The 115,343-nt window shown below is 62.6% G+C and carries 104 protein-coding genes and 1 tRNA gene (2 of these 105 running past the window's edge); 57 read left to right on the top strand and 48 right to left on the bottom strand.

Annotated features, from left to right (window positions below; all coding sequences use genetic code 11):
* On the top strand, positions 1-1,870 hold the 3' portion of the coding sequence (locus tag AYM40_RS18205; protein WP_063497438.1) for a molybdopterin-containing oxidoreductase family protein. Its footprint begins 209 nt before the window's first position; only the last 1,870 of its 2,079 coding nucleotides appear in the window; its start codon lies beyond the left edge, outside the window; the stop codon is at positions 1,868-1,870.
* Between the two features lie 147 nt (positions 1,871-2,017).
* Positions 2,018-3,691 (top strand): long-chain fatty acid--CoA ligase, encoded by a 1,674-nt coding sequence (locus AYM40_RS18200; RefSeq protein WP_063497437.1) that lies wholly within the window; start codon positions 2,018-2,020, stop codon positions 3,689-3,691.
* Positions 3,692-3,912: 221 nt separating this feature from the next.
* Here AYM40_RS18200 and AYM40_RS18195 read toward each other — a convergent pair whose 3' ends face one another.
* Positions 3,913-5,085, bottom strand: coding sequence for a porin (locus AYM40_RS18195; RefSeq protein ID WP_063497436.1), 1,173 nt, complete (start codon positions 5,083-5,085; stop codon positions 3,913-3,915).
* A gap of 302 nt (positions 5,086-5,387) precedes the next feature.
* Here AYM40_RS18195 and coq7 point away from each other — a divergent pair, with 302 nt between their 5' ends.
* The 19 genes from coq7 to lpxC all read left to right on the top strand — a co-directional run bounded on the left by coq7 (position 5,388) and on the right by lpxC (position 25,988).
* On the top strand, positions 5,388-6,020 hold the full coding sequence (coq7, locus tag AYM40_RS18190) for a 2-polyprenyl-3-methyl-6-methoxy-1,4-benzoquinone monooxygenase (RefSeq protein WP_063497435.1): 633 nt from the start codon (positions 5,388-5,390) through the stop codon (positions 6,018-6,020).
* A 407-nt stretch (positions 6,021-6,427) separates the two neighbouring features.
* Positions 6,428-6,856 (top strand): division/cell wall cluster transcriptional repressor MraZ, encoded by a 429-nt coding sequence (gene mraZ, locus AYM40_RS18185; protein WP_063497434.1) that lies wholly within the window; start codon positions 6,428-6,430, stop codon positions 6,854-6,856.
* Positions 6,857-6,871: 15 nt separating this feature from the next.
* Positions 6,872-7,825 carry a 16S rRNA (cytosine(1402)-N(4))-methyltransferase RsmH gene (rsmH, locus tag AYM40_RS18180; protein WP_063497433.1) on the top strand — a complete coding sequence of 318 codons (954 nt, stop codon included), beginning with the start codon at positions 6,872-6,874 and terminating at the stop codon, positions 7,823-7,825.
* Entirely contained in the window at positions 7,822-8,172 is a 351-nt protein-coding gene (ftsL, locus tag AYM40_RS18175; RefSeq protein ID WP_063497432.1) for a cell division protein FtsL, read from the top strand. Before rsmH ends, ftsL begins: the two co-directional genes overlap by 4 nt.
* The gene (locus AYM40_RS18170) at positions 8,169-10,034 is read left to right on the top strand and encodes a peptidoglycan D,D-transpeptidase FtsI family protein (RefSeq protein WP_063497431.1); all 1,866 of its coding nucleotides are present in this window, start codon (positions 8,169-8,171) and stop codon (positions 10,032-10,034) included. The genes ftsL and AYM40_RS18170 overlap by 4 nt, the downstream gene beginning before the upstream one ends.
* Positions 10,031-11,593: a UDP-N-acetylmuramoyl-L-alanyl-D-glutamate--2,6-diaminopimelate ligase gene (locus AYM40_RS18165; protein ID WP_063497430.1), complete on the top strand. Its 1,563-nt coding sequence runs from the start codon at positions 10,031-10,033 to the stop codon at positions 11,591-11,593. The genes AYM40_RS18170 and AYM40_RS18165 overlap by 4 nt, the downstream gene beginning before the upstream one ends.
* Positions 11,590-13,002 carry a UDP-N-acetylmuramoyl-tripeptide--D-alanyl-D-alanine ligase gene (locus AYM40_RS18160; RefSeq protein WP_063497429.1) on the top strand — a complete coding sequence of 471 codons (1,413 nt, stop codon included), beginning with the start codon at positions 11,590-11,592 and terminating at the stop codon, positions 13,000-13,002. Before AYM40_RS18165 ends, AYM40_RS18160 begins: the two co-directional genes overlap by 4 nt.
* A gap of 17 nt (positions 13,003-13,019) precedes the next feature.
* Positions 13,020-14,189, top strand: coding sequence for a phospho-N-acetylmuramoyl-pentapeptide-transferase (mraY, locus tag AYM40_RS18155; RefSeq protein ID WP_063497428.1), 1,170 nt, complete (start codon positions 13,020-13,022; stop codon positions 14,187-14,189).
* 23 nt (positions 14,190-14,212) lie between these two features.
* Positions 14,213-15,736 carry a UDP-N-acetylmuramoyl-L-alanine--D-glutamate ligase gene (murD, locus tag AYM40_RS18150; RefSeq protein ID WP_063497427.1) on the top strand — a complete coding sequence of 508 codons (1,524 nt, stop codon included), beginning with the start codon at positions 14,213-14,215 and terminating at the stop codon, positions 15,734-15,736.
* Complete coding sequence (ftsW, locus tag AYM40_RS18145; protein WP_063497426.1) at positions 15,733-17,019, top strand: putative lipid II flippase FtsW; 1,287 nt, start codon at positions 15,733-15,735, stop codon at positions 17,017-17,019. The genes murD and ftsW overlap by 4 nt, the downstream gene beginning before the upstream one ends.
* The gene (locus AYM40_RS41420; RefSeq protein WP_158515289.1) at positions 17,016-17,174 is read left to right on the top strand and encodes a hypothetical protein; all 159 of its coding nucleotides are present in this window, start codon (positions 17,016-17,018) and stop codon (positions 17,172-17,174) included. Before ftsW ends, AYM40_RS41420 begins: the two co-directional genes overlap by 4 nt.
* Positions 17,171-18,289, top strand: coding sequence for an undecaprenyldiphospho-muramoylpentapeptide beta-N-acetylglucosaminyltransferase (gene murG, locus AYM40_RS18140; protein WP_063497425.1), 1,119 nt, complete (start codon positions 17,171-17,173; stop codon positions 18,287-18,289). The genes AYM40_RS41420 and murG overlap by 4 nt, the downstream gene beginning before the upstream one ends.
* Positions 18,286-19,689: a UDP-N-acetylmuramate--L-alanine ligase gene (gene murC / locus AYM40_RS18135; RefSeq protein ID WP_063497424.1), complete on the top strand. Its 1,404-nt coding sequence runs from the start codon at positions 18,286-18,288 to the stop codon at positions 19,687-19,689. The genes murG and murC overlap by 4 nt, the downstream gene beginning before the upstream one ends.
* 5 nt (positions 19,690-19,694) lie before the next feature.
* Positions 19,695-20,636 carry a D-alanine--D-alanine ligase gene (locus AYM40_RS18130; protein WP_063497423.1) on the top strand — a complete coding sequence of 314 codons (942 nt, stop codon included), beginning with the start codon at positions 19,695-19,697 and terminating at the stop codon, positions 20,634-20,636.
* A 35-nt stretch (positions 20,637-20,671) separates the two neighbouring features.
* On the top strand, positions 20,672-21,424 hold the full coding sequence (locus AYM40_RS18125) for a cell division protein FtsQ/DivIB (RefSeq protein ID WP_063497422.1): 753 nt from the start codon (positions 20,672-20,674) through the stop codon (positions 21,422-21,424).
* A gap of 27 nt (positions 21,425-21,451) precedes the next feature.
* A complete protein-coding gene (gene ftsA, locus AYM40_RS18120) occupies positions 21,452-22,684 on the top strand; it encodes a cell division protein FtsA (protein WP_007180311.1) in 1,233 nt (410 codons plus the stop codon).
* Between the two features lie 131 nt (positions 22,685-22,815).
* Positions 22,816-24,015: a cell division protein FtsZ gene (gene ftsZ / locus AYM40_RS18115; RefSeq protein ID WP_063497421.1), complete on the top strand. Its 1,200-nt coding sequence runs from the start codon at positions 22,816-22,818 to the stop codon at positions 24,013-24,015.
* Between the two features lie 261 nt (positions 24,016-24,276).
* Positions 24,277-24,780 carry a peroxiredoxin gene (locus tag AYM40_RS18110; RefSeq protein ID WP_063497420.1) on the top strand — a complete coding sequence of 168 codons (504 nt, stop codon included), beginning with the start codon at positions 24,277-24,279 and terminating at the stop codon, positions 24,778-24,780.
* A 290-nt stretch (positions 24,781-25,070) separates the two neighbouring features.
* On the top strand, positions 25,071-25,988 hold the full coding sequence (gene lpxC, locus AYM40_RS18105; RefSeq protein WP_063497419.1) for a UDP-3-O-acyl-N-acetylglucosamine deacetylase: 918 nt from the start codon (positions 25,071-25,073) through the stop codon (positions 25,986-25,988).
* 80 nt (positions 25,989-26,068) lie between these two features.
* Here lpxC and AYM40_RS18100 read toward each other — a convergent pair whose 3' ends face one another.
* Positions 26,069-26,554: a DciA family protein gene (locus AYM40_RS18100; RefSeq protein ID WP_063497418.1), complete on the bottom strand. Its 486-nt coding sequence runs from the start codon at positions 26,552-26,554 to the stop codon at positions 26,069-26,071.
* Between the two features lie 289 nt (positions 26,555-26,843).
* Here AYM40_RS18100 and secA point away from each other — a divergent pair, with 289 nt between their 5' ends.
* From secA to AYM40_RS18080, 4 genes are all read left to right on the top strand, one after another.
* Positions 26,844-29,654 (top strand): preprotein translocase subunit SecA, encoded by a 2,811-nt coding sequence (secA, locus tag AYM40_RS18095; protein WP_063498096.1) that lies wholly within the window; start codon positions 26,844-26,846, stop codon positions 29,652-29,654.
* A gap of 152 nt (positions 29,655-29,806) precedes the next feature.
* On the top strand, positions 29,807-31,048 hold the full coding sequence (gene argJ / locus AYM40_RS18090) for a bifunctional glutamate N-acetyltransferase/amino-acid acetyltransferase ArgJ (RefSeq protein WP_063498095.1): 1,242 nt from the start codon (positions 29,807-29,809) through the stop codon (positions 31,046-31,048).
* A gap of 42 nt (positions 31,049-31,090) precedes the next feature.
* Entirely contained in the window at positions 31,091-31,960 is an 870-nt protein-coding gene (locus AYM40_RS18085) for an ATP-binding protein (RefSeq protein WP_063497417.1), read from the top strand.
* Complete coding sequence (locus AYM40_RS18080; RefSeq protein ID WP_063497416.1) at positions 31,957-32,379, top strand: NUDIX domain-containing protein; 423 nt, start codon at positions 31,957-31,959, stop codon at positions 32,377-32,379. Before AYM40_RS18085 ends, AYM40_RS18080 begins: the two co-directional genes overlap by 4 nt.
* A 94-nt stretch (positions 32,380-32,473) precedes the next feature.
* Here AYM40_RS18080 and yacG read toward each other — a convergent pair whose 3' ends face one another.
* The 24 genes from yacG to tssA form a co-directional block, all read right to left on the bottom strand.
* Positions 32,474-32,671 (bottom strand): DNA gyrase inhibitor YacG, encoded by a 198-nt coding sequence (gene yacG / locus AYM40_RS38690; RefSeq protein WP_082855124.1) that lies wholly within the window; start codon positions 32,669-32,671, stop codon positions 32,474-32,476.
* A gap of 114 nt (positions 32,672-32,785) precedes the next feature.
* Complete coding sequence (gene zapD, locus AYM40_RS18075; RefSeq protein WP_063497415.1) at positions 32,786-33,541, bottom strand: cell division protein ZapD; 756 nt, start codon at positions 33,539-33,541, stop codon at positions 32,786-32,788.
* A 196-nt stretch (positions 33,542-33,737) separates the two neighbouring features.
* Positions 33,738-34,340, bottom strand: a complete 603-nt coding sequence (coaE, locus tag AYM40_RS18070; protein WP_063497414.1) for a dephospho-CoA kinase — start codon at positions 34,338-34,340, stop codon at positions 33,738-33,740.
* A 3-nt stretch (positions 34,341-34,343) separates the two neighbouring features.
* Complete coding sequence (locus AYM40_RS18065) at positions 34,344-35,285, bottom strand: prepilin peptidase (protein ID WP_063497413.1); 942 nt, start codon at positions 35,283-35,285, stop codon at positions 34,344-34,346.
* A 28-nt stretch (positions 35,286-35,313) separates the two neighbouring features.
* Positions 35,314-36,543 carry a type II secretion system F family protein gene (locus AYM40_RS18060; RefSeq protein ID WP_063497412.1) on the bottom strand — a complete coding sequence of 410 codons (1,230 nt, stop codon included), beginning with the start codon at positions 36,541-36,543 and terminating at the stop codon, positions 35,314-35,316.
* Entirely contained in the window at positions 36,540-37,847 is a 1,308-nt protein-coding gene (locus tag AYM40_RS18055; RefSeq protein WP_063497411.1) for a GspE/PulE family protein, read from the bottom strand. The genes AYM40_RS18060 and AYM40_RS18055 overlap by 4 nt, the downstream gene beginning before the upstream one ends.
* Positions 37,848-38,005: 158 nt before the next feature.
* The gene (locus tag AYM40_RS18050; RefSeq protein WP_063497410.1) at positions 38,006-39,310 is read right to left on the bottom strand and encodes an HlyC/CorC family transporter; all 1,305 of its coding nucleotides are present in this window, start codon (positions 39,308-39,310) and stop codon (positions 38,006-38,008) included.
* A 94-nt stretch (positions 39,311-39,404) separates the two neighbouring features.
* Positions 39,405-40,583: an FHA domain-containing protein gene (locus tag AYM40_RS18045; RefSeq protein WP_158515288.1), complete on the bottom strand. Its 1,179-nt coding sequence runs from the start codon at positions 40,581-40,583 to the stop codon at positions 39,405-39,407.
* 29 nt (positions 40,584-40,612) lie between these two features.
* Positions 40,613-44,197 (bottom strand): type VI secretion system membrane subunit TssM, encoded by a 3,585-nt coding sequence (gene tssM / locus AYM40_RS18040; RefSeq protein WP_063497408.1) that lies wholly within the window; start codon positions 44,195-44,197, stop codon positions 40,613-40,615.
* Positions 44,194-45,396, bottom strand: coding sequence for a type VI secretion system protein TssL, long form (gene tssL, locus AYM40_RS18035; RefSeq protein ID WP_063497407.1), 1,203 nt, complete (start codon positions 45,394-45,396; stop codon positions 44,194-44,196). Before tssL ends, tssM begins: the two co-directional genes overlap by 4 nt.
* A 4-nt stretch (positions 45,397-45,400) precedes the next feature.
* Entirely contained in the window at positions 45,401-46,768 is a 1,368-nt protein-coding gene (gene tssK / locus AYM40_RS18030; protein WP_063497406.1) for a type VI secretion system baseplate subunit TssK, read from the bottom strand.
* Positions 46,768-47,286, bottom strand: coding sequence for a type VI secretion system lipoprotein TssJ (gene tssJ / locus AYM40_RS18025; protein WP_063497405.1), 519 nt, complete (start codon positions 47,284-47,286; stop codon positions 46,768-46,770). The genes tssK and tssJ overlap by 1 nt, the downstream gene beginning before the upstream one ends.
* Before the next feature lie 18 nt (positions 47,287-47,304).
* Positions 47,305-47,694, bottom strand: coding sequence for a DUF4150 domain-containing protein (locus AYM40_RS18020; RefSeq protein ID WP_063497404.1), 390 nt, complete (start codon positions 47,692-47,694; stop codon positions 47,305-47,307).
* 9 nt (positions 47,695-47,703) lie between these two features.
* Positions 47,704-48,363, bottom strand: coding sequence for a DUF3540 domain-containing protein (locus AYM40_RS18015; protein ID WP_063497403.1), 660 nt, complete (start codon positions 48,361-48,363; stop codon positions 47,704-47,706).
* A gap of 26 nt (positions 48,364-48,389) precedes the next feature.
* On the bottom strand, positions 48,390-49,472 hold the full coding sequence (locus AYM40_RS18010; protein ID WP_063497402.1) for a pentapeptide repeat-containing protein: 1,083 nt from the start codon (positions 49,470-49,472) through the stop codon (positions 48,390-48,392).
* Positions 49,469-52,021, bottom strand: coding sequence for a DUF2169 family type VI secretion system accessory protein (locus tag AYM40_RS18005; protein WP_063497401.1), 2,553 nt, complete (start codon positions 52,019-52,021; stop codon positions 49,469-49,471). The genes AYM40_RS18010 and AYM40_RS18005 overlap by 4 nt, the downstream gene beginning before the upstream one ends.
* Before the next feature lie 22 nt (positions 52,022-52,043).
* Positions 52,044-54,200 carry a type VI secretion system Vgr family protein gene (locus AYM40_RS18000; protein WP_063497400.1) on the bottom strand — a complete coding sequence of 719 codons (2,157 nt, stop codon included), beginning with the start codon at positions 54,198-54,200 and terminating at the stop codon, positions 52,044-52,046.
* A 54-nt stretch (positions 54,201-54,254) separates the two neighbouring features.
* The gene (tssG, locus tag AYM40_RS17995; RefSeq protein WP_236720861.1) at positions 54,255-55,307 is read right to left on the bottom strand and encodes a type VI secretion system baseplate subunit TssG; all 1,053 of its coding nucleotides are present in this window, start codon (positions 55,305-55,307) and stop codon (positions 54,255-54,257) included.
* Positions 55,304-57,175, bottom strand: coding sequence for a type VI secretion system baseplate subunit TssF (gene tssF, locus AYM40_RS17990; RefSeq protein ID WP_063497398.1), 1,872 nt, complete (start codon positions 57,173-57,175; stop codon positions 55,304-55,306). Before tssF ends, tssG begins: the two co-directional genes overlap by 4 nt.
* A complete protein-coding gene (gene tssE, locus AYM40_RS17985; RefSeq protein WP_082855184.1) occupies positions 57,175-57,726 on the bottom strand; it encodes a type VI secretion system baseplate subunit TssE in 552 nt (183 codons plus the stop codon). Before tssE ends, tssF begins: the two co-directional genes overlap by 1 nt.
* A gap of 77 nt (positions 57,727-57,803) precedes the next feature.
* Entirely contained in the window at positions 57,804-58,286 is a 483-nt protein-coding gene (locus tag AYM40_RS17980; RefSeq protein WP_063497397.1) for an Hcp family type VI secretion system effector, read from the bottom strand.
* A 36-nt stretch (positions 58,287-58,322) separates the two neighbouring features.
* Complete coding sequence (gene tssC, locus AYM40_RS17975; RefSeq protein ID WP_063497396.1) at positions 58,323-59,837, bottom strand: type VI secretion system contractile sheath large subunit; 1,515 nt, start codon at positions 59,835-59,837, stop codon at positions 58,323-58,325.
* Positions 59,838-59,884: 47 nt separating this feature from the next.
* Entirely contained in the window at positions 59,885-60,451 is a 567-nt protein-coding gene (gene tssB / locus AYM40_RS17970) for a type VI secretion system contractile sheath small subunit (protein WP_063497395.1), read from the bottom strand.
* Between the two features lie 51 nt (positions 60,452-60,502).
* Positions 60,503-61,570: a type VI secretion system protein TssA gene (gene tssA / locus AYM40_RS17965; RefSeq protein ID WP_063497394.1), complete on the bottom strand. Its 1,068-nt coding sequence runs from the start codon at positions 61,568-61,570 to the stop codon at positions 60,503-60,505.
* 238 nt (positions 61,571-61,808) lie between these two features.
* On the opposite strand from tssA, the gene AYM40_RS43270 reads away from it, so the two are divergent.
* On the top strand, positions 61,809-61,937 hold the full coding sequence (locus AYM40_RS43270; RefSeq protein ID WP_256390436.1) for a hypothetical protein: 129 nt from the start codon (positions 61,809-61,811) through the stop codon (positions 61,935-61,937).
* A 402-nt stretch (positions 61,938-62,339) separates the two neighbouring features.
* Here AYM40_RS43270 and AYM40_RS17960 read toward each other — a convergent pair.
* Both AYM40_RS17960 and AYM40_RS17955 read right to left on the bottom strand, forming a co-directional pair.
* Positions 62,340-62,416, bottom strand: a tRNA-Pro gene (locus tag AYM40_RS17960).
* A gap of 36 nt (positions 62,417-62,452) precedes the next feature.
* Entirely contained in the window at positions 62,453-63,445 is a 993-nt protein-coding gene (locus tag AYM40_RS17955; protein WP_063497393.1) for a polyprenyl synthetase family protein, read from the bottom strand.
* A gap of 239 nt (positions 63,446-63,684) precedes the next feature.
* Between AYM40_RS17955 and rplU the strand changes: the two genes are divergently transcribed.
* The 4 genes from rplU to proB all read left to right on the top strand — a co-directional run bounded on the left by rplU (position 63,685) and on the right by proB (position 66,828).
* A complete protein-coding gene (gene rplU / locus AYM40_RS17950) occupies positions 63,685-63,996 on the top strand; it encodes a 50S ribosomal protein L21 (protein ID WP_007180329.1) in 312 nt (103 codons plus the stop codon).
* A 25-nt stretch (positions 63,997-64,021) separates the two neighbouring features.
* Positions 64,022-64,285, top strand: a complete 264-nt coding sequence (gene rpmA / locus AYM40_RS17945) for a 50S ribosomal protein L27 (protein WP_007180330.1) — start codon at positions 64,022-64,024, stop codon at positions 64,283-64,285.
* 229 nt (positions 64,286-64,514) lie between these two features.
* Entirely contained in the window at positions 64,515-65,636 is a 1,122-nt protein-coding gene (gene cgtA, locus AYM40_RS17940) for an Obg family GTPase CgtA (protein ID WP_063497392.1), read from the top strand.
* Positions 65,637-65,709: 73 nt separating this feature from the next.
* Complete coding sequence (gene proB, locus AYM40_RS17935) at positions 65,710-66,828, top strand: glutamate 5-kinase (protein ID WP_063497391.1); 1,119 nt, start codon at positions 65,710-65,712, stop codon at positions 66,826-66,828.
* 115 nt (positions 66,829-66,943) lie between these two features.
* On the opposite strand, the gene AYM40_RS17930 is transcribed toward proB, so the two are convergent.
* Positions 66,944-67,495 (bottom strand): CNP1-like family protein, encoded by a 552-nt coding sequence (locus AYM40_RS17930; protein ID WP_063498093.1) that lies wholly within the window; start codon positions 67,493-67,495, stop codon positions 66,944-66,946.
* A gap of 76 nt (positions 67,496-67,571) precedes the next feature.
* Complete coding sequence (locus AYM40_RS17925) at positions 67,572-68,318, bottom strand: RNA pyrophosphohydrolase (RefSeq protein ID WP_063497390.1); 747 nt, start codon at positions 68,316-68,318, stop codon at positions 67,572-67,574.
* Between the two features lie 370 nt (positions 68,319-68,688).
* Here AYM40_RS17925 and AYM40_RS17920 point away from each other — a divergent pair, with 370 nt between their 5' ends.
* Together AYM40_RS17920 and AYM40_RS17915 are read left to right on the top strand one after the other, a co-directional pair.
* Positions 68,689-70,425, top strand: a complete 1,737-nt coding sequence (locus AYM40_RS17920) for a proline--tRNA ligase (protein WP_063497389.1) — start codon at positions 68,689-68,691, stop codon at positions 70,423-70,425.
* Positions 70,426-70,437: 12 nt separating this feature from the next.
* Positions 70,438-71,037 (top strand): MarC family protein, encoded by a 600-nt coding sequence (locus tag AYM40_RS17915; RefSeq protein ID WP_063497388.1) that lies wholly within the window; start codon positions 70,438-70,440, stop codon positions 71,035-71,037.
* 29 nt (positions 71,038-71,066) lie between these two features.
* Here AYM40_RS17915 and AYM40_RS17910 read toward each other — a convergent pair whose 3' ends face one another.
* Positions 71,067-71,618, bottom strand: coding sequence for a hypoxanthine-guanine phosphoribosyltransferase (locus AYM40_RS17910; protein ID WP_012434394.1), 552 nt, complete (start codon positions 71,616-71,618; stop codon positions 71,067-71,069).
* A gap of 142 nt (positions 71,619-71,760) precedes the next feature.
* Positions 71,761-73,128, bottom strand: coding sequence for a signal recognition particle protein (gene ffh, locus AYM40_RS17905; protein ID WP_063497387.1), 1,368 nt, complete (start codon positions 73,126-73,128; stop codon positions 71,761-71,763).
* A gap of 81 nt (positions 73,129-73,209) precedes the next feature.
* Between ffh and AYM40_RS17900 the strand changes: the two genes are divergently transcribed.
* The 7 genes from AYM40_RS17900 (at position 73,210) to AYM40_RS17870 (ending at position 81,626) form a co-directional block, all read left to right on the top strand.
* Entirely contained in the window at positions 73,210-74,136 is a 927-nt protein-coding gene (locus AYM40_RS17900) for a cytochrome C assembly family protein (protein ID WP_063497386.1), read from the top strand.
* Between the two features lie 10 nt (positions 74,137-74,146).
* Positions 74,147-74,488 (top strand): PP0621 family protein, encoded by a 342-nt coding sequence (locus AYM40_RS17895; protein WP_063497385.1) that lies wholly within the window; start codon positions 74,147-74,149, stop codon positions 74,486-74,488.
* Positions 74,485-75,081, top strand: coding sequence for a 1,6-anhydro-N-acetylmuramyl-L-alanine amidase AmpD (gene ampD / locus AYM40_RS17890; RefSeq protein WP_063497384.1), 597 nt, complete (start codon positions 74,485-74,487; stop codon positions 75,079-75,081). Before AYM40_RS17895 ends, ampD begins: the two co-directional genes overlap by 4 nt.
* A 541-nt stretch (positions 75,082-75,622) precedes the next feature.
* Positions 75,623-78,619, top strand: coding sequence for a ribonucleoside-diphosphate reductase subunit alpha (locus tag AYM40_RS17885; RefSeq protein ID WP_063497383.1), 2,997 nt, complete (start codon positions 75,623-75,625; stop codon positions 78,617-78,619).
* A 691-nt stretch (positions 78,620-79,310) separates the two neighbouring features.
* Positions 79,311-80,546 (top strand): ribonucleotide-diphosphate reductase subunit beta, encoded by a 1,236-nt coding sequence (locus AYM40_RS17880; RefSeq protein WP_063497382.1) that lies wholly within the window; start codon positions 79,311-79,313, stop codon positions 80,544-80,546.
* Positions 80,547-80,630: 84 nt separating this feature from the next.
* The gene (locus AYM40_RS17875) at positions 80,631-80,957 is read left to right on the top strand and encodes a hypothetical protein (protein WP_063497381.1); all 327 of its coding nucleotides are present in this window, start codon (positions 80,631-80,633) and stop codon (positions 80,955-80,957) included.
* A 30-nt stretch (positions 80,958-80,987) separates the two neighbouring features.
* The gene (locus AYM40_RS17870) at positions 80,988-81,626 is read left to right on the top strand and encodes a histone H1-like DNA-binding protein (RefSeq protein ID WP_063497380.1); all 639 of its coding nucleotides are present in this window, start codon (positions 80,988-80,990) and stop codon (positions 81,624-81,626) included.
* Positions 81,627-81,972: 346 nt separating this feature from the next.
* Here AYM40_RS17870 and AYM40_RS17860 read toward each other — a convergent pair whose 3' ends face one another.
* From AYM40_RS17860 to AYM40_RS17815, 10 genes are all read right to left on the bottom strand, one after another.
* Complete coding sequence (locus AYM40_RS17860; RefSeq protein ID WP_063497378.1) at positions 81,973-82,449, bottom strand: glycine zipper 2TM domain-containing protein; 477 nt, start codon at positions 82,447-82,449, stop codon at positions 81,973-81,975.
* 25 nt (positions 82,450-82,474) lie between these two features.
* Positions 82,475-83,413 carry a carbohydrate kinase family protein gene (locus tag AYM40_RS17855; RefSeq protein ID WP_063497377.1) on the bottom strand — a complete coding sequence of 313 codons (939 nt, stop codon included), beginning with the start codon at positions 83,411-83,413 and terminating at the stop codon, positions 82,475-82,477.
* Positions 83,414-83,509: 96 nt separating this feature from the next.
* Positions 83,510-84,010 carry a thiol peroxidase gene (tpx, locus tag AYM40_RS17850; protein ID WP_063498092.1) on the bottom strand — a complete coding sequence of 167 codons (501 nt, stop codon included), beginning with the start codon at positions 84,008-84,010 and terminating at the stop codon, positions 83,510-83,512.
* Positions 84,011-84,083: 73 nt separating this feature from the next.
* The gene (locus AYM40_RS17845; protein WP_063497376.1) at positions 84,084-85,421 is read right to left on the bottom strand and encodes a zinc-ribbon and DUF3426 domain-containing protein; all 1,338 of its coding nucleotides are present in this window, start codon (positions 85,419-85,421) and stop codon (positions 84,084-84,086) included.
* 48 nt (positions 85,422-85,469) lie between these two features.
* Positions 85,470-86,372, bottom strand: coding sequence for a 50S ribosomal protein L11 methyltransferase (gene prmA / locus AYM40_RS17840; protein WP_063497375.1), 903 nt, complete (start codon positions 86,370-86,372; stop codon positions 85,470-85,472).
* A 3-nt stretch (positions 86,373-86,375) separates the two neighbouring features.
* Complete coding sequence (accC, locus tag AYM40_RS17835; RefSeq protein ID WP_063497374.1) at positions 86,376-87,743, bottom strand: acetyl-CoA carboxylase biotin carboxylase subunit; 1,368 nt, start codon at positions 87,741-87,743, stop codon at positions 86,376-86,378.
* Between the two features lie 129 nt (positions 87,744-87,872).
* A complete protein-coding gene (accB, locus tag AYM40_RS17830; RefSeq protein WP_063497373.1) occupies positions 87,873-88,343 on the bottom strand; it encodes an acetyl-CoA carboxylase biotin carboxyl carrier protein in 471 nt (156 codons plus the stop codon).
* Between the two features lie 69 nt (positions 88,344-88,412).
* A complete protein-coding gene (aroQ, locus tag AYM40_RS17825) occupies positions 88,413-88,868 on the bottom strand; it encodes a type II 3-dehydroquinate dehydratase (RefSeq protein ID WP_063497372.1) in 456 nt (151 codons plus the stop codon).
* Between the two features lie 194 nt (positions 88,869-89,062).
* Entirely contained in the window at positions 89,063-89,611 is a 549-nt protein-coding gene (locus AYM40_RS17820; protein WP_063497371.1) for a TlpA family protein disulfide reductase, read from the bottom strand.
* Between the two features lie 11 nt (positions 89,612-89,622).
* Entirely contained in the window at positions 89,623-90,276 is a 654-nt protein-coding gene (locus tag AYM40_RS17815) for a hypothetical protein (protein WP_063497370.1), read from the bottom strand.
* Between the two features lie 212 nt (positions 90,277-90,488).
* Between AYM40_RS17815 and mpl the strand changes: the two genes are divergently transcribed.
* The 15 genes from mpl to pyrF all read left to right on the top strand — a co-directional run bounded on the left by mpl (position 90,489) and on the right by pyrF (position 107,695).
* Positions 90,489-91,883, top strand: a complete 1,395-nt coding sequence (mpl, locus tag AYM40_RS17810) for a UDP-N-acetylmuramate:L-alanyl-gamma-D-glutamyl-meso-diaminopimelate ligase (RefSeq protein WP_063497369.1) — start codon at positions 90,489-90,491, stop codon at positions 91,881-91,883.
* A complete protein-coding gene (locus AYM40_RS17805) occupies positions 91,880-92,482 on the top strand; it encodes a YqiA/YcfP family alpha/beta fold hydrolase (protein WP_063497368.1) in 603 nt (200 codons plus the stop codon). The genes mpl and AYM40_RS17805 overlap by 4 nt, the downstream gene beginning before the upstream one ends.
* A 181-nt stretch (positions 92,483-92,663) precedes the next feature.
* Positions 92,664-94,772 carry a ribonuclease catalytic domain-containing protein gene (locus AYM40_RS17800; protein ID WP_063497367.1) on the top strand — a complete coding sequence of 703 codons (2,109 nt, stop codon included), beginning with the start codon at positions 92,664-92,666 and terminating at the stop codon, positions 94,770-94,772.
* Positions 94,769-95,632, top strand: coding sequence for a shikimate dehydrogenase (gene aroE / locus AYM40_RS17795; protein WP_063497366.1), 864 nt, complete (start codon positions 94,769-94,771; stop codon positions 95,630-95,632). The genes AYM40_RS17800 and aroE overlap by 4 nt, the downstream gene beginning before the upstream one ends.
* Before the next feature lie 72 nt (positions 95,633-95,704).
* The gene (mtgA, locus tag AYM40_RS17790) at positions 95,705-96,427 is read left to right on the top strand and encodes a monofunctional biosynthetic peptidoglycan transglycosylase (RefSeq protein WP_063497365.1); all 723 of its coding nucleotides are present in this window, start codon (positions 95,705-95,707) and stop codon (positions 96,425-96,427) included.
* 754 nt (positions 96,428-97,181) lie between these two features.
* The gene (locus tag AYM40_RS17785) at positions 97,182-98,177 is read left to right on the top strand and encodes an IclR family transcriptional regulator (RefSeq protein ID WP_063497364.1); all 996 of its coding nucleotides are present in this window, start codon (positions 97,182-97,184) and stop codon (positions 98,175-98,177) included.
* On the top strand, positions 98,174-99,235 hold the full coding sequence (locus AYM40_RS17780) for a 2-dehydro-3-deoxygalactonokinase (protein ID WP_063497363.1): 1,062 nt from the start codon (positions 98,174-98,176) through the stop codon (positions 99,233-99,235). Before AYM40_RS17785 ends, AYM40_RS17780 begins: the two co-directional genes overlap by 4 nt.
* A 36-nt stretch (positions 99,236-99,271) precedes the next feature.
* On the top strand, positions 99,272-99,952 hold the full coding sequence (locus AYM40_RS17775) for a 2-dehydro-3-deoxy-6-phosphogalactonate aldolase (RefSeq protein ID WP_063497362.1): 681 nt from the start codon (positions 99,272-99,274) through the stop codon (positions 99,950-99,952).
* Positions 99,949-100,899, top strand: a complete 951-nt coding sequence (locus AYM40_RS17770) for an SDR family oxidoreductase (protein WP_082855123.1) — start codon at positions 99,949-99,951, stop codon at positions 100,897-100,899. Before AYM40_RS17775 ends, AYM40_RS17770 begins: the two co-directional genes overlap by 4 nt.
* Positions 100,900-101,133: 234 nt before the next feature.
* The gene (locus AYM40_RS17765; RefSeq protein ID WP_063497361.1) at positions 101,134-102,129 is read left to right on the top strand and encodes an arabinose ABC transporter substrate-binding protein; all 996 of its coding nucleotides are present in this window, start codon (positions 101,134-101,136) and stop codon (positions 102,127-102,129) included.
* 178 nt (positions 102,130-102,307) lie between these two features.
* Entirely contained in the window at positions 102,308-103,849 is a 1,542-nt protein-coding gene (araG, locus tag AYM40_RS17760) for an L-arabinose ABC transporter ATP-binding protein AraG (protein ID WP_063497360.1), read from the top strand.
* A gap of 54 nt (positions 103,850-103,903) precedes the next feature.
* Positions 103,904-104,920: an L-arabinose ABC transporter permease AraH gene (gene araH, locus AYM40_RS17755; protein ID WP_063497359.1), complete on the top strand. Its 1,017-nt coding sequence runs from the start codon at positions 103,904-103,906 to the stop codon at positions 104,918-104,920.
* A gap of 52 nt (positions 104,921-104,972) precedes the next feature.
* Positions 104,973-105,773, top strand: coding sequence for an SDR family NAD(P)-dependent oxidoreductase (locus tag AYM40_RS17750; RefSeq protein ID WP_063497358.1), 801 nt, complete (start codon positions 104,973-104,975; stop codon positions 105,771-105,773).
* Positions 105,770-106,744 carry an aldose 1-epimerase gene (locus tag AYM40_RS17745; RefSeq protein WP_063497357.1) on the top strand — a complete coding sequence of 325 codons (975 nt, stop codon included), beginning with the start codon at positions 105,770-105,772 and terminating at the stop codon, positions 106,742-106,744. The genes AYM40_RS17750 and AYM40_RS17745 overlap by 4 nt, the downstream gene beginning before the upstream one ends.
* A 135-nt stretch (positions 106,745-106,879) precedes the next feature.
* Positions 106,880-107,695 (top strand): orotidine-5'-phosphate decarboxylase, encoded by an 816-nt coding sequence (gene pyrF / locus AYM40_RS17740; protein ID WP_063497356.1) that lies wholly within the window; start codon positions 106,880-106,882, stop codon positions 107,693-107,695.
* 98 nt (positions 107,696-107,793) lie between these two features.
* Here pyrF and AYM40_RS17735 read toward each other — a convergent pair whose 3' ends face one another.
* The 4 genes from AYM40_RS17735 to thiL all read right to left on the bottom strand — a co-directional run bounded on the left by AYM40_RS17735 (position 107,794) and on the right by thiL (position 110,504).
* Entirely contained in the window at positions 107,794-108,315 is a 522-nt protein-coding gene (locus AYM40_RS17735) for a cupin domain-containing protein (RefSeq protein WP_063498090.1), read from the bottom strand.
* A gap of 43 nt (positions 108,316-108,358) precedes the next feature.
* Positions 108,359-108,859: a CinA family protein gene (locus AYM40_RS17730; protein ID WP_063497355.1), complete on the bottom strand. Its 501-nt coding sequence runs from the start codon at positions 108,857-108,859 to the stop codon at positions 108,359-108,361.
* Between the two features lie 84 nt (positions 108,860-108,943).
* Positions 108,944-109,516, bottom strand: a complete 573-nt coding sequence (locus tag AYM40_RS17725) for a phosphatidylglycerophosphatase A (RefSeq protein WP_082855122.1) — start codon at positions 109,514-109,516, stop codon at positions 108,944-108,946.
* Positions 109,506-110,504 carry a thiamine-phosphate kinase gene (gene thiL, locus AYM40_RS17720; protein ID WP_063497354.1) on the bottom strand — a complete coding sequence of 333 codons (999 nt, stop codon included), beginning with the start codon at positions 110,502-110,504 and terminating at the stop codon, positions 109,506-109,508. The genes AYM40_RS17725 and thiL overlap by 11 nt, the downstream gene beginning before the upstream one ends.
* Positions 110,505-110,711: 207 nt before the next feature.
* Here thiL and AYM40_RS17715 point away from each other — a divergent pair, with 207 nt between their 5' ends.
* From AYM40_RS17715 to AYM40_RS17705, 3 genes are all read left to right on the top strand, one after another.
* On the top strand, positions 110,712-113,051 hold the full coding sequence (locus tag AYM40_RS17715; protein WP_063497353.1) for an NADP-dependent malic enzyme: 2,340 nt from the start codon (positions 110,712-110,714) through the stop codon (positions 113,049-113,051).
* 416 nt (positions 113,052-113,467) lie between these two features.
* Positions 113,468-113,884: a ribonuclease gene (locus tag AYM40_RS17710; protein WP_028196427.1), complete on the top strand. Its 417-nt coding sequence runs from the start codon at positions 113,468-113,470 to the stop codon at positions 113,882-113,884.
* Positions 113,885-113,891: 7 nt separating this feature from the next.
* A complete protein-coding gene (locus tag AYM40_RS17705) occupies positions 113,892-114,461 on the top strand; it encodes a barstar family protein (RefSeq protein WP_181448381.1) in 570 nt (189 codons plus the stop codon).
* 102 nt (positions 114,462-114,563) lie between these two features.
* Here the strand turns inward: AYM40_RS17705 and AYM40_RS17700 are convergent, their stop codons facing one another.
* Together AYM40_RS17700 and AYM40_RS17695 are read right to left on the bottom strand one after the other, a co-directional pair.
* A complete protein-coding gene (locus AYM40_RS17700; RefSeq protein ID WP_063497352.1) occupies positions 114,564-115,304 on the bottom strand; it encodes a 16S rRNA (uracil(1498)-N(3))-methyltransferase in 741 nt (246 codons plus the stop codon).
* 19 nt (positions 115,305-115,323) lie between these two features.
* Positions 115,324-115,343: the final stretch of a VOC family protein gene (locus AYM40_RS17695; RefSeq protein WP_063497351.1), read on the bottom strand. 394 nt of this gene lie beyond the right edge of the window; the window shows 20 of its 414 coding nt (coding positions 395-414); the start codon falls outside the window, past its right edge — the gene reads right to left on this strand; the stop codon is at positions 115,324-115,326.

The raw sequence follows: 115,343 nt of genomic DNA, 5'->3' as shown, positions 1-115,343 counted from the left end.
CGTCGGCCGCAAAGGCGAGGGCCATTTTGAGCCGATCAGCTGGGATGAGGCGTTTGAGTTGGCCGCAGCACGCCTGTCGGAGATCGCGAACCGGGCGCCAGAAGCCATCATGCCGTACAGCTACGCCGGCACGCTGGGCCTGGTTCAAGGTGACAGCATTGCGCAGCGGTTCTTTCACAAACTCGGAGCATCGCAGTTAGACCGCACGATTTGTGCAGCCGCCGGTGCGGCGGGGCTGAAATACACCTACGGCGCCAGCCTCGGCATGCTCATTGAGTTTTTCGCCGAGAGTGAGGTCATCCTGATCTGGGGCTCAAATCCCATCGCGTCGAACCTGCACTTCTGGACGCGCGCCCAGGAAGCCAGGCGTCGCGGCGCACGGCTGATCGCGATCGATCCGTACCGCTCGCTGACGGCGGAAAAATGCCACCAGCACATTGCACTGAAACCCGGAACCGACGGTGCTTTAGCGCTCGGCATGATCAACGTGTTGATCACGGAAAATCTGCTCGATCACGCCTACATCGCTGCCCATACGCTGGGCTTCGATGAACTCACAGCGCGTGCGTTCAGTTATCCGCCGTCACGTGCCGCTCGAATTTGCGGCATTGACGAACAAGTGATCGTCGATCTTGCGCGGCTTTACGGGAGCACGAAGAAGGCTGCGATCCGCATGAACTATGGCCTGCAGCGGGTGCGTGGCGGCGGTAACGCGGTGCGCGCGATCGCATGTTTGCCTTCGCTGACAGGTGCATGGCGCGAACGGGCGGGAGGTGCGCTATTGTCCTCGGGCGGATGGGCGCCGGTGGATTCGCACGCGTTGCAGCGCCCGGACCTGATGCCGGGCTGGCCCGCCAAGGCATCGCGCGTTATCAATATGAACGCAATCGGCGACGCATTGCTGCATCCGGGCGACGCCACGTTCGGCCCGAAAGTCGAGGCGATCATCGTCTATAACTCGAATCCGGTGGCGGTCGCGCCGGACTCCGAACGGGTCGCCGCCGGTTTTGCACGTGAAGACCTGTTCACGATCGTACTCGAGCACTTTCAGACCGACACTGCGGACTACGCCGATCTGCTTCTGCCTGCCACGACACAGCTCGAGCACCTCGACGTGCACAAGTCGTACGGGCACACGCACGTGATGGTGAACCTGCCAGCGATCGCGCCGATTGGCGATGCACGCCCGAACACGGAAATCTTTCGCGGCCTCGCGCGCCATATGGGACTGCAGGAGCCGGCGCTTTACGATAGCGACGACGCTGTCGCACAGTCAGCATTCCGCTGGAATGACAAAACGCTCGAAGGCGTCAGCTGGGATTCGCTAAAGAAAACCGGCTGGGCAGCGCTGAGCCTGCCTGAGGCGCCATTCGCCGAGGGCGGCTTTCGCACGCCATCCGGTAAATGCGAATTCTTCAGCGAACGCCTCGCGCAGCAAGGGCTTGATCCGTTGCCGGACTATCTGCCGCCTTACGAATCCGCAGACGGTGCGCCCGAGCTCGCCGCCCGTTACCCGCTTGCAATGATCTCGCCGCCCGCGCGCAACTTTCTGAACAGTACCTTCGTGAACATCGAAAGCCTGCGCTCGACAGAAGGTGAGCCGCATCTGGACATCCATCCGGCCGACGCGCGGCAGCGAAACATCGCCGACGGTGATCAGGTGCGCATATTCAACGATCGCGGCGCGATGCAGGCGCGCGCCCGTGTCACCGACAGGACACGTCAAGGACTCGTTGTCGGCTTGTCGATCTGGTGGAAGAAGCTCGCACCCGATGGCCGCAACGCGAATCAGGTCACCAGCCAGGCGCTTACCGATCTGGGTGGATCGGCCACGTTCTACGACTGCCTCGTCGAAGTCGAACGCGCCTGAAAACACGCTCAACAATCTCGCAGCGACGGTCCCCGACGGGTTCGAGGCTGCAGTCTAACTCAGCCGCTCCTCGGGGATAGCACAGGGATGCCCATGCTACGATGCGTTTTTAGCACGACCATTCGAAAATAAAGAAGGAGACGCTGCATGAACAAAATCTGGCTGAAATCTTATCCGCCCGGCGTTCCCGCAGAGATTGACCCGACTCGCTATTCGTCCATCGCCGACCTGCTCGAAGAAGCCTTCCGCGACCACCGTGCCAAACCAGCGTTCGTCTGCATGGGCAAGGAGATTAGCTACGGCGAGCTGGACACGCTTTCGCGCCAGTTGGCCGCGTGGTTTCAGTCGAAGGGTCTCGCCCGCGGCGCGCGCGTTGCAATCATGATGCCGAACGTGCTGCAATATCCCGTGGCGATCGCGGCGATATTGCGCGCGGGCTACGTGGTGGTGAACGTGAATCCGCTCTATACCCCGCGAGAACTCGAGCATCAGCTCAAGGACAGCGGCGCGGAAGCGATTATTCTGCTCGAAAACTTCGCTGTCACGCTGCAGGCGATTGTGCGCAATACGTCGGTCAAGCACATTGTCGTCGCCACAATGGGCGATCTGATGGGCGTGAAGGGCACGTTGGTGAACTTCGTCGTGCGCCGCGTGAAGAAGATGGTGCCGGCGTGGAGTTTGCCCGGCCACGTCAAATTCAACACCGCGATCGCCGAGGGCGCCCACCAAAGTTTCAAACCGGTCCAGCAAGGCCCCGACGACGTCGCGTTTCTACAGTACACGGGCGGCACGACCGGTGTGGCCAAGGGCGCGACGCTCTTGCATCGAAACCTGATCGCCAACGTGCTGCAATCGGAAGTCTGGCTCGATCCGGTTCGCGCTCACCGCACGGACATCGATCAGTTCATCACCGTTGTCGCGTTGCCGCTCTATCACGTTTTTGCGCTGACGGTCTGCGGACTGCTGACGATCCGTACGGGCGGCCTCGGCGTGCTGATCCCAAATCCGCGCGACATCCCCGGCATGATCAAGGCGCTGGAGGGCTATCCGATCACGACGATTCCCGCTGTCAACACGTTGTACAACGCGATGCTGAACAGCCCAGACTTCCACAAACTCGATCTTTCGAAGCTGATCGCGGCAAATGGCGGCGGTATGGCGGTGCAGGAAGCCGTCGCCAGGCGCTGGTTCGAGCATACGCATACGCCGATCATCGAAGGCTACGGTCTGTCGGAGACGTCGCCATGTGTGACCTGCAATCCGGTTACCGTCACGGAATATAGCGGTACGATCGGTTTGCCGCTGCCGTCGACGGAAATCTCGATTCGCGACGACGAAGGCAACGAGGTGCCGCTTGGCCAGCCGGGAGAAATCTGCATCCGCGGTCCGCAGGTGATGGCTGGCTACTGGAACCGCCCGGACGAAACGGCCAAGGTGATGACGCCGGATGGCTTCTTTAAATCGGGCGATGTCGGCTTGATGAACGAAAACGGCTTCGTCAAGATCGTCGATCGGAAGAAGGACATGATTCTGGTCTCGGGTTTCAACGTCTATCCGAACGAAATCGAGGACGTAGTCGCCAAGATGCCGGGGGTGTTCGAAGTCGCAGCTGTCGGCGTGCCGGATCAGCATTCGGGCGAAGCGGTAAAGTTGTTCGTCGTGAAAAAGGACCAGGCGCTTACCGACACGGATATCCTCACCTACTGCAAAACGCAGTTGACCGGCTACAAGCGGCCGAAGATTGTCGAATTCCGTACTGAGTTGCCGAAGAGCAATGTCGGCAAGATCCTGCGTCGCGAGTTGCGCGACGGCCGGGCTTAAGCGTCCCATGCGCATTAGACCCGCCGGCTCGAACGAAGCCGACATGAAGTAAAGATTTGCGTGAAGAGTAAGAAAGGCCCGGTAGACGAGAGTCTGCCGGGCCTTTCTATTTGGCGCCGTCACCAGTCTCTCTCGCAGTCCAGTCGACTCAAGCGGCGCTCGGCCATATAAAAAAAGGCGCCCGAAGGCGCCTTTGAGGCAAACTGCTTTTTTACGACTTATTAGAACTTGTGACGGATGCCGATACGAGCCGTGAACTGGTTCTGGTTCGCCGACGGGGTGATGTTGTTGATGGATGCAGTTGCAGCAACCGGAGTTCCCGCTGCATTCAGCGTCTCGCCCAAAGCGTGCTGGTACACACCCGTCACGTACACGTCGGTACGCTTGGACAGGAAGTAATCCACACCAACTGCACCTTGGTGGTACTGAGCGCGCGATTGACCTTCGATTTCCGCGCCACGGGTGTAGTCATACGCAGCACCGACCAGCAACGCCGGGGTCAACTGATACTTGAAGTTGATTTCCGCGTTGTTGAACGTAGCCGATTGGCCCGCGAACGGCGAATGGTACGTTGCGCCCAGGTTCCCGAAGCGGATATTCGAGTACGTTGCGCCGATCGTTGCTGCGCCGAACGTATATGCACCGCCTGCACCAATGACCTGGTACGTGTTAGCCGACGCGAAGCCAGTGTACACACCCGACGTCACAGCCGAAGCTGCCGCTGTCGTCGTGGCCGGCGTATTGAACAGACCGCCCGTATTCGCCGGGGTGCGCGCGTTAAGGTAAGCAACGCCGAGAACGAGAGGACCGTTGTTGTAGCCAGCGCCCAACGACCAGATCTGGTTCTGCGAGAAATTTCCGGCTTGGCCGCCGAAGCTGTACGTGCCGCCGAACGTTAGGCCGTTGTAGTTTACGCTCGAGTACTTGACCGTGTTGTTGGTACGGAACGCGTTGTTGAAGTTGTCGAGGTCGCTCGGGTGAGCTGCGATGTAGCCGCCCCATTGATCGCCCGCTTCCAGCGGGCCGACGTAGTCAACCACGGAGTCGTACTGACGACCCAGCGTGACCGAGCCGACCTGGCTCGACGACAGGCCGACGTAAGCTTGACGGCCGAACAGCAGGCCCTTTTGGCCGAGCGTGCCGTTGGTCACGTCAAAGCCGTTTTCCAACACGAAGATTGCCTTCAGACCGCCACCCAGATCTTCCGTGCCACGCAGACCGAAACGGCTACCTGACAGCACGCCGCTGGACATGTTGTACAGGTGCTGGCCTTTAGCGTTCGTGTTGACGTTAAGACCAACGTCGACAATACCGTACAAGGTCACGCTGCTCTGAGCATGTGCGACGCCAGCGAATGCGCCCAGTGCTGCAAGAGCGAGAAGCGACTTTTTCATCGAATGATCTCCAAGGATTACGAATCTTTTGTACAAGGCGAATATTTGTATAGCGTTGAGGCCTTGCTTGTCCAACTTCGCGAGAAGTTGCACGTAATGTAACAAAAGGCATACATGGCACAAAGCAAAAGGAGACGGCCAAAGCGGCTCCTGTTTCGTTTACGCAACATGGTCTAAAATCACAAATTGGCCGTCGGATTCGTTTGAATTCAAGGTCTTCGCGAAGCCGGTTTTGCCTTGCAAAGCCTTGTCGCGTGGACCGGCCAGCGCGACGAGGCGGTTCTCGAATCAGGGAGTACTTAATGCTTTTGGACGAGTTGATTAGCGAGTTTGATCGGGGTTTACGCTCAATGACTGGCGTGTCGCGAATGAGTCGTCCGTTGCCGGTTCCGCAAGAGTCAGCGGCGGAGCCCGCCGAACTCTCTCCGGCGGAACGCGCGCATGCGGCCGGCTTGATGCGTGTGAACCACGTCGGCGAGGTGTGCGCCCAGGCGCTATACCAGGCTCAGAAACTCGCTACCCGATCGCCGCCTTTGCGGGCGGTGTTTAATCACGCGGCCATCGAAGAGGAGGATCATCTGGCGTGGACTGCCAAACGCCTCCAAGCGCTTGATTCCCGTCCCAGCCTGTTAAACCCGCTCTGGTATACAGGCGCGTTGGCAATCGGCCTCGCAGCAGGCCGCCTGGGTGATCGGGTGAGTCTTGGCTTCATGGCCGAAACCGAGCGCCAGGTCGAACAGCATCTGGATAGCCATCTGGATCAATTGCCCGCGGCCGACCGCGAGTCGCGCGCGATCGTCGAACAGATGCGTGTGGACGAGGCGGAACATGGTAAATCCGCCATGGACGCGGGCGGCGTCGAGTTGCCGTTCCCTGCGCGCGCACTCATGCGGGCGGTATCGAAAGTCATGACGCGCACTGCCTATTACATATAAGTCCGAGACCCACGCTCACGCACCGCCTGAAAGTGGGACGGCGCCTCGCGCGCCGCCCACCCGAGATACCCGGAACGCCAGCCAACACCTCCCGATCCCGCTTCACGATCTCTTACATTCCGCGCCTTTCCCTCGCACTTTTCACGTATCACCTTCACAAGCGTCACTAGCCCATTCATTTATAACGGTTTTCCGTTTTATGCCCGATGTGAAGGAGTCGCGCTAAGTCCTTGTTCTAGCAAACAAAATTCGCTCGAAAAGCGTGTATCTCCCTTGACCCCTGTTTAGCGTTCCTCTAAAGTGGGAGACAGTGTGAGAAAGTGTATTTTTGTGTGATCTCACGGGCGGTTTGGGGTAGATTTTCACGGATCGGGCAGCCGGCGCAAAAACGCCGCGAGGAGAGCGAAGTGTTCCAAGGGGCGTCGGCGCTGACGCTCGATGCGAAAGGGCGGATGTCGATTCCCTCTCGCTATCGGGATGCGCTGCAAACACAGGCAGAGGGCCGGGTGACGATCACCAAGCACCCGGACGGCTGCCTGTTGCTCTTTCCGCGCCCTGAGTGGGAAATCTTCCGCGACAAGGTCGACAAGCTGCCCATGAACGCAACGTGGTGGAAGCGCATTTTTCTCGGCAACGCAATGGACGTTGATATGGACGGCGCAGGGCGCGTGCTCGTGTCGCCGGAATTGCGCGCGGCTGGCGGCTTGGAAAAGGAGCTGACCTTGCTCGGCATGGGTCGTCACTTTGAGTTGTGGGACGCACAAACTTACGCAGCAAAGGAACAGGCAGCGATCGCCGAGGGCATGCCCGAAGCGTTAAAGAATTTCACGTTCTGATCGCGGATTACATATATGGCACCTGCGATGGGAAACGAATTGCAGCATCGTACGGTGCTGCTGGAAGAAGCGGTCGAAGCGCTGGTCACGCGCGCGGACGGCGTCTATGTGGACGGTACCTTCGGGCGCGGCGGTCATAGCCGGTTGGTGCTGGAGAGGCTGAGTGAAGCGGGGCGCCTGATTGCGTTCGACAAAGACCCGCTCGCCATTGCCACGGCTCAGCAGATTGCCGATCCGCGCTTTGGCATCGTGCACGAGAGTTTTGCTTCACTGCGCGAAGCGATTGCGGAGCGCGGAGTAGGGCGGGTGTCGGGTGTTTTGCTGGATCTGGGCGTGTCGTCGCCGCAAGTCGACGATCCGGAGCGGGGTTTCAGTTTCCGCGCCGACGGCCCGCTCGACATGCGGATGGATCCGACGCGCGGCGAGTCAGCGGCTGACTGGCTGGCGCGGGCCACGGTGCAGGAACTGACGGAGGTGATACGAGATTATGGGGAAGAACGGTTTGCTTTTCAGATTGCAAAGGCGCTTGTTGCTCGCCGGGCAGAGTCCGACCGTCTTGGGCCTCTCGTCAGCACGGGCGAGCTTGCCCAAATCGTGGCTAACGTCGTCAAAACCCGTGAGAAGGGCAAGGATCCGGCAACCCGCACCTTTCAAGCTATACGGATTCACATCAATCAAGAGCTTGCGGAGCTGCAAGTCGTTTTAGAAGCAGCGTTGTCGCTGTTGGAGCAAGGGGGGCGGCTGGTGGTCATCAGCTTTCATTCGCTCGAGGACCGGATCGTCAAGCGATTCATGCAGGCGCACGCCAGTACGCCTGCGGTGGATCGCCGTCTGCCGATTCGTGCAGTCGATTTGCCGAGCCCTCCGCTCAAAATCATCGGCCGCGTGTTCGCCAGCGACGCTGAAGTCGCCGCAAACCCGCGCGCCCGTTCTGCCGTGATGCGTGTGGCGGAGCGGATCGCACCATGAATCGCCTCAATATCTTCCTGCTGATCATCGTGATGGGCTGCGCTCTGTCTGTCGTCAACGCAACCAATCAGCAGCGTCAGATTTTTATCCAATTGCAGCGCGCGCAATCGCAGGAGCGCCAGCTGCAGCAGGATTATTCACAGCTTCAATATCAGCAGAGCGCGTTGTCGAAGACTTCGCGCATCGAGCAGATCGCCACTGATTCCCTGAAGATGCAATCGGTCACGACCGGGCGCACCCAGTACCTGACGCTCGACCCGGGCGCCGCCAAGGCTGAGGACGCGCCAATCCCGACTTCCGGGCCGGCCTCGGCGCCGGCCGCGACCCGTCGCGGAGACGTGCGATGAAAAAATCGTCGACTCGCAAAAGCGTCGCCTTTTCGGCGAACCCGATCCTGTCGGTGCGCTTGCCCATGTGGCGCTCGAAACTCGTCGTGTTCATGCTGTTCATGGCGTTTGTCGCGCTGGCCGCGCGCGCCTTCTGGATTCAGGGGCCGGGTAACGCTTTCTATCAGAAGCAGGGAGAAATCCGCTATCAACGCCGGCTCGAACTGCCGGCCACGCGTGGCAAGATTCTCGACCGCAACGGCCTCGTGCTCGCCACGAGTCTGCCGGTGCGCGCGATCTGGGCAATTCCCGACTCGGTGCCGGACGATCTCGGCGCCGACAAGCTGAACCAGCTCGGCAAGCTGCTCGACATGACGAACAAGGAGTTGCGCGCCAAGCTGTCGGAAGACAAGAACTTCGTCTACGTGAAGCGCCAGGTACCGGTCGACGTCGCCGCGAAAGTCACCGCACTGGACATCCCCGGCATTTACGCACGCGACGAGTACAAGCGCTTCTATCCGGAAGGCGAGATCACGGCTCACCTGATCGGCTTCACCAATGTGGAAGACGAAGGCCAGGAAGGCGTGGAACTTGGCGACCAGAAGTTGCTGGCCGGCATGTCGGGCAGCCGCCGCGTCATTAAAGACCGCATGGGCCACATCATCGAGGACGTGGACGAGCAGGTCGTGCCGCACAACGGCCAGGACGTCGATCTCTCGATCGACAGCAAGATCCAGTACATCGCTTATACGAACCTGAAGGCGGCCGTCGAGAAATTCAAGGCGAAGGCCGGCGCGGCGATGGTGATCGACGTGCGGACCGGCGAAGTGCTTGCGCTGGTTAACTACCCGACGTACAACCCGAACGACCGTTCGCACCTCACGGGCGACCAGTTGCGCAACCGCATTCTCACGGACACCTTCGAGCCGGGCTCGATCATGAAGCCGTTCACGGTGTCGCTCGCGCTCGACCTGCACCGCGTGACGCCGACTACACTGGTAGATACGGGGCCGGGCCGTTTTGTGCTCGACGGTGCGCCGATTACCGACGACAGCGCGTTCGGCGTGCTGACGGTGGGCGGTGTGATCCAGAAGTCGAGCAACATCGGCGCGACGAAGATCGCCATGCAGCTCAAGCCCGAAGAGATGTGGAACATGTACACCAGCATCGGTCTCGGCCAGGCGCCGAAGGTCGGTTTTCCGGGTGCGGCGGCAGGCCGTCTGCGTCCGTGGAAGAGCTGGCGCCGCATCGAGCAGGCGACCATGTCGTACGGCTACGGCTTGTCGGTGTCGCTGTTCCAGTTGGGCCGTGCGTACACCGCGATCGCGCATGACGGCGAGATCATGCCCGTGTCGATTTTCCGCACACCTGGCGATCAACCGGCCACGGGGCCGCAAATTTTCGCGCCCACCACCGCTCGCGAAGTGCGCGCCATGCTCGAAACCGTGGTCGCGCCGGGCGGCACGTCGCCGGATGCGGCAGTGCCGGGTTATCGGGTCGGCGGCAAGAGCGGTACCGCATACAAGCACGGCGCTCACGGCTACGACCACTCCAAATACCGCGCCTCGTTCGTCGGCATGGCGCCAATGCCGAATCCACGCATTGTCGTCGCGGTGTCGGTCGACGAACCGACGGCGGGCAGCCACTTCGGCGGTCAGGTGTCGGGTCCGGTGTTCTCGGCGATTGTCGGCGATACGCTGCGTTCGCTGAACGTGCCGCCGGATATGCCGGTCAAGCAGATGGTCGTGTCGGACGATTCGGCGCCTGCCGCGCCGAGCGCACCGCCCTCGCCGGCGACCGTCAAGAAACTTTCCACCAGCGGTGGCGTGAAGAAGATGACGATCTCCGCCGACGCGAAAAGCCATCCTGGAGTTGTGCGATGAGCGCGCTGCGTAAGAAGCATCCAGCGCACCGGCAGATCGCCGACGCACTCAACTGGTTGCACGCACGCGTGCAGCCAGGCGCGCATCTGCACGCCGACACGCGCTCGCTTGCGGCGGGCGACGCGTTTTTCGCCTATGCGGTCGACGGTGCGGACAACCGCCCGTTCATCGACGGCGCGATCGAGCGTGGCGCGGCAGCCGTGCTGGTTCAGCCCGAAGGCTTTAGCGGCGCGATCGATCCGTCCACGACGCTGGCCGTACCGGCGTTGAACGAACTCGCTGGTTCAATTGCGAGCGCCTGGTATAACGATCCGAGCGACGGCATGCTGGCGGTCGGCATCACCGGCACCAACGGCAAAACGTCGTGCAGCCAATGGATTGCCGCGGCGCTGACCGCGCTCGGCAAACGTTGCGCGATCGTCGGTACGCTCGGCACCGGTCTGCCGGGTCAACTCGTACACACTGGCTTCACAACGCCTGATGCACCGCAACTGCAACGCAGTCTCGCGCAGCTACGCGACGCCGGCGCTCAAGCGGTGGCGATGGAAGTGTCGTCGCACGCCTTGCATCAAGGCCGCGTGAACGGCACGGCGTTCGACATCGCCGTGTTCACGAATCTCACGCAAGACCACCTCGACTATCACGGCACGTTCGAAGCCTACGAAACTGCCAAAGCGCGTTTATTCGCATGGCCGGACTTGCGTGCCGCGGTGATCAACCGTGACGATGCGGCCGGCCGCCGCCTGCTCGCAAGCACGAAGGGTCATGCACGCACGCTCGCTTACGGCCTCGACGAAGCGCTCAAAGACGCGCCGCAAGCCGATGCGTCGGACGCCGATGCGTTGCTGCTCGCCTCGAATGTGCGCGCAACCGCGACCGGCACCGCGTTTCATCTGACCACATCGGACTGGGGCGACGCCGACGTCGAAGTGCAAACGCTCGGCGCATTCAACGTCAGCAATTTGCTCGGCGTACTCGGCGCGTTGCTTGCCGCCGACGTGCCCTTTGACGCCGCGCTTGCCGAACTGGCGAAGCTCGAGCCGGTAAATGGCCGCATGCAGCGTCTAGGCGGCCGTTTGCAGAATGATGAGCCGCTCGTCGTGATCGACTACGCGCACACGCCGGATGCGCTGGAAAAGACCCTGGAAGCACTGCGTCCGATGGCGGTCGCGCGCGGTGGCGAACTGATCTGCATGTTCGGCTGCGGCGGCGATCGCGACGCGACCAAGCGTCCGCTGATGGGCGCGATCGCCGAGAAGATCGCCGACGGCGTCGTCGTGACTAGCGACAACCCGCGCAGCGAAGATCCGCAATCGATCATCGAGCAGATCGCCGCAGGTATGAAAGACGCGTCGAAGGCCCGTCGCATCGAGGACCGCGCAAGCGCGATCCTGCAGGCGATCCGCAGCGCCGCACGCGAAGACGTCATCGTGCTGGCCGGCAAGGGGCACGAAGCAACACAGGAAATCATGGGTAAGAAACGCGCTTTCTCCGATCAGGACCATGCTCGCCTTGCGCTCGCCGCACGGGCGACGCACGCACGCGGAGGTGGCGAATGACCATGTTCTCGCTGCGTGACGCCGCTGCGTTGATCCCAGGCGCAACCGTGCTGGGTGACGATAGCGTTACGTTCGAACGCGTTTCGACCGATAGCCGTAGCGCCGGTCCGGGCGATCTGTTCGTCGCGATCAAAGGTGACCGTTTCGACGCGCACGATTTCCTGCCGGAAGTCGCGTCGCGCAACGTCACGGCAGCACTGGTGACGCGCACGCCTCACGACTGGCATGTGCCCGCGTTGCGGGTGACCGATACGCGTATCGCGCTTGGCGCACTGGCACGCGGCTGGCGGCGCAAATTCAGCATGCCGCTCGTCGCCGTGACGGGCAGCAACGGCAAGACCACGGTCAAGGAAATGATCGCGTCGATCTTCGCTGCTGCGGTCGGCGCGGACGCACGCCTCGCGACTGCTGGCAACTTCAACAACGATATCGGCTTGCCGCTTACGCTGTTCCGCCTGCACGCCGCGCATCAGCTGGCGGTGGTCGAACTCGGCATGAACCATCCTGGCGAGACCTTGCTGCTTGCGAAGATCGCCGAGCCGACGGTTGCGGTGGTGAACAACGCACAGCGCGAGCATCAGGAATTCATGGCGACGGTCGAAGCCGTCGCGCTCGAACACGCCAGTGTGATTCACGCGCTCACGCCGGAAGGTGTCGCCGTGTTTCCTGCCGACGATGCCTACGCGAGCATCTGGCGCGTCGCGGCAACCGGCAACCGCATCATCGACTTCGCTTTGAACACCGCTGAACGCGTGACCGAAGCCGCCGTAACCGGCACGTTCACGGGCAAGGTTCTGAGCATCGACACGCCCGAAGGCCGCGTCGATGTGACGCTGCAAGTCCTCGGCGACCACAACGCGCACAACGCTCTGGCCGCGACGTCGGCCGCGCTTGCCGCAGGCGTGTCGCTCGACGCGATCCAGCGCGGCCTCGAATCGTTCGGCGCCGTGAAAGGCCGTTTGCAGGTGAAGCGCGCCGCGCTCGGCACGCTCGCCGGCGCAACCGTGATCGACGATACCTACAACGCGAACCCCGACTCGATGCGCGCTGCGATCGACGTGCTCGCGTCGCGCGAATCGCCGCGCGTGCTGGTGATGGGCGACATGGGCGAAGTCGGCGACAACGGCCCGGCGTTTCACCGCGAAATCGGTGCCTACGCAAAAGAACGCGGCATCGATGCGCTGTACGCCATGGGCGACGCCTCGCGCGACGCCTGCACCGCGTATGGCACGGGCGCGCATCACGTTGCCGATGTCGGCACGCTGGTCGCGCAATTGCAGCAAGCCGGTTTCGGCTCCGCTGCCACGCTTCTCGTGAAAGGCTCGCGCTTCATGCAAATGGAACGCGTGGTGGACGCCGTAACGAGTCCACAAACCAACGCAGCGGGCAATACGCCCGCTGCACATTGAAATAGAAGGACCGAAGCATGCTACTGGCGCTGGCGCAATGGCTGCAGAATGACGCAAGCTTCTTGCGCGTGTTCAGTTATCTGACTTTCCGTGCGGTGATGGCCACCATCACCGCGCTGCTGATCGGGCTCGTCTGCGGCCCGGCGGTGATCCGCAAGCTGACCGCGATGAAGGTCGGCCAGGCCGTTCGTAAAGACGGTCCGCAAACGCACCTCGTCAAATCCGGCACGCCGACCATGGGCGGCGTGCTGATCCTGCTCGGTATTGCCGTGGCGACGCTGTTGTGGGCCGATCTGACCAACCGCTTCATCTGGATCGTGATGCTGGTCACGTTCGGTTTCGGGGTGATCGGCTGGGTCGACGATTACCGCAAGGTGGTCTACAAAGACCCGCGCGGGATGTCGTCGCGCGAAAAGTATTTCTGGCAGTCGGTGATCGGCCTGTTCGCGGCGGTGTATCTCGCGTTCAGCGTGTCCGAAGCGAGCAACGTGCGCGTGTTCGATCTGTTCATGGCGTGGGTGCGCAGCGGCTTGTCGATGGGCTTGCCGGCGCGCGCCGACCTGCTGCTGCCGTTCGTCAAGTCGATCAGCTATCCGCTCGGCGTGTGGGGCTTCATCGTGCTGACGTATCTGGTGATCGTTGGCGCGAGCAACGCGGTGAATCTCACCGACGGTCTCGATGGCCTCGTGATCATGCCGGTCGTGCTGGTCGGCGCGTCGCTCGGCGTGTTCGCTTACGTGATGGGCAGCTCGGTCTATTCGAAGTACCTGCTGTTTCCGCATATCGCCGGCGCGGGCGAATTGCTGATCTTCTGCTCGGCGATGGGTGGGGCAGGTCTCGCGTTCCTCTGGTTCAACACGCATCCGGCGCAGATGTTCATGGGCGACGTCGGCGCATTGGCGCTGGGCGGCGCGCTCGGCACGGTCGCGGTGATCGTGCGTCAGGAAATCGTGCTCTTCATCATGGGCGGCATTTTCGTTGCGGAGACGCTCTCCGTGATGTTGCAGGTCACATGGTTCAAGTTCACCAAGCGCCGCTTCGGCGAAGGGCGCCGTCTCTTCAAGATGGCGCCGCTGCATCACCATTTCGAATTGTCGGGTTGGAAGGAAACGCAGGTGGTGGTGCGCTTCTGGATCATCACGTTGATGTTGTGTCTGTTCGGTTTGTCCACGCTCAAGTTGCGTTAAGTCGTATTTAGGGGAAGCAGGCGATGTTTGGCGAGAAGTTTCGGGATCGGCAAAAGCCGATGGTGCTCGTGCTGGGACTCGGTGAATCCGGTCTCGCGATGGCGCGCTGGTGCGCGCGGCACGGCTGTCGGCTGCGTGTAGCCGATACGCGCGAGGTGCCGCCGAACCTGTCCGCGCTGGAAGCGCACAGCGTCGATGCCGAGTTCATCGGCGGCCCGTTCTCGCTCTCGTTGCTCGAAGGCGTCGAACTCGTGGCGATCAGCCCGGGTTTGTCGCCGCTCGCCGCGGACTTGCTGCCGCTGATCTCGGCGGCGCGTGAGCAGGACATTCCTGTCTGGGGCGAACTCGAATTCTTCGCGCAAGCGCTGAAGACGCTCGGAGAAAGCGGATACGTGCCGAAGGTGATTGCGATCACCGGCACCAACGGCAAGACCACGACGACGAGCCTCACCGGCCTGCTGTGCGAACGCGCCGGCAAGAAGGTCGCGGTGGCGGGCAACATCAGCCCGGCTGCGCTCGACAAACTCAGCGAAGCGATCGACAACACCGCGCTGCCCGATGTGTGGGTGTTGGAACTGTCGAGCTTCCAGCTGGAAACCGCGCACACGTTTACTCCGGATGCTGCGGTCGTTCTGAACATCACGCAAGATCACCTGGATTGGCACGGTGGCCTCGATGCGTACGCCGCCGCGAAGGGCCGCATCTTCGGTACACAAACCGTGCGCGTGCTGAATCGCGACGACTCGCGTGTGATGGCGCTGGCGCCTTCAGCCGACGCTGATGCAGCGATGATCACTTTCGGCGTCACTGAGCCGAAGAACGACGGCGACTATGGTCTGCTGCGCGACAACGGCATGATCTGGCTGGTCGAAGCGCACGATCGCGACGCCAGCGACGAATCCGCCAAGGGGACGCCGGCGCGCCGTCGCAAGAACGAAGTGGCGGCGCCGAAGAATATCGCGCTCAAACGCCTGATGCCGGCGGACGCGCTGCGCATTCGCGGCCTGCACAACGCTGCGAACGCGTTGGCTGCGTATGCACTGGCGCGCGCGATCGGCCTGCCAGGCGCACCGCTTCTGCACGGCCTGCGCGAATACCGCGGCGAGCCGCATCGCGTGGAATTGATTGCGTCGATCGAAGGCGTCGATTACGTCGATGACAGCAAGGGCACCAACGTCGGCGCGACGGTTGCCGCACTCGACGGTCTCGCGCAACGCGCGGTGCTGATCGCCGGCGGCGACGGTAAGGGCCAGGATTTCGAACCGCTCGCCGCGCCGGTGATGCGCTGGTGCCGCGCCGTGATGCTGATCGGCCGCGACGCGCCGCAGATCCGCGCCGCGCTCGAAGATACCGGCATCGCGATGACCGACCACGCGACGCTCGAAGAAGCGACGCGGGCCGCCACCGCATTGGCGCAGCCAGGGGACGCCGTGCTGCTGTCGCCGGCTTGCGCGAGCTTCGACATGTTCAAGGGTTATGCACATCGCGCGGCGGTGTTCCGCAGCACGGTGGAAGACATCGCGGCTGAACGGGGGACGATGATATGAGCTGGTCGGAACGCTTCGGTTCGCGCCTCGCCGGCTCCCGCGCTGGCAATGGCAATGGCGATACGGGTAGCACGGGCCGCGCCTCCGGCCGCACCGGCGGCAGTGGTCTCGCGAGCGCCGTGAATGGCGTGCGTCCGCTGCGCTCGCGGATGCTCGACTACGATCACTCGTTGCTGTGGGTGGTCGTCGCGTTGCTCGGGCTTGGCGTCGTGATGGTGTATTCGGCGTCGATCGCGATGCCCGATTCGCCGAAGTACGCGTCGTACCGCGATTACGCATTCCTCGTGCGCCAGATCATTTTCGTGGTGATGGGTTCGGTGATCGGCGTCGTGTCGTTCCGCATTCCGATCTCGACGTGGGATAAATACGCGCCGAAGCTCTTCCTGATTTCGCTCGCCGCGTTGGTGATCGTGCTGATCCCGCACGTCGGTAAGGGTGTGAACGGCGCGCGCCGCTGGATTCCGCTCGGCATCACGAACATGCAGCCGTCGGAAATCATGAAGCTGGCCGTGACGATTTACGCGGCGAACTATACGGTGCGCAAGCAGGAATACATGCACAGTTTCGCCAAAGGCTTTCTGCCGATGGCGGTCGCGGTGGGTCTCGTCGGCGCGTTGCTGCTGCTCGAACCGGACATGGGCGCGTTTATGGTGATCGCCGCGATCGCGATGGGCGTGCTGTTCCTCGGTGGCGTGAACGGCAAGCTGTTCGGCGGCCTGGTGGCCACCGCGGTGGGCACGTTCAGCTTGCTGGTGTGGGCATCGCCGTGGCGTCGTGAGCGGATCTTCGCTTACCTCGATCCGTGGGACGACCGTTACGCGCAGGGCAAGGCGTATCAATTGACGCACTCGCTGATTGCTTTCGGCCGCGGCGAGTGGTTCGGCGTGGGCTTGGGCGGCAGCGTCGAGAAGCTCAACTATCTGCCGGAAGCGCATACCGACTTCATTCTCGCCGTGATTGGCGAGGAACTCGGTTTTGTCGGCGTGCTCGTCGTGATTCTGATGTTCTACTGGATCGTGCGCCGCTCGTTCGAGATCGGGCGTCAGGCGCTCGCGCTCGACCGCACGTTTGCTGGGCTGGTCGCGAAGGGTATCGGCATCTGGTTCGGCGCGCAGACCTTTATCAATATGGGTGTGAATCTTGGCCTGCTGCCGACTAAAGGTCTCACGTTGCCGCTCGTCAGCTACGGCGGGTCGGGCATCTTGCTGAACTGTGTGGCGGTGGCTGTGTTGATGCGCGTGGATTATGAAAATCGTGTGCTGATGCGTGGGGGGAAGGTATGACCCCCATGCAGCAGCGCACGATTTCGGCGAAGCCAAAACGAATTCCCTTTTTTGCTGATGCGTGGGGGGAAGGTATGACCCCCATGCAGCAGCGCACGATTTCGGCGAAGCCAAAACGAATTCCTTTTTTGCTGATGCGTGGGGGGAAGGTATGACGGCTCTCCCGCAACGCACGCTGATGGTGATGGCCGGTGGCACCGGGGGACACGTGTTCCCGGGGCTCGCGGTCGCGCACCTGATGCAGGCGTGGGGCTGGAAGGTCGTATGGCTTGGCAACCCCGCAGGCATGGAGGCCACGCTGGTGCCGAAACACGGCATCCCGATGGAATACGTGCGCTTCGGCGGACTGCGCGGCAAGGGCCTGAAGACCAAGCTGATGTTGCCGCTGAACCTGCTGCGCGCCTGCTCGCAAAGTCTGAGCGTGTTGCGTCGCGTGAAGCCCGACGTCGTGCTCGGCATGGGCGGCTACATCACGTTTCCGGCGGGTTTGATGGCCGCGTTGAGCGGCCGTCCGCTGGTGCTGCACGAACAGAATTCGATCGCGGGTCTCGCCAATAAGGTGCTCGCGAAGCTCGCCAAACGCGTGCTGGTTGCATTCCCGAATGCGCTGCCGCACGGCGAATGGACCGGAAACCCAATTCGGGCGGAACTTGCTCGCGCAATTGCACCCAAAGCACGCTACGCAGAGCGCAGCGGTCCGCTGAATGTGCTGGTGGTGGGCGGCAGCCTGGGCGCGGCGGCATTGAATGAAGTCGTGCCGCGTGCGGTAGCGCTGCTGGCGCCGAATGAACGTCCGCGCATCGTGCATCAGGCGGGCGCGAAGCATATTGAAGCGCTGCGTGAGAACTACGCGGCGGCAGGCCTGCAAGCGGGCGCCGATGTAGAACTCGTGCCTTTCATCGACGACATGACGGGCGCGTATGCGAACGCGGATCTGGTGATCTGCCGTTCGGGCGCGATGACGGTGTCGGAGATTGCAGCAGTAGGGGTGGCGGCGTTTTTCGTGCCGTTCCCATTTGCAGTAGACGATCACCAAACCACTAATGCAGCGTTCCTCGCCGACAACGGCGCGGCGCTGGTCGTGCAGCAACGCGATCTGTCGGCGGCAACACTCGCCGACTGGTTGCGCAGCCAGACGCGAGAAACCCTCGCAGAGATGGCAGAGCGTTCGCGCTCGCTCGCGAAACCCGACGCCACTGAACAGGTCGCGCAGATTTGCGCGACTGTGGCGGGTTCGATTTCGGGCGCGAGCCCAGAAGGAAAGCAATGAAACACATCGTCAAACATATTCACTTTGTCGGCATCGGCGGTGTCGGCATGAGCGGCATCGCGGAGGTGCTGGTCAACCTCGGCTATCAGGTGAGCGGCTCGGACCTGTCGAGCAACGCGATCACCGACCGCCTCGCCGCCCTCGGCGCGCGGATCGCGATTGGCCACGCGGCGGAGAACATCGAAGGGGCGAACGCCGTGGTTGTTTCCACCGCGGTGCGCAGTGACAACCCGGAAGTGCTGGCCGCGCGCCATCGCCGAATTCCGATCGTGCCGCGCGCCGTGATGCTCGCAGAACTGATGCGCCTGAAGCAGGGCATCGCGATTGCCGGGACGCACGGCAAGACCACCACCACTTCACTGGTGGCGAGCGTGCTGGCGGCGGGCGGTCTCGATCCGACTTTCGTGATCGGCGGCCGGCTGATCAGCGCGGGCGCGAATGCGCGTCTGGGCACGGGCGATTTCATCGTCGCCGAAGCGGACGAGTCGGATGCGTCGTTCCTGAATCTGTTCCCGGTGATCGAGGTCATCACGAACATCGACGCCGATCACATGGACACCTACGGCCACGACTTCGCGCGGCTCAAGCAGGCGTTCATCGAATTCACGCACCGTCTGCCGTTCTACGGGATCGCGGTGCTGTGCGTCGACGATCCGAACGTGAAGGAGATCCTGCCGTTCGTGTCGAAGCCGATCATCCGTTACGGTTTTGCGCCGGACGCACAGGTACGCGCGGTCAACGTCGAAGCGCGCGGCGGCAAGATGCATTTCACGGCAATGCGCGAAGACGCGACGCCGATCGACATCGTCTTGAACCTGCCAGGCGAGCACAACGTGCAGAACGCTTTGGCTGCAATTGCAATTGCGACTGAACTTGAAGTGAAAGATGCCGATATCCAGCGAGCGCTCGCGGATTTCAACGGCGTGGGCCGACGCTTCCAGCGCTACGGCGAAGTGCCGGTCGTATCGGAAGGCAACGCTGCCGGCACGTACACGCTGGTCGACGATTACGGCCATCACCCGGTCGAAATGGCGGCGACGGTGGCGGCGGCGCGCGGTGCGTTTCCGGGGCGGCGTCTGGTGCTGGCATTCCAGCCGCACCGCTTCACGCGCACGCGCGATTGCTTCGAAGATTTTGTGAAGGTGCTGTCGACCGTCGACGCCCTTGTGCTGACCGAAGTCTATTCGGCCGGCGAAGCGCCGATCGTCGCCGCGGACGGCCGCGCGCTCGCACGCGCGCTGCGCGTGGCGGGCAAGGTCGAGCCGGTGTTTGTCGATACGGTGGATGAAGTGCCGGACGCGCTCTCAGCAGTGGTGCGCGACGGCGATGTAGTGATCACGATGGGCGCGGGTTCGATCGGCAGCGTGCCGGGACGCCTCGCGCAAGAAACGAAGGTATGAGTGAGATGAGCAGCATCGACCCTAAACAATTCGGCAAAGTAGCAGTGCTGCTCGGTGGGGACTCCGCCGAGCGCGAGGTGTCGCTCAATTCCGGCCGCCTCGTGCTGCAAGGTCTGCGCGACGCCGGTATCGACGCGCATCCGTTCGATCCGGCCGAGCGTCCGCTCGCTGCGTTGAAGGACGAAGGCTTCGTGCGCGCGTTCAACGCGCTGCATGGCGGCTACGGCGAGAACGGTCAGATTCAGGGCGCGCTGGATTTTTACGGCATCCGTTACACCGGTAGCGGCGTGCTCGGCTCGGCGCTTGGTCTGGACAAGTTCCGCACCAAGCTCGTGTGGCAGCAGCTCGGCATTCCGACGCCGCCGTTCGAAGCCGTGCTGCGTGGCGACGACTACGAAGCACGCGCGAAAGACATCGTCGCGAAGCTCGGCTTGCCGCTGTTCGTGAAGCCGGCCAGCGAAGGCTCGAGCGTCGCGGTGATCAAGGTGAAAAGCGCCGACGCATTGCCGGCGGCGCTGCTCGAAGCGGTCAAGTACGACAGGATCGTCGTGGTGGAAAAGAGCATCGAAGGCGGCGGCGAGTACACCGCGTGCATTGCCGGCGATCTGGATCTGCCGGTGATCCGCATCGTGCCGGCCGGCGAGTTCTACGACTACCACGCGAAGTACATCGCCAACGACACGCAGTACCTGATTCCGTGCGGCCTGCCGGCTGACGAAGAGTCACGCCTGAAAGTGCTGGCGCGCCGCGCGTTCGACGTGCTCGGCTGTACCGATTGGGGCCGCGCCGATTTCATGCTCGACGCCGGCGGCAACCCGTACTTCCTCGAAGTGAACACGGCACCTGGCATGACCGATCACTCGCTGCCGCCTAAAGCGGCGCGCGCGGTGGGCATCAGCTATCAGGAACTGGTTGTCGGCGTGTTGGCGCTGACGCTCAAGGACTAACAAAGGACTAACCGGGGCAACCCGAAAGCAACTCCATGTGGAACAACGTTCGCCAGCTCAATTTCGCCGCCAACGCATTGCATGCGTTGCTGGTGCTCGTGCTGCTGGCGGCTGGCGGTTTCTGGATGATCCAGCGTCCGAATTTCGCGCTGCGCGAAATCCAGATCGACGGCGACACCGAGCACATCAATTCGCCGACGGTGCGCGCCGGCGTAGTAGGGCGGTTGAAGGGCAACTTTTTTACGGTGGATCTCGACGCCGCACGGCAGGCGTTCGAGCAGATGCCGTGGGTGCGTCACGCGAGCGTGCGCCGGGTCTGGCCGAATGCACTGGCTGTCACGCTTGAAGAGTACAAACCGCTTGGAACGTGGGGCAGCGATCAGCTGGTGAGCGTGGACGGCGAACTGTTCACCGCCAACCAGGGCGAGCTGGAAGAAGAGCTGCCCGCGTTCGACGGCCCGGATGGTACGGCAAAAGAAGTCGTCGCGCGTTATAGCGACTTCAAGAAGTGGTTTGCGCCGTTGGGCGCAACGCCCGAAGAAGTCACGCTGTCGCCGCGTTACGCGTGGACGGTGAAGCTGTCGAACGGTATGCAGGTGGAACTTGGGCGCGAACGCAATCATGACACGCTGCTCGATCGGACCCGCCGCCTGACCGCGGCGTGGAACGCGGTGACGCAACGTTGGGGAAAGGATATCGAGTATGCGGACTTGCGCTATCCGAACGGTTTCGCGATTCGTGCCGCTGGCATGCGCTTTATCAGCGAACCCGACAAGGGCAAGAAGTAAACGGACATCACACGCAATGAGCACGCTATGAGTAAAGACTATAAAGATCTGCTGGTCGCCCTCGACATTGGGACGTCGAAGGTAGTGGCTATCGTCGCCGAGTTGAAGGGCGAGGGTCACTACGAGGTGATCGGCCTCGGCCAGAGCGAATCAAAGGGGCTCAAGAAGGGCGTGGTGGTGAACATCGAGGCCACCGTGCAGTCCATTCAGCGCGCGCTCGAAGAGGCCGAGCTGATGGCCGACTGCAAGATCACGAACGTATTTACCGGGATCGCCGGCAGCCATATCCGCAGCTTCAATTCGAGCGGCATGGTGGCGATCAAGGAAAAGGAAGTCACGCAGACGGACGTCGCGCGCGTGATCGAGACGGCGAAAGCGATCAACATCCCGACCGATCAGCAGGTGCTGCACATCCTGACGCAGGAATTCATCATCGACGGTCAGGAAGATGTGCGCGAGCCGATCGGCATGAGCGGCATCCGCCTGGAAGTGAAGGTGCATATCGTCACCGGCGCGGTGAGCGCGGCGCAGAACATCGTGAAGTGCGTGCGCCGTTGCGGGCTCGAAGTGAACGATCTGATCCTGCAGCCGCTCGCTTCGTCGCTGGCGGTGCTGACGGAAGACGAAAAGGAACTCGGCGTGGTGCTGGTCGATATCGGCGGCGGCACGACTGATATTGCGATTTTCAGCGAAGGCGCAATTCGTCATACGGCCGTGATCCCAATCGCCGGTGACCAGATCACCAGCGACATCGCGATGGCCTTGCGCACGCCGACGCCGGACGCGGAAGACATCAAGGTCGACTACGGCATTGCGAAGCAGGCTCTCGCTGATCCTGACGAAATGATCGAAGTGCCGGGTCTCGGCGAGCGCGGGCCGCGCACGCTGTCGCGCCAGGCATTGGCGGCGGTGGTCGAGCCGCGCGTCGAAGAACTGTTTTCGCTCGTGCAGCAGGTGGTGCGCGAGTCGGGTTACGAGGAATTGCTGAGCTCCGGCGTGGTGCTGACCGGCGGCGCGTCGATGATGCTCGGCATGGTCGAACTCGGCGAGGACATTTTCCTGAAGCCGGTGCGGATCGGCGTGCCGGAATACGCGGGCGGTCTTGCCGACGTCGTGCGTAACCCGCGTTATTCGACGGCGATGGGTCTGCTCGTCGAAGGACGCTCGCAACGGATGCGCGGCCGCAAGGTCGCAGTGCAGTCGGGGTCGATGGGCCAGGTCTTCACGCGAATGAAAGACTGGTTCCTCGGCAACTTCTAACGAATTCGCTTTTCAGAAACAGTTTCGAAAATACGCGCTGGTGCCGGCGGCTGGCGCGCGACAGGGGGTTGCCCGATCTCCTGCCGAATAACGGCCGAGTGGCTGTAATTTTTTATCTTGACGGAGGCAACATGGAATTCCAGATGCTGGAAACCGAAACGAACGGCACCATCATCAAGGTGATCGGAGTAGGTGGCGCTGGCGGCAATGCCGTTCAGCACATGATCAACAAAGGCGTGCAAGGCGTCGACTTCATCGTGATGAACACGGACGCGCAGGCGCTGTCGCGTTCGCGCGCCTCTGCGGTGATCCAGCTCGGCAATACGGGTCTTGGCGCTGGCGCCAAGCCGGAAATGGGCCGCGCGGCAGCAGAAGAAGCACGTGAACGCATCGCCGACGCACTGCGCGGCGCGCACATGGTGTTCATCACCGCCGGTATGGGTGGCGGCACGGGCACGGGCGCAGCACCGGTGGTCGCGCAGATCGCCAAGGAAATGGGTATCTTGACTGTTGGCGTGGTCAGCAAGCCGTTCGAATTCGAAGGCGGCAAGCGCATGCGCGTGGCAGAAGCCGGTTCGCAGCAACTGGAGGATCACGTCGACTCGCTGATCGTCGTTCTGAACGACAAGCTGTTCGAGGTGATGGGCGATGACGCCGAGATGGACAAGTGCTTCCAGTGCGCAGACGACGTTCTGAACAACGCAGTTGCCGGCATCGCGGAAATCATCAACGTCGACGGTCTGGTGAACGTCGACTTCGAAGACGTGAAGACGGTGATGGGCGAGCAGGGCAAGGCGATGATGGGCACGGCGACGGTTGCCGGCGTCGATCGCGCACGTCTGGCTGCTGAGCAGGCTGTGGCCAGCCCGCTGCTGGAAGGTGTGGATCTGTCGGGCGCGCGTGGCGTGCTGGTCAACATCACGTCGAGCCGTTCGCTGCGTTTGTCGGAAACGCGCGAAGTGATGAACACCATCAAGAGCTATGCGGCAGAAGACGCAACGGTGATCTTCGGCGCGGTGTATGACGATGCGATGGGCGACGCGCTGCGCGTGACGGTCGTGGCAACGGGTCTGGGCCGTGCGGCGAAGAAGCAGCAATCGGCACCGATGACGCTCCTGCGCACCGGCACGGACAACCAGCCGATCGGCGCGCACGCTGCTTACGCACCGTCGTCCTCGCATCATGCAAGCACGGCCGATTACGGCGCGCTGGATACGCCGGCTGTGTGGCGCACGTCGCGCGATACGGCGGCTTCGCACGTGCAGGCGCTGCAGGAAAAGGGCGTCGATACGTACGACATTCCGGCATTCCTGCGCAAGCAGGCGGACTGAGCGCACGAGCAGGCTTTCGTTGCGGTGCTGCGGGTTGTACAGCAGCGTAGCACTGGCGGGCGAATGCACGAGCGTGGCGGGTGAACGGCGAACAAGCCGCGTATCGTCTGATTCGCGGTAAGGACAAGTGCCCTCTTCGGATTCGCGAAGCGGATGGGGCAACTGTCGCCGGATGGCGGAGCCTGCAGTTAGGCAGACGCTGAAATTCACTGCGACACGACAACGTGCGAGCGTGCTTCGCATCGATGCAAAGGACTGAGCATGATTCAAACAGGTGAGAAGCTGCCCGACGCGACGCTCTTCGAGTTTGTCGAAGACGAGCGGGCGGGTTGCACGATCGGGCCTAACCGCTTCGACGTGCGCGAGCAGACGGCGGGTAAGCGCGTGGTGATCTTCGGGTTGCCGGGAGCGTTTACGCCGACCTGTTCGGCCAAACATGTACCGGGTTACGTCGAGCACGCCGAGCAGTTGCGCGCGCTTGGCGTCGATGAGATCTGGTGCGTGTCTGTCAACGACGCGTTCGTAATGGGCGCGTGGGGACGCGATCAGCACGCCTCGGGCAAGGTGCGCATGATGGCGGACGGCAGTGCGGCTTTCACGCGGGCGCTCGGTCTTGAGCAGGATTTGTCGGCGCGCGGCATGGGAATCCGTTCCCAGCGCTACGCGATGGTTGTCGACGACGGCGTGGTCAAGACGTTGAACGTCGAGGCTGCCGGCAAATTCGAAGTCAGCGATGCAGGGAGTATCCTCGCTACGTTGAGCTAGTTACGCTTGCGTTCCAAGCCAACGCCTCGAGCCTGCGCGGTTACCGCGTTGTATCAGGGCAACGGCGCATAAGACGCTTTTGTGACGGGCCGTTACGCGGGCCGATGACCGGAAACGCCTCCGTTCCGGACATCGGCCCGTCACGCTTCCCCTGACGGGCGCCTATTGGGTTATGTTGCGAAACAGATTGAAACGTTCCGCGCAACGACGCTCCCTAGGGTATTGGAGTATACTTCGCGCTATGGAATAAAAAGTCCCGATTGGGATTTTCAATCGAATAGAAGATCACCATGTTGAAGCAGCGCACTATCAAATCAATCGTCAAGACAGTCGGCATCGGCCTGCACTCCGGCCGCAAGGTCGAACTGACGCTCCGCCCGGCGGCGCCGGGCACGGGCATTGTGTTTTCGCGCGTGGATTTGCCCACGCCGGTGGACATCCCTGCGTCGGCAATGGCGATTGGCGATACGCGTCTGGCTTCCGTGTTGCAGAAAGACGGTGCGCGCGTGTCGACCATCGAGCATTTGATGTCCGCATGCGCGGGCCTCGGCATCGATAACCTTTATATCGACGTCACCGCCGAAGAAATTCCGATCATGGACGGTAGCGCGGGTTCGTTCGTGTTTCTGATTCAGTCGGCCGGTATTGAAGAGCAGAACGCGCCGAAGAAATTCATCAAGGTCACCAAGCCGGTCGAAATTCGTGACGGCGATAAATTCGCGCGTCTCGACCCGTATTTCGGTTTCAAGCTCAAATTCACCATCGATTTCCGTCACCCGGCTGTGGATAAAACCGGCCAGGCGCTGGAAGTGGATTTTGCCAATACGTCGTATGTGCGGGAAATTGCCCGTGCGCGTACGTTCGGCTTTGCGCATGAAGTAGAAATGATGCGCGAACTCGGTTTGGCGCGCGGCGGCAGCATGGACAACGCCATCGTGATGGACGAATACCGCATTCTGAACAACGACGGACTGCGTTACGACGACGAATTCGTGAAGCACAAGATGCTCGACGCGATCGGCGATCTGTACGTGGTCGGCCATCCGTTGCTGGCTTCGTACACGGCGTATAAGTCGGGCCACGGCCTGAACAACGCGCTGCTGCGCGAGCTGCTGGCGCATGAGGATTCGTATGAAGTCGTCACATTCGACGACACGCAGAAGGCGCCGCGCGGCTTTGCCTACGAAACGCAAACGGCGTTTGCGTGATTTGCGCAGCGCCTTCGGATGAAACTCCCGAAGCGAATGGATGAAAAATAAGCGGCCTATCTGGGCCGCTTATTTTTTGTTCAGCGATTTCGCCGATGCCGCGCTGCCATTTTCGCCAAAGCTTCCTGCAGCGGCGAGGGCGCGAGCGATTGGGAGAGCGCGTGCAGCGCGTCCGCGCCGACCGGTGTCATGCGCGCCTGCTTGACCGGTGGCGGCTCCTTCAAGGGCTGCGGCCGCACGCGAATCCGCAACGCATTGACCGGCCAGCCGCGCTGCTGCAGATCCGACAGCAAGCGCGGCTCAATCTGGCGCAGGCGCGCCGCCAGCGCATTGTGCCCGGCAAATAGAGCCAGCACGCCTTCCTTGATGAAGCTGGGCTCCACACTCGTTGCCAGATAATCGGGCAGCAGCTCGCGCAGATCCTTTTCCAGCGCCGCAATCTGCTCGACGCCCGCGCGCAGTGCCACGAACGCGTCGGTGCGATTCAGCACTTCGGCGACGGGCTGCGGGCGGCGCGCTTTGAACTGCTTGGGCGGCGGCCTTGAAAAGGACGGAATACGGCTCATGATCGATCGTGACGGCGTGTTCGCACCGGATGTGCGCTCACGCCGCGATTGTACCGCGCGGGATGCATGCGGACCCGCCTCAATGCGTACTGTCAGAGCTCGCTGCGGCGGGCTTCCTGTGCCTCGCCGCCGTCGCGCCGCAGACACAGGCGCGGGCGGGGGCGCGTGCTAAAATGCCCGATTCGAATTCACTCTTGGACAAGCCGCCGAGGCCCTTCCGACCCCGGAGCGCGCGCGCATGAACCGCGCGCCGCGAACCAGCCGAAGCCGCGACGCAGACACCGATCCGATGACCACCGGTTTTCTACAGAAGATTTTTGGCAGCCGCAACCAGCGGCTAGTCAAGCAATATCAAAAGACCGTCACGGCGATCAATGCGCTCGAGCCGCAGATCGAGCAATTGACGGATGATCAACTGCGCGCCAAAACGGGTGAATTCCGCCAGCGCGTCGCGAGCGGCGAGTCGCTCGACAAGCTTCTGCCGGAGGCCTTCGCGGTGTGCCGCGAGGCCAGCAAGCGGACGCTGAAAATGCGCCACTTCGACGTGCAGCTGATCGGCGGCATGGTCCTGCATTACGGCAAGATCGGCGAAATGCGCACCGGCGAAGGCAAGACGCTCGTCGCCACGCTGCCGGTGTACCTGAATGCGCTGTCCGGCCGCGGCGTGCACGTCGTCACGGTCAACGACTATCTTGCCCAGCGCGACGCCGAATGGATGGCGCGTCTGTACAACTTCCTCGGTCTGTCGGTCGGCATCAATCTGTCGCAGATGGATCACGGCGCGAAGCAGGAAGCGTACGCCGCTGACATTACCTACGGCACCAACAACGAATTCGGCTTCGACTACCTGCGCGACAACATGGTCTACGAGACCGACGCGCGCGTGCAGCGGGCCCTGAATTTCGCGGTGGTCGACGAGGTCGACTCGATCCTGATCGACGAAGCCCGTACGCCGCTGATCATCTCCGGCCAGGCCGAAGATCACACCGAACTCTACGTGCGCATGAATGCGCTGCCGCCGCTGCTCGAACGCCAGATCGGCGAAGAGAAAGCGGACGGCACCGGCGTCGAAAAGCCGGGCGACTACACGCTGGACGAGAAAGGCCGCCAGGTCTTCCTGACGGAATCGGGCCACGAAAAGGCCGAGCGTCTGCTTTCCGAATGGGGCCTGATCGGCGAGGGCGAAAGCCTGTACGCGCCGCAGAACATCACGCTGATGCACCACGTGTACGCCGCACTGCGCGCACACACGCTGTTCTTCAAGGATCAGCACTACGTCGTGCAGAACGGCGAAGTCGTGATCGTCGACGAATTCACCGGCCGTCTGATGTCGGGCCGCCGCTGGTCGGATGGCTTGCACCAGGCGGTCGAGGCGAAGGAACACGTCAAGATCCAGAGCGAGAACCAGACGCTCGCGTCTATCACGTTCCAGAACTACTTCCGCATGTACGCGAAACTGTCCGGCATGACCGGCACGGCCGATACCGAAGCGTACGAATTCAACGAGATCTACGGTCTCGAAACGGTCGTGATTCCGACCAACCGTCCGCCGAAGCGGATCGACAAGCAGGATCAGATCTACAAGACCGCCAAGGAGCGCTATGACGCGGTGATCCGCGACATCCGCGATTGCCATGAGCGTGGTCAGCCGGTGCTGGTCGGCACAACCTCGATCGAAAACTCGGAGCTGCTGTCGCATCTGCTGAAGCAGGCCGGGTTGCCGCACGAAGTGCTGAACGCCAAGCAGCACGCGCGTGAAGCCGAAATCGTCGCCGAAGCAGGCCGTCCGAAGCGCGTCACGATCGCCACGAACATGGCCGGTCGCGGTACCGACATCGTGCTCGGCGGCAACGCCGAAAAGCAGGCGTCTTTCATCGAAAAGGACGAAACGCTTTCTGACGAAGAGAAGCAACGCCGCATTCAGAAGCTGCACGATGAGTGGCAAGCGCTGCACGATCAGGTGAAAACCGCGGGCGGTCTGCACATCATCGGCACCGAACGTCACGAATCGCGCCGGATCGACAACCAGTTGCGCGGCCGTGCCGGCCGTCAGGGCGACCCGGGTTCGTCGCGCTTCTATCTGTCGCTGGAAGATCCGCTGCTGCGCATTTTCGCGGGCGATCGCGTGCGCGCGATCATGGACCGCCTGAAGATGCCGGAAGGTGAAGCGATCGAGGCGGGCATCGTGTCGCGTTCGATCGAATCGGCGCAGCGCAAGGTTGAAGCGCGCAACTTCGACGTTCGCAAGCAATTGCTCGAATACGACGATGTGTCGAACGATCAGCGCAAGGTGATCTATCAGCAGCGCAATGAATTGCTCGAAGCGAACGACATCACCGAAACCATCGGCGCCATGCGTCATGGCGTGATCGCCGATATCGTTCACCCGTTCGTGCCGGCCGGCAGCATCGAAGAGCAGTGGGACGTCCCCGAGCTGGAGGAGGTGCTGCGCAACGAGTGGCAGCTCGATCTCGCGATCCAGGAAATGATCAACGAGTCGAACTCGATCAGCGCGGACGAGATTCTCGAAGCTGTCGAAGCCGCTGCGGACGAAGCGTACGAATCGAAGGTCGAACAGGTCGGCCGCGAATCGTTCAGCGCGTTCGAGCGCTCGATCATGCTGCAAACGCTGGACCGCAGCTGGCGCGAACATCTGGCCGCGCTCGATCACCTGCGCCAGGGTATCCATCTGCGCGGTTACGCGCAGAAGAATCCGAAGCAGGAATATAAGCGCGAGGCGTTCGAACTGTTCGCCGCGATGCTCGACGCCGTGAAGCTCGAAGTCACCCGTGTGGTGATGAACGTGCAGATCCAGTCGCCGGAACAGCTGGAACAGGCCGCCGAGCAATACGAAGAGCAAGGCAGCCACCTCGAAAACGTCGAGTTCCGTCACGCTGAATTCGCCGAAGCGGCAGCAGCAGCGCCTGCCGCCGCGGAAGCGGCTACCGCCGCCATGATCGGCGAGGCGATGAGCCACGGCTCGTCGCACGCCGCCGTGTCGGACCTGAGCGCGGACAGCGTGCCGAAGGTCGGCCGCAACGATCCGTGTCCGTGCGGTAGCGGTAAGAAGTACAAGCAGTGCCACGGCAAGATTGCGTGATGCCGAAAGCGGCGCGCTTAAAGCGCGCCGCTTCGTTTTTGCACGATACTTTGCTGGTGATTTCGCGGTGGTTCGGCAACACGCCCGAGCCATCAGTTTCCGTTTCCCTCGATGCCGGCGCCTGCCGGCATTTTCTTCGACAGGTCGCGACCATGGCTGTCAATTTCCCCTCAATCGATCCCGCTCAACTTCACCCTGTCGCCGGCGTCACGCTGGGCTGGGCGGAGGCGAATATCCGCAAGCCGAACCGCAAGGACGTGCTGGTCATTTCCGTCGGCGTTGGCGCGACGGTAGGCGGCGTGTTCACGCAGAACCGCTTTTGCGCTGCGCCCGTCACGGTGTGCCGTGAGAATCTGGAGCGCGTGCGGGCAGGCGGCAAGCCGATTCGCGCGCTCGTGATCAACACCGGCAATGCGAACGCGGGCACGGGCGAACCGGGCCTCGCGGATGCGCGTGCAACTTGCGCCGAACTGGCGCGTCTCGTGGACATGGCGCCGGAACAAGTTCTGCCGTTTTCGACGGGCGTGATTCTGGAACCGCTGCCGGTCGATCGTCTGAAGGCAGGTCTGCCGGCCGCGCTGGCGAACCGCAAGGAAGCCAACTGGTACGACGCCGCCCAGGCGATCATGACCACGGACACGCTGCCGAAAGCGACCTCGCGCCAGGTCACGATCGACGGCCATACGGTCACGCTCACCGGTATCAGCAAGGGCGCCGGCATGATCAAGCCGAACATGGCGACCATGCTCGGCTTCCTCGCGTTCGACGCCGCCGTCGCACAGCCCGTGCTCGACGCGCTGGTCAAGCACGTGGCGGACCGCTCGTTCAACTGCATCACGATCGACGGCGATACGTCGACCAACGATTCTTTCATCCTGATCGCCTCGGGCGAATCGAGCCTGCCGGCAATCACGTCCACCGACTCGCCCGCTTATGCAGCGCTGCGCGACGCGGTGACCGACGTCGCCCAGACCCTCGCACAACTGATCGTGCGCGACGGCGAAGGCGCGACCAAATTCATGACCGTGCAGGTCGAAGGCGGCTCGAGTGTCGGCGAATGCCGCCAGATCGCTTACGCGATCGGTCACTCGCCGCTCGTGAAGACGGCCTTCTATGCATCGGATCCGAATCTCGGCCGCATTCTCGCGGCCATCGGCTATGCCGGCGTGGACGATCTCGACGTCGGCAAGATCGATCTGTATCTGGACGATGTGCTGGTCGCCACTGCCGGCGGCCGCAATCCGGCCTACCGTGAGGAAGACGGCCAGCGCGTCATGAAAAAGAGCGAGATCGGCATTCGCGTGGTGCTTGGCCGCGGCAATGCGCAAGCCACGATCTGGACTTGCGATCTGTCGCATGACTACGTGAGCATCAACGCCGACTATCGTTCGTAACTAGGTTCATTACGCGGCGCTTTGGCCGCTTATCTCTCAGCCATGGACAAACTCGAACAGTTTCTGACCCGGGCCGAAGCCGTGCTCGTCCGCCTCGAAGCGATGCTTCCGCCCGCCGAACCGGAGATCGACTGGTCGGCGGCGGTCGCCTTTCGCTGGCGCAAGCGCCAGGGGCGCGGCTACCTTCAGCCCGTCCCCGCCATTTCGTCGATTACGCTCGGCGACCTGCAGAACATCGATCGCCAGAAAGGGCTGATCGAGCAGAATACGCGTCAGTTCGTGCACAAGCAGCCGGCCAATAACGTGCTGCTGACGGGCGCGCGCGGTACGGGCAAGTCGTCGCTGATCAAGGCTTGCCTGAACGCCTATGCGAAAGACGGCCTGCGCCTGATCGAAGTGGATAAAGACGATTTGCACGACCTCGGCGACATCGTCGATCTGATCGCGGAGCGGCCGGAGCGTTTCGTGGTGTTCTGCGACGACCTGTCGTTCGAAGACGGCGAGTCGGGCTACAAGGCGCTGAAGGTCGCGCTCGACGGCTCGATCGCGGCGCAGTCGGATAACGTGCTGATCTACGCGACGTCCAACCGCCGCCATCTGTTGCCCGAGTACATGAGCGACAACGAGACGTACAAGCACATGGCCGACGGCGAGATTCATCCGGGAGAACTGGTCGAAGAAAAGATCTCGCTGTCCGAGCGCTTCGGGCTGTGGGTCAGCTTCTATCCGTTCAAGCAGGACGACTACCTGTCGATCATCGGCCACTGGCTGCGCTATTTCGGCTGCGACGACGCGGAAGTCGAAGCGGCGCGCGGCGATGCGCTGGTGTGGGCGCTGGAGCGGGGGTCGCGCTCGGGGCGTGTCGCGTGGCAATTCGCTCGCGACTGGTCTGGCCGGAAGACTTCGGCATGAGCGACGCGCAGAAGAACGCGGCTGGCCGCCCGGTGACCGAGGTAGCCGTCGGTGTGCTGATTCAGCCAAACGGACACTATCTGCTGGCGCAGCGCCCGGCCGGCAAGCCGTACGAAGGGTACTGGGAGTTTCCGGGCGGCAAGCTGGAGGCGGGCGAGTCGGTCGAGGCTGCCCTGGCCCGTGAGTTGCACGAAGAACTGGGAATCGACGTCAAGGCGAGCCATCTTTGGCACACGCTTGAACACGACTACCCGCACGCCTACGTGCGGCTGTTCTTCTGCAAGGTGATGCAGTGGTCCGGCGAGCCGCACGGCCGCGAAGGCCAGGCGTTTGTCTGGCAGACGCTGCCGGCGGATGTCTCGCCGCTGTTGCCGGCGACGATTCCCGTGCTGGAATGGCTCGCAGCTGAGAAAAACTAGAAAATTGGCGCGCGGTTGCCGGCGGCGGCTGCGTGAGAAGCGTCTGCCGATGCGGCTGCATTGCATCCCTGCGTGGGTCTGCAGCCTGTCGCGCTCAGTGTGGGTCGTAATCCGCACCAGGCGATTCATCCGCCTGAGCTTCTTCACTCGTGCCGCCTATCTTGTACTTCTCAGCGGCCCAGGCGCCGAGGTCGATCTGCTTGCAGCGGTCGGAGCAGAACGGGCGGAAGCGGTTTTCAGGGGTCCAGCGGACATCCTTCCCGCAAGTGGGGCATTTGACGACGGTAGGCATACGGTCAGGCAGTCGATCGAAAACGGAATAAGTAACGAATATAGGGGCATTTTTCGCGGCTTCAAAGGTGTAGCCCCGCGATTCAGTTCTTCAAGGTGCGCGTGTCAGGCTGGCTTACAGGCTGCACAACGTGAGCTGGAACGGCACGTCGACATCCACCGCGCGTGGACGCAGATCGCCGTCCTGCACAGTGAATCGCACCCAGAGCATGTACTTGTTAGCGCTGGCCTCCGGAATCACCCGCAATTCAGGTGCTACCCGTACTTGCATCAACTGGTATGAACGGCCTGACAGCATCTGCTGATAGCTGCCCTGCATCGCCATGACTTTGGACGCCTGACCCGATTCGCGCGCGAGGCGCAGCACGATTGTTGCCGCATCGCGCAACGGCAGCAGCGGCGTGACCCATTTGGCGATATCCTGCCGACGCTGATCGGGATGGATCTGCTGCCATGCGTAGTACGAAGGCAAATCGAACTTGCAGGTGCCGCCCGGGATGATTGCGCGGCTGCGGATGCTGGCGAGCCACTCGTTGTCCGCCAGATGCTGGCCGGTCTTGCCCTGCATCTGGGAAAGCCCCGCCAAGGTTTGCTCGATTTCTCCCAGCACCGCCTCCAGCGCGTTCTGCTCGATGCCCGGATTGCCCCGGAACGGCGCCAGGGTTTGCCGCTGGCGCTCGAGTTCCTTCATCAGATCGGACTTCAGATCCGCGCGACCCGCAACCTCTGAGATTTCGAACAACGTTGTCAGTGCGACGTGATGTTCCTTGGCATCTTCCTGAGTCAGAAAGAACGTGAAGCGCTCGAACAGATCTTCGAGCCGCAATAGCGTCCGGATTCGCTCGTTGAAGGGATACTCGTAAAGGATCAAGCGGGCTCGCCTCGGGCGTGGTCGGTGACGGGAATGCAGAACATTCTAATGCCGTGAGACTACCCTAGCAATCACGCACTTTTTCGGCGCGCTTTCACAACTTTTTTCTCAAGTTTCGGGTGGTTTTCCGCGTGCCTTGCGTGCGTGCCGCTGCATGGCTGAGCAAACCACGCCGCAAGCCACGGTCAGCGTATTCTCACGCGCCGGCTAGCGACAGATAGACGCGATGCTGTGCGTCGACTTGCGCCTTGAGGGCATCGAGCGGCGCGTTGTCATTGTCGATGACGTCGTTGGCTGCGGCGAGGCGGGCTTCGCGCGTCGCCTGGCGGGCGATGATCGCCAGCACCTGTTCACGGCTGAACCCGTTGCGACTCATCACGCGTGCGATTTGCGTCTCGACGCTGCAATCGACCGTCAGCACACGGTTGACACGCGTCTTCCAGCTACCCGACTCGACCAGCAGCGGTACCACGATGATCACGTACGGCCCTTGCGCCTCACGCTGTTCGCGCTCAGTCTCCGCACGAATCAACGGATGCGTGATGCCTTCGAGGCGTTTGCGCGCGCCGTCGTCGCGGAACACCAGCGTACGCATGCGGGCGCGGTCGAGCGAGCCGTCTGCCGCAACGAACGAAGCGCCGAATTCCGCAGCGATCTGCGGCATCGCAATGCCATGCGGCGCCGTGATGCGGTGCGCGATCAGGTCCGTGTCGACAAGCGGCACGCCGTGCGCGGCGAACAGGTCCGCCACGGTCGATTTGCCGCTGCCGATGCCACCGGTCAATCCCACAGCAAACATGCTTCAGCCTCCCAACCCCAGATAAAGCGGTGTGCCGAGAAATAGCGTAACAGCACCGCCCGCTGCGAGAAACGGCCCGAACGGCAGCGGCTCTGAGAAGCGCATGCGGCCGCGCCACGTTGCCGCGAGACCGACCACCGCGCCGGTGACCGCCGCGATCAGCACGATCTGCGGTAGCGCCGCCCAGCCGAGCCAGGCGCCGAGTGCAGCCAGCAGTTTGAAATCGCCATAACCCATACCTTCAACGCCGCGCACCAGCCGGAACAGCCAATGGACGGCCCACAGCACCAGATAGCCGAAGATCGCGCCCAACACGGCATCGTGGAGGCTCGCGAACATGCCGTTGAAGTTGACGATCAGGCCCGCCCACAGGAGCGGCAGTGTCATCGAGTCCGGCAGCAGATGGGTGTCGATGTCGATCGCGCTCATCGCGAGCAGTGCGGCGCATAGTCCGAAGGCGGCGAATGCCATGCCGGTTGGCCCGTACAGCGCGAGCGCCCCGGCCGCGCAGCCGGCGCTCGCGATTTCGAGCAGCGGGTAGCGCAGGCTGATGCGTGTCTTGCATGCGGAGCAGCGCCCGCGCAATAGCAGATAGCTCACCACTGGCAGGTTTTCCCACGCGCTGAGCACATGGCCGCAGTGAGGGCACGCGCTGCGCGGCACCCACAGGTTGTAGCGGGCGGGCAAGCCATCGCCTTCGAGCGGTTCTTCGATGGACTCGCTGACCTCTTCGCGCCACGCACGCTCCAGCATGATCGGCACCCGATGCACGACCACGTTCAGGAAGCTGCCGATCACCAGACCGAAGACGACCGCGAATGCGATCTGCAGGCCGCTGGGCAAACTGCCGAACGCGAGCCCGAGACCGGTTGCGACGTGGCCGGGCAGCAGGCCCGAAAGCAGGTTGGAAGGAGTATCTGGCACGAGCGGAATGGTGGCCTGCATATATAAAGGGTGGGATTCGGCTGCGATGCTACACCACGTTGCCGAGTTGAATAATGGGAAGATACATCGCGATCACCAGGCCGCCGACCAGCGTACCCAGCACGATGATGACAAGCGGCTCGCACAGGCTCGAGAGCGTGCCGATCTTTTCGTCTACCTGACGATCGGCGAGCGACGCTACGTCGATCAGCATCGTGTCGAGCGCTCCAGACTCTTCGGCAACCGCCACCGGTTGGACGACCTCGGGTGGAAAGCAGTGTGCCGCGCGCATGGCTGCGGCGAGCCGTTCGCCGCGCCGCAGCCCAGCGGCGATCTGCATGGTGGCGCGATCGAAAAAAGCGTTGCCGGTGGCGTGAGTCAGTGAATCGAACGCGTCCGCGAGCGGTGTGCCGGCCGACAGCAAGGTCCCGAGCGCGCGGCTCCAGCGCGCCGCACACAAGGTGCGCAGCAACGGACCGGCGACCGGCATTGTCAGCGATATGCGTGCGAGCCGGATGCGCGCTGCTTCGGAACGTCGTAGCAGAAATGTCACAGCCGAGCCCGCGGCGAAGACCATGACGACCAGCGGAATGCTCCATCGCGCTGCGCCTGCGGACAAGGCCAGCACGAACTGCGTCGGCGCGGGCAGCTTCGCCCCGAAGCCGTCGAAGATCTGCTTGAAGGTGGGGACGACCCAGATCAGCAACGCCGCGGTAATCGCGACGGCGAGCAACAGGATGGCCACCGGATAGGTCAGCGCCGCGCGCACCTTGGCACGCTGCGCTGCGGCACGTTCACGGTCGTCGGCGAGCCGGGCGAGGACCGTCGCCAATGCGCCGGCTGCTTCGCCGACCTCGACGAGCTGGCAGTACAGCGCATTGAATTGCGCCGGATGCCGCTGCAATGCCGCGGAGAAACGCAGGCCGCCGGTGATATCGCGCGCCAGCGCGCCGACGATTCGCGGCATGCCGGGCTGGCGCGAACTCTGCGTTTGGGCGAGAAGATCGAGCGCAGGTGCAAGCGGCAAACCCGCGCGCAGCAGACTGGCGAGCTGGCGGGTGAATGTCGTCACATCGGTGGCGCGGGTTTTGGGACGCGGCGCCGGCCCGCTGGCCGCCAGTTCGACGATGAACAGATTGTCGCGCTTGAGCATCACTCGCGCGGCGCTGGCATCCGGCGCGATGAGCGCACCGCTTTTTTGTACGCCGTCGGCGTCGACGCCGCGCCATCTGAAGCGCAAATCGGCGGCTGCTGACTGTGCCGGTGTCGCGGTGTTCATGCGACCTCGGTGGCGGCCAGCGCCTCGGCAAGGCTCGTCGTGCCGTCGCGCACACGCGCCAAGGCTGCGTCGCGCAAGGTGGCGACCTGTTCACTTTGCGCGAGCCGGGCCAATTCGTGGGTGCCTGCGCGTGCCACGATCATCTCGCGCATCGCATCGGAGACAGGCATCACCTGGTGAACGCCGACGCGGCCGCGGTAACCGATGCCGTGGCAAGCTGCGCATCCGGTGGCGCCGAAGGGTTGCCAGCCGTCGACGTGATCGTCGGCGAAACCCGCTGCGCGCAGCGCCGCCGCCGATTCCGGCACGGGTGCGCGGCACGCTGCGCAAAGCCGCCGCACCAGCCGTTGTGCCGTCACCATCCTTAGCGCGGCGGCCAGATTGTAGGGCTCGACGCCGATGTCGAGCAGACGCGCGACGGCAGCCGGTGCGTCGTTCGTATGCAAGGTGGACAGGACGAGGTGGCCGGTTTGCGCTGCCTTCACGGCGACATCCGCGGTTTCGTCGTCGCGGATTTCGCCGACCATGATCACGTCGGGGTCCTGACGGAGAAATGCACGCAGCGCCACCGCGAATGTCAGGCCGGCCTTTTCGCGCACGCTGACCTGATTGATACCCGCCAGCTGAATTTCCGCCGGATCCTCCACCGAGCACAGATTGCGCGCCTCGTCGTTGAGCATGTGCAGGAAGCAGTACAGCGATAGCGTCTTGCCGCTGCCGGTGGGCCCGGTGACCAGCACGAGGCCGTGCGGCGCGCGAATCGCCGCATCGACGGCGTCACGTTGTTGTGGATCGAGGCCGAGCGAGTCGAGCGAAAGATCGGTGGGCAACGCGTCGAGCCTGCGCAACACCAGCTTTTCGCCGAACAGCGTAGGCAGCGAGTTGACGCGGTAGTCTTCGAGGCGGCCGGGCGACGTGGCAATACGCAGCCTGCCGTCCTGCGGCACGCGCCGCTCGGCGATATCCATGCGCGCCAGCACCTTCACACGCGTGATGAACGCGTCGCGCAGATGCGCGGGGGGCTGAGGGATTTCATGCAGTACGCCGTCGATGCGCAAACGCACGCGCCAGCCATGCTCCTGCGGTTCGATGTGCAGGTCCGACGCATTGCGGCGGGTTGCCTCTTGCAACGTGTCGGTCAAGAGGCGTACGGCAGGCGCGTTGTCGGAATCGGCGAGACTCGAGTTGAGGTTGGCACTGACCTTGGCGCCAGCCGCAAAGGCGTTGTGCCTGGGTTTGGCTGGGCTTTCGCTATCGACGGCAACAGGCCGCAACGACGCCGCGCGTTGAGAAGAATCTTGCATGAGAGACCGGGGATGAGCCGCCTGTAGAACACGACGACGCCATCATCCGGTAAAGCCGCGGACGGCACCATTCAGCCGATCGGCTAATGGCGCGCGCGGCGGCCGTGTGCGATACGCATGCGATGCGATGCGATGCGATGCCGTGCGGTGCGCAGAGCTTAGCCGCGCGCAGTCTTGGCGGCTTTCGCGCCCGCGCGAGTGGGTGGTTTGAACAGCTTGACGGTGCGAATCGCCTGATCGTCGCTGCGCATCACTTCGAGTTTCATCTCGCCGATCTGCACGCACACGTCGCCATCGGGAATCTCTTCGAGTATCTCGAGAATCAGTCCGTTGAGTGTTTTGGGTCCGTCGGTCGGCAGTGCGAGATGCAGCCAGCGGTTCAGTTCGCGCAGCGGCATGCTGCCCGCAACGATACATTCGCCGTTCTCGTTCCAGCCGCCGCGCGAATTGGCGCCGCGTGGAATCGACGTGGTGAATTCACCGATCAGCTCTTCAATGATGTCTTCCGGCGTGACCATCCCTTGCAGCTCGCCGTATTCGTTGACGACCAGCGCCGTGCGGTGACGGCTCTCCTGGAAGTACTGCAGTTGCTGGAATACCGGCGTGCCGCTCGGCACGAAATACGGCTCGGCCAGCAACTCGCGCAGCGTCTCACGCTCCAGTTCCTGGTTGTGCAGGGCCGCCAGTGTCTTGCGCACGTGCAGCACGCCAAGCACGCGATCGATGTCGCCTTGATAGACGATCAGCTTGTTGTGATAACAGGTTTCCAGCTGATGCAGGATCTGCTCGAACGGCGCGTCGAAGTCGAGCGCTTCGATCCGGCGGCGCGGGATCATCACGTCGTCGACGGAAATGTTTTCGAGGTCGAACAGATTCAGCAGAATGCTGCGGTGCTTGGTGGGCATGAAGCTGCCCGATTCGAGCACGATGGTGCGCAGCTCTTCGGTGGAAAGCCGCTGATCGTGTGCGCCTTTGGTGTTGATATGCAGCACGCGCAAGATGGTGTTCGCGAACAGATTGACGAACCAGACGAGCGGCTTGCCAACTCGCATCATCGGTGCGATCAGCAGGCTGGCCGGCAGCGCGATCTTCTCCGGGAACGTCGCGCCGACGATTTTCGGCGTGATTTCCGCGAACACGATAATCAGAAACGCGACAATGCCGGTCGCGATCGACAGCACTACATTGTTACGGCCAAAGGTATGCAGCGCGATTGAGGTGGTGAGCACCGGGATGATCGTGTTGAACAGATTGTTGCCGATCAGGACCACGCTCAGCAGCTGGTCGGTGTGCGCCAGTAGGCCCTGAGTGGTTTTCGCGCCGAGCGTATTCTGGTTGGCAAGGTGTTTCAGGCGATGGCGGTTGATCGCCATCATCGCCGTTTCGGAAATCGAAAAGAAGCTGGAGCAGATAAGCAGCAGAAAGACGGCGCCGATCTGCGCCCATAAGGGAAGTTGTTCCACGCGTTGTGAAAGTAGGGGACGGGATGGAGAGAATATAGCAGAGCAGGCTGGGCGAGCCGCCGCGCAGGCAGTCCCGGGATTGAAAAGCCTCGAATCACGTGACTTGCCGTTTGAGAACGCGGACCAGCGTGCCGAGCGTGTGCATCAATTCAGGCGACAATTCTGTGTCGGCCATCGCGTCGGGCGTCGCGCCAGCGCCTTCGAGAAAGGCCTTGATGAGCGCGGCGGGCGCTATCGATGATTCTTCTGCCGGCGTCGAGGGTGGGGCGGAATGGACTGGCAGCGCGAAGGGCTCCCGCAACTTGACCGGTCCGTCGTTGCGGAGGGTGTTTTCTGTATGAAATCTTCCGCTGTAGTCCGGTACGGCTGTTCGCATGACGCGGGCGGGTGCTTCGTGCGTTTCGCCAAAGGCGTCCCGATACGCGGCGGGCTGGTTTGGGGATGCAGGCAGCGAGGGTGATTCCGCGGGAGGCGAAGCCGCGGCCTCCAGCTCGGTCGGCTCCGGCGTCTGCGCACTATTCGGTGGCGACGCAATCTTCAAACGCAGGTGGCCGCCGAACTCCGGCACGTTGTCGCGGATTGCATTGCCCGGCGAGCGATCGGGTTGCAGCGCCGTGAAGCCGTTGCTGGGAGGCGCCTCCACCAGGTCGGCGAATAACCCCCCGTTGGCCGATTTGTTCCAGCCCGAGTCGTTCCAGCCCGAGTCGGCCGTTGTTGGGCCAGGCATGCCGAATAGCGCAAGTGGGTCGAGCGGCGTATCGAGAAGGTCGTGGAGGCTGGTGGATAGGGCTGCACCGCTCAGCGGATCGGCGGAATGGCCGGCGGGCAGCGACTTCGTGTGCAGCGACTTCTGCAGAAGATCGGGACCAGCGGCGGCTGGAGATGATCCAAACGATGACCCAATGGGGCAAGCCGCGTCGGCCGGTGGACTCCAGCCTGGCGTCAAAGCACTCGCCTCGGTCTGCAGGACGCACGCACCGATATTGAGGATATCGCCGGCGTTCAGGCTGGCCTGCGCGCCCGGCGCGAGCATCTTGCCGTTAAGCGCAATCGCGGCATGTTCGCTGGTGTTCAGCAGTTGCCAACCGCCCGCGAGCGCCTGTACGGCCGCATGGCGTGGCGCCACCACGCCGTCGTCGTCGGGCAGGACCAAGGTGTTGCCGGCGTCGCGGCCGATCGTCCCGCCGGATGCGTCGAAGACTGCGCTCGCGCCACTTGCGAGCGCTTTGCCGTGACAGGCAATGAGGGTCAATTTGAGGCTGAAGGAGGGCACGAAGAGAGGCTCCTGATGGCAAGCGGCGCTCATGACGGACACGAAAATGCGTTCATTTGCGCCAGCTGGAATGGGTTATAGCTGTTGCTGGCAGTGACGCGCAGCGCCAGCGTTTTTCCGTTGACGTCGAAACTCGCGACAAAGCTCTCGGGCGCCGCGCCCGGCGTGATGCGCGCCTTGTCAAACAGGCGGTGCAAAGCCCAAGGGCCGTGGGTTTGCAGGCTGTTGCTGCCGCTTTGCGTATTGACCAGCAAGCTGACCAGATTGGCGCCGCCCGCGTTGGGCCACTTCACGGTCGCCGGGATTTGCGGGCCGTGTGCATAGCGGATTGTCTGGCCATCGACGTCCAGCACGTACTGCGTGATGCCGGGATCCATTTCGAGCGGCGTCAATTCGATTTGCAGCGACGGCGCCGTCGCGTTGCCGGGGAAGAACACGGTGCGGATCGTATCGGCGTTCTGAAACGAGCCGGCAAGACGCGCATCGCCCGGCGCGCCGCCGGCCGCGTCACCCCTGAAGGTCCAGCGGCTACGGCTGACGTCGATTTGCGAGGCCAGGTTCTTCTGAAAGAAGCTGTCCATCAATCCGCCTGCGGCGAACAGCCTCGCAAAATCGTCGAGCGCGACGTCGCGAGGCGAGCCGCGCTCGAATGGGTAGCGCCCGGCGATCATGTGCCGGCATTGGCGGCCGATGCCGCCTTGCGCGTCCTGTGCGATGTTGGCCCGTGCGGCGCCGCTGACCTGCGCTGAACCGTTTTGCGACAGATCGCTGAACATCTTGCGCAGGGGCATGGGCAGGCGCCCCGCATCCGCCTGGAGTCTGTTGAATACATCCGTTTGCGGAGGCGTGTTGCCGCTGCTTAACGCAGCGCTCGCGGAGCTCAGATAGCTGTAGAACTCGTCGATCACCCGCAGGTTGCTGTCGAGCGGCCCGCCTGCGGGCGAGGCCGCCAGACGTCTCAGCGGTTCGAAATGTTCGTCGACGATGGCTTCGGGTTTGTCGTCGCCGGAGGGCGGCGGCGCGCCGCGTGCACCGCTGCCGAACAACGCAGTGAGCGATTGCCTTGCTTCGCCGATGCGCTTTTGCAATCTGTTTGCAGTCGGCTCCTGCACCGCGCCCGCGCGCAGTAGATTCGTCTCATTCGCCGCGACCAGCAGAAATTGCCTGAGCGGCGAATCGGGCGCCGACAGTGTGCGTGCGATCTGCATGCTCTGTGCAATGGACGTGCTGTCCATCAAGGCCAGATCGTTGAGGTAGCTGTCCCAGACATTGATGTAGTCATTGAAATAGGCGCGTCTGATTTCCCGGGCGAGGCGTGCGCTGTCGCTCGTGGCGTTTGCGGGGATGCCTAGCACCCATGGATCTTCGTCCTTGAGTTTCGCGGCGGCGCCGTCCACGCGTTTTTCAAAAGTGTTCCAGTAGCCATGGTAGGTGTATAGGCTGCTGACGCCGTCGGTGAGCGGCCTGCCGCTTCGACGTCTGAAGACGAGCGCGGCCTGGGGACCGCCGGCGCTCGCGACGCTGACCGGCGCGCCTTGCATCGTCGCCAATAGTTCGCGGTGGAGCTGGTGGTAAGCACGCAGCGCGGGCGAAGCGTGTCCGAGACGTTCGCGCACGCTTTCCACCAGCGGCGCATTGCGCGCGAACGGCGAAGCGACCCTGCGCGACTCGAACAGATTGGCGATGTGCGCTTCGAGTCGTGCGCGCTCGTCCTGCGTCGTATTCGACGGCAACGCCTGCTCGGTATCGAGGATCAGCCATGCCGCGAGGAAGCCGGCGTCGTATCGCGTCGCGTCGTGGAGCATCAGATAGGCTTTCAACGCATCGTACGAATACTCGAGGTCGGTGACCGGTGCATCGGCGAGTATCGATTCGATGCGGGCGGCCGCCTGCGGCAACAGTTTTTCGTCGAGCGCACGATGATAGACGGCCTCGCCTGCATCGCTGATTCGTTTGCCTTGATACAAGCCCAGCCCATACCGCCACAGCGGTGGCGCGTCGACATCGAATTGCTCGCTGTGCGGCAGGCTGTGCAACGCATCGAGCATCGGCGAAAGCGGGGCCACGGCGTCCGGATGGGATACGACGGGCCGGTTGGCGTACAGATTGAAGGCGGCCACATGCGCATTCACTTCGTCGAGATAGGCGCGGTTGTTCAGATAGCTGATCGTCCAGCCGGTGAGGAGCGCCAGCAGAACGCCGCCGGTCAAGGTAGCCACTGCGGCGTGTGCCATCAGGCGGCGGCGTCGCAACGCGCGGCTCACGCCGGCAAATCCTGCGTCGGCGAATACGGCGTCTTGCAGCAGTTGTTTCAGAAAGTAGCTTTGGCTGTGTTTCGGCGCGACGCGTGCCGGCGGCGCAGCCGCCATCTGCAATTGCTGTCGGATCGGCGTCAGCACACCGTCGATTGCCGGGCCGCTCTGCAGCGCGCTGGTGAAGTAGATGCCGCGCGCCACCAGGTTGGTTTCCAGGCGCGACGGCCGAAATAGCGCCACGAGGAAGTCGTCCAACGTTTCCTTGAGGCTCGCGAACTGCTGCGGAAACAGATAGGCGAGTGCACGGCTGTCGGGATCGGGATCCGCGATCAGCACATCGTGCAAGGCGGCGTTCAGCCGCTGCGCCAAACGGTCGAACGCGCCGCCGGGGGCAAAACCGGCGGCGTCGCTCGATGCCGGGTCACCCGCCGCAAAGGTCGTGCCCCATACCTGCGCGCGACCGTCGCGGTTAAGGCCGGAAAAGTACTCGGTAAAGCCGCTGATGCGGTCCATCCGGGTGAAGCATAGATAGACCGGCACGCGGACGTCGAACTTGGCCTGCATCAATTGCAACGGCTTGCGCAGCCGCGTCGCGTAGGCTGCCCGATCGGACTCGCTCATCGCCAGCAGTTCGTCGACGCCGACCATCAACAACGCGCCGTTGACGGGCTGGCGCGGCCGGTATTTGCGCAACAGCCCCAGCAGCTCGCCCCATTCGGCGCCGCGCCGTGCGTCGGCGTGGGCCGCTTCCAGATAGTGACCGGGCGTATCGACGAGCACGGCATGGTTGCTGAACCACCACTCGCAGTGGGGCGTCGGTTCAATGCGGCCGCTGGCGGCGCGCGCGGCTTGTTCTGCGATCGACAGTTCAAGTCCGCTATTGGCGAGCGTCGTGGTTTTGCCCGAACCGGCGCTGCCAACCACGAGATACCACGGCAGCCGGTAGACATACTGACCAGTGAGTCTGTCCAGCCACGCGGCAAACCGGCCTGTGGGGGCGCCCGCGTGACGCAACAGGTGCAGCGCCTCGCGAAAGCGGGCACGCAGTTCAGCAAGCGGTTCGGTGCGGTCGTCGGAGGCAGGGGGGGCGGGCTGGCTAGCCTTGAGTCGGCGCAAAAGCTTGCGCAGATCCTCACTGTCCGCGTGTTGTCGCCAACGCCAGGCAAACCTTGCCCACCAGACGAATAACAGGAACGCGATCAGCACGAGGCGTGAGATGTCGCTTTCCAGCGGCCGCAGTTCTCCGATCGATAGCAATGGCCCGATCATCCAGATCAGTGCGGCGATGACGATCACGCCCACCAACAGCCATAACGCCCTGGACCACAGAAGTCCCCACAAACGCTTTAAAGAATTCATCGGTTGGTCGCTTGCGAAAAGTCCTGTCTGCTTGCAGCGCCGTGAAACAGCACGATTTCCACCCGCCGATTGTGGGCGCGGCCTGCGGCCGTGCGGTTGGTGTCGACCGGCTGTTCGTCGCCGCGCCCCGCCACGGTGAGCGCACGGGTTTTGTCGAAGCCCGCTGCGAGGAGCGATTGCCTGACCGCGGCGGCGCGGGCTTGCGAGAGCGCGAGGTTCGATGCGAATCGCCGGTCGCGGATCGGCTGGTTATCCGTATAGCCGGTAATCACCACATCTGAGCGAAGCCGGCTCAGGACCCCGGCGACACGCGCGAGCACGGGCAGGTAAGCGTCATTGGCGGTGGCCGAGCCGGAATCGAACAGGCCGTCGCCGCGCAGCGCGATCACACTGCGATCCGCATCTTCGCGCACGACAAGCGAGCCGCTGCGTATGTCTGCGTCGAGCAGGCGGGTAAGGTTGACGGGCGGCGCGGCGGCCGCGCGAAACTCGCTTTCCGGAAAATGAATCGCGTTGATCGCCGCGTAGGTTCGATCGGCTTGCGCGTTGGATGCCAGCAGGAAGCCGATGAAACTCGCGCAGCCGATCAGGCCGGCGAACAGCAACAACGTCCACGGCGGCAACCAGCGGCGCGCGCTGAACCCCTGCGTGCGGTCGGTGGCACGCCAATCGGGCGATAGGGGTTGTGCATAACCGCCGCCCGTTTCGTGAAGCAGTTTATGCAGCCGGCGCGTGAGCGTTTCAAGCTGCGCAGCGCCGTTCTGAACCACGCGATAGCGTCCCTGGAAACCCAGCATGAGGCAGAGGTACTGAAGCTCGATGATGTCGCGATGTTCGCGAGGACTGCCCGACAAGCGCGCGAGCAACTGGAAGAACTTCTCACCGCCCCAGGTTTCGTTATGAAACGCGACCAGCAGGCTGTGCGTCGACCATGCGCTGCCGCCGCTCCACGGTGCGAGTGCCGCGGCTTCGTCGAGGGCCGTGCACAGGCAATAGCGCGCACCGACGATGGTTTCGATGGCGACGGCCGCCTGCTGCGCGCGCGCCTGGAAACGCCTGATTTCATCGACCAGATATTCGCGCAGCCGCTCCGGCGTCAACGTCGTGCTGGTGCGGATCTGCGTAAGCGTAGCGAGCAGCGGATTTGCTGCGGCGACGAGCGGGTTGCGGGCGCTAGAGGTTTGTTGATTTGTCCGCATAGGCTCAGCCGCGAATGGCCCAAAACTCCATCGTCAGGCCCGGCAGATCGCCGGCGACGTGCAAAGCGAGGCCGCTGGATTTCTCCAGTTGCTTCCAGAGTTCGCCGCTCGTATCCAGTTCGAAGTAATGGCGGCCGGCGTGATACGGAATCTGTCGCGGCGCGACCGGGAGCAGGCGCAGCGCAATGCCGGGAAGATGCAGATTGACCAGATCGGCCAGCCGCTCGGCGGGCCCGATCTTGACCTGCGCGGGATAGCGCGTGCGCATGGTCTCGGCGGGGAGATCGGCGTGTACCGACAGCACGAAGCCGGCGCTGCGAATCAGTTCGGGACTCGGAATCCGTGCAACCCACACGCGATGCGCGCGCTCCTCCAATTCGATCGCAACGGCGTTCTGTTCGAGTACCGTCGACAACGCCCGCCGCAATTCAACCATCAACGGTGCGAAACTGCCTTGTAGATCGTCGTGCCGGTAGTCAGGACGGACCGTCGGCCGGCGCTCGCTGCTCGTGTAAGTGCAGAGATCGAACGCGAGCCGCAGCCATTGACGAAAGAGCTGCTCGGGATGCACGTGGCCAAACGCCTGGGCATGCGAAGTATCGGCTTGAGCGCGGTTGATCAGCGCCAGCAGCAGAAAGTCGCTGACCTCGGCGACGCCGCCGCGCCCCGGCCGTGACAGACGCTGTGCCAGCGCGTCGCCGCGCTGTTCGAGCAGGCCATGCAGTTCGCTGAGGTAATGGCCGAGCACCGAATGCTGTCCGGCTATCAGCATCGGCGGGATGTATTGCTTGTCGAGCACCAGATGGTTATCGCTGCGCCGCTCCACCACCCGCAGCAGGCCGAGCGCCTGCCATTCGCTGCGCAGTTCGGACGCGAGTACCAGCTTCAGGCGCGCCCGGGCGATCTGCACGGTTGCGGGTCCCAGCGCGACCGCATTGCTGTCGGCAATTTCGCGCGTGTGTGCGCTGTACCGGGCGAGCGATTCGACCTGTTCTTCGAAGATCGTGTCTTCGCCGTCCGCACGACGGATTGGCAACGCGAGCACGACGAGCTCGTCTTTTGCGTGAGCGGGGATGTCGAGTGGCGCGGGCAGGTTGTCGGGACCGCTCAGAAGGAAGGGCGTACCGTCGGGGAATACGCCTTGCGCCGTCGACAACGCGACCTTGCCCAACGTGAGCGCACCGGGATCGATCTCGAGACTCAGAAACCCCCAGAATGCCCCCTGCAATCCGAGGCTGCGCTGTTGGACATAGTCTTCGATGTAACGCTCGAACTGCTGGAAATGCTGCGGTCGCAGGTACATGCCTTCCGACCAGACGACTTTGCTGCGGGATGCGCCCGAGTTTTTCTGCGGCAAATATGAGTGCTTCATCAATGTGTCCGATTCATGGTTCTGACCACCAGGCCGCCTTCGCCCAGTTCCACTCGCATGGCGACCCGCGATGACGCGAACGGCCAGAACGAAAAGAAACCGCGGTCCGCGTCGGCTGGCGGCGCGAAAGTGGCCTTCCAGACGTATTTGTTCAATTCCCGATAGCCGGCGACCACGCCGAATTGCCGGACGGCCGGATCGTCCGGCTTCGAGATCAACTTGCGCTCACCAGGTAAAAGGATCAACTGCTCAAGCGACACGAGGTCGTCGCCCAAGGCCGTCCTCGCGTGGTCCTGCAAGGAGGAGAAGCTGCTCGCTTCGAATGCGACCGTCGACTTCAGGCTGTAGATGCCGACGAGAATCGGCGAAGGCAGTCCGCGGCTGTCCGGATTGACTCGCGAACTGGCGTAGAGATAAACATCGCAAGAAGTTTCCGCTGTCTTTGGCGTCGCTGCGCAGCCAGCCGCCAGGATCGCCGGAGTCAGCGCAAGCAACACGCGCCGTCGTGTATGGATCATGCGTGGCTCATCCGTGTATCACCCGGCCAGATTCAGAATATGCGTCTGGCTCGGCGAGGTGCCCGTGCCCTGCGCATTCGTCGAGTTCTGCTGGGTCGGGTCGGTCATGCGGGTGGTCGGCATGCCGTGCAGCAGCACGGTGTTGGCGCCGTTGATGTTGCGTGACGTCGAGCAGACGGTGCCTGACATGACGCCCCCCATCGAGCCGGGCGCGTCGCCACTGGTGACGGGAATGACGGTCGCTAGATTGTGGGCGGGGGCTGCGGCGATCAGGATGTTGCTGACGTTGGGAATCGCCTGCGGACGTTGCGCCGTGTTGCCGTACGCAACCGGCACGCCGAGTGGGGGTGTCAGGTTGACGCTGATGGCGCCGTTGGCGCCGGCGGCGCTCGAGTTGACCATGACCATGAGGTTCTCCTAGCCGAGATGAATTTGCTGGGCGTCGATCTTCGACAGACGTTCGGCAGTCAGCAGCGCATGCTTGCCATGCAGCCGGACGCTCTGGTCGGCGGCGTAGTCGATATGCGCCGCGCGCAGATGGTCGACGGCCTCGATCGTGCGAAAGCTCGTCTTGCTGATCTGCACGACGCGGTCGAATACGGATTCGAGACTCTTGCCGATCAGGCGCAGCACGCCGAATCGTCCTTGCAGTTCGCCGCAGTGGAACGACGCTGTGTCGGCGGTGAGCTCCGCTTCGTTGGCCGCCAGTTCGAGCCGGCTGCCGTGCAATTGCAGTTCGCGTTCGCCATGCAGATGAATGTGCTGTGCGGCCCGAAGCCGGACGCTGCAGGTCGATTCCAGCAGCAGGTCGCCGTCGATGCGAATGCGTGCGCCGCCTGTGGCAGACCGTTCGAAGATCGCCAGCACGTACGCGTGTTCGGGATCGGCATGGCTGACCAGCACACGATCGCCCGGCTCCGGCGCGACCAGGCAACTGAAGGCGCGGCGGCATGGCCGCCTGGCGCCGCCGTACTCCACCAGCAAGCTGTCCTCCTCGAGGATCGCAAGCACGGTGCCGAGGGTTTCGCCGGCCGCTGTGGGTGAGGGTCTTCTCAATTCGGCTACGGTCAAATTCATGGCGACTCCGTGGTTCATGTGTGCAGTCAGTGGGTATCCCGTTGTGCGGACCAGGCTTCAGCCGCGCGTAGTGCAGTGTCGTTGCCGATCACGCCTGCGCGCCCTTGCCAGGCTGCGTCACCGGCGCCGCGGCGGGCGTCGGCGTCGGCATGGCAAATCCGGGTTCGCTCTAACCGCGCCTCGTGGAAGTCCGCGCCGGCGAGTTCGGCATACGACAGATCGGCGCCTTCGAGGCGCGCTCGAATGAAGCGTGATTGGCGAGCGTCGGCGCGCTGGAACACGGCGCCAGATAGATTCGCCGCGGTGAAATCCGTCTCCCGGACCCGCGCTTCGACCCAGATGCTGTCAGGAAAGCGGCCGCCACGGCACTGCGCGCCGCTGACATTCGCGCCGAAAAAGTTGGCGAGCGGCGCGTCGACATCGTCCAGCACAGCGGCTTCGAGCGTGGCGCCCTGGAAGTTGCATTGCGCCAGCTTCGCAGACGTGAAGTCGACGTGGCGCAGATCGGTGTCGATGAACTGGCAACGGTTCAGTGTGTGCCCGCGAAGCGCTTGCCGCGCCAGATTCGATTCGGTGAATACCGTGCTGTCAAACTGTGTCCGCGCGAAACTCACCTCGCGCAAATCCAGTCGATAGAAAAGGCTTTTGCGGATGCCCGCCGCCGAGAAATCGGCGCCGGGCATGGGCGTCTCGTCGAAGACACCGAACTCGATATCCGCGGCATCGAACCGGCAGCCGCTCAGATCGCATTTCAGAAAAGCGAGCCGTGCCGCCCGTATGGCTGAAAAGCGCGTACCGCCGGCGCGCGTCTGGAGCATTCGGCAATCGTCGAGCGTGCTGTCGAGGAAGCTTGCATGATGCAGTTCGCACGTCAGGAAGGCGCTTTTCGACAGGTCCGCACCCGCCAGATCGACGTCGATGAACGTGCACGCGTCGAACACGCATTCGCCAAGCGTTGCCTGCGCGAGCCGTGTGCCGTTGAAGGTGACGTTTGCAAAGATTGCGCCGGAAAGATCGCATTGCTCCAGCGCGAGCGGCCCGAGCGACTGCTTCCCGATGATTTCGCCATGGTGGATCATTTGCTGAAGTTGTTCGCGCGTGAGACTCATGCCGACCTCGACAACGGACAAAGGACGGCTTGCTCGAGATACGCACCGTCGAGCTGGGTGCCGCGATCCATCGACGTTTCCGCGAGATTGGCGCGGAACAGGTTGGCTTCGCGCAAGTTTGTGCCGCGAAGATTCGCACGCCTCAAATAGCCGCCGATCAGGTCGGCGCGCGCCAGATTGGCGGCGCTTAAATCAGTGCGCACCATGTAGCCGTTATCGAGCTTCACACCTTGCAGATTGGCGGCTTCCAGACACGCATCGGAAAAATCGCACTGGTTGATTCGGGCACCGCTGAAATTGGCGCGCTGTGCGCTCACCTGACGCAAATTGACTTCCGTAAGCCGCGCTTGCGTAAAATCCGCATCGGTTAGCACGCTGTCTTTCACGAAGCAGGCTTTGCGCAAACTGGCGCGATCGAAATGGACACCCTTGGCGTCGGTTTCGACGAATCCCAGCCCGACGATGTCAGCCTCCGTAAAGCTGGCTCGTTCGAGACGGCACTGTATGAAGGCCAGTTTGCGGATATGCGCCTGATTGAAACTGACGTCGTGGAAAGTCTGCTCCATGAACACCAGATCGGCCAGCTTAGCTTCGCTGAAATCGACCGCGTCGAAGCGGCAATGTCTGAATTGAGCGCGGTGTATCGACGCTCGCGGCAAGCGGCAGCGCAGAAAAGGCGTGTGCTCGAACAGACTGCGATCGAGTGTGGCTTCGCTGAAGTCGGTGTCCTCACACTGTGCGAGCGACAGATTGGCCTGAGTCAACTGCGCGCGCGCGAAGCGTGCACGAAGCAGCGTCGCGCGTACCAGCACGGCGCTCGTCAGCGTGGCTTCGCTGAAATCGGTGCCGGTCAGGTTTGCGCTTTCCAGCAGCACGCCCGACAGTTGCGCGCCGCGCAGATTCATCCCGCTCAGATCCGCGCCGGTCAGGTCGAGGCCGGCCAGCGATTCGCCATTGGCATACATGGCCGCGACGCGCCGGCGTGCGGTATCCGCTGCCGCCGGATCGAGTCGCGGCGCAGCGTCCTGATAGTGAGCGGCGTGCAGGTACGCCTCGCGCAGTTTGTGGTCGGCGGCGCGCGCCATTTCGAGCAGCGCCGGCTGCTCGGTACGTGCGAGGCATGCGCTTGTGATAGAGGACGGCGGCGGTCCGCGTCGAGCCGGTGCCATTGAGAGCGACGCGGCATGCTTTGCTTCGATCTGCTGGCGCATTGTTTCGAGGGCGGCGCGCTGTTCTTCCGCCTGCTGTTCCTGCTGCTGAACGAACTCCGCCAATTCGTCGAGCCGGGGTGGGCGCTTCGGCTCGGCCGCTGTGGCGATAGCATCGAGCGCGAGTTGGGCGGCTGGGCCGTGCGCCGACGCCGCGGCCTGTTCGGCTCGCAGTTGGGCGCGGCGCAGAAGATTGCGCTGCACGGCGCTCTGCGATGGCGCGTGGGTGGTTTCGTCTTCCCCGCCGGCGTGCACGAGCATCGACACGGGCACGAGGTCTCGATCGCGCAACGCGTGTAACGCGCCGCATTTGCTATCCATGCGCAGGTCGAAAACGCGCCGGTAATCCATGGCGGACAGCGGCTGCGCGTTCAGTTCCGCTCCGATCATCAAACAGGCGATGTCTTGCGCATCGAATTCTTCGACTTCGGCGGCGCCATGGAAAATCATCACGACCCGCTCCCGATGAGGGATGAACCATGCCGTGGTCAGACGCATCGGGACCTCGGCGAGTGCGTCTTCGCGTTGACGTTGCACGAAGCAGCGGGCGCGCAGCGCTGGCAACCTGCCGGCGATTACGGCGCGCTCGGGGTGCATGTGCGTGATTTCATAGGCGGCGCCGTCGGGCAGGGCCGTATGCGCCGACAACTGCTGATCCAGCGGCGCGACGTTGAAATAGCGATGGTCTATCGTGCGGGGGAAGCCGGGGCAATCCGCTTCGCGCCATGGCTGGTCGAATTGGCCAAGGAGCGCGCTGCGTGGCGGCCAGTCCGGCGCGATCGGTGTAAAGCTGGCCGGCTCGATGCGCTGTTCGCGCCGGTGGATCAGATCTGCCGCATATTCGATATTGGGCAGTAGCCGCGGCGTCGCGCGATCGCCAGATGCGGTCGCGAATCCCCGTCCGCGCGGATTGTCCGCATAGCCTGCGCCGCCGTAGGCGAGCGGCCAGTCGATCGGCAGGGTTTCGAACGGTTCAGCGGCCGTGGCCTCGTCCGCCGCTCGGGTCATCCCGCCGGTCCAGTAGCGGTCGCCCGAGACCCGCAACTGCTTGTCGATGCCCGCGAAGCGGATGCCGGCGTGGCACACATGGGAGCGTCCGCAGTACTTGCCGTAGGCATGCCCGGAGACGAGGAATTCGGCATGCGGCTTCGGCAGTGCCGCATCCAGCGTGTAGCCTGACAGCGCTTCACCGACCGTGTCCCATAGTTCCGTTTCGCCCACCAGTCGCGGTGTTTCGCCGAGCGTCGCCATCATCGGAATGGCGATGCCGAGATATTCGCGGCCATCCGACCGGTAAGCGCGGGTCAGAATGCCGAGTGGCGTGGGTTTGATGATTTTCAATTGGATTCGCGCGTCGCCGCCCTCAGAACGTGACCGACAGGCCGACTGTGGTGTACGACACGCCCGTCGCCGCGACGCTCGAGCCGGTGCTGGTGACCGAGGAACCGGTCGAGGTGACGGTGCTGCCTGTCGTGGAGACATTCGAGCCGGTCGCGCCGACGTTCGAACCGATCGCTACCACCACGGATCCGAACGCGTCCACCACCGATCCGTTGATGCCGAGCCCTGTGCCCAGAACGCTGATCCGGTTCAAAGTCAACGATTCGCTTGTTCCCAGGACCACGCTGCTTGTATTGCCGTTTACCAGGCTGCTCGTATTGCCGTGGACCGTGCTACTCGTATTGCCGCCGACCGTGCTACTCGTATTGCCGCTGACCGTGGTGCTCGTATTACCGCCGACCGTGGTGCTCGTATTGTTGGTAACCGAAGCATCCGAATTGCCGCCGACGCTCTGGGTCGCGTCGTTGGCGACCTTCATGCTGTAGTCCCTGCCGACACTGCGCCTTTCGTCGTTGGCAATCCTCGCCTGATAGTCGTTGCCGACGTTGCGCGTCTCGTTGTTTGCGACCGACGTGTCGTAGTTGCGTCCGACGCTGCGCTTTGCGTCGTTGGCGATCGTGATCGCCTCATTGCGGCCGATGTCATGCGTCGCGTCGTTTTCGACCGAAACCTCGTAGTCGCGCTCGGCGTGCAGGCTCACCTGTTCGGCGCCTTGCCTGTCCTCGAAACGCAACATGTTGGCGTTGGCGCCGGTGCCGCCCGGCGTGCGCGTCACGAGGCCGCTTTGCGTGGCGGCTTCCGGCAAACCGAACGGCGGCATCTGGTCGGCGTTGTAGATGCGCCCGGTGATGAGCGGGCGGTCAAGTTCGCCGTTGAGGAAATCGACCACGACTTCCTGGCCTATCCGTGGGACATGGATGCTGCCGAAGTTGGCGCCCGCCCAGGCCTCGGATACGCGTACCCAGCAGGAGCTGTTTTCGTCGCGCGTTCCGTAGCGGTCCCAACGGAATTGCAGTTTCACTCGACCATACCGGTCGGTCCATATCTCCTGGCCGGCCGGCCCCACCACAACAGCGGTTTGCGGACCGCTTGCTTTCGGCACCGGCGTGGCGCTTGGCGCGCGATAAGGCAGCGCCGCTGGCTGCGCAATGAAATCGAAGTCATAGCGAGCTTCGCTGCTGCCCGTGGCATAGCCGCCTTCCTGCAAACGATAGCCGACGCCGACGATCAGATAAGCACGGTTCTCCGCCTCTCGCGGGCAGTTGTTCAACGTGAACAGATAGCCTGGCGCGATGGCGCGCAGACGAGTGTGCGCGCGAATGCGGGCGTGGGAAGCCTGCTCTTCTTCGAGCCGCACGCGAGCATAGTGTTCGCCCTGCTCGGCTTCGATATAGCGGCCTTGCCATTGGTATTTGCCGTAGCCGCCGTGCTCCGCGTTCAGCGGATTGACGCGCACCTGGGACAGATCGGCTTGCGGTTTCCTGAAGTCGTAGTCATTGACGGCATAGGCGCCTGAGCGGAGTTCCGTCTCCGGATACCATTGGTCGACACCTTCTTCAGCCGGCAGGGCCAACCGGTCGGGCGGCAGGTAGGGCAGCGTCGCGTAGTTAGGCAGCGTGTCGTGAGCGCTCATGTCGTCGGCGAGCACCAGGACCTGCTGGTCCGCTTCGTGGCGAAAATAATAATAGATGCCTTCCTGCTCCATCAGCCTGCTGATGAACGCAAAGTCGCTCTCCTGGTATTGCACGCAGTAGTCCCATTCGCGGTAGCTTGCGAGCAAACGCTCGTCGACCGGGAAGCCGTATCTGGCCAGCGCTTGCCGAAGAATGTCCACCACCGACAGATTCTGGAAGATGCGGCAGTCGGCCGTCCTTGTCAGGTACCACAACCACGGCCGCAGCGTGACCGTATAGACATACGTGCGGGGCGTGTCAGTCTCGCGGCCGCGGAATGCGCATCGCGCGATGTGTCCGCCGAGATGGCGCACACCGCCGTCGGGCGTGACGATTTCCAGCGTCAGTGGCTTGCCGAGCAGACTGTTCATGTCGAGCGAGGCTGATTGACTGATCAGCTCCACATTGAATTCGTACAGCGACGACAACGTTTCCTGGCCGTCCAGCGAACGGAACCTGAGCGCCTGGGGATCGAGTGGCGTGTGAGCGGTAATGATGTGGTTCATGACGGGCCTTGTTAGCGATGGGCACGCGGCGTGAAGAAGCGGAACGGGTAGCGCTTAGCACGGGGCGGTTTGCCGCGGCGGATAGGCTTCGGGCGAATAGACGAAGTCGTCGGCGTCGCGCACGCTCGCGCGCGCGCCGAGCCAGCTGCTCCAGCCCAGTTGCTGGCCGCGGCCCAGCGTGTTGCCGGTGACCTGGCCGGCGGCCATGACCAGCCGCACGTCCCACCTCCATTCGAAGCCAAGGTAATGGCGCACCCACTGCACTAATTGCCATGCGCGGCGCGTGCCTGGCAGCAGGTCCAGGTACTGCTCGCGCGCGAGCGGCCCGAGCCTCAACTCGAACTTCGACTGCACACCGCGCACGGCCATGCCGAGCATCGCGCCGCCGCCGAGCGTGCGCGTGGTGCGTCGTGCGCCCAGCCGGAGGCGCTGCTCCGGTTCGATCGTCATCCAGTGCGGAACAAGCTCAACGATCTCCACCGGTACGCCGAGATGCATGCGCAGAATCTGCTGCAGGCCTTCCGGATTGCGCGTCTGTCGGACCAGATGTCCGGCCATGAAGTAGCGTGCATGCGCGGCAAGCTCGTCGCGCTGAAGTTGCGACGGCTGGCCGCAATGAATCAGGCTTGCGATATAAGCGTCGAACCGCGCCCCGTGCCCGCGGTCGAGACTGACAGTCGGCTGAGCGTCAGCCCACGCGCGGTAGAACAGCAGAATCAACCGATGATGGAACAGGTCGGCGAACGCCGTTAGCGCGGGATCGTCGTGATTGCGCGCGCGGTCGCGGGCATATTCGGTCAGATGCAACGGCAATGGACCGTTTGGACCGAACAGGCCGAAGCTATAAATCGACACGCGCGGCGGGGCGCTTTCAGGTCCTTCAGGTGCCGGGTTAGCCGAGGCCAAGGTCGCGGGGGCGAAGGCCAGCGAGGGCTCCTGACCGATCCGCAGTGGTTCGTCGCCAGGATGGATTGCGCGCCCCATGCGCACAGGCATGCCGGCGCGGGCGTCGAGCCAACGTAACAGCGTGTAGAGGTCGTAGGCGTGCGGCGCAGCGGCGACCTGCTGCCAGAAGCTTTGCAGCGATGGGATGGCAGAGGTGTTCATGCTGTCGGGCGGCATCCGATCCGCGGTTGCCATCGGTTGATGTGTCCGCGCTGCAGCGTCGCGACTGCGAGTTCGCTGAAGCTGTTCAATGACACGTGTCGAGCGAAGAACTGTTCCAGCACCGCGCCGAACAGATAGGTGCTGGCGCCCGCGAACGCCAGTTCGTCGAGCAGCAGTGACACGCAGACGCCGCGGGCGAACATGAGTGGGCCTGGCTGCGGCAACTGGTTATAGACGGCATCGATCTGCACGCTGCGAATGCCGTGGATCTGCGGCGTAATATCGACCTGTGCCGCACCGGCATAGAGTTCGAGCAACTCACGCAGCGCTTGCGCGCCTTGGCCTCCGTCCAGATCGGTGAGGGTCAGATAGTTGAGACTCAGGTGGCTGATCAGCCGCCAGGTCAGCGCGTTATCGGCAAGCGCCGGGCGCGGCGGTGTCGGTCCGCGCAGCACCTTGATGGCCGTGACTGGCGCCGAAATGCGCAAGCTGAAATCGCTGCTGCCCTCGAGCGGTATCAATGCAGCGAGATCGCGGTTGGTGCAGAGCGCCTCCACGGCGAGATTGCGCAGGTCGTCGGAAAACGGAGCCTCGTGCTGGTCGACCAGCGACAGGAACACTTCGCCGCCGCTATAGCCATTCGGCAAGCCGCTGCGCCGGTTTGCGGCACTGGCGAGGCGCGGTTCGCGGCGCACCGAGAAGTAGCGGCCGTGGCTCTCGGGGTCATCCGCGACCATGCCGTAGAACGGCCGAAACCGGCAACGCCTGCCGTCAGGCTGCAAGTGGCCCGTGACCTTCTCGATGCTATGGACCTCGTAGTCGAGCGGGCGCGTGCGGTCCACCACCACGTGATGCTCGTGGTGTCGCGTGGAGACCGCGACGCGATCCGCCTGTTTGGGAAACAGATTGATAGCCGGCGTGCAGAAGAGCGCAAGACTACGGCTATCGACCGAACGTTCGAGGTCGGGCACCGTCTGGTCGAGCAGGATGGTCAGCGAGAACGCATTGCCCTCGATCGTTTGCAGCGCACGCCGCAGATTGCCGATACTGAAAAACAGAAAACGCGCCGGAAAGGCGAAATACTCATGCAGCAGCCGGTGACCATGGAACGAGCGCGTGCTGTGGGGCAGAAGTGCCTGTGCGGCGTCGAATCCCTCATGGCGGATTGCCTCGTGATCGAGCAACGAGCAGCTGTGTTCGGGGTTCGACACGGAATGGCACACCACGCCGACGCTACGTGCGAGCACCAGTTCCAGCAGTTGCAGCGCCTGGCTCTCGGCGCCGCTCAGGAAAAACGTCAGCTTGTCGAGCGGCAGGTTCTTCAGGCTCGCGGCCCCGCAGACTTCTATCCGCACACGCAACGCGCCGCGCACCGTGACGTCTGGACTGAGAAGGGACAGCGGCAGATCACCGGGCTCGCCGCCCAACTTGACGTCGGCGACGCGTAGTGGCCAGAGCGTGACCGCGTGCGCGGTGCGAAATTCGCACGCTGTCTGCTCACCCTGCGCCAGGTGGGCGCGCAGTGGTGTGCCTGCCGCGAGCGTATAGCCTTCATGCAAGCTGCCTTCGCGCAGGTTCGGCTGTACGGCGGCGATTGTCATGGAGGGGAGAGGAGCCAGGTAGTTCGGGTAGACGACGTCCAGCAGCCGCTGTGAGAAGCGTGGGAACTCGGCGTCCATCTTCAGTTGAATACGGGCGGTCAGAAAGCTGAAGCCCTCGAGAAGCCGCTCCACATACGGATCGTTCACCTCGGTGCCGTGCATGCCGAGGTGGCCGGCCGTCTTCGGGAAAGTCTTGGCGAACTCGGCGCCAAGCTCGCGTAGATAGACGAGCTCGCGGTTGTAGTAGTCGAGCAGGCGCGGGTCCATCACCCGTTCCCCTGCGAGCGCAGCGCGATATGACCGCTTTCGAGGTCGATTTCGGAACGCAGAAGGAGGGTCTGCGGCGCCAGGCTCGAGCACAGTTGCCCGTGGATCTCGAGCGACAGCGTGCTCCGCTGGGGCTCTGCGGAAGACCCGGCGATGCAGCGTACTTCAACGCTTTCTGCAAGAATGCGTGGCTCGAATTGGACAATCGCCTCGCGAATCGCGCTTTCGAGACTGACCCAGTCCAGCGCCGACACTCGCGCACCGGCCAACGCGCCCAAACCGAAGTTGACGACCGAGCGCCTCACGTGCGGATAGGCGGCAAGGTCGTCCGTGGCTTCGAGGTTGGTGCTGTTCAGGAGCCAGTTCAGGTCGCGCAAAAGCGATTCGCGCAAGCGCGCGCGCGGCGACGCGAACCCGCTGTCGGCACCGGCCGCTGTTGGCGAATGTTCGCCGCTCAGGCGGTCGAGCAAGCACGGGGAGGCTTCCAATCGGGAGTCGCGCGGTGTTGCCGCCGGGTCTCGTTGCAGGCGCAAGGAATGTGGCTTATTCACTGGGTTCTCGTCGGCTTCAGTCGGTGCAGGCAACGTTGTCCACTTGACCGCACCGCCCACTCAGGATGAAATGTTGCTTAAACTTCCCGGTTTTCCTTGATGTCCCACGCGAGCACGCTTTCGCCTCCGCGGGTGCCCTGGTCGGTCTGCTCCCAGTATTGCTTCCTCACCTTGGCGGCCTGGAACGCATAGGTCACGTTGACCGCTTCGGAGCCTTTTGCCGCACCCTGCTGGACCGACGTCACAAGGACCTCGGACAGCGTGATGCGCAGATACTCGATTTGCGAACCGCCTGCTTTGCACACGGAAATCTCGACCTTCGGCAAGTGCTTGCCATTGGCGCAAAATTTGAGCACTGCGGGCGCCGCCTTGTCGATGAAGGTTTCGACCAGCAGATCGTTGAAGCTGACCTTGCCGATGCCGCCGCCACTGCCCGTTGCCATGCTGCCGGGCTGGGCTGCCCCCCATGAATAAGACTGGATGTCGGTCCATCCCTTGTGATTGGCGTCTTTGGATTCGCCCGTCACCCCGTCTACCCGCATGTACATATCCACTGACATTTTTCAGCCTCCTTGTGAATGAATCGAACTCGATGGTTAAGGCCGGTGCGCAGGCATGTCGCCGTCTTTCAGCGCCGGCAGCTTTGAAACCAGTCTCAGTGAGACGGTTAGTCCCTCTAATTGATAGTGCGGACGCAAAAAGAATTTCGCGCCGTAATAGCCGGGATTGTCTTCAATGTCTTCCACGACGACGTGCGCGGCCGCCAGCGGTTTTCGCGCCTTGGTATCCTGGGACGAGTTGACCGGATCGCCGTCGACATAAGTCATGATCCAGTTGTTCAGCCACGATTCCATTTCGCCGCGTTCCTTGAACGAACCGACTTTGTCGCGCACGATGCACTTGAGGTAATGCGCGAAGCGGCAGCACGCAAACAGATAAGGCAGGCGGGCGGCGAGTTTCGCGTTGTCGGTGGCCGTTGAATCGTGGTATTGCGCCGGCCGCTGCAGCGATTGCGCACCGATAAAGGCGGCGAAGTCGGAGTTCTTCCGGTGCACGAACGGCATGAAGCCGTTCTTTGCCAGTTCGGCTTCGCGTCGGTCACTGATGGCAATTTCGGTTGGGCACTTCATGTCGACGCCGCCGTCGTCGGTCGGAAACGCGTGGGTGGGCAGATCCTGCACGGCGCCACCCGACTCCACGCCGCGAATCGAGGTGCACCAGCCGTAGTGCTTGAACGACCGGTTGATATTCGTTGCCATGGCATAGGCCGAATTGATCCACGCGTAGCGCCGGTGGTTGGCGCCGTCCGTGTCTTCCTCGAAATTGAAGGCATCGACCGGATTGGCGCGGGCGCTATACGGCAGACGCGCAAGAAAGCGCGGCATGGTCAGCCCGAGATAGCGGGAATCGTCCGACTCGCGGAGATGGCGCCATGCGGCGTACTCACTGTTCTGGAAGATTTTGGTCAGGTCGCGCGGGTTCGACAGTTCCTGCCACGATTCCATTTGCATGACCGCCGGCGACGCGCCGGTGATAAACGGGCAGTGTGCGGCAGCGGCGATCTTCGCTATTTCGCCGAGCGTTTCGACGTCAGGCGGACTATGGTCGAAATAGTAGTCGCCCACCAGACAGCCTAGCGGCTCGCCGCCGAACTGGCCGTATTCTTCTTCATAGACTTTCTTGAAGATTGGACTTTGATCCCACGCGACGCCTTTGTAGCGCTTGAGCACGCGCCTCAGTTCCGTCTTCGTGACCGGCATGCAGCGGATCTTCAGCAGTTCGTCGGTCTCGGTGTTGTTCACCAGATAGTGCAGTCCGCGCCATGATGATTCGAGCTGCTGGAAAGCCTCGTCGTGAATGATGGTGTTGATCTGCTGGGACAGCTTGCGATCGATCTCGGCAATGATGGCCTGGATTGTCTGGTAAGCGTCGTTCGAGATAACCACCGCGTTTTCCAATGCCTGCAGGGCAAGCGTTCTGACGGCCCCGTCGATCGCTGTCTGCGTTTGTTCGGTGCGCGGATTGAACTGCTTCATCAGTACAGCTGAAAAAGTATCTGCCGAAAAGGCCGTGGTGGACGATTGCTGCTCGATGGATTCTGCGTAGTTCATAAGGATTCCCGGAACGTACCTGGATGAATGCGTTCGTGCCTGTGCGACTACTGCTTGTCGGCCGTTTCGTTGCCGGCGGCTTCCGGCCCGACGGGACCGGACGGAGCGGCGAGCGTCTTGAGCAGGGCCGGATTCCTGAGCGCCTGGGTGATCAGTTCTTCCGCGCCGCTCTTGCCATCCATATAGGAAAGCAGGTTCGACAATTGCGAGCGCGCTTGCAACAGTTGATCGAGTGCCGGTACCTGCCTCGCGATTGTGGCTGGCGAGAAATCCTCCATGCTCCGGAAGGTCAGATCGACTGCCAGCATGCCTTCCCCGGAGATGTCGTTTGGCACGCGAAGCGCGACGCGCGGCTGGATCGACTTGAGCCGGTCGTCGAAGTTATCGATATCGATTTCCATGAATTTGCGCGCTTCCAGGTCCGGCAGAAGCGTGGTGGATTGACCTGCCAGGTCGGCGACGACGCCCATGACGAACGGGATTTCGACTTTGCGCTCGCTGCCGTAGAGCTCGACGTCATACTCGATCTGGACGCGAGGTGCGCGATTACGGGCAATGAACTTCTGTCCAGTTGCGTTTGCTGGGGTTGCTTTCGATCCGTTCGAAATGGCCATTTCAAGCTCCACTGTTTTCACTGGCTGTGATTTGCGCTGCGTGGGCGCCGCTCAATTGACCGCAACACCTGATAGCCGCTCCGGCTGGCCTGTCAGAACATCAAGTTGCGGCAACGCGGCCGGCGCCAACTCGCGCACGATTTCATAAAAAGTCATATGCATCAGACGCTGAGCCCGTCGCAACAGGAGGGGGACCGGATGGCCGGGTTCCGCTCGCTCCAGATACACGCATGCGTTTTCCAGTGCGGCGATGACATCTTCACGCGTTCGTATCGACATCGATCCGGCAGCCGCTGTGTGAACGTTGCCGGCATGTGGGCGCTCGGTGGGCGTGGCGATCGCCGGCACTGGCGGCGGCGATTCGGCACACCGCGAGGACGAGGCAATGTCGGATGGTTCGCCGATCGCCTGATAGACAACACGCAACGGACCCTCTACCGCGATTGGGTCGGGTACCCAGGAGGAATCGAGGTGTACGGAGATCTGCCGCTGGATGCGTTCGATCGCGTACAGCAGTTGTTGAATCACCATGGATTCCTCGCGCGCGCCTTTGAGCGTGGCCCGCAACTCCGTTTGCAGGGTGACGTCCGACGCGGGAAATCCGCACACGGTTGCCGATTGTTTCCGTTCGAGAATCGCAGCGGCGTCGCGCAGGGAGAGTTGACCGAACCGCCAGAGCAGCAGCGGGGCGCCGCGTGCACTGCGGCCAAGTGCCTGCTGGTCAGTCAGCGCCGCGATTGCGTTTAGCCGCGGCAACGGATCGAATTCGCCCGCTGTTTCAAGTTGGGGGTGGACATGCTCCCAGTATTGATCGAGGACATAGGCGGCGAGCGACAGGCCTCGGGCATATCCGGCAAGGCCGGTCATCTTCGTCCAGGCAAGCGTCAATAACGCGATGACGCGCAAATCCACGGTGCGGCTGAGCAATGCAACGGCCAATGTCTCCACATGCGGCCAATCCGGCGCGACAGCTGGAATCAGGGCTTCGCCAAATTGCTGCTCGCGACTGCCGGTTGCAACCTGCTGCAACGTGGTGAACGCTGCGTCATATTCCAGGTCGGCACCACACGGCTGTTCAAGACTGATGGGTCCGATTTGATTGCTCAGTACGGTATTCATCTCTGTTTGCTTGGGTCTGGATACTGACTAATTTGGGGTGGGCGCGTATTTGGAATTAATCTGATTGATAAATTGGTTATTAGGAATTGTTAAGATGATTTCTCAATTAATCGCAATTTTCCGCGTCTCTTTTAAGAACGGATTGGAATCTTCTTAAAACCCGCTGGGCCGCTTGGGGACGTTTCCCCGCCGAGCGGCGCGGCCAGGCTCAGCTGGCAGGCGACGCATAGGGGTAGCGATGGCAAAAGGTCAATTTAATCAGGATGCGGAAATGGTGTGTGCGATTAAATGTATTGGGGCTGATGTTATTGCGGCTTTGCCAATATGGCAAGCTAATTTTTATTATTTCATAAGGAGGATTTTATGAATTTATTAGGATAGGCAAAAGTTAGCTTGGCGTAGATATTAAGCGCGTGATTCGTCGTCCGGTATTGATGGCTATTTGAGGCTGCGATAAATATGGGACGACAAGGGAATTGGCGCAGCAGTCTGTCCGGTTCGATCGGAATGGTTCGGACTGTAGACGACCCCAGCCGATAGGGGTATGGCCGGGCAGGCCATATGATGTCGGGCGCTTTACTTGAGTAAATGTCGCAAGGTGGGGGTGGGGCCGACGCTGCGTGGCTCGCTTCTGCATCAAGCAACTGATCCTTGCCCGCGAGAGGAGGCATCCCGTTGAGGGTGGGGCGGTGCAAAAAATGCGACCCAAAACAAAAAACCGCCAAGCAAGCTGGGCGGTTTTTCGAGCCTTGAACTAACAGGGCAAATCTGGTCGGGGTGAGAGGATTCGAACCTCCGGCCTCTACGTCCCGAACGTAGCGCTCTACCAGGCTAAGCTACACCCCGATTTGGTACTGGACTCCTACGGTGTTTCAGTCTCGTTCAAGACTGTCTTGCCGTCGAGTAAGAACATAATTCTAGCAGGCTATCTTTGAAAATGGAATCAGGAAATGAAGAAATTGCTGCAGCTGCGGCCAGCGCTTCCTGCTTCGCGCACTCAAGCGTGTGATCCAGTGCCCCGGAGCGCGTGATCGCTTCGAAAATGGTGTCGAAACGGTCCGTGCCGCCTTGCTCGATGGCTTCCCGCGCGAGCGCCGACTGCTCGGGCGTGCCGCGTTCGATCAGATAAATCAGCGGGAGCGTGGGTTTGCCTTCGCGCAGATCGTCACCAGCGTTTTTGCCCATCGATTCAGCTGTGCCCGTGTAGTCGAGCCAGTCGTCCATGATCTGGAACGCGGTGCCGATGCGGCGGCCGAATTCCGCGGCAGCGGCTTCCGTCTTCGCGTCCGACCCGGCCAGCACCGCGCCGAGTTGCGCGGCAGCCTCGAACAGCTTGGCGGTTTTGTAGCGGATCACCTGCATGTAGCGCGCTTCGTCCACGTCGGCGTCGTGCATGTTCAGCAACTGCAGGACTTCGCCCTCGGAGATGATATTGGTCGCCTCCGACAGGATTTCCATCACGCGCATCTTGCCCACGCCGACCATCATCTGGAACGAGCGCGAATACAGGAAGTCGCCGACCAGAACGCTCGCGGCGTTGCCGAACAGCGCGTTGGCGGTCTGGCGGCCGCGCCGCAGATCGGACTCGTCGACCACGTCGTCGTGCAGCAGCGTGGCCGTGTGGATGAATTCCACCACCGCAGCCAATTCGTGCCGATGCCCGGTGGTCTCGCCCAGCGCGCCCGCCATCAGCAGCAGCAGCGCGGGCCGCAGCCGCTTGCCCCCGGCGCTGATGATGTACTCGGAGATCTGATTGATCAGCATCACGTCAGACGCCAGACGGTGCCGGATGACGCGATTGACCTGCTGCATGTCTTCGGCGATCGGAGCGAGCAGGCTGGCGGCGTTGGAGGAGGGGGTGGCAGTCGACGACATGATGGCTGAATTGGGTAGTGCCGCGAATTATAAGGCGAATCGCGACAGTTCCGGGTCGCAGGCTGCGGCACGGCGCGACAGAGGCAGCGGCTGGGCCGCGTACCGGGGCTGGACGGCAAGGCGCCGGGCGGTGCGCGCGGCGCCTCTCAATGAGTTTTGACCGAGCAGCTAACTCTATGTATAATCACGGGTTTCCGCGCGCGGTGCGTGGGAAAAATGAACACAGAGTGAGGTTCTCAATGTACGCGGTCATAAAAACCGGTGGCAAGCAGTATAAAGTTGCCGTCGGCGAAAAACTTAAAGTAGAACAGATACCGGCAGACATTGACGCTGAAATCACGCTCGACCAGGTTCTCGCAGTGGGCGAAGGCGAATCGATTAAGTTCGGTACGCCGCTGGTCAGTGGGGCTTCCGTCAAGGCTACCGTCGTGTCGCAAGGTCGTCACGCAAAAGTGACCATCTTCAAGATGCGTCGCCGGAAGCACTACCAGAAGCATGGCGGCCACCGCCAGAACTATACCGAACTGCGCATCGACGCGATCAACGCGTAAGCGCAACGGTTAAGGAGCAAATTAAATGGCACACAAAAAGGCAGGCGGATCATCCCGCAACGGCCGCGACTCTGAATCGAAGCGTCTCGGCGTCAAGGTTTACGGCGGTCAGGCCATCAACGCTGGCGGCATCATCGTGCGTCAACGTGGCACGCGCATGCACCCGGGCGAAAACGTCGGTATCGGCAAGGATCACACCTTGTTCGCGCTGACGGACGGCCACGTCAATTTCTCGACGAAAGGCGCAGCGAAGAAGCACATGGTCAACGTCGTCCCGGCAGCAGTCTGAGTTTAATCAGGCACGGGCTTCAGGACCGGAAAAAGGCCCCGCGAAGTTCGCGGGGCTTTTTTTATTGCAGCGTTTTTTGTCCGAAGAATTGGCGGATTGCATGGCCATATCGGCGCGGTTAGCCGATCGGCTGATTGCTCACCGCACGGCGAGCGCGGCAAAATAGCAGCATCTGAAAGCATCAACCCAGCAGCACCATCTAGCAGCACACCACGGGACGGAGTTACGCATGAAGTTCATTGACGAAGCGAGGATTGAAGTCATCGCCGGCGACGGAGGGGATGGCAGCGCGTCGATGCGCCGCGAGAAATTCGTTCCGTTCGGCGGCCCGGATGGCGGCGACGGCGGCCGGGGCGGCAGCGTGATCGCGGTCGCAGACCGCAACATCAACACGCTGATCGACTACCGCTACGCGAAAAAACATTTGGCGCGCAACGGCGAAAACGGCCGCGGCGCGGACTGCTACGGCAAGGGCGGCGACGATATCACGCTGCGCATGCCGGTCGGCACGACTATTACCGATATGGAAACCGGCGAGCTGATCGCCGACTTGACCGAGCACAACCAGAGCGTGCAGATCGCGCAAGGCGGCGCGGGCGGTCTCGGCAACCTGCATTTCAAATCCAGTACGAACCGCGCGCCGCGTCAGAAAACCGACGGCAAGCCCGGCGAGCGCCGCATGGTGCGCCTCGAATTGAAGGTGCTGGCCGACGTCGGTCTGCTCGGCATGCCGAACGCCGGCAAGTCGACCTTCATCGCGTCGGTGTCGAACGCGCGGCCGAAGATCGCGGATTATCCGTTCACAACGCTCGCGCCGAATCTCGGCGTGGTGCGTGTCGGGCCGAGCCGCAGCTTCGTAATTGCCGACATTCCTGGTTTGATCGAAGGCGCGGCGGAAGGCGCCGGTCTCGGCCACCAGTTCCTGCGTCACCTGCAGCGTACCGGCCTGCTGCTGCATATCGTCGACCTCGCGCCGTTCGACGATGCAGTCGATCCGGTCGCGGAAGCCAAGGCGATCGTCAACGAGCTGCGCAAGTACGACGAGCTGCTCTATGAGAAGCCGCGCTGGCTGGTGCTCAACAAGCTCGACATGGTGCCCGAAGACGAGCGCGAAGCACGCGTGTCGGCATTCCTCGAAGGCTTCGGCTGGGACGGCCCGGTATTCGAAATCTCGGCGTTGACAGGCCAGGGTTGCGAGAGTCTTTGCTACGCGGTGTATGACCACATCGCCGCGCATTCGGACGCGCAGCGCGCGGCGGAAGCCGAAGATCTCGCTGCCGACGTGCGTTTCCGCGCAAAGCCGGAAGCGCCGGCCGCTGCGTCGGACGACTCGAGCGTCGACCCGCAGTAATAACAAGCCTGAGCGCCGGCGCCCGCGAGGGCCGCCGGCATGCATCACGCGTCATCTTGGGAGACCGCGCACAATGCGTTCCGTCATCGCAGATTCACGGCGATTGGTAGTGAAAGTCGGCTCGAGCCTCGTCACGAATGACGGGCGCGGCCTCGATCATGCTGCAATCGGCCGCTGGGCCGCTCAGATTGCCGCACTGCGCGCGCAAGGCAAGGAAGTGGTGCTGGTCAGTTCGGGCGCCATTGCCGAAGGGATGCAGCGGCTCGGCTGGACCAAACGGCCACGCGAAATCGACGAATTGCAGGCGGCCGCGGCTGTCGGTCAAATGGGCCTCGCGCAGGTCTACGAAAGCCGCTTTGCCGAACATTCGATCCAGACCGCGCAAATTCTGCTGACCCACGCCGATCTGGCCGACCGCGAACGCTATCTGAACGCTCGTTCCACGTTGCTGACGCTGCTGCGTCTGGGCGTTGTGCCGATCATCAACGAGAACGACACGGTCGTCACCGACGAAATCAAGTTCGGCGACAACGACACGCTAGGCGCATTGGTCGCGAATCTGATCGAAGGCGATGCGCTCGTTATCCTCACCGATCAGCAAGGGCTTTTTACCGCCGACCCGCGCAAGGATCCGAATGCAACGCTCGTCCAGCAGGCCGATGCCGGTGCACCGGAGCTCGAAGCGATGGCGGGCGGCGCGGGTTCGAGCCTGGGCCGCGGCGGCATGTTGACCAAGATTCTTGCGGCCAAACGCGCGGCGCACAGCGGCGCCAATACGGTGATCGCGAGCGGGCGCGAAGCGGACGTGCTGTCACGGCTGGCCTCGGGTGAGGCGATCGGCACGCAGCTGATCGCGCGCACTGCACGCATGGCGGCGCGCAAGCAATGGATGGCCGATCATCTGCAGGTGCGCGGCCATGTGGTGATCGACGACGGCGCGGTTGAAAAACTGACCGAGGGCGGCAAGAGCCTGCTGCCGATTGGTGTCGTCGGTGTGCAGGGCGCGTTTGCGCGCGGCGAAGTGATCGCTTGCCTGAGCGCGACAGGGCGTGAAGTCGCGCGCGGTCTGACTAACTACAGCAGTGCGGAAACCAAGCTGATCCAGCGGCGTCCGAGCGGCGACATTGAATCGGTGCTCGGCTATATGCTGGAGCCCGAGGTGATCCATCGCGACAATCTTGTGCTGGTCTGACTCCCGGGCAAGGTTCGCACGACAGAAAAAAGCCGTTCCGGCATGTGAGCTGGAACGGCTTTTTCACGTTCGCGGCGGCTTCCACTTTCGAAGAAGTCCGCTCGCGAAAACTGCCTTAGTGAACCAGCGACGTCTGCGTGCGCTTGTAGCGGATGTTCTCGACAATCTGCTTGGCGTTGCCCGTGGGCATCTTGTTCGCACACAGGTAATCCTGATACAGCGCCGCCTGATAGGCGTTCAGCGCGCCATTTTCAATGCGCCTGAAGTCGTTGGCGACGGTCTGGTCCCAGCCGTCATGATCGGCGTTCAGCCCCGCGTACTGGCGCCATTCATACGTATCGCAGCGAATCCCTTCGTAGTTCACGTTGCGTGCGCCGCTTGGGCTCGTTACGACGACGGTGTAGCGCACCACGCCATCTGTGCCGACGGTAAGCGAACTTCTATCGATCGCGAACTGCAGCGGTGTGTTGCCGGAAACATCGAAAGGCAGCAGATTCGAGTCCTGCGGCAGCGGCGGCAGCGTATCCACCTTGTTTTCAACCCAGGTGCTCGGCCGGTCCAGCAGGTAGGCAAACGTGCTGTCGTCTTTATTTGAGGGTTTGCTGGCGCAACCAGCCAGCAGGGCGCCAGTGGCGACGCACGCCACGACGAGAGCAAGTGCTTTCAATATGGTTTCCTCGAAAGACTGGCGCGGCTCGTCGAGCCGCGCCAGCGGAGGCGGCGTGGACAGCCGCACAGAGTTGTTAATTGCGTACGCCAGGGCGGAACAGCGAGCCTGCGGCGGTTTCGCGCTCCGATTCGTCTTCGTGTTCCGACGCGGAGCCAACTTCGGCTACCGACCCGGAGCCCGGACCGCAATCAGACGCGATCGTCGTGTGAATCGACGTTTCGATGCTGAGAGTGCTCACCGAGGCGGTGACCCTCATCATCGTCGAATCCGGCGGACTTTCCATTGACGACGCTATCCGTGGATAACGCGGCCCATGGTGCCCACCAGGTTTTTCCGCACGCGGCGCAGCCCGGCGCATGAAACGGGATAGCTCCGTCAGCGCCAACTGATACACATCCCGCTTGAACTCGATCACACAGTCGAGCGGCACCCAGTACTCGTTCCAGCGCCACGCATCAAACTCAGGGTGGTCGGTGGCGCGCAAGCATATGTCGCAATCGCGTCCAACCATCCGGAGCAAAAACCAGATTTGTTTCTGGCCGCGGTAATGACCGCGTACTTCGCGCTTTATGAACTTGTCAGGCACCTCATAACGCAACCAGTCGCGCGTGCGACCGATCACCTTGACGTGCTCAGGAAGCAGCCCGGTTTCTTCGTGTAACTCCCGATACATCGCTTGCACAGGGGTCTCTCCGTACTTGATGCCCCCTTGCGGAAACTGCCAGGAATGTTCACGGAGCCGTTTGCCCCAAAACACCTCGTTGTGCGCGTTCAAGAGGATGATGCCGACGTTCGGGCGAAAGCCTTCACGATCCAGCATACAACCACCTTCGAATCCTTTAAAATTGCTTTGATTATAAACAGATAACGGACCCGACGCACCGATTCGCACCAGATTGGAACGATTCGCCGCAAAAGGCCCGCGTTTGCGGTAGCCTGTCAGTCTTCCGTGCCTTATCCCCTGCTGCAAAGGCTTTGCGCGGCGGCTTCAGCGCCGCGGTCGGGCCGGCTTTGCCGGGGTTTTGCCTGGTATGCGCAGTCGTCTGCCGGGGCTGAGCCGGGTCTTGGCCAGACTTTTGGCCGGGTGCTCGGCGAGTCCGTGCCGGCATCAAGCCGGGTCTGTGTCGATTTCCCCACCGTTTTCACCTTTCGGGCGGTCCCTCCGGAGCCGCCGCTTTTGGAAAATCTGAATGAAAGCTTCCCGTTTCTTTATCGGCACGCTGAAAGAAGCGCCCGCCGACGCCGAGATCGTCAGCCACAAGCTCATGGTGCGCGCCGGCATGATTCGCCGCGTCGCCGGTGGCATCTATAACTACCTGCCGGTCGGCCTGCGTTCGATCCGCAAGGTGGAAGCCATCGTGCGCGAAGAAATGAACCGGGCGGGCGCGATCGAATTGTTGATGCCGGCAGTGCAGCCGGCTGAACTGTGGCAGGAATCGGGCCGTTGGGAAAAATACGGTCCTGAACTGCTGCGCTTCAAGGATCGCAAGCAATCCGATTTCGTGATCGGACCGACCCATGAAGAAGTGGTCACGGATATCGCGCGCGGCCAGATCAAGAGCTATCGCCAGTTGCCGGTGAATTTCTATCAGATCCAGACGAAGTTCCGCGACGAGATCCGTCCGCGTTTCGGCGTGATGCGTGGCCGCGAGTTCATCATGAAAGACGCGTACTCGTTCGACAAAGACGCGGAAGGCCTGCGCGAGTCGTATCGCAAGATGTACGACGCGTACGTGCGCATCTTCACGCGCCTCGGCCTGGATTTCCGCGCCGTGGCAGCGGACAACGGCTCGATCGGCGGCAGCGGCTCGCATGAATTCCACGTGATCGCCGATACCGGCGAAGACGCGATCGCGTATTGCCCGACCTCGGAGTTCGCCGCGAACGTTGAAGCGGCCGAAGCGTTGCCGCTGTACGCGGAGCGTGCGGCGCCGACCGAAGAGATGAAGAAGACCGCAACACCGGGCAAGGCGAAGTGCGAAGCCGTGGCTGAGCTGCTGAACATTCCGCTCGAGCGCACGATCAAGTCGATCGTTCTCGCCACGGAAAACGAAGGCGCCGAACCCACCATCTGGTTGCTGATGCTGCGCGGTGATCATGATCTGAACGAGATCAAGGCAAGCAAGCTGCCGGGCCTCGCCGACTTCCGCATGGCCACCGAAGCCGAAATCATCGAGACCTTCGGCACGCCGCCGGGCTACCTCGGCCCGCTCAACACGAAGAAGCCGGTCAAGGTCGTGGCGGATCGCACGGTCGCGAACATGAGCGACTTCGTCGTCGGCACGAACGAGGTGGACTATCACACCACCGGCGTGAACTGGGGCCGCGATCTGCCGGAACCGGTCGTCGCTGATATTCGCAACGTGAAGAAGGGCGACCCGTCGCCGGACGGCAAGGGCGTGCTCGACATCTGCCGCGGTATCGAAGTCGGCCACGTGTTCCAGCTCGGCACGAAGTACTCGGAAGCGATGAACGCCACGTGCCTCGACGAAACCGGCAAGCCGCGCCCGATGGAAATGGGCTGCTACGGTATTGGCGTCACGCGTATTCTGGGCGCGGCGATCGAACAGAATTTCGACGACAAGGGCATCGTCTGGCCGGAGTCGATCGCGCCGTTCGAGGTCGTGCTGTGCCCGATGGGTTATGACCGAAGCGAAGCCGTGCGCGAGCAGGCCGACAAGCTGTACGCGGAGTTGGTCGAAGCGGGCGTCGACGTGATCCTCGACGATCGCGGCGAGCGTCCCGGTGTGATGTTTGCCGACTGGGAGCTGATCGGCGTGCCGCATCGTCTGGTGATCGGCGATCGTGGTCTTAAGGACGGCAAGCTCGAGTATCAAGGCCGCCGCGACGCAGAAGCGACGCTGCTGCCGGTCGAAGACGCCGCCCAAACGGTGATCGGCAAAGTTCGCGCCGCGTTGGCGGGCTAAGCGGAGCGGACGGTGGAGTACACCTTCGTATCTGCGACCGTCCTGCTGATTCTGATCACCGATCCGCTCGGCAATATTCCGCTCTTCATCAGTTGTCTGCGCGGGGTGGCGCCGAAGCGGCGCACGATCGTCATCCTTCGTGAGGTGGCGATCGCCTTCGCGATCCTGCTGGTGTTCATGGTGGTCGGTGACAGCTTCCTGCGCATGATGAGTCTGACCGACCAGTCATTGCGCATCGGCGGTGGAATCGTGCTGTTTCTGATTGCGCTCAGGATGGTGTTTCCGCATCCGGACGGTGCGTTTGGCGGCGACACGCGTGGGGGCGAGCCGCTCATCGTGCCGCTCGCCATTCCGGCGCTGGCGGGCCCGTCGGCGCTCGCAACGGTGATGCTGCTGACGTCGCAGGCGCCGGGCAAGATGTTCGAGTGGATCGGTGCACTGACCGTCACGATGATCGTCTGCGCGATCGTGCTGATGCTCTCTGAGCGGATTCAGGCGTGGCTAGGCGAGCGCGCGATGATGGCTTTCGAACGGCTGATGGGGTTGGTGCTGGTGGCGATCTCGGTCGAGATGATGCTCGGCGGGATCCGCTCTTTTGTGCATCAACTTTGAGTGATATCCGGCGCGGCTCCAAACCACCCTCAAGCCCCTTCGGTCAACGCCCGAATAGTCGGCAGGTTGCGCCAGTAGCCCTTGGCGTCCATCCCGCAACCGAACACATAGCGGTCCGGCACTTCGAAACCACAGTAATCCGGGCGCAGCGGCTTCGCCTTCGGAATGATCTTTTCGCACAGCACCGCGCTCAGGAAACGCTTCGCGCCCATTGCGAGGATGCGGTCGCGGATCGCGGCCATCGTCTCGCCTTCGTCGAGGATGTCGTCGAGCACCAGCACGACGCGATCCTTCACCGACTCAGCCGGCGCCACGCGCCACTGCATCTCATTGCCGCCCTTGGTGGTGTTGCGATAGCGGGTCAGGTGGATGTAGTCGAACTCGAGCGGGAAATCGAGGTGCGGCAGCAGCATGCCGGTGAACACCGCCGCGCCGCCCATCACCGACAGCACGAGCGGGAAGTCCTCGCTCATCTCGTTGCGGATGGCGGCAGCCATGCCGCTGATCGACGCGTTGACGTCGTCGGCCGAAACGATTTCTTCGGAGTGGCTAAAAATGTGGAGAGCTTCTTCGCGGTTCATGACGTCTGACGGGCGGTAACTGTATACATAGTGTGGGAGAGAACGACGGTGCGCGGTACAGAATAAACCCGCACAAATCCGGAGTCAGCGCGCGTGCCGTTGTTCATGCACGGAAGCACGCGCACCGCCGTCTTGCTAAAGCTTAGCGCATGCCGGGCATCATGCCCTTCATGCCGCGCATCATCTTCTGCAGGTTGCCCCCCTTCAGCTTCTTCATCATCGTGCGCATCTGGTCGTACTGATTCAACATGCGGTTGACTTCCTGCACCTGCACGCCCGCGCCGGCGGCGATGCGACGCTTGCGGGTGGCCTTGATCAGCTCGGGCTTCGCGCGCTCCAGCGGCGTCATCGAATTGATGATGCCTTCCATGCGGCGCATCTGCGATTCGGCCATGCCCATATTGGCGCCGGCGGCGGCCTGCTGGAACTGCGCGGGCAGCTTGTCCATCAGCGACGACAGGCCGCCCATGCTCTTCATCTGCGTAAGCTGCGCGCGGAAATCGTTGAGGTCGAAGTCGCCGCCTTTCTTGACCTTGTCGGCGAGTTTTTGCGCGGCCTGGACATCCACGCCGCGTTGCGCTTCTTCGACGAGGGCGAGAATGTCGCCCATGCCGAGAATCCGGTTCGCCATGCGATCCGGATAGAAAATTTCGAGGCCGTCGAGCTTTTCGGCGACGCCGACGAACTTGATCGGCTTGCCGGTCACGTGACGCACGGAAAGCGCCGCGCCACCGCGCGAGTCACCGTCGAGCTTGGTGAGGACCACGCCGGTGAGCGGCAATGCGTCGCTAAAGGCCTTCGCGGTGTTGACCGCATCCTGGCCGAGCATCGCGTCGACCACGAACAGCGTTTCCGCCGGTTTCAGCGTGCTGTGCAGCGCGGCGATTTCGGCCATCATGGCTTCGTCGATACCCAGGCGGCCGGCCGTGTCGACCAGCAGCACGTCGTGGTAGTGGCGCTTGGCCCAATCCACCGCGGCGAGCGCGATATCTACCGGCTTCTGATCCGGTTCCGAGGGGAAGAAATCCGCACCGACCTGTTCCGTCACCATCTTCAACTGCGCGATAGCAGCCGGGCGGTAAACGTCGCACGAGACGGTCAGGACCTTCTTCTTGTACTTTTCGCGCAGGAGCTTGGCGAGCTTGCCGACCGTCGTGGTCTTACCGGCGCCTTGCAGACCCGCCATCAGGATGACGGCCGGCGGCGTGACGGCGAGATTCAGTTCGACCGCCTTGCCTTCATAGTCGCCGCCGATGATCGCGGTGAGCTCGCGCTGCACCACGCCGACCAGCGCCTGGCCCGGCGACAGGCTGCTGATCACCTCCTCGCCGAGCGCCTTTTCCTTCACCTTGGCGATGAACTCGCGCACGACGGGCAGCGCCACGTCCGCCTCGAGCAGCGCGAGGCGCACTTCGCGCAGCATTTCCTGGGTGTTCGCCTCGGTGAGCCGGGCTTCGCCGCGCAGCGTCTTGACGACGCGCGCCATCCGTTGAGTCAGATTGTCGAGCATGGGGAGCGATGAACAGTGCGGCCGGAGCGGGGCGCGATGCAGGAGACGTCGCGGAGCAAGGGCCTAGTGTAAACTTCGAATATGGATATTGTACTGTATGCCCTCACTGCACTCCTCTACGGCGGTCTCGCCGTGGCCGGCTGGCGCTCGCACCGGCACGCCGCCTTGCGCCCCATGCTCGAGAGCGTGCCGCCGGTGCCCGTCGCCACGCGCATGCCGGCCTCGTTAGCCGCCTCGGGCATGAGCACCTCGGGCCGCGCGCTGCTGTTTGTCGCGCTGCTCGCCCACGGCGTGCTGCTGCATACCACCATCTTTCCTCAAAACGCGATGGTGTTCGGTTTCGCGTTCGCGCTGTCGGCGATGTTCTGGCTCGGCGCCGGCATCTACTGGATCGAGAGCTTTTTCTTTCCGCTCGACGGCCTGCGCCTGCTGGTGTTGCCGCTCGCCTGCGTCGCTTCCTTATTGCCGCTGGCGTTCAATGGCGTGCGCGTGCTGCCGTATTCGGCCGCGCCAATGTTCAAGCTGCACTTCCTGATCGCCAATATCGCGTACGGTTTGTTCGCGATCGCGGCGCTGCACGCCATTCTGATGCTGCTGGTCGAGCGGCGTCTGCACGCGATGCGCGGCGGCGTGTCGCAACGGAATGTGGCTGCGGCGGGCAACGGCTGGCTGTCGAGCTGGCTCGACACACTGCCGCCGCTGCTGACGTTGGAAAAGCTGCTGTTCCGTCTGATCGGCGCCGGCTTCGTGCTGCTCACGTTGACGCTGCTCTCGGGCATCCTGTTCAGCGAGCAACTGGTCGACCGCGCTTTGCGGCTCGATCACAAGACTGTCTTCGCGATTCTTTCCTGGGTGATGTTCGGCGCGCTGCTGACCGCGCGCAAGGTTTCCGGCTGGCGCGGCCGTGCGGCATTGCGCTGGGTGCTGGCGTCGTTCGTCGCGCTGCTGCTGGCGTACGTCGGCAGCCGTTTCGTATTCGAGGTGCTGTTGCACCGTGCTGTAGTGTGAGTGTTCTGCCATGCGACAAATTTTCCTGCTGATCCTGTTGTTCATCGTCGGCCAATGGCTGGTCAAGGCGCTGCGTCGTCATGACGCGCAAGCGTCGCAACGCACGGGCGCCGGTGCGAATGGCGCCGCGGGCGCCGGCGGTGCAAGAGGCCAGAGCGGTCCGAATGGCGGCGCGCGTGGGCCCAACGCGCCGCAAGCGCAGCCGCAGCTTGCCGAGCCGATGATCCGTTGCGCCGAATGCGGCGTACACGCGCCGAAGAGCGACTCCGTGGTGGTGGCGGGGCAGCCGTTCTGCAGCGCCGCGCACGCGCAGCGTCACGGCGCGCGACCCACGGGCCGCGACGCTCGATGAGCGTCGCGTTCACCGTCGATGCCGACGGTTGGGTCAGCGCCGCACGCAAACTGCCATCGCCGAATTTCGAAGCGCGGCCCGAAGCGGCCGTGCCGACGTTGATCGTCGTGCACAACATCAGCCTGCCGCCGAACGAATTCGGCGGCACCGCAATCGCCGAACTGTTCCAGAACACGCTCGACTGCGACGCCCACCCGTACTACGACACGCATCTGCGCGGCGTGCGGGTGTCGGCGCACTTCGTGATCCATCGCGACGGCGCGCTCGAGCAATTCGTGTCCTGCAACGAGCGCGCGTGGCACGCCGGCACGTCGAGTTTTTTCGGCCGCGAGCGCTGCAATGATTTCTCGATCGGCATCGAATTGGAGGGCAGTGACACGACTGCTTTCGAAGCGGCGCAATACCGCACGCTCGGCGCACTTGTGACGGCGCTCAAGGCTCGCTATCCGGTAGAGGCGCTCGCCGGCCACTCGGACATTGCCCCCGGCCGCAAGACCGATCCAGGGCCTCATTTCGAGTGGCGGCGTCTGCAGCGCGACACCGCGTTAGCCGATCAGTACTTCCCCTATCTCAAGTTTTCCAAAACGCCGTAACGACCCTTCGCGCGACTTCGCGTGATGCGAGGAGAACAAGGCGCTGCCTTGTTCTCCGGGGAGTCCGCTTCCGGCCGCGCGATGCAAAAGTCAAGACTTCGAAAGCAAATAAATCGATTTGACCTGTCTCGAATCTCCACTATACTTGGTGCCACAAATTCAGTTTCGCACTATATCTTGTGGTGTGCTGTGCATAACCATGTGAATAACTGAGTGCACAACTGGGTGCATAAGTCAGCGGCGCCCCGCTCTCCGAGCATGGCGCCGCAAGCATTCCAGGCAACGAAAAAAATTCCTGTGGCGCGGCCGGAGAGACCACCGGCAGCATCCAGAAGCATTCAGGAAAGGGGCTCGGCTAGTGATCGCGACATACATGATGAAGACCGTTATCAATTCGAACCAGACTTCATCGCTGTCGTATCCCGCCACCCGGCTCAGCCGGCCTTTTTCCTGCACCCCATCGCTTGCGCACGCGGCGGCGCAGCGTTCGTTTTAATCCGCGGCTTTCTCCGCAACATTTCCAAGACCAGGAGCTTTGCACATGCAAACCACCGACAACGTGACGACCCGGTATGAGGGCTCACCGACTGGCCAGGCCTTCGGCCAGGCACAAGGCGCACAAGCGCTCGCGCCGCAAGTGAGCTACGCCGACTACAAGGTGATCCGTCGCAACGGCAGCGTGGTGTCGTTCGAACCGTCGAAAATCGCCATCGCCGTGACGAAGGCATTTCTGGCCGTCAACGGTGGTCAAGGCGCGGCGTCGGCGCGCGTGCGCGAACTGGTCGAGCAACTCACGCAGAACGTGGTGCGCGCACTCGTGCGCAGCCGTCCGAACGGCGGCACGTTCCATATCGAAGACATCCAGGATCAGGTCGAACTCGCGCTGATGCGCGGCGGCGAACACAACGTCGCGCGTGCGTACGTGCTGTATCGCGAGAAGCGCACCCAGGCACGCGGTCATGACGACCAGATCGTCGCCAACACGCCGGGTCTGAACGTCACCGACAACGGCGTGACGCGTCCGCTCGACATGGCTGCGCTGCGCGGCATCATCGAACTGGCTTGTTCGAACTTGGGCGACGCCGTGAGCGCCGATCCGATCATCGCGGAAACGGTCAAGAACCTGTACGACGGCGTGCCGATGAGCCAGGTCTACGACTCGGCGATCCTGGCTGCCCGCACGATGATCGAAAAGGACCCGGCATACAGCCAGGTCACCGCACGCATCCTGCTGCACACGATCCGCCGCGAAATCCTCGAAGAGGAAGTCACGCAAACGGAAATGGGCGAGCGCTACGCCGAGTACTTCCCGCAGTTCATCAAGCGCGGCGTGCAAGCCGAGCTGCTCGACGACAAGCTGCTCCAGTTCGACCTGAAGCGCCTCGGCGCCGCACTCGACAATAACCGCGACCTGCAATTCGGCTACCTCGGTCTGCAAACGCTGTACGACCGCTACTTCCTGCATCACGACGGCGTGCGCATCGAAATGCCGCAGGCATTCTTTATGCGTGTGGCGATGGGTCTGTCGCTGAACGAGATCGACCGCGAAGCGCGCGCGATCGAGTTTTACAACGTGCTGTCGAGCTTCGACTTCATGTCGTCCACGCCCACGCTGTTCAACTCGGGCACCCGCCGCTCGCAACTGTCGTCGTGCTACCTGACGACGGTCGACGACGACCTCGACGGCATCTACGAAGCACTGAAGGAAAACGCACTGCTGTCGAAGTTCGCCGGCGGCCTGGGCAACGACTGGACGCGCGTGCGTGCGCTCGGTTCACACATCAAGGGCACCAACGGCAAGTCGCAAGGCGTGGTGCCGTTCCTGAAGGTCGTCAACGACACGGCTGTCGCGGTCAACCAGGGCGGCAAGCGCAAGGGCGCGGTCTGCGCGTACCTGGAAACGTGGCACCTGGACATCGAAGAATTCCTCGAACTGCGCAAGAACACGGGCGACGACCGTCGCCGCACCCACGACATGAACACGGCGAACTGGATTCCCGACCTGTTCATGAAGCGCGTGCACGAAGGCGGCGACTGGACGCTGTTCTCGCCGTCCACCTGCCCGGATCTGCACGACAAGTTCGGCGCCGAATTCGAAACGGCTTACACGGCTTACGAAGACAAGGCCGCGCGCGGCGAGATCAAGCTGTTCAAGAAGCTGCCGGCGGCGCAACTGTGGCGCAAGATGCTGGGCATGCTGTTCGAAACCGGCCACCCGTGGATCACGTTCAAGGATCCGTGCAATGTGCGTTCGCCGCAACAGCACGTCGGCGTCGTCCACTCGTCGAACCTGTGCACGGAAATCACCCTGAACACCAGCGACGCCGAAATCGCCGTCTGCAACCTGGGCTCCGTGAACCTCGTCGCTCACCTGAAGGAACAGGCCGACGGCACGCTGGCGCTCGACCACGACAAGCTGAAGCGCACCATCAGCGTCGCGATGCGCATGCTCGACAACGTGATCGACATCAACTACTACGCGGTCGCCAAGGCGCGTAACTCGAACCTGAAGCACCGTCCGGTCGGCATGGGCATCATGGGCTTCCAGGACTGCCTGCACCTGCTGCGCACGCCGTACGCGTCGCAAGAGGCTGTCGCGTTTGCCGATACCTCGATGGAAGCGGTCTGCTACTACGCTTACTACGCGTCGACGGAACTGGCGCAAGAGCGCGGCCATTACTCCAGCTACCGCGGTTCGCTGTGGGATCGCGGCATCCTCCCGCAAGACTCGGTGAAGCTGCTGGCCGACGCGCGCGGCGGCTATGTCGAAGTCGATTCGAGCGAATCGATGGACTGGACCGAACTGCGCTCGCGCATCGCCACCTACGGCATGCGCAACTCGAACTGCGTGGCGATCGCGCCGACGGCGACGATCTCCAACATCATCGGCGTGTCCGCCTGCATCGAACCGACGTTCCAGAATCTGTATGTGAAGTCGAATCTGTCGGGCGAATTCACGGTGGTCAACGACTACCTGGTGCGCGACCTGAAGGAACGCGGTCTGTGGGACGAAGTGATGGTCGCCGACCTGAAGTACTTCGACGGCACGCTCTCGCGCATCGACCGCATCCCGGCCGACCTGCGCGCGATCTACGCGACCGCGTTCGAACTCGATCCGGTGTGGCTGGTCGAGGCGGCTTCGCGCCGTCAGAAGTGGATTGACCAGGCGCAGTCGCTGAACATCTACATGGGCGGCGCGTCGGGTAAGAAGCTCGACGAGATCTACAAGCTCGCATGGGTGCGCGGTCTGAAGACGACCTACTACCTCCGCACGATGGCGGCGACGCACGTCGAGAAGTCGACGGTGGCGCACGGCGCGTTGAACGCGGTGAGCTCGGGTGGCGGCGAAGGGTCGGGCGGCGCTGCGGGTGGCGCAGCAGGCGGCTTCGGCATGAGCGGCGGCGCAGCTTCGGGCGGCATCCGGGCAGCGGCGGCAGCGCCGGCAGTTGCAGTCGAAGCAGCGCCGGAAGCGGATGGTCCGGTATGCATGATGCGTCCGGGTGATCCTGGCTTCGACGAGTGCGAGGCTTGCCAGTAAGAGCCCTGGTAACTGCCAGGTGAGCACGAAGCAGGCGGCAGGATCGCTGCCTGGCTGAGGGTTGTAGGTAAAGACCCGCATGCGGCGATCCGCAAGCCTGATAGAAGTGATGCAGAAGTGAAGTAGACGAGCGGCGCAACGTAACGAAATCGGAAACGAAATCGACCTTGTGCCGCTCATCGAAAAGCAGCGAAGCATGGCAAGCAACTGAAGCCGTGCAGCGGCAGGCAAGTAGTAGATGAAGCAGTCAGCAGTCGGCAGCAAAGACGAGGCGCTCGACATGAAGCGCTCAGCAAACGCTCCGGCCGATGGTCGATCGACACAGCCGGCCCGATGCATCGCCCGACATTGCATTGCACTTCACCTCGCTAACACTGACGACCAGGCAACCGCGAGGCAACCGCCACGTCGGCGAGGCAGCAGGAAGCAATCGCAAATCACTGCAAGCACGCTCCGCAATACAGATAGATAGAGCAGCGAAACGTCGCTTCGACACATTGCTCTTCGAGCTCGCGAAGCACCTCGACGACACACGTTCAACACGCTTCACATGAGGCGTCGCACACAGTCTGTTGAACAAAGTGTTGTATGAACGTAGCAACGCGAATCGAAAACAGGATTTTTCATCAGCGAACTCTTTTATCGCTCGTGAAAAGATGGTACAAACCGTTCTAAATTGATGGTGACATTTATGCTCAACTGGGATGACGAGATCACTGCCGTAACTCCCTCGAGCGCTACGCAACAGAATGTGTTGCGCAACGCTGCGGGATCGGCTGTCGGTTCGCAAGTCGGAACGCGTTCCGCTCCTCACGCTCCCTCGGCTCAAGACATCTTCGCGAACGACATCGCTGTCGCTCCCGTGGCTCAAGTTGCCCACGCTGCTGCTGGAACGGCTGCCGTTTCCGAAGCGCGGGTCAATGTCGCCGACAAGCGCATCATCAACGGCCAGACCGACGTCAATCAGTTGGTGCCGTTCAAATACAAGTGGGCCTGGGAAAAGTATCTGGCTGGTTGCGCCAACCACTGGATGCCGCAAGAAGTGAACATGTCGCGCGACATCGCCCTCTGGAAAGACCCGAACGGTCTGACCGAAGACGAGCGCCGCATCGTCAAGCGCAACCTGGGCTTCTTCGTGACGGCTGACTCGCTGGCCGCCAACAACATCGTGCTGGGCACCTACCGCCACATCACGGCGCCCGAATGCCGCCAGTTCCTGCTGCGCCAGGCGTTCGAAGAGGCGATCCACACGCACGCTTACCAGTACATCGTCGAATCGCTGGGCCTCGACGAAGGCGAAATCTTCAACGCGTATCACGAGGTTTCCTCGATCCGCGCGAAAGACGAATTCCTGATTCCGTACATCCACGTGCTGACCGACCCGGCCTTCAAGACCGGCACGCTCGAGGCAGACCAGACTCTGCTGCGCTCGCTGATCGTGTTCGCATGTGTGATGGAAGGCCTGTTCTTCTACGTCGGCTTTACGCAAATCCTGGCGCTGGGCCGCCAGAACAAGATGACCGGCGCGGCGGAACAGTACCAATACATCTTGCGCGACGAGTCGATGCACTGCAACTTCGGCATCGACCTGATCAACCAGATCAAACTCGAAAACCCGCAACTCTGGACGGCTGAGTTCCGCGCGGAAATCCGCGAAATATTTCAGCAAGCGGTCGAACTTGAATATCGTTACGCAGAAGATACGATGCCGCGCGGGGTGCTCGGCCTCAATGCGTCGATGTTCAAGAGCTATCTGCGCTTCATCTGCAACCGCCGTTGCCAGCAGATCGGTCTCGATCCGCTGTACCCGAACGAGGAAAACCCGTTCCCGTGGATGAGCGAGATGATCGACCTGAAGAAGGAGCGCAACTTCTTCGAGACGCGAGTGATCGAATATCAGACTGGCGGCGCGCTGACCTGGGAGTGATCCGGTCCGAGTCGCAGATGCATTCATTTTGGGGATGCCGGCGGGCTTCGGCCGCGGCAATTTAGTTAGGAGCAGAACCGCCTGATGCAAATCGTGCCCGGTGCGCCGCGTGCCTTCGCGGCCCACAAACATGGCTGGCACTTTGCGAACCCTTCAGTGGGATGGGCAAACTTCCCCCCGGAAAAAGCCGCTGGCGTTAGCGCCAGCGGCCCGATCAAGCAATTGCCGGCGTTGAGATCCAGCGCCGACCAGATCTGGCGCGCGGTGCCCAAGGGCACGGCGCGCCTTACCGCATTCATTAGCGTAAGCGCGCAGCACCTGCGTACGCCGATGAATAGCCCGCTTCGTAGCGCGCGCCCTGAGAAGCGTCCGCGGGAAGCGGGTTTTGACGAAGGGTGGTGTTTGAACTGACTCTCATCTGAAAACCTGAAGGAGAAAATGATGGCAACTGCAAAGAAAGCGGCAGCTAAGAAACCCGCAGCAAAGAAGGCTGCGCCGGCTAAGAAGGCCGCACCGGCGAAGAAAGTCGCTGCAAAGAAAGTCGCAGTGAAGAAGGTTGCAGCGAAGAAGGCAGCACCGGCTAAGAAGGTTGCAGCGAAGAAAGCTGCTCCGGCCAAGAAGGTTGCTGCCAAGAAAGTCGCAGTGAAGAAGGTTGCGGCGAAGAAGGCAGCGCCGGCAAAGAAGGTTGCAGCGAAGAAAGCTGCTCCGGCCAAGAAGGTTGCTGCCAAGAAAGTCGCAGTGAAGAAGGTTGCAGCAAAGAAGGCTGCGCCGGCGAAGAAGGCCGCACCGGCTAAGAAGGCTGCTGCCAAGAAGGCTGCGCCTGCTAAAAAGGCTGCTGCCAAGAAAGCTGCGCCTGCGAAAAAGGCTGCGGCTAAAAAGGCTGCGCCTGCCAAGAAGGCTGCCGCGAAGAAGGCCGCTGCTCCTGCCAAGAAGGCTGCCCCTGCGAAGAAGGCTGTCGCCAAGAAGGCGGCTCCTGCTCCCGCTGCGACTGCTGTCTCGAGCGCAGCACCGGCGGCAACGGTGAAGACCGCGCTGAACCCGGCAGCGGCATGGCCGTTCCCGACGGGCAGCCGTCCGTAAGCGGTAAATGAGCGGTAGAAGTACTTCGACACGTCGTAGCCCGTGTCGATGATCGAGTAGCGCTTAAGTAGCAGCATGACCGAGCGCTACTCGGTCAGGGTCCCGTTGCCGGGTTTCTGGCGACGGGATTTTTTTTGGTTTGTCGAAGGTGCGGGCTTTGAGAAACCAGTCCAGAACCTGCAGGCGAAAAAACGCTTGCACGGCAACCATGTTGCATGGGACCGGAGTAAGTGCTCTGCATGGGACCAGAGTAAGCGCTAAAGCGCCAACTCTGGTCGACAGGGCAGGGCATGCGTTTGAGGTCGTCGCGGTGGCGCGTGAAGCGCGACCGCGCGAGAGGGGAAACCTAGTGCGTGACGCGCGTGACGCCGCCGCTGGAAAGCAGGCGGACGCGTTCGCCGGCGCGGAAGATCTCGCCGGTGGCGCTTTGGGTGATGGCGCGCATGTCGCCGTTATCGAGTCGCACGGTGATCTCGAGACCGTCGTGCACCGCGGCACCGTTCTCGACCGCATTGCCTGCCACCGCGCCAGCCAGGCCGCCGATGATGCCCGTGACGATCGAGCCGCGGCCGCCGCCGATCGCGCTGCCGGCCACCGCACCCAACGCGCCGCCGCCGATTGCGCCGAGGCCACTCGGCTGGCCGTTGTTCGAACTGATCTTCACGGCCCGAACGCTGTCGACCGTGCCCATGCGGACCGTTTCTTCGCGCTGTGCCTGCGACGCCGTGTAGACGTCGGCAGAGCTGCTGTTGTACGCACACCCCGACATGGCCAGCGAACCGGCGATCAAGGCGGCCACGACCAGGCGACTCGTTGTTCTCATTCCCTAACTCCAATAGCTTGCGGTATTACGGCAGGTCGTATCCGAACGCCTGCTTGAACCGTTCGTTGATCTCCGCCCGGCTGGGCGCGTAGTTTTGCGGGCCCTGGTGTTCGATCTTCAGCGCGCCCATCAGGCTCGCCAGGCGCCCGGTGGTCGACCAGCCGAGCTTGTTCTCGATGCCGTACAGCAAGCCGCCGCGGAACGCGTCGCCGCAACCTGTAGGATCGAGCACCTGCTGTGCCTTGACCGCCGGAATCTTTTCGATGCCGCCGGCGTGATGGATCTGCGCGCCTTGGTCGCCGAGCGTGATAATCAGCGCCTCGACCTTGCCGGCGATCTCTTCGATCGACCAATCTGTTTTGTTGCTCACCAGCTTGGCTTCGTAATCGTTGACCGCTACGTAAGTGGCAAGTTCAATCATGCGGCGCAGCGAGTCGCCATCGAACAGCGGCAAACCTTGGCCCGGATCGAAGATAAACGGCACACCGGCCGCTGCCAGATGCTCGGAATGCTGGATCATGGCGTCGTAACCGTCTGGCCCGACGATGCCGAGCGTGATGCCCTTCGCTTCGTCGGCGCGGTTCAAGTGCGCCTGCATCATCGCACCCGGGTGGAACGCCGTGATCTGATTGTTTTCGAGGTCGGTGGTGATCATCGCCTGGGCCGAGTAGGTGTCCGGCACCACGAGCACGTTTTCCGTCGACAGGCCGAGCTGCTTGAAGCGGTCCATGTAGAGCTGGGCGTCCACCGCGCCGAGCGTCCCCATGATGCGCGCATGGCCGCCGAGCAGATGCAGCGAGTAGGCGATATTGCCCGCGCAGCCGCCGAACTCGCGGCGCATCGTCGGCACGAGGAAGCTCACGTTCAGAATGTGGACCTGCTCCGGCAGGATGTGCTCCCGAAAGCGGCCTTCGAAGGTCATGATGTTGTCGTAAGCGAGCGAACCGCAAATCAGCGTAGCCAAGGCGAGCGTTCCTGTAAAAATCGATAAAGAGAATGGGCGCTACGATGTGACAGCGCCGCGCATGAAGCGCGGCGCCGAGGTTCGTGCGCGAAGGTTTTACTTCAGCGCGGCGAGTGCTGCGTCGTAGTTCGGCTCGTTCTTGATTTCGCCGACCAGCTCAGCGTGCACGACCTTGTCGTTCTCGTCGACGACCACCACGGCGCGTGCCGTCAGACCCGCCAGCGGGCCGCTCGTCACGTCGACGCCGTAGGCCTGCGCGAACTCATGGCCGCGGAACGTGGACGCCGTCACGACGTTCTCGATGCCTTCGGTCGTGCAGAAGCGCGATGCGGCAAACGGCAGGTCGCCCGACACGACGATCACGGCCGTGTTGCTCAGCTTGGCTGCAGCCTCGTTGAACTTGCGGGTCGACGTGGCGCAGGTCGGCGTGTCGAGGCTCGGGACGATATTCAGCACCTTGCGCTTGCCGGCGAAGTCGGCCAGCGACAGCGGCTTCAGATCCTTGCCGACCAGCGAGAAGGCGGGGGCATTCTGGCCCACGCTCGGGAACGTGCCGGCTACTTCGATCGGGTTGCCACCCAGCGTAACTTGACTCATGTTGTCGTGCTCCGAAAATTCGTCAGTAATGACGGTGAACACGCCCGGTCAGTGCCGGGCGCGCGAGGGTGCGTTACGGATAAAAAATCTGTACGCGGAAATTGGACGCGACCGCATTGCCCGTGTCGAGATGGACGATCATGGTCTGGGTCGTGTGCGCCGGCAGGCCGGCTGCAATCGGCGTGCCGGGCGCGACGTAGTCTTGCGGCCACAGCACGCGGCGCACCGCGACATTGTTCTGGTCGTCGAGTAGCGTGAGCTCGATGGCCGGGTAGGCCAGCGCAATATTGAAGCGGTTGCGCAGCGGCATCTTCAGTTCGAGCTTGTGCGGGCCGTCGATCTGCCGCAGATCGGAAGGCTCGACCTGCAGACCGTCAATGTCGTGCGGCGGCGTGATCTGGCAGCCGAGCTGCGCGCAGGCCTTTGCATAGAGCGTCTGCGAGCGTGGGAAGTAGATCTGCACAGTTTCGCGTTGCCACCAGGCGAGTTGCGCGAGCAGGGCGATAACCAGCAGCGTTGCGGCCACCGAGCCGGAAATGATCCAGCCGAGGTGGCGCGGTTCGGCCGGGCGCGTTTCACGCACCACCGGGAAGGGATCGGCGCCGTCATGCACCGGCTTGACCGCGAAGGGTTCGCCGCTCGATCCAAAGGTGGCTGTGCCCGGGCCGCCCGCACCTGAGCCGAGGCCTGCGCCGAGGCCGCCGGCGCCAGCCGCACCCAAGCCGGCCCCACCTGAGCCAGCCCCACCTGAGCCGGCCGCGCCAAAATACGGCTCATTATCAGGAATGCCATGCAAGGGGGGCGGCTCCTTCAGAACCTGTTCGTCGGCATCAGAGGGATGTTCAGAAGGGCGCTCGGTCTTGTGCCAGACCCGTGGTGCTTCCTCCGCAGCCGGATTGGCCTCGTGAGCGAAAGGCTCGCGCGGCACGTCGGCGGGTGCGTCGGTCTCGTAAGCGAACGGGGTGCGTGGCGCGTCCGCGAGAATGGGTTCGTTGTCGGGAGGAGTCGGCCTGGTGAAGGCGCTCGCCGGCAGTTCCGGCTCGGTAGCATGACGCGGCGTGACCGCGACGCCTGCGCCGGTGGAGACCGGCGGAGCCGGCAGATTGCGGGCGTTGTGAAGCAGGCGGTTGTCGATCGCGGCGTCGGGCGCCGCTGCCCACGGGTTCCATGCCTCGGCGCTGAAATCAGGGTCTTTGGGGCGTACACCGGACAAAGCCTCGATCGCAGCCGCTGCGGCAACCGGCTTGGCGGTGGAAAAATCGCCGTCCTCGTTCAGTTCGAACAGGCTGCTCGACGCGTCGAATGTTTCATGGCACTGCCCGCAGCGCACGAGGCCGCGGCGCAGCGCGAGCTGCGCCGGTTGCAGGCGGAAGACGGTTTCGCAGAAGGGGCAACGCGTTGCCAGGAGCATATTGAGCCGGTAAGCCGAGAGGCTGTTGATTGGACAATACGCCCTATTCTAATGGCTTTCGCGGCGTGTTCCCGTGAGACATACCCAACCTTCGTGTTCGCGCCATACGCCGATGTCGATCCATCGTGCATAGACCTGCGCCACTTCGTCCGCCTGGCGCGCCAGGATGCCTGACAGCGCGATCCGGCCGCCCGGCTTGACCTTCGACGACAGCATCGACGCCATCAGCTTGAGCGGATTGGACAGGATATTGGCGACCACGATATCGAATTCGCCGGTGGGGCATTCGTCGGGCAAGCCGTACGTGACTTCCGCCCGGTTGCGCTCGCTGTTGTGACGCGCCGATTCGACCGCTTGCGGGTCGATATCGATGCCATACACCGGATTGGCGCCGCACTTTCTGGCGAGGATCGCGAGGATGCCCGAGCCGCAGCCGTAGTCGAGAACGGATTGCTCCGGCTTCACCGATTGCTCCAGCCATTCCATACACAGACGTGTAGTGGGATGGCTGCCGGTTCCAAATGCGAGGCCAGGATCGAGTTCCAGCACGAGAGCGTCGGGGTCCGGTGCATCGTGCCACGAGGGCACGACCCAGATGCGCTCGCCGATTGGAATCGGATCGAATTGAGACTGTGTGAGACGTACCCAATCCTGCTCTTCGACTTCGCGCACGGTGAACGAAGGTGCGGGGTCGAGGCCCAGCTCATTGGCCGCCGCGGTGAGCAGCACCGCCGGCTCGTGTTCCGGTGCGAGCAGCGCGATCACCCGCGAACGCTGCCACGCCGTGCGATCCGGCGTGAGACCGGGCTCGCCGAACAGCGGCTGCTCGTCGGGCGTGTCGGCGTCTGCATCTTCAACCGATACGGACAGCGCGCCCAACTCGAGCAGCGCGTCGGAGAACTCCTCCGCGTGCTCGCGTGCCAGCTCGGCGATCAGTTCCCGGTAGCTCATGACTTACGCTTCTTCCGGCGCGGCCTGCTGCTTCGCGGCCAACCGGTTTTCGAGGTAATGAATGCTGGTGCCGCCTTCGACGAACTTCGCGTCCAGCATCAGCTCGCGGTGCAGCGGGATGTTGGTCTGAATGCCTTCGACCACCATTTCCGACAACGCGATGCGCATCCGCTTGATCGCTTGCTCGCGCGTTGCGCCGTAAGCGATCAGCTTGCCGATCATCGAATCATAGTTCGGCGGCACGAAATAGCCATTGTAGGCGTGCGAATCGACGCGGATGCCGGGGCCGCCCGGCATATGCCACGACGTCAAACGTCCCGGCGACGGCGTGAATTTGAACGGATCTTCTGCATTGATCCGGCATTCGATCGCATGACCCTTGAACACGATGTCGCGCTGACGGAAGGCGAGCTTCTCGCCCGCTGCGATGCGGATCTGTTCCTGCACGATGTCGACGCCGGTGATCAGCTCGGTCACCGGATGCTCGACCTGCACGCGCGTGTTCATTTCGATGAAGTAGAACTCGCCGTTTTCGTACAGGAATTCGAACGTGCCCGCGCCGAGGTAGCCCATCTTCTTGCAGGCGTCCGCGCAACGATCGCCGATGCGTTCGATCAGGCGCCGCGCGATGCCTGGCGCCGGCGCTTCTTCGATCACTTTCTGGTGACGGCGCTGCATCGAGCAATCGCGCTCGCCCAGCCAGATCGCGTTCTTGAACGAATCCGCCAGGATCTGGATTTCGACGTGCCGCGGGTTCTCCAGGTATTTCTCCATGTAGACCTGCGGGTTGCCGAAGGCACGGCCGGCTTCTTCGCGCGTCATGTTGACCGCGTTGACCAGCGCCGCTTCGGTGTGGACCACGCGCATGCCGCGACCACCGCCGCCGCCGGAGGCTTTGATGATCACCGGATAGCCGACCTGGCGGGCAATCTTCACGATCTCTTTCGGATCTTCCGGCAATGCGCCTTCAGAACCCGGCACGCAAGGCACGCCGGTTTTGATCATGGTTTGCTTGGCCGTCACCTTGTCGCCCATCATCCGGATCGTTTCCGGGCGCGGGCCGATAAAGGTGAAGCCGGACTGCTCGACGCGCTCGGCGAAGTCGGCGTTTTCCGACAGGAAGCCGTAGCCGGGGTGGATCGCTTCGGCGTCCGTCACTTCTGCCGCGCTGATCAGCGCCGGCATGTTCAGGTAGCTCAGATTCGAAGGCGCCGGGCCGATACAGACCGCCTCGTCCGCGAGCTTCACGTACTTGGCTTCCTTGTCGGCTTCCGAATAGACGACGACCGTCTTGACGCCCAGTTCGCGGCAGGCGCGCTGGATACGAAGCGCGATCTCGCCACGATTGGCAATGAGGATTTTTTCAAACATAGCGGATTTTCGACTCATCAATAGGCGCCTGGTTGGTCACAATACAGGCTGCCCCAGAGGATCGGTCGCGCGCCTCGGGAGGGCAGGCGCGCGGGCGGCAGGCGCAAAAAAAGCGCAAAGCGTGCCGCGTTAGCCGACCACGAACAACGGTTGGCCGTACTCGACCGCCTGACCGTTTTCGACGAGGATTTCCTTCACCACGCCGGACTTGTCCGACTCGATTTCGTTGAGCAGTTTCATCGCTTCGATGATGCAGATCGTCTGGCCTTCCTTGACCGTGTCGCCCACCTGGACGAACGGCTCGGCGCCCGGCGAAGGCGCGCGGTAGAAGGTGCCGACCATCGGCGAGGTCACCACGTGGCCTTGCGGCGCGACGGCGGCCGGCGTAGCCGGGGCGCCCACAGCAGCGGCCGGTGCTTCGCCGCCCGGCAACGGGGCCGGCTGGGCATATTGCGGGGCATACGAAGCGGACGGTTGTACGTAAACCGGCGGCGCATTCTTGACGATGCGGACCTTGCCTTCGCCTTCGGTCACTTCGAGTTCGGAAATACCGGACTCCGAGACGAGGTCGATCAGAGTTTTCAGTTTACGTAGATCCATTAGAAGCCCCTTTCAATGCGTAAGGTGCCGGCGCGTACGCAGCCGGCGCAAATTAGACGTGTTTTGGAATCAGCCGCGCGACGAGCCAGCGGACAGCCGGTCGAGCGCGAATTCGAGCGCGTACAGATATCCCTTCCAGCCGAGGCCGCAAATCACGCCCTCTGCCTGGTCGGAGAAATACGAGTGATGCCGGAACGGTTCGCGGCGATGTACGTTCGACAGATGAATCTCGACGAACGGGATGCCGACCCCCGCCAGTGCGTCCCGAATGGCCACGCTGGTGTGCGTGTACGCGGCGGGATTAATCAGTATGAAATCGGTTTTTTCAGTTCGCGCGGATTGGATACGATCGACGAGAGCGCCTTCATGATTGCTCTGGAACGACGCGAGTTCAACGCCTGCGTCCGCTGCGCGATCCGCCAGTGCCTGATCGATCTGCGGTAACGTCACCCGGCCGTAGACCTCAGGTTCCCGGGTGCCGAGAAGGTTGAGGTTGGGGCCGTGCAGTACCAGCAGTCGCGTCATGGTCGCTTCTTTTTCCGTGGAATTGGGCGCACTTTAGCGCTGATTAGAGAAACTTGTCTAGTTTCCTGCGCGTTGGAAACGATCCTGGCGACCTTTTGCCGCTTCTCCGGACGCCCATCTTCTCTCAAATTCGAGCAAATTGCGCGCAATTTCGCGCCTTTTGCCCCTATCTGATCGTCAAGAGAATGTGAAATTTAGAGCGCGTCGAGCGTCTGTTTCAGCGCTTGCGGGTCGATTTGCCCTAATTTTGTCGAGCGAATGTTGCCCTTTGCGTCGATTACTACGGTAAAGGGCAGGCCACCGGCGGTATTGCCGAACGCGCGAGCGAGGTCGGCGCCGCCGAACCCGGTTACATAGACCGGGTAGGCTACTTTCACCTTCTGCAGGAACGCCTGAACGTTTTTATCCGAATCAACGCCAAGTCCCACGAACTGGATCCCTTTCTTCGCATATTCGCGCTGAAGCTGCGAAAGAGCCGGCATCTCTTCGACGCACGGTCCGCACCACGACGCCCAGAAGTTGACGACGACCGGATGACCTTTAAGCAAACTGAGCGATTGCGGCTTGCCGTCGACGTTCGTGACGGGCGCGGCCCAAAGTTGCTCAACCGGGTTTTGCGTGAAACCGGGTTGCGACGCGTGGGCGAGTTCCGGGCCGCCATTTAGCCAATGATTGGTCAGCACCCCGCCGCCCGCAGCGGCGATCGCGACAAGCGCGCCGGCCAGAATCCGTTTCGTATTCATTCCAGGTCTGTCTAATTGGTTGAAGGGGTGACGTCGCTACTGTCGAGCAGCGCCTGAACCGCCTGCTGATTCGCCCGGGCAGTGCGGCCGCGCGCATCGGCCCGTACCGCGCCGCGCAAGTCGTCGGTCTCGTACAAGGCGACGTGGATGCCGGCCGGCTCCGCATCGCGCCCTTCGTTTGTGGGACGCCAGAGGAAGCTCAGCGTCTCGACGTAGCCGCGACCGGCAAAATGCCGCGTTTCCGAAACGTCATACTGGATGTTGGCGTTCAGAAAGTAGATCGCGACTTCTTTCGGGTTGTCGCAGAACACCTGAAGGTGAATATCCGAATGTTCGCCGGCTGTGCCGCCGAGCACCGCGCCGGTCAGATACGGGTTGAACGGCGCGAGCCGCTCCATCCAGTCGATCGCAATGCGGCGTAGGCGCCGTAACAGCGCCGGCTGGCTGTCACCCTGGAAAAGCGATTGATATTCACGGATTTCTTCTTCGATCTGGTCGTTATCCGGCAGCCATTCGCCGGCAACACGACTCTCGCCGACTACCTGCCGTGCCGCTTTACGCTTGGCCGTTGCGTAGTCCAGACCGTCTTCAGCGATCATCCGGGCAGCCGCGATGGCGATTTCCTCGCGCACGCGCTGCGGATCGAAATGTGATTTGCGAACCATCTCTCAATCATACTAGAGATTGATGACAGTCCTTTCCGGGCGGCGCGCGCCCGGTGCTTTGCGTGGGCGAGGCGGGCGGCCATTCTGGCGGCCCCGTTCATAGGGCGATTCGGAGGCGTCGGTTACAATAGCGTCCTTTGCAGACGGTCGTTTCGACCGCTCCTCTGCGCTCCCATCCCTCGCAAAATACGCCCGCGCGGCACGACAGGCTTATGCACATCCACATCCTCGGTATCTGCGGCACGTTCATGGGCGGACTCGCGGTCCTTGCGCGCGGCGCGGGCCACACCGTGACGGGCTGCGACGCCGGCGTCTATCCGCCGATGAGCACGCAGCTCGAGGCGCAAGGCATCCGTCTGATCGAAGGTTATGGCGCCGAGCAGTTGAACGGCCTCAACGCCGATCTGTTCGTGATCGGCAATGTGGTCTCGCGCGGCAACCCGCTGATGGAAGCGATCCTCGATCGCGGCCTGCCCTACGTCTCCGGTCCGCAGTGGCTCGGCGAGCATGTGCTGAACGGCAAGTGGGTGCTGGCGGTGGCCGGCACGCACGGCAAGACCACCACCAGTTCGATGCTGACCTGGCTGCTCGAAGACGCGGGTCTCAATCCGGGCTTCCTGATCGGCGGTGTGCCGCTGAATTTCGGCGTCTCGGCGCGGCTGACCGATTCCAGCTTCTTTGTGATCGAAGCCGACGAGTACGACACGGCCTTCTTCGACAAGCGTTCCAAATTCGTGCACTACCGGCCGAAAACCGCGGTCCTGAACAATCTCGAGTTCGATCACGCCGATATTTTCCCTGATCTGGCGGCGATCGAAACGCAGTTCCATCACCTGATCCGCACGGTGCCGGGCATCGGCCGCATCGTCACGAACGGTCGTGAAGACGCGCTGGAGCGCGTGCTGACGCGCGGTTGCTGGAGCGAAGTCGAGCGCTTCGGCGTGCAAGGCGGCTGGGAAACCTTGCCGGCGGAAGATGGCGTGCCGGTCGACGAGCGTTTCGCCGTGTATCACAACAGTGAGCGCGTCGGGGTGGTCGACTGGCAGGTGCAGGGCGAGCACAACCGCATGAACGCGCTGGCCGCGATCGCCGCCGCGCGCCATGTCGGCGTGCCGCCGGCGCAGGCCGCGAAATCGCTGGCGAGCTTCCGGAATGTGAAGCGCCGCATGGAAGTGCGCGGCAGCGTTGACGGCGTGACCGTCTACGACGATTTCGCCCATCACCCCACGGCGATCGAGACCACGGTGGGCGGACTGCGCGCACGCGTCGGCCACGACAACACGCGAATCCTGGCCGTGCTGGAGCCGCGCTCGAACACCATGAAGCTCGGCGTGATGAAAGCGCAATTGCCGACCAGTCTGGCCGACGCCGACCTGGTGTTCGGCTACGGCGCGCCGGCCGGCCGCGACGCACTCGGCTGGGATCTAGGCGAAGCGCTCGCGCCGCTCGGCGGCAAAGCGCAGGCTTTCGACAATATCGAGGCACTGGTCAAGGCTGTGGTTCACGCAGCGCGCCCCGGCGACCAGGTTCTGGTGATGAGCAACGGCGGCTTCGGCGGCGTGCATCAGAAGCTGCTCGACGCACTTTCCGCACGAGGCGATTTGTGATCCTTTATCTGCACGGTTTCCGCTCGTCGCCCAATTCGTTCAAGGCGCGCGTGCTGGCGGCACGCCTTGCCGAACTCGGCCGCAGCGACGAATGGTGCTGCCCGATGCTGCCGGTCTCGCCGTTTGAGACCGTGGCGCTCGCCGAATCGCTGGTGGCGGCCGCGCAACCGGACAACGTGACGGTGATCGGCAGTTCGCTCGGCGGCTACTTCGCCACGTATCTTGCCGAGAAGCACGGCTGGCCGGCGGTGCTGCTGAACCCGGCGGTCGTGCCGCAGCGCGATCTGAGCGCCTATCTCGGCGAACAGCCGTTATGGCATGGCGGCGGCAGCATTACGGTCGAGCCCCATCATCTGGACGAGCTCCGCGCGCTCGGCGTCGCGTCGATTACGCGGCCTGAACGCTATTATTTGATGGCCGCCACCGGCGACGAAGTGCTCGATTACCGCGAAATGCTTGCGCACTATCCGGGCGCGCGCACTACGCTGATCGAAGGGAGTGACCACGCGATCAGCGAATTCGCACAATACGTCGACGAAGTGCTGGCTTTTTGCGATGCCGAAGACGTCGAGCCGCCGGCGCCGCGCGAAGCGGCCTGAAGACCCCGACCGACGATCCAGCGGCGAGACTGTTGCGGATCACCAGATTCATGCCGCTGGCGCGCGCGTATCGCGCTGCGGATCCACCACCACGAACACGTTGCCGTGCCGCGCACGCAGTGACCGATAGCTGAACCCAATCGGGCGCGCCGGCGGATGCAAGTCAGAACGAGAGTATTGAGTGAACGTTTTCTTCGAGGAATCGGGCAGTTTCAAGGCGGGCAGCGTGCTGTCGCGCCAGGGCGATGCTTTTCAGGTCGAGTTGCCGGGCGGCCGGCGCGCCAAGGTGCGCGCGAAAGATGTACTGATCGAATTCGAAAAGCCGACCGCCGGCGAGTTGATGCAGCAGGCCGACGCCGCCGCGCAGGACATCGATCTGGACTTCCTGTGGGAATGCGCGCCGGATGACGAGTTCCCGTTTGCCACGCTGGGCGCCGAGTACTTCGGCGAAACATTCGGCGCCATCGAGCGGGCGGCGCTGGTGCTGCGCATGCACGGCGCGCCGGTGTACTTCCGCCGCAAGGGCCGCGGCATGTACCAGCGCGCGCCGCAGGAGCAACTCAAGATGGCGCTCGCCGGGCTGGAGCGCAAGCGTCAGCAGGCGCTGGTGCAGGCCGGTTACGAAGATGAGCTGAAGGCAGGCCGTCTGCCGGAAGGCTTCAGCGGCAGCAAGGCACTGGCTTTGCTGACCAAGCCGGACAAGAACACGATCGAATACAAGGCGCTCGAAGGCGCGGCAGCGGCGCGCGGCATTTCGCAGGCGCGGCTGATGCTCGAATGCGGCGGTATTCCGTCGGCCCGCGCGTTGCACGAAGCGAAATTCCTTTCCGAGTTTTTCCCGCACGGCACTGGTTTTCCACCGGTGACGGTCGGCGCGTTGCCGGAAGATCTGCCGGAAGCCGATGTCGAGGCGTTCTCGATCGACGACATCACCACCACTGAGATCGACGATGCGTTCTCCGTCGAGCATCTGGCCGATGGCCGCGTGCGGATCGGCGTGCACATCGCCGCGCCGGCACTCGGCATTGCGCGTGGCGACGATGTCGATGCGATCGCGCGCACGCGGTTGTCGACCGTCTATATGCCGGGCGACAAGATCACGATGCTGCCCGATAGCGTCGTCGAAGCGTTTACGCTGGCTGAAGGCGGCTTGCGGCCGGCATTGTCGCTGTACGTGATCATCAATCGCGAAACGCAGGAAATCGTGGCGAGCGAAACGCGCGCCGAGCGCGTGTTCGTGAAGAACAATTTGCGCCACAACACGTTGGACGAACTGGTCACCGAAGAGGCGCTTGCCGCCGGCACGGGCGACTATCCGCACAAGGAAGACATCGCCGTGCTGTGGCCGTTCGCGCAGGCGCTGTTTGAAAAGCGTCAGACCGCGCGCGCCGGTTACGGCCTGCGGCGCGAAGTGCAGCGCAACACCGATTTCAATTTCTATGTCGAGGGCGAGCACATCACGATCACGCCGCGTCGGCGCGGGTCGCCGCTCGACACGATCGTCGCGGAGCTCGCGATTCTCGCCAACTCGTCATGGGGCGCGTTCCTGCACGACCATGGCGTGCCGGGCATCTATCGTTCGCAACGCGCGTTCGGCGCGCCGACCGGCCCGAAGCGCACCCGCATGCAGACCAACGCCGCGCCGCATGAAGGCTTGGGCGTCACGCAATACGCGTGGAGCACATCGCCGCTGCGCCGCTATGTCGACCTGGTGAATCAGTGGCAGTTGCTCGCTTGCGTCCAGCATGGCGTGACCGCGAAACTGGCTGCGCCGTTCAAGCCGAAGGACGCCGATCTGTTCGCCGTCGTGCAAGGTTTCGACGACACCTACACCGCGTATGCCGATCACCAGCGCCGCATGGAGTACTTCTGGTGTCTGCGCTGGCTGAAGCAGGAGAACAGGAAGCAGGTGGTGGCGTCGGTGGTGAAGGGCGATCTCGTGCGTCTCGAAGAGATTCCGCTGCTGTTGCACGTGCCGGGTCTCGGCGTGCACGCACGTGGCACCCGCTTGCAAATGGAAGTGATGTCGATCGACGAACTGACCGTCGAAGCGTCCGTGCGCCTGTTGCACGTGCTCGACGCACCGGCCGTGGCGAGCGGCGGCGAGCCTGAAGAAGCCGACGAGGGCGAAGAGGAAATCATCGACGTGGCGGATGAAAGCGCCGAAGGCGAAGCCGAGGCCCAGGCGGAAGCCGATCTCGACGGCGGCGCGGCTGAACCGGGCGACGCAGAAAATGGCGCCGGCGACGCGGCACCCGATCAGCAGCATGTCGCGGAGCCAGGACGATGAGCGCCAACGAATCACGCGACCGCTACGCGGTCATCGGCAATCCGGTCGGCCATAGCAAATCGCCGTTCATTCATGGCCGCTTTGCTGCGCAGACCGGCGAGCCGATCGCGTACGGCCACCTGTTGGCACCGGTCGATGCCTTTGTGCCGCACGTGCGGGCTTTTATCGAAGCGGGCGGACGCGGCATGAACGTCACCGTACCGTTCAAGCTTGACGCGCACGCTTTTGCCGACGTGCTGTCGCCGCGCGCGGCGGCTGCGGGCGCGGTAAACACACTGCGGTTCGACGCGAGCGGTGTCTACGGCGACAACACGGACGGCTTTGGTCTGGTGCGCGATATCGAAGTGAATCTCGGCGTTTCGTTGAAGGGGGCGCGGATTTTGCTGCTCGGTGCTGGCGGTGCCGCGCGCGGCGTCGTGCTGCCGATGCTGGACCGCGCGCCACATACGCTGACCATCGTCAACCGAACGGCGGCGAAGGCCGAGGCGCTCGTCGACCAGTTCGCGCAAGCCGCGCGCGACGCCGCTTGCCGTCTGACCGGCGGCAGCGCGCGAGCGATCGAAGCAGGCACGTACGACGTGATCGTCAATGCGACGGCGGGCAGTCTGGATGCTTCGTTGCCCGAGTGCGACGACCGCGCGTTCGGCAGCGGCACACTCGCTTACGACATGATGTACGGCGCGCATCCGACGGTGTTCATGGAACACGCACAGAAGCTGGGTGCGCGCGGCGCCGATGGTCTCGGCATGTTGGTCGAGCAGGCGGCCGAATCGTTTTACGTGTGGCGAGGCGTGCGGCCCGACGGCGCGCCGGTGCTGGCGGAGTTGCGAGCGTTGTTGACGGCGCCGTCGCACGCCTAGACTGCTTTCTGCTTTCCGGAACTCACCGATTCACCGACTCACCGACTCACCGACTTGAGGACTCCAGGCACGATGACAGCAACGCGGCGCGCGAGCCGGCCAGGTCCGGGGCGATGGGTGTTCTATCTGGGCGCTGTGGTGGCGATTGCGTGGCTTGCGACGCAGGCGTTTTACTTCGCGCAGATCGCGGTGTGGAATTACGTGAATCCTCAGTCGACGGCATTTATGCGGTCGGATGCGTGGCGGTTGGCGCAGGATCGGCCTGATCTTTCGGTGCAGCATACGTGGGTGCCGTATGAGCAGATTTCACACAATCTGAAGCGCGCGATTATCGCTTCCGAAGACGCGAACTTCGTCAATAACAATGGCTACGAGACGGATGCCATTTTGCAGGCGTGGGAGCGGAATAAGGCCAAGGGCAAGATTGTTCGCGGCGGTTCGACGATTACCCAGCAGTTGGCGCGGAATCTGTTTTTATCGCGGGAGAAGAGTTATATCCGGAAGGGTCAGGAATTGATCATTACGTGGATGCTCGAGACTTTGATGGATAAGCAGCGGATCTTTGAGATTTATCTCAACTCCGTTGAGTGGGGGAATGGGGTTTATGGCGCTGAGGCGGCCGCGCATTATTACTACAAGACTTCTGCGGCTAAATTGACTGCGGGGCAGTCGGCCCGGCTGGCTGTGATGCTGCCGCAGCCCAAGTATTTTGATGAGCACAGGGGATCGGGGTATCTGGCTCAACGGTCGCGCGTGATTGCACGGCGGATGGGGGCGGCGGAATTGCCCGAATAAGGTTCTTTTTGCCTACGGCGTTGGGGTTTGCCTGGGTTGGTTGCCTGCTCGGCGCTTGTTTGTCTGTTTGCCTGCGGTATTGGCTCTTCCTTGATCTGGCTTTGGTGCCTTTCCTTGATCTGGCTTTTGTGCCTTTCCTTGATTTGTTAGTGGTTTATTAGCGTTCGCCCCTGTGCGGGGCAGGCACTTACTTTCTTTGCCGCCGCAAAGAAAGTAAGCAAAGAAAGCGGCTCAAACCGCTAATGCTAAGCGGGCGCCGTGGTTTGCAAAGGGTCGTGGTGCATCTGGAATCGGTGTTCGCGCACCCTCAAGCGTCAGTGACAAGGGCGTCATACTTCCGGCGGCGCTGCGCGCGCCGAAGAGTACTTCACAAAACCGATCACTACGTTTCCGCACTTGCATAAACAAGGCAAAGACCAGCGGCCATAGGCAAACAAACAAAAACCACCCCATGGGCAATCAAACCCAGCCCTTGGCAGGGCCAAATCCCATTATATGAATCAAGCATTCACATATTGGAGCTTTCCCAAAAGCCGCCCTACAATCGAATCCAACACGCACCGTGAGCCAGAAAAACTGCCCGCGACCAGCGAAAGCAAGTAAAAAACCGGAGACAAGCCAAACCATGCCCAAGCCTCAAAGGCAGCACCCGCATGCCCGCGCCACCGGCAACACGCCCTGCGCCGCAAGCAAAGGAAGCCTCCTCTCCGGCCCCGCGCTGTAAGCGCAAAAAACCACCGAAAAGCCAATCGCCATGAACAAAGCGATGCCTACTCACGCCGCCGGCGCGTCCGAAACCGATCTGGCGCCGTCAGCCGATCACGCGACCCGCGCAGCGCCGCAACCGGCCGCGAACGCCGTCAATAGCGCGAACGCCGCCAAAACCCCGCGCGCCAGCGCGCAACTGCCCGTGACCGACGAAATCGCGCTGCCAAGCACGCTGCTAGACATCACGCCGCAACAAGCCGGCACGCAAACGCTCCTGCGCGGCCTGGCAATTCTGGAAGCCGCCGCCGCCGGCGTGCGCGATCTGCGCACCTTCGGCGCCGCGCTCGGCACGACCCGTAGCACCACGCACCGGCTAGTGAGCAGCCTCGTGCAGGCGCGCTATTTGCGGCAAGTGCAAGGCGGCTATCTGCTCGGCCCGAAGCTGATCGAACTCGGCACCATCGCGCTCGAGCAGATGCCGCTCACCGCCGTCGCGCGCCCGCATCTCGAATCGCTCGCTGAACAGACACTCGATACGATCCACCTCGGCGTGCGCGACGGCGATGACGTGCTGTACATCGACAAGATCCCCGGCACCCGTGGCCTCGAAATGCGCTCGCGCGTCGGTCACCGGATGCCGCTGGCGTCGACGGGTATCGGCAAAGCCATGATGCTCGACCTCGTGCCGGACGCGTGGCAATCGCTTTTCGAGGCATCGCGGCGCGCGCTCGCCAGCGTCAGTTTCAAGCCGGATAACCGCCCCAACGCGCAGACCTTCATGCAGCGCATGACCAACTACGCCGCCGGCGGCTACACCTTCGACCTCGAAGAAAACGAAGCGTCGATCCGTTGCGTCGCGGCGCCGGTGCGCGATGCGTCAGGCGCAGTGGTGGCGGCGCTGTCGGTGGCGAGCACGATTCCGTATATGCCGCTCGAACGCATGGATGAACTGATTCCGGTCGTGCAGCGCGAAGCACGTGCGATCTCGGAAGAACTCGGCTGGCGTGCCCCGCAACCGGCAACCCGCAGGATCAAGCGATGAAGCAAGCGGGTTCTCGCACGCGAGCGGTCAATCCAGTGAACCCTGCCGCGGCCGCCGACGCCGGCATCCAGCACGCAGCGCTCATTGCGCTCGACTGGGGTACGACGTCGCTGCGCGCATATCTGTACGACGCGGCCGGCGAAGTGCTGGCGACGCGGGCGTCGACGGCCGGCATCATGAATTTGCCGAGTAGCGACGTCGAGCAAGGCGGCTTCGACGCCGCTTTCGACGACGCGTGCGGCGCCTGGCTGAAACAGGCGCCCGCTGTGCCGGTGATCGCGGCCGGCATGGTCGGCAGCGCGCAAGGCTGGGTCGACGCACCGTATGTCGAGGCACCGGCGAATGCCAATGCGCTGGTGGCCGGCATCGTGCGCGTCAAAGCTGCCTGCGGCGCGACGCTGCACATCGTGCCAGGCGTCCTGCAGCGCGGCGACCTGCCGAATGTGATGCGCGGCGAAGAAACACAGATCTTCGGTGCACTCGGTCAGGAGACCGGCGCCGTGGAGGGCGGCAAGCGTGCGCTGATCGGTTTGCCGGGTACCCACGCGAAATGGGCCGTCGTGCAGGCGGGCCGCATCGAACGTTTCCATACTTTCATGACCGGTGAAGTGTTCGCGGCATTGCGCGAGCACACCATCCTCGGCCGCACGATGGTCACGCCGGATCGTCCGGACACCGATGCATTCCTGCGCGGCGTGAAGATCGCCCGCGACAAAGGTCAGGCGGGAATGCTGGCCACGGTATTCAGCGCTCGCACGCTTGGGCTCACCGGACAACTTTCGCGCGAACAGCAGCCGGACTATCTGTCGGGCTTGCTGATCGGGCACGAACTGGGCGGTCTCGAAGCCTTGCTCACGCAACAGCAAAACTCGCTCGCCGGGCAGCACTTGCGCCTGATCGGCAATGAAGCGCTGTGCGAGCGCTATCGCGTGGCGCTTGCGCAATTTGGCTGCACTCACGCGGAGCTGGTGAAGCACGCCACCGAGCGCGGCCTGTGGCGCGTCGCCACCCAGGCGGGGCTTGTCAATCCCGCGCCCCAAGCGGTGCACGCCGGCTAACGCGAAGCGCCGCCGCTCACGAAACAAGGAACCGACATGCAACCTCACATCAATCTGGCCGCCCCGTACATGCCGCACGCGGGTCTGATCGCGGCGTTCGAGGTCTGTCCACTGATCGCGATCATGCGCGGTGTGACACCCGCGGATGCCGCCGAGCACGGTCTGGCGCTGTACGAGGCCGGTTTTCGCATCGTCGAAGTGCCGTTGAATTCGCCGCAGCCGTTCGACAGCATCGCGGCGATCCGCAAGGTGTTGCCGGCCGATGCGATCGTCGGTGCGGGCACGGTGCTGCATGCGAGCTTTGTCGACGACGTGAAGTCGGCGGGTGGCGAATTGATCGTGATGCCGCATAGCGACCCGGAGGTCGTCGGCGCCGCGAAAGTGCAAGGCATGGCCTGCGCACCGGGCGTGGCGACGCCGAACGAAGCCTTCATCGCGCTGAAAAACGGCGCGGATGTGCTGAAGATGTTCCCTGCGGAACAACTCGGCTGCCAGGTTGTGAAGGCGTGGCGCGCGGTGATCGCGGCGGAAGTGCCGCTGGTGCCGGTCGGTGGGATCACGCCGGACAACATGGGACCGTTTCTGAGTGCCGGCGCGAACGGTTTCGGCCTCGGCTCGGCGCTGTACAAGCCGGGGCAGAGCGTGGCGGCGACGGCCTCGCATGCGAAGGCGTTCATCAACGGGTTGCGCATCGCCCGAGCAGGCGCGAAGAAATGAAACGGCTCGCCGGCAAAGTCGCGTTGATCACCGGTGCCGGGCGCGGCATCGGTGCGGCGATCGCGTTCGCCTTTGCGCGCGAGGGCGCGGCGGTCGTACTCGCGGAGCTGGATATCGAAACGGCCGAGCGCACCGCGCGCGAAATTCGGGCCGCGCTCGGTGCCAGTGCAGATGAAGATGCAGATGCATCTGCAGATGCCGGTGCAGGTGCAGGTGCCGGTGCCGGTGCAGGTGCAGGTGCAGGTGCAGGTGCCAGTGCCAGTGCCAGTGCCAGTGCAGGTGCAGGTGCAGGTGCAGGTGCAGATGACGCGCGTGCACCGCACGGATCCAGCGGAGCAAAAGTGCTCGCGGTGCAAACCGATGTGACGCAGTCAGCTTCGGTTCAGCACGCGGTGAGCGAGGCGGAACACGCGTTTGGCGCGCTCGATGTGCTGGTCAACAACGCCGGCATCAACGTGTTCTGCGACCCGCTGACGATGACCGACGACGACTGGCGCCGTTGCTTCGCGGTCGATCTCGACGGCGTATGGAACGGGTGTCGCGCGGTGTTGCCGGGCATGATCGAACGCGGGGCGGGCAGCATTGTGAATATCGCGTCGACGCATGCATTCAAGATCATCCCGGGATGTTTTCCATACCCGGTGGCGAAGCACGGCGTGCTCGGATTGACGCGTGCGCTCGGCATCGAATACGCGCCGCGCAACGTGCGGGTCAACGCGATCGCGCCAGGATACATCGAAACGCAATTGACGCACGACTGGTGGAACGAACAAGCCGATCCGGCCGCAGCGAAACAGGCGACGCTCGATCTGCAACCGATGAAGCGCATCGGCCGCCCGGAAGAAGTGGCGATGACGGCGGTGTTTCTCGCCTCGGATGAAGCACCGTTCATCAACGCCACCTGCATCACCGTGGATGGCGGCCGCTCGGCGCTGTATCACGACTGAACGTAATGTCGGCCAGCGGATCGGGTCCGTAACGCAAGGCGCTACGGCAAGGAATTAGCTGCGGCGTCCAGCTACGGTTGAGCAGCACGCAACAGGAAGCAGGACCGGCAGCAAGAACGAGTAATAACTGGTAGCCAGGTTTCGCCGGACGACGCGCTGGCCGCGTGTGTCACAACCGGTACAAGAAGACGCGGCCGACACCTTCTCGTATCAATTAGTCAGGAGACACGCATCATGAATCGAAGAATTTTCCTCACGCTGGCAGCAGCGGCGGGTGTGCTCTTCAACGCACCGGTGGCGCAAGCCGCGGATCCGGTCAAGATCGGCTTTCTCGTGAAGCAGCCGGAAGAGCCATGGTTCCAGGACGAATGGAAGTTCGCGGAAATCGCCGCCAAGGAGAAGGGCTTCACGCTGGTCAAGATCGGCGCGCCCTCGGGCGAGAAGGTGATGAGCGCCATCGACAACCTGTCGGCTCAGAAAGCGCAAGGGTTTGTGATCTGCACCCCTGACGTCAAGCTCGGACCGGGCATCGTCGCCAAAGCCAAGGCCGACGGCCTGAAGATGATGACGGTCGACGACCGCCTCGTCGACGGCGCGGGCAAGCCGATCGCATCGGTGCCGCATATGGGCATCTCGGCCTATAACATCGGCAAGCAAGTGGGCGACGGCCTGGCTGCGGAAATCAAGAAGCGCGGCTGGGACATGAAGGACGTCGGCGCGATCGACGTGACCTACAACCAGTTGCCCACCGCGGTTGACCGCACCACCGGTGCAACCGACGCGCTCGTCGCCGCCGGTTTCCCGAAGGCGAACATCGTCGCCGCGCCGCAAGCGAAGACGGACACGGAAAACGCCTTCAATGCCGCCAACATTGCGCTCACCAAGAACCCGAATTTCAAGCACTGGGTCGCTTACGGTCTGAACGACGAAGCCGTGCTCGGTGCGGTGCGCGCAGCGGAAGGCCGCGGCTTCAAGGCGGACAACATGATCGGTATTGGCATCGGTGGTTCGGACTCGGCATTGAACGAGTTCAAGAAGCCGTCGCCGACCGGCTTCTACGGCACGGTCATCATCAGCCCGAAGCGTCACGGCGAAGAAACCTCGACGCTGATGTACGACTGGATCACGCAAGGCAAGGAACCGCCGATGCTCACGCTGACGACCGGCATGCTGGCCACGCGCGACAACGTGGGTGAAGTGCGCGAGAAGATGGGCCTCGCATCGAAATAAGCCGCTGTTTTGCCGCGGTGCAGTGAAATGAACGGCCGGTGCGTCATTGTCCATGGAGTGGACGCACCGGCAGCAGCAATATCGGAGTAGCGCGCTAAAGCGCTAACTCCGGTCGACAACTTTGTATGGGACGGGAGTAAGCGCTAAAGCGCTAACTCCCGTCGACACGGGAGGCGAAGTGTCAGCGACGCTACGTTTTGACAATATCGGCAAAGTCTTTCCAGGCGTGCGCGCGCTCGACGGTGTGTCCTTCGACGTCAACGTCGGCCAGGTGCATGGCCTGATGGGCGAAAACGGCGCAGGGAAATCGACCCTGCTGAAGATTCTCGGCGGTGAATATCAGCCCGACTCCGGCCGCGTGATGATCGACGGCAACGAGGTGCGCTTTGCGAGCGCGGCGGCGTCGATCGCGGCGGGGATCGCGGTGATTCACCAGGAACTGCAATACGTGCCCGATCTGACGGTCGCGGAAAACCTGCTGCTCGGCCAGTTGCCGAATTCACTCGGCTGGGTCAACAAGCGCGAAGCCAAGCGCTTCGTGCGTGAACGCCTCGAAGCGATGGGCGTGGCGCTCGATCCCAACGCGAAGCTGCGCAAACTCTCGATCGCGCAACGGCAGATGGTCGAAATCTGCAAGGCGTTGCTGCGCAACGCGCGCGTGATCGCACTGGATGAACCGACCAGCTCGCTGTCGCATCGCGAGACCGAAGTGCTGTTCAAGCTGGTGCGCGATCTGCGTGCCGACAACCGCGCGATGATCTATATCTCGCACCGCATGGACGAGATTTACGAGTTGTGCGACGCCTGCACGATCTTCCGCGACGGCCGCAAGATCGCCTCGCATCCGACGCTCGGAGGCGTGTCGCGCGACACCATCGTGAGCGAGATGGTTGGACGTGAAATCGCCGATATCTACAACTATTCAGCGCGTCCGTTGGGCGACGTGCGCTTCGCGGCGAAAGCGATCGAAGGCCATGCGCTCGCTCAGCCGGCCAGCTTCGAAGTGCGCCGTGGCGAGATCGTCGGCTTCTTCGGTCTGGTGGGCGCAGGACGTAGCGAACTGATGCACCTCGTGTACGGCGCCGATCACAAGAAGGGCGGCGAAATCGTGCTCGATGGCAAGCCGATCAAGGTGCGCAGTGCGGGTGAGGCGATCAGGCACGGCATCGTGCTGTGCCCGGAAGACCGCAAGGAAGAAGGCATCGTCGCAATGGCGACCGTGTCGGAGAACATCAATATCAGTTGCCGCCGTCACTATCTGCGCGCGGGGATGTTCCTCGACCGCAAGAAGGAAGCGGAAACCGCCGACCGCTTTATCAAGCTGCTGAAGATCAAGACGCCGAGCCGCCGGCAGAAGATTCGCTTTCTGTCGGGCGGCAACCAGCAGAAGGCGATTCTGTCGCGCTGGCTGGCCGAGCCTGACCTGAAGGTGGTGATTCTCGACGAACCGACGCGCGGGATCGACGTCGGCGCGAAGCACGAGATCTATAACGTGATTTATCAGCTTGCCGAACGCGGCTGCGCGATCGTGATGATTTCGTCTGAATTGCCGGAAGTGCTCGGCGTGTCCGACCGGATCGTCGTGATGCGTCAGGGCAGGATTTCCGGCGAACTGTCACGCAAGGAAGCAACGGAACAAACGGTGTTGAGCCTCGCGTTGCCGCAAAGCTCGACCGCACTGCCGGGAGCCGGAACCGCAGCCACCGGGCAAGCGGCCTGAACATTATCTGGACGAAAGTCCGGCAACCCGTGGGGAACGGGAGGAGTCTTCAAAATGCAAGCCAGAGAAAACCTCGCGCAACAAGCCGCCAAAGGCGCGGCCGAAGCGCTGATCCCGCAGTCGAACGACAAGGCGAAATGGTGGCAGCAGATCACCGAGTACAGCCTGATTCTGATCTTCATCGTGATGTTCATCACGATGTCGCTGACGGTCGATCACTTCTTCTCGATCGAGAACATGCTCGGTCTCGCGCTGTCGATCTCGCAGATCGGCATGGTCGCGTGCACGATGATGTTCTGTCTGGCCTCGCGCGATTTCGATTTGTCGGTGGGTTCGACGGTCGCGTTCGCGGGGGTGCTGTGCGCGATGGTGTTGAACGCGACCGGTAACACGTTCATCGCGATCGTCGCCGCGGTGGCGGCAGGCGCCGTAATCGGATTCGTCAACGGCGCGGTGATCGCGTATCTGCGCATCAACGCGCTGATCACGACGCTCGCGACGATGGAAATCGTTCGCGGTCTCGGCTTTATCGTGTCGCACGGGCAGGCCGTGGGCGTGTCGTCGGATACGTTTATCGCGCTGGGCGGCTTGAGCTTCTTCGGCGTGTCGCTGCCGATCTGGGTCACGCTGCTGTGCTTCGTCGTGTTCGGCGTGATGCTCAATCAGACCGTGTACGGCCGCAATACGCTGGCAATCGGCGGTAATCCGGAAGCTTCGCGTCTTGCCGGTATCAATGTCGAACGCACGCGCGTTTATATCTTCCTGATTCAGGGCGCCGTCACTGCGCTGGCCGGTGTGATTCTGGCTTCGCGGATTACTTCGGGTCAGCCGAATGCGGCGGAAGGCTTCGAGCTGAACGTGATTTCGGCTTGCGTGTTGGGCGGCGTGTCGCTGCTCGGCGGCCGCGCGACGATCTCCGGTGTCGTGATCGGCGTGCTGATCATGGGTACGGTCGAGAACGTGATGAACCTGATGAACATCGACGCGTTCTATCAGTACCTCGTGCGTGGCGCGATTCTGCTCGCCGCTGTGCTGCTCGATCAGTTGAAGAACCGCGGATCGCGGGACTAATCCCGCGGCTCGATCCGCGACTTATTCACTTTGCTCTAGAAGGAATCGAACGATGTCGTCTCCGGCCAATGCAAACGACCGTCTCGCGGACAACGCGTTTGCCCGCTATCCGAGTCTTGTCGACCGAACCGTGCTCATTACGGGCGGCGCGACCGGTATCGGCGCATCGTTCGTCGAGCATTTCGCGGCGCAGGGTGCGCGCGTCGCGTTCTTCGATATCGATGCGACCGCGGGTGAAGCGCTTGCCGACGAACTCGGCGATTCGAAACACAAGCCGCTGTTTTTGCCGTGCGATCTGACCGACATCGACGCGCTGCAGAAAGCGATCGCCGACGTGAAGGCTGCGCTCGGCCCGATTGAGGTGCTGGTGAACAACGCGGCGAACGACAAGCGCCACACGATTGGTGAAGTGACGCGCGAGTTTTTCGACGCAGGCATCGCGGTGAATATCCGTCATCAGTTCTTCGCGGCGCAAGCGGTGATGGAAGACATGAAAGCGGCCAACAGCGGCTCGATCATCAACCTCGGCTCGATCAGCTGGATGCTGAAGAACGGCGGCTATCCGGTGTACGTGATGTCGAAATCGGCAGTGCAGGGTTTGACGCGTGGCCTCGCGCGCGACCTCGGTCACTTCAACATTCGCGTCAACACGCTGGTGCCGGGTTGGGTGATGACCGAAAAACAGAAGCGTTTGTGGCTCGACGACGCGGGCCGCCGCTCGATCAAGGAAGGCCAGTGCATCGACGCTGAACTGCTACCTGCCGATCTTGCCCGCATGGCGCTGTTCCTCGCCGCCGACGACAGCAGGATGATCACCGCGCAGGACATCGTTGTCGACGGAGGCTGGGCGTGAATACCCCCAGTACGTCGGCGGTTGCGCTCGGCGAGACAAGCGGCGGCGAGCTCGCGTGCATCACGCTTGCCAACGCGCATTTGCGCCTCGACGTCGCGCCGACGCTCGGCGGTGGCGTCACCCGTTTCGATTGGCGCAACGACGGCGCGCTCACGCCGATTTTCCGGCGCTGCCGCCACGTCGCGGCCGATACTCAGCCGAACCAGCTGGCCTGCTATCCGTTGCTGCCGTATTCGAACCGCATCGGCGGCGGTCATTTCAACGTGGCGGGGCGGCGTGTCGAGGTGCCGCAAAATCGCGCCGACGAACCCTTGCCGATTCATGGCGACGGTTGGCTCTCTGCCTGGCAGGTCGCGGAGGCGGACCGTGAGAATGTCCGTCTGACGCTCGATCGCCATGACGGCAAACCCTATGCGTTCCGCGCGACGCAAACCTATGCGCTGGACGGTCCCACGCTCGTCATCACGCTGGAAATCGAAAATGCCGGTCGTGAGGCGTTGCCTTTCGGGCTTGGCGTGCATCCCTTTTTCGTGCGTGACGCGGACACCGAACTGTCGGCGGCGGCCGGCGGCCTGTGGCTCTCAGGCGGCGACTGGCTGCCGGTGCGTCACGTGCCGGCACCGCCCGCGTGGCAATTCGGCGTGGCGTATCCGCTGCCGGAAGCCATCGTCAATCACGCATTCACGGGCTGGAGCGGGCAAGCGGCGGTGGTGTGGCCGAAGCGGCGCCTGTCGCTGAATATCGCCGCCGACACCGACTACTACGTGCTGTATACGCCGCCGGGCGAAGACTTCTTCTGCTTCGAGCCGGTCGATCATCCGATCAACGCGATGAATCTGGCGGGCGGCGCGTGCGAGAACGGCATGACGATGCTGAAACGCGGCGAGTGCCTCACGCGCATGTTCCGCTTCAGCGTCGAGCGTACCGGTTTGCGCTCGATGCCGGGTGCGCGTGGGTCGCGGCGGCAGTAGCCGGCGAGCCGGGCGGAGCGGCACGGCGCACCCGTCACGCCCCGGCCCAAGCCGGTATGACGCCTGGCCGCGGGCTGCGGCACAGGACGGGTAAAATACGCGCCTCTTCCGTTATCGGCTCGCCGCGAGCTCACCATGTCCAATTTCATCCAGACACTCAACGACGCCTGGCAGCGCACGAACTCGCTGCTGTGCGTCGGCCTCGATCCCGAGCCCAGCAAATTCCCGGGCGCGCTCGCGGGCCGTCCCGAAGCGATTTTCGACTTCTGCCGCACCATCGTCGATGCGACCGCGCCGTACGCGTCGTCGTTCAAGCCGCAGATCGCGTACTTCGCCGCTCATCGCGCGGAAGACCAACTCGAGCAGCTGATCGCGCATATCCATGCGAACCATCCGGGCTTGCCGGTGATTCTGGACGCGAAGCGCGGCGACATCGGCAGCACCGCCGAGCAGTACGCGCGCGAGGCGTTCGAGCGCTATCAGGCCGATGCGGTGACGGTGAATCCGTATATGGGTTTCGACTCGATCGAGCCGTACCTGGCGCACGCGGGCAAGGGCGTGATTGTGTTGTGCCGGACTTCGAACGCGGGCGGCTCGGATCTGCAGTTTCTGGAGACGGGCGGGCGTCCGCTGTATCAGGTCGTTGCACAACTGGCGGCGGACAAGTGGAACGCGAGCGGCCAATTGGGTCTCGTGGTCGGCGCGACCTTCCCGAAAGAGATCGAAGCGGTGCGTGGCATCGTCGGCGACATGCCGCTGCTGATTCCGGGTATCGGCGCGCAAGGCGGCGATGTTCAGGCGACGGTCAACTCTGGCCGTACGGCGAACGGCACGGGCATGCTGATCAACTCGTCGCGGGCGATTATTTACGCCGGCAAGGACGATGATTTCGCTGAAGCCGCAGCGAAAGCCGCGATGGAAACGCGTGACCGGATCAATGCATTCCGGTGATGGAGGGGGGCCGTTTTGAACGACGGCCTGTGAATCGGTTCCTGCTTTTGTTCCGGCTGGTCAAACGTTGCCTGAATCTTTGCCTCTGTCGAGGCCGGTCAGGCAAACGGTCCCAGCCGCTCAATCAACGCCGCATGCTGTGGATGTTGCGCCTTCAGCGCATGCATATCCGCCAGCTCGAATTCGCTGAATTCAAACCCCGGCGCCACCGTGCAGCCCACCAGCGCGAACGCAGCCGGGTCCGCGCATTCCGCGGCAAACCACAGACCTGCGGGCACCACCGCCTGAAACACGGCGTCCGAATGCGTCAGCGCATTGCCCAACTTGTGCGTAGTCAGCGAACCCGCTTCGTCGAGCACGTGGACGTTCAACGGCTCGCCGGCATAGAAATGCCAGACTTCGTCGGACTTGATCCGATGCCACGCCGAATGCGCGCCGTCGCAGAGCAGGTAGTAAATCGCAGTGGACGCCGAGCGCGTCTGCGTTGAACCGTCATCGCGGCGGACGGCCCCCGCCGACCGATACGTCTCGCTGAAAAATCCGCCTTCCGGATGCGGCTTCAGATCGAGGCGACGGATCAGCTCGTCTTTGGCTGAGTGTGGCGTAGACGTGTCGGGCATCATGGGCGGCACCTCAGGTTTTGAACCGCAGGTTAACCGAACGTTAATGTTCGCGCTCGTCGAGCAGGGCCAGCATGCCGCGCAACGCGTGTGCGGCGGCCTGCACACGGATCTTCTCGCGGTCGCCCTTGAAGACCTTGGTTTCTACCGACGTATGCAACCGATTGCTCCAGCCGAACGACACCATGCCGACCGGCTTGGTTTCAGTGCCCCCGCCCGGGCCGGCGATGCCGGTAATCGACAGTGACACCTGCGCGCGACTGTTGCGCAGTGCGCCCTCGGCCATCGCGCGCGCCACTTGCTCGCTAACGGCACCGTGCTTGTCGATCAGGTCGGCCGGCACGCCGATCATTTCGGACTTCGCCTGATTCGAATACGTGACGAAGCCGCGTTCGAACCAGCCGCTGCTGCCGGAAATATCGGTGATCGCGGTCGCTACCATGCCGCCTGTGCAGGATTCGGCGGTGACGAGCATCAGGCGCTCGTCGCGCAGACGGTTGCTCACGCGAATTGCGAGCTGGTGAACCACGGAATCGGTAGGCATGACGTCAATCCGGAAAACGAGGAACTGCTGCGGAGGCGGCCGGCTGCTGGCAGCGGTTGGCCCGCACCGGCGAACCGGCGACGGCTAAACCGACATGCGCCAGAGCGCAATCACGAGCAGTGTGAAAAACGCGGCGACCAGGTCATCGAACATGATGCCAAAGCCACCTTTCAGTCGGCGGTCGAAATAGCCGATCGGCGGCGGTTTTACCATGTCGAAGAAGCGGAACACGATGAACGCGGCAAACTGCCCGGTCAGCGTGACCGGCGTGACCATCAGCAGCACCAGCCAGAACGCGATGATTTCGTCCCAGACGACCGGCGACGGATCGTCGATGCCCAGTTTCTTCGCGGTAAAGCCGCAAATCGCGATGCCGCCGAAAAAGCCGGCGACGATCAGCACGCCCCACTCGACCACGGTCAGATAGCGGCTCAGGACGGCAAACGATGCCCATGCGAACAGCGTGCCGATCGTGCCCGGCGCAACCGGCGACAGGCCGCTGCCAAAACCCAGCGACAGAATATGCAGCGGGTGCGACAGCATGAAGCGCGCGGTGGCGCGGCGCGGCTGCGGACGCGGCGCGCGCGGGCCGGACGCGTTGGGCTGCGGATGGCCGATGAGGTCGTCGGCGGGGACCAGCGGGGGATCAGTCGGCATGGAAATGATCGAAGCCTTGCAACGTCAGAGTAAGGGGCGCGCCGGCGGCATTCTGCCAACCGATCGCCGGGCGGTCAGCCGCCGATTGAAGAGCGCTTATTGTACCGATGCGGGTGACCGGTATCGCGACCTCGCGGCCGGCTGCTTCGACCTTGGCGCGCGCCGCAGCTGGCGCGGTGAAGCACAACTCGTAGTCGTCGCCGCCGGTTAGCGTGCAACGTTGCTGGATCTCGGGTGGGAGGCGGCATAGCGCGGCTGAACGCGGTACGGCGTCGACGTCGACACTGGCGTGCACTTTCGAACGTTCCAGGATGTGCAGCAGGTCGCCGGCGAGCCCATCCGACAGATCGAGCGCTGCATGCGCGATGCCCCGCAACGCGAGACCAAGGGAGACGCGCGGTTCTGGACGTTCGAGGGCGCGACTAAATGTCGCAGTGTCGCTCGCATCGGCGGACCACTCGCCGCGCTGCACGCCTAGCCCTGCACGTGCGTCGCCGAGCGTGCCGGAAATCCAGATGTCATCGCCCGGTTGCGCGGCGTCGCGGCGCAGCGCAACTTGCGGCTGCACGCTGCCGAATACGGTGATGCACAGATTCAACGGCCCTCCGGTCGTGTCGCCGCCGATCAGATCGCAGCCGTAGCGCTCAGCCAGCGCGAAGAGGCCGTCGCTGAAGGCGGCGAGCCATGCCTCGTCGGCCTTCGGCAAGGAGAACGCCAGGGTGAACGCCTGCGGCCGCGCGCCCATCGCAGCCAGGTCCGACAGGTTCACCGCCAGCGCCTTGTGACCGAGTGCCTCGGGATCGATATCAGGAAAGAAGTGACGGCCTTCCACCAGCATGTCCGTCGATATCGCCAGCATTTCTCCGGGGCGCGGCGCGAGCAGGGCGCAGTCGTCGCCGATGCCAAGCTCGCCTTCAGCCGCAGGGGATGACGCAGCGGCTGCGCGGCGGGCGAAGAAGCGATCGATCAGCGAAAACTCGGAGAGCATGGTGGCAATGGGTGAACGGATAAGTGCAACGAAAAGCCGCTAACGGCGGGCATTGTACGGGGATGTTCGCGGGTAAACGCTCTATTCGCACTCAACCCCGATTCAACGAGTAGTTGGCCTGGAGCGTGCCACATCTGCCTTTCGCTATGTTTCAGTCGCGGCAGTTGTACCCGTATTGAAGGAATTGCGCCGGCAATTGGGGCTACAATGCCGTCGAACATCTATTCTAATCCGCCCTTCGAAGCCCGCCTTATGTCGACTCCCGTCAATAGCAAACTCCGCGAAGCCGCCCTCGATTATCACGAGTTCCCGACCCCCGGGAAGATCGCGATCGCCCCCACCAAGCAGATGATCAACCAGCGCGACCTCGCGCTGGCATACTCGCCGGGCGTCGCGTTCGCGTGTGAGGAAATCGTCGAAAACCCGCTGAACGCCGCCCGTTTCACCGCGCGCAGCAACCTGGTCGGCGTCGTCACGAACGGCACCGCGGTGCTGGGTCTCGGCAACATCGGGCCACTCGCCTCGAAGCCGGTCATGGAAGGCAAGGCCGTCCTGTTCAAGAAGTTCGCCGGCATCGACGTGTTCGATATCGAGCTGAACGAGTCCGATCCGCACAAGCTGGTCGAGGTGATCGCCGCGTTGGAGCCGACCTTCGGCGGTATCAACCTCGAAGACATCAAGGCGCCGGACTGCTTCATCGTCGAACGCGAATGCCGCAAGCGCATGAAGATTCCGGTTTTCCACGACGACCAGCATGGCACGGCCATCGTCGTCGCGGCGGCCATCACCAACGGTTTGAAGGTGGTCGGCAAGGACATCAAGAAGGTCAAGCTGGTGGCGTCCGGCGCGGGTGCGGCAGCGCTGGCGTGTCTGGATCTGCTGGTCGACATCGGCCTGCCGCTCGAAAACATCACCGTCACCGACCTGGCCGGCGTGGTCTACAAGGGCCGCGTCGAACTGATGGACCCGGACAAGGAACGCTTCGCACGCGAAACCGACGCTCGCTCGCTCGCTGAGGCGATCGGCGGCGCGGACATTTTCCTTGGCCTGTCGGCCGGCGGCGTGCTGAAGCAGGACATGGTCAAGCAGATGGCTGACAAGCCGCTGATCCTGGCGCTGGCTAACCCGACTCCGGAAATCCTGCCGGAACTGGCGCTCGAAGTGCGTCCTGACGCCATACTCTGCACGGGCCGCACGGACTACCCGAACCAGGTGAACAACGTGCTGGTGTTCCCGTTCCTGTTCCGCGGCGCGCTGGATGCGGGCGCGACGACGGTGACGCGTGAAATGGAAATCGCCGCGGTCAATGCGATCGCCGAACTGGCCCGCCAGGAACAGAGCGATATCGTCGCGACCGCGTACGGCATCCAGGATCTCTCGTTTGGTCCGGCCTACCTGATTCCGAAGCCGTTCGACCCGCGACTGATCGTCAAGGTCGCGCCGGCAGTGGCGAAGGCCGCGATGGATTCGGGCGTTGCCGAGCGTCCGATCGAGGACATGGAAGCGTACGAACAGCATCTGCAGCAGTTCGTGTATCACAGCGGCACGACCATGAAGCCGATTTTCCAGCTGGCGCGTGGCGTCGAGCCGGAGAAGAAGCGCATTGTGTTCGCGGAAGGCGAAGAAGAGCGCGTGCTGCGCGCCATGCAGATCATCGTCGACGAAAAGCTCGCAAAGCCGATCCTGATCGGCCGTCCGGCGGTGATCGAACAGCGCATCGCGCGTTATGGCCTGCGTCTGGTCGCAGGGCAGGACTACACGGTCGTCAATACTGACCACGACGAGCGTTACCGCGCTTTCTGGCAGGAATATCACAAAATGATGTCCCGCAAGGGCATCACCGCGCAGATGGCGAAGCTCGAAATGCGCCGCCGCACCACGCTGATCGGCGCGATGATGGTGGAAAAGGGCGAGGCGGACGGCATGATCTGCGGCACGGTGTCCACCACGCATCGCCACCTGCACTTCATCGATCAGGTGATCGGCAAGAAGGAAGGCGCGAAGGTCTATGCGGCGATGAACGCGCTGGTGTTGCCGAATCGCCAGATTTTCCTGGTCGACACGCACGTGAATGTCGATCCGACGCCGGAACAGCTCGCTGAGATTACGATCATGGCAGCCGACGAAGTGCGCCGCTTCGGTATCGAACCAAAGGTCGCCCTGCTGTCGCATTCGAACTTCGGCTCGAGCAATGCGCCGACCGCGCAGAAAATGCGCGACACGCTGGCGATCCTGCGCGAGCGCGCGCCGGAGCTGCAAGTGGACGGCGAAATGCACGGCGACCTCGCGCTCGACGCGAATCTGCGCCGCGAGGTGCTGCCCGACTCGACACTCGAAGGCGACGCGAACCTGCTGGTGCTGCCGAACATCGACTCCGCCAACATTTCGTACAACCTGCTGAAGACCGCCGCGGGCAACAACATCGCGATTGGTCCGATGCTGCTCGGCGCGGCCAAACCGGTGCATGTGCTGACGGCTTCGGCCACGGTTCGCCGCATCGTCAACATGACGGCGCTGCTGGTGGCAGACGTGATCGCCGCCCGCTGATCCTTGATCCGGGACTGAAGCGTGGCGTCGTGACTAAAGCGCCATGTAAAAAAAAGGCGTGCCCGCAACGGGCACGCCTGCGGGTGAACAGGGGATAGCCACCCTAAAAAAGGCTGAATGAGACCATTCCGCCTTCGAGAGACCGCCGGAACCGCAAGGCTTTCACTACAAGGAATGGGCTGCGCAATGGGTGGCCCGTGGGTTTGGGCCCGCCCAATTTGCTTCGTTAGGTTAATTTTAGCTTACACGAGCTAAATATTCTGTCAAAAGTCGTCAAAGCCTGTTCCGTGGCTCTTTCCCGCGCGATTGGAAGCTTTTGCCTGTCCGGTGAACGTTGATTCTGTGGGGTTTTAGCGATACCCTTACGACTTTCATGGTCGTCAAACTCGTGATCTAACAGCGGGGAACCTTGATTCATGGCACGCAAGTGGCAACGCATCAAAGGCGTGCTGATCGGTGCTTTGACGCTCTGCGCTTTGTCTGGCTCCGTGCCTGGCGCGTTTGCGCGCGACTACACGGCACCCGCCGATACACAAGCACAGGTGCAGGGCACCATCGCGGCGGCGCAGTTGCCGCGCGAAGCGGTCAATACGTTGAACTTGATTGCCGCGGGTGGGCCTTACCCGTATGAGAAGGACGGCATCGTATTCGGCAATCGCGAACGGTTGCTACCGCCGCATCGGCGCGGCTATTACCACGAATACACCGTCCCCACGCCTCGCTCACGAAACCGCGGGGCGCGTCGCATCGTCTGCGGAGGTCCGCTACAGCGGATCGACAACTGTTACTACTCGGACGACCATTACACCAGTTTTAATCGTATTGTTGAATGACATCGGGATGAACGGCATGAGCGACAACGTCTACGCGCACGACACCGGAGTCGCGACGGATCTTTTCGCGGCTGGCGAGGGCAATTTGTTCCAGCGCGTCATGCGGATGCGCGCCGGCGACCAGGACCGGGATAACCAGAGCGAAGCTGGCACTGTGCTTTCTTCGAACGAGGAGCCCATGAGTCTTTTCAAGACCGTACGACCGAACATCGTACAGTCGATCCGCGCGTTTCGCGTGCAGGATCTAGCTGACGAGGCCCATCAACTCGGCCAGCATTTTCTGTATGCGTACTGTGCGAATGCGCAGTCCAAACAGGAAGTGCTGGAAACCATTGCTACGTCGTTCCTGTTTCCGAAACATTTCGGCAAGAATTACGACGCGCTCTACGATTGCCTGACGGATCTGGTCCAAAAGGCAGGCGCGCAACCCGGGTTTGTGATCGTTCTCGAGCAACTGCCGGTCGCACAAAAGTTCGACAAGGAAGGGCGCGAGACGCTCCTGGACGTGTTCCGCGAAGCGTCCGAGTTCTGGGCCGAGCGCAAGGTCGCGTTCCGGGTGTTTTATTCGTTTGCATAAGGCATGCCTGAAAGGTTGCCCGAGCGGTTTCCCCGAACCCACTGCCAGCCGTAGCAAAACAAAGAGAAAGGCCCGCCCGATCGGCGGGCCTTTGCTTTTGGCTTACCAGCCGCCCCAGCGTGCTGCCAGCGCCGAAAGTACGGCGATGCCCGCGGTTTCAGTGCGCAACACACGCGGACCGAGACCGACTGCGGCAAATCCGTGGTCGGTCGCAGCGGCTTCTTCCGCGGCCGAAAAGCCGCCTTCCGGGCCGACCAGCACGGTCACGCGCCCGAACGGCGGATTGGCGGGCAGCGCCGAAAAACTGATACTGGCGCGCGGCGACAGCAGAATGCGCATTTCGCCTTCTTCAGGCGTGCGAGGCAGCGCGCCGAGCCAGGTGGCGATCTCACGCACTGGCATTACTTCCGGCAGGCGATTGCGCCCGCATTGTTCGCACGACGCCCGCACGATGCCCTGCCAGTGCACATGACGCCGCTGCGCGCGGTCGCCGGAAAGGCGCACGACGCTGCGCGTGGTGGTCAGCGGCACGAAACACGAGGCTCCGAGTTCGACTGCCTTCTCGATGAGCCAGTCCATCTTGTCACCGCCGGCAATGCCCTGCGCGAGGGTGAGGTGGTACGGCGCTTCTACTTCGATATTGCGAAATTCGTGAATTCTCACCTTGGCTGAGCGGCGCTCGACCTCGACGAGTTCGGCGCTGTATTCGCCGCCTTCGCCGTTGAAAAGCACGATCGAATCGCCGGGCTGCAAACGCAGCACGAGGATGTGGCGCGTGACGTCATCGGGCAACTGCATGATGTCGTCGGGCTTGAGAGGCGTACCGACGAAGAAGCGAGGCATCAGAAAAATACTCATTGGTTCAGGAAAGGTGGCGAGCGA

Source organism: Paraburkholderia phytofirmans OLGA172, assembly GCF_001634365.1.
Taxonomy (GTDB): Bacteria; Pseudomonadota; Gammaproteobacteria; order Burkholderiales; family Burkholderiaceae; genus Paraburkholderia.
The sequence above is the reverse complement of the archived record's forward strand: the minus strand, read 5'-3'. Positions and strand labels throughout refer to the sequence as shown.

Excerpts from the sequence above, each read along its gene's own strand:
- AYM40_RS18200 (WP_063497437.1), top strand. The coding sequence starts at position 2,018 with ATGAACAAAATCTGGCTGAAATCTTATCCGCCCGGCGTTCCCGCAGAG.
- AYM40_RS18195 (WP_063497436.1), bottom strand. The coding sequence starts at position 5,085 with ATGAAAAAGTCGCTTCTCGCTCTTGCAGCACTGGGCGCATTCGCTGGC.
- coq7 (WP_063497435.1), top strand. The coding sequence starts at position 5,388 with ATGCTTTTGGACGAGTTGATTAGCGAGTTTGATCGGGGTTTACGCTCA.
- rsmH (WP_063497433.1), top strand. The coding sequence starts at position 6,872 with ATGGCACCTGCGATGGGAAACGAATTGCAGCATCGTACGGTGCTGCTG.
- ftsL (WP_063497432.1), top strand. The coding sequence starts at position 7,822 with ATGAATCGCCTCAATATCTTCCTGCTGATCATCGTGATGGGCTGCGCT.
- AYM40_RS18170 (WP_063497431.1), top strand. The coding sequence starts at position 8,169 with ATGAAAAAATCGTCGACTCGCAAAAGCGTCGCCTTTTCGGCGAACCCG.
- AYM40_RS18165 (WP_063497430.1), top strand. The coding sequence starts at position 10,031 with ATGAGCGCGCTGCGTAAGAAGCATCCAGCGCACCGGCAGATCGCCGAC.
- AYM40_RS18160 (WP_063497429.1), top strand. The coding sequence starts at position 11,590 with ATGACCATGTTCTCGCTGCGTGACGCCGCTGCGTTGATCCCAGGCGCA.
- mraY (WP_063497428.1), top strand. The coding sequence starts at position 13,020 with ATGCTACTGGCGCTGGCGCAATGGCTGCAGAATGACGCAAGCTTCTTG.
- murD (WP_063497427.1), top strand. The coding sequence starts at position 14,213 with ATGTTTGGCGAGAAGTTTCGGGATCGGCAAAAGCCGATGGTGCTCGTG.
- ftsW (WP_063497426.1), top strand. The coding sequence starts at position 15,733 with ATGAGCTGGTCGGAACGCTTCGGTTCGCGCCTCGCCGGCTCCCGCGCT.
- AYM40_RS41420 (WP_158515289.1), top strand. The coding sequence starts at position 17,016 with ATGACCCCCATGCAGCAGCGCACGATTTCGGCGAAGCCAAAACGAATT.
- murG (WP_063497425.1), top strand. The coding sequence starts at position 17,171 with ATGACGGCTCTCCCGCAACGCACGCTGATGGTGATGGCCGGTGGCACC.
- murC (WP_063497424.1), top strand. The coding sequence starts at position 18,286 with ATGAAACACATCGTCAAACATATTCACTTTGTCGGCATCGGCGGTGTC.
- AYM40_RS18130 (WP_063497423.1), top strand. The coding sequence starts at position 19,695 with ATGAGCAGCATCGACCCTAAACAATTCGGCAAAGTAGCAGTGCTGCTC.
- AYM40_RS18125 (WP_063497422.1), top strand. The coding sequence starts at position 20,672 with ATGTGGAACAACGTTCGCCAGCTCAATTTCGCCGCCAACGCATTGCAT.
- ftsA (WP_007180311.1), top strand. The coding sequence starts at position 21,452 with ATGAGTAAAGACTATAAAGATCTGCTGGTCGCCCTCGACATTGGGACG.
- ftsZ (WP_063497421.1), top strand. The coding sequence starts at position 22,816 with ATGGAATTCCAGATGCTGGAAACCGAAACGAACGGCACCATCATCAAG.
- AYM40_RS18110 (WP_063497420.1), top strand. The coding sequence starts at position 24,277 with ATGATTCAAACAGGTGAGAAGCTGCCCGACGCGACGCTCTTCGAGTTT.
- lpxC (WP_063497419.1), top strand. The coding sequence starts at position 25,071 with ATGTTGAAGCAGCGCACTATCAAATCAATCGTCAAGACAGTCGGCATC.
- AYM40_RS18100 (WP_063497418.1), bottom strand. The coding sequence starts at position 26,554 with ATGAGCCGTATTCCGTCCTTTTCAAGGCCGCCGCCCAAGCAGTTCAAA.
- secA (WP_063498096.1), top strand. The coding sequence starts at position 26,844 with ATGACCACCGGTTTTCTACAGAAGATTTTTGGCAGCCGCAACCAGCGG.
- argJ (WP_063498095.1), top strand. The coding sequence starts at position 29,807 with ATGGCTGTCAATTTCCCCTCAATCGATCCCGCTCAACTTCACCCTGTC.
- AYM40_RS18085 (WP_063497417.1), top strand. The coding sequence starts at position 31,091 with ATGGACAAACTCGAACAGTTTCTGACCCGGGCCGAAGCCGTGCTCGTC.
- AYM40_RS18080 (WP_063497416.1), top strand. The coding sequence starts at position 31,957 with ATGAGCGACGCGCAGAAGAACGCGGCTGGCCGCCCGGTGACCGAGGTA.
- yacG (WP_082855124.1), bottom strand. The coding sequence starts at position 32,671 with ATGCCTACCGTCGTCAAATGCCCCACTTGCGGGAAGGATGTCCGCTGG.
- coaE (WP_063497414.1), bottom strand. The coding sequence starts at position 34,340 with ATGTTTGCTGTGGGATTGACCGGTGGCATCGGCAGCGGCAAATCGACC.
- AYM40_RS18065 (WP_063497413.1), bottom strand. The coding sequence starts at position 35,285 with ATGCAGGCCACCATTCCGCTCGTGCCAGATACTCCTTCCAACCTGCTT.
- AYM40_RS18060 (WP_063497412.1), bottom strand. The coding sequence starts at position 36,543 with ATGAACACCGCGACACCGGCACAGTCAGCAGCCGCCGATTTGCGCTTC.
- AYM40_RS18055 (WP_063497411.1), bottom strand. The coding sequence starts at position 37,847 with ATGCAAGATTCTTCTCAACGCGCGGCGTCGTTGCGGCCTGTTGCCGTC.
- tssM (WP_063497408.1), bottom strand. The coding sequence starts at position 44,197 with ATGAATTCTTTAAAGCGTTTGTGGGGACTTCTGTGGTCCAGGGCGTTA.
- tssL (WP_063497407.1), bottom strand. The coding sequence starts at position 45,396 with ATGCGGACAAATCAACAAACCTCTAGCGCCCGCAACCCGCTCGTCGCC.
- tssK (WP_063497406.1), bottom strand. The coding sequence starts at position 46,768 with ATGAAGCACTCATATTTGCCGCAGAAAAACTCGGGCGCATCCCGCAGC.
- tssJ (WP_063497405.1), bottom strand. The coding sequence starts at position 47,286 with ATGATCCATACACGACGGCGCGTGTTGCTTGCGCTGACTCCGGCGATC.
- AYM40_RS18020 (WP_063497404.1), bottom strand. The coding sequence starts at position 47,694 with ATGGTCATGGTCAACTCGAGCGCCGCCGGCGCCAACGGCGCCATCAGC.
- AYM40_RS18015 (WP_063497403.1), bottom strand. The coding sequence starts at position 48,363 with ATGAATTTGACCGTAGCCGAATTGAGAAGACCCTCACCCACAGCGGCC.
- AYM40_RS18010 (WP_063497402.1), bottom strand. The coding sequence starts at position 49,472 with ATGAGTCTCACGCGCGAACAACTTCAGCAAATGATCCACCATGGCGAA.
- AYM40_RS18000 (WP_063497400.1), bottom strand. The coding sequence starts at position 54,200 with ATGAACCACATCATTACCGCTCACACGCCACTCGATCCCCAGGCGCTC.
- tssG (WP_236720861.1), bottom strand. The coding sequence starts at position 55,307 with ATGAACACCTCTGCCATCCCATCGCTGCAAAGCTTCTGGCAGCAGGTC.
- tssF (WP_063497398.1), bottom strand. The coding sequence starts at position 57,175 with ATGGACCCGCGCCTGCTCGACTACTACAACCGCGAGCTCGTCTATCTA.
- AYM40_RS17980 (WP_063497397.1), bottom strand. The coding sequence starts at position 58,286 with ATGTCAGTGGATATGTACATGCGGGTAGACGGGGTGACGGGCGAATCC.
- tssC (WP_063497396.1), bottom strand. The coding sequence starts at position 59,837 with ATGAACTACGCAGAATCCATCGAGCAGCAATCGTCCACCACGGCCTTT.
- tssB (WP_063497395.1), bottom strand. The coding sequence starts at position 60,451 with ATGGCCATTTCGAACGGATCGAAAGCAACCCCAGCAAACGCAACTGGA.
- tssA (WP_063497394.1), bottom strand. The coding sequence starts at position 61,570 with ATGAATACCGTACTGAGCAATCAAATCGGACCCATCAGTCTTGAACAG.
- AYM40_RS43270 (WP_256390436.1), top strand. The coding sequence starts at position 61,809 with ATGGCAAAAGGTCAATTTAATCAGGATGCGGAAATGGTGTGTGCGATT.
- AYM40_RS17955 (WP_063497393.1), bottom strand. The coding sequence starts at position 63,445 with ATGTCGTCGACTGCCACCCCCTCCTCCAACGCCGCCAGCCTGCTCGCT.
- rplU (WP_007180329.1), top strand. The coding sequence starts at position 63,685 with ATGTACGCGGTCATAAAAACCGGTGGCAAGCAGTATAAAGTTGCCGTC.
- rpmA (WP_007180330.1), top strand. The coding sequence starts at position 64,022 with ATGGCACACAAAAAGGCAGGCGGATCATCCCGCAACGGCCGCGACTCT.
- cgtA (WP_063497392.1), top strand. The coding sequence starts at position 64,515 with ATGAAGTTCATTGACGAAGCGAGGATTGAAGTCATCGCCGGCGACGGA.
- proB (WP_063497391.1), top strand. The coding sequence starts at position 65,710 with ATGCGTTCCGTCATCGCAGATTCACGGCGATTGGTAGTGAAAGTCGGC.
- AYM40_RS17925 (WP_063497390.1), bottom strand. The coding sequence starts at position 68,318 with ATGCTGGATCGTGAAGGCTTTCGCCCGAACGTCGGCATCATCCTCTTG.
- AYM40_RS17920 (WP_063497389.1), top strand. The coding sequence starts at position 68,689 with ATGAAAGCTTCCCGTTTCTTTATCGGCACGCTGAAAGAAGCGCCCGCC.
- AYM40_RS17910 (WP_012434394.1), bottom strand. The coding sequence starts at position 71,618 with ATGAACCGCGAAGAAGCTCTCCACATTTTTAGCCACTCCGAAGAAATC.
- ffh (WP_063497387.1), bottom strand. The coding sequence starts at position 73,128 with ATGCTCGACAATCTGACTCAACGGATGGCGCGCGTCGTCAAGACGCTG.
- AYM40_RS17900 (WP_063497386.1), top strand. The coding sequence starts at position 73,210 with ATGGATATTGTACTGTATGCCCTCACTGCACTCCTCTACGGCGGTCTC.
- AYM40_RS17895 (WP_063497385.1), top strand. The coding sequence starts at position 74,147 with ATGCGACAAATTTTCCTGCTGATCCTGTTGTTCATCGTCGGCCAATGG.
- ampD (WP_063497384.1), top strand. The coding sequence starts at position 74,485 with ATGAGCGTCGCGTTCACCGTCGATGCCGACGGTTGGGTCAGCGCCGCA.
- AYM40_RS17885 (WP_063497383.1), top strand. The coding sequence starts at position 75,623 with ATGCAAACCACCGACAACGTGACGACCCGGTATGAGGGCTCACCGACT.
- AYM40_RS17880 (WP_063497382.1), top strand. The coding sequence starts at position 79,311 with ATGCTCAACTGGGATGACGAGATCACTGCCGTAACTCCCTCGAGCGCT.
- AYM40_RS17875 (WP_063497381.1), top strand. The coding sequence starts at position 80,631 with ATGCAAATCGTGCCCGGTGCGCCGCGTGCCTTCGCGGCCCACAAACAT.
- AYM40_RS17870 (WP_063497380.1), top strand. The coding sequence starts at position 80,988 with ATGGCAACTGCAAAGAAAGCGGCAGCTAAGAAACCCGCAGCAAAGAAG.
- AYM40_RS17860 (WP_063497378.1), bottom strand. The coding sequence starts at position 82,449 with ATGAGAACAACGAGTCGCCTGGTCGTGGCCGCCTTGATCGCCGGTTCG.
- tpx (WP_063498092.1), bottom strand. The coding sequence starts at position 84,010 with ATGAGTCAAGTTACGCTGGGTGGCAACCCGATCGAAGTAGCCGGCACG.
- AYM40_RS17845 (WP_063497376.1), bottom strand. The coding sequence starts at position 85,421 with ATGCTCCTGGCAACGCGTTGCCCCTTCTGCGAAACCGTCTTCCGCCTG.
- prmA (WP_063497375.1), bottom strand. The coding sequence starts at position 86,372 with ATGAGCTACCGGGAACTGATCGCCGAGCTGGCACGCGAGCACGCGGAG.
- accC (WP_063497374.1), bottom strand. The coding sequence starts at position 87,743 with ATGTTTGAAAAAATCCTCATTGCCAATCGTGGCGAGATCGCGCTTCGT.
- accB (WP_063497373.1), bottom strand. The coding sequence starts at position 88,343 with ATGGATCTACGTAAACTGAAAACTCTGATCGACCTCGTCTCGGAGTCC.
- aroQ (WP_063497372.1), bottom strand. The coding sequence starts at position 88,868 with ATGACGCGACTGCTGGTACTGCACGGCCCCAACCTCAACCTTCTCGGC.
- AYM40_RS17820 (WP_063497371.1), bottom strand. The coding sequence starts at position 89,611 with ATGAATACGAAACGGATTCTGGCCGGCGCGCTTGTCGCGATCGCCGCT.
- AYM40_RS17815 (WP_063497370.1), bottom strand. The coding sequence starts at position 90,276 with ATGGTTCGCAAATCACATTTCGATCCGCAGCGCGTGCGCGAGGAAATC.
- mpl (WP_063497369.1), top strand. The coding sequence starts at position 90,489 with ATGCACATCCACATCCTCGGTATCTGCGGCACGTTCATGGGCGGACTC.
- aroE (WP_063497366.1), top strand. The coding sequence starts at position 94,769 with ATGAGCGCCAACGAATCACGCGACCGCTACGCGGTCATCGGCAATCCG.
- mtgA (WP_063497365.1), top strand. The coding sequence starts at position 95,705 with ATGACAGCAACGCGGCGCGCGAGCCGGCCAGGTCCGGGGCGATGGGTG.
- AYM40_RS17785 (WP_063497364.1), top strand. The coding sequence starts at position 97,182 with ATGAACAAAGCGATGCCTACTCACGCCGCCGGCGCGTCCGAAACCGAT.
- AYM40_RS17780 (WP_063497363.1), top strand. The coding sequence starts at position 98,174 with ATGAAGCAAGCGGGTTCTCGCACGCGAGCGGTCAATCCAGTGAACCCT.
- AYM40_RS17775 (WP_063497362.1), top strand. The coding sequence starts at position 99,272 with ATGCAACCTCACATCAATCTGGCCGCCCCGTACATGCCGCACGCGGGT.
- AYM40_RS17770 (WP_082855123.1), top strand. The coding sequence starts at position 99,949 with ATGAAACGGCTCGCCGGCAAAGTCGCGTTGATCACCGGTGCCGGGCGC.
- AYM40_RS17765 (WP_063497361.1), top strand. The coding sequence starts at position 101,134 with ATGAATCGAAGAATTTTCCTCACGCTGGCAGCAGCGGCGGGTGTGCTC.
- araH (WP_063497359.1), top strand. The coding sequence starts at position 103,904 with ATGCAAGCCAGAGAAAACCTCGCGCAACAAGCCGCCAAAGGCGCGGCC.
- AYM40_RS17750 (WP_063497358.1), top strand. The coding sequence starts at position 104,973 with ATGTCGTCTCCGGCCAATGCAAACGACCGTCTCGCGGACAACGCGTTT.
- pyrF (WP_063497356.1), top strand. The coding sequence starts at position 106,880 with ATGTCCAATTTCATCCAGACACTCAACGACGCCTGGCAGCGCACGAAC.
- AYM40_RS17735 (WP_063498090.1), bottom strand. The coding sequence starts at position 108,315 with ATGCCCGACACGTCTACGCCACACTCAGCCAAAGACGAGCTGATCCGT.
- AYM40_RS17730 (WP_063497355.1), bottom strand. The coding sequence starts at position 108,859 with ATGCCTACCGATTCCGTGGTTCACCAGCTCGCAATTCGCGTGAGCAAC.
- AYM40_RS17725 (WP_082855122.1), bottom strand. The coding sequence starts at position 109,516 with ATGCCGACTGATCCCCCGCTGGTCCCCGCCGACGACCTCATCGGCCAT.
- thiL (WP_063497354.1), bottom strand. The coding sequence starts at position 110,504 with ATGCTCTCCGAGTTTTCGCTGATCGATCGCTTCTTCGCCCGCCGCGCA.
- AYM40_RS17715 (WP_063497353.1), top strand. The coding sequence starts at position 110,712 with ATGCCGTCGAACATCTATTCTAATCCGCCCTTCGAAGCCCGCCTTATG.
- AYM40_RS17710 (WP_028196427.1), top strand. The coding sequence starts at position 113,468 with ATGGCACGCAAGTGGCAACGCATCAAAGGCGTGCTGATCGGTGCTTTG.
- AYM40_RS17705 (WP_181448381.1), top strand. The coding sequence starts at position 113,892 with ATGAACGGCATGAGCGACAACGTCTACGCGCACGACACCGGAGTCGCG.
- AYM40_RS17700 (WP_063497352.1), bottom strand. The coding sequence starts at position 115,304 with ATGCCTCGCTTCTTCGTCGGTACGCCTCTCAAGCCCGACGACATCATG.